A 115,343-nucleotide genomic window follows, 5' to 3' on the forward strand; every position below is an offset into this window, starting at 1 on the left:
TTCAAAGTTACAAAAAAAGGATTGTTTAAAGTTGAAACAGAGAATCCAACTTTAATAGTTTTATTTCGACCTTTATCGCTAGAATCCTTTGCCCATTCTGGTGGTTCCATTGAACAACCAGCAGTAATGACCATAATACATGCAACGAGTATAAGTAACCATTTCTTCATGAACTGTCCCTCCATTATGCTTCTTTTCGACGATCAATTAATACAGCTAGTAAGATTACAAGTCCTTTTACAACTTGTTGGAAGAAAGAAGATACACCTAATAAATTTAAACCGTTATTTAGTACACCGATAATTAGTACACCGATGAATGTACCAACAATCCATCCTCTTCCCCCAGAAAGACTTGTTCCACCTAATACAACTGCTGCAATTGCATCTAATTCGTAAGAAGTACCTGCAGTTGGCTGTGCAGAATCTAGTCGTGATGTTAAGACAATACCTGCAAGCGCTGCCAAAATTCCGGAAAGACCGTAAATCATTACTTTAATTCTCGTAACATTAATACCTGATAGTGCTGCTGCTTCTTCATTTCCACCAATTGCAAATGTACGGCGACCAAATGTCGTTTTCTTCAAAATGAAGTACAGTACTGCGAAAGCGACCATCATTGTAACAGCTGGTACCGGAATACCGAGAAAATAACCGCGGCCAAACATTTGGAACATTAAATGATCACCAAGACCAGTGATCGGACGTCCGTCCATATAAACAAGCGTCAACCCGCGAAAAATAGTCATTGTTGCTAAAGTTGCAATAAATGGAGCTACTTTTCCCTTCGCTATGATGATACCGTTTACAATCCCCATTACAAGACCAGCTAATAATCCAACTGCCATCGCAAGGAACGGGTCCATGCCACTTGCCATCATTCCAGCAACAAGTGCACTTGATAATGCTAAAATAGAACCTACCGATAAGTCAATACCCCCTGTTAAAATTACAAAGGTCATTCCGAATGCAATAAGCGCATTAATCGATACTTGACGCAGTATATTAAATAAATTTGGAATCTCAATAAATGCTGGATTTAAAGCTGTAATTACGACGATAATTAATACTAAACCGATTAAAGAACCGAGTTGTTGTAATACATTCCCCTTCTTAGCCATCCTTACTCTCCCCCTGTAGCTAGTGCCATAATAGACTCTTGTGATGCCTCATCTTTCTCTAAAATGCCGCCGACTTTTCCTTCATGAATAACAAGAACGCGATCACTCATTCCTAAAACTTCTGGAAGCTCAGATGATACCATAATAACGGCATCTCCTTGCTCAGTAAGCTTATTCATAATAGAGTAAATTTCTTTTTTCGCTCCAACATCTACACCCCTTGTTGGCTCATCTAAAATGAGTAGCTGCGGGTGGATACCTAGCCATTTTGCAATAACAACCTTTTGCTGATTTCCACCAGAAAGAGATTTCACCGCTTGCTCTCCACTAGCTGCTTTCACATTAAGAAGTTTCATCATATCCGCTGTAAACTGTTGTTCTAGTTCGTTACTTAAGACACTTCCCTTTGAAAGACTTTCTAAATTCGGTAAAGCTAAATTTTCTCGAATTGAGAAATCTAAAACTAACCCTTCAGATTTTCTATCCTCTGTAATAAAAGCTATTCTTTGTCTAATCGCATCTATCGGACTATCAATCTTTACTTCTTGTCCATTTATAAAAATTTGGCCAAAATCTAAAGGTTCGTATCCAAATATCGCTTTCATAATATCTGTACGGCCAGCTCCCATCAAGCCAGCAACACCAAGGATTTCACCTTTTCTCACTTGAAACGAAATATTTTCAAACTTCCCTTTTTTCGTTCCGTTACGCATCTCAAAAATGACATCGCCAATTTGACTATTTCGCTCTGGGTAACGTTCACCAATGCTGCGCCCCACCATCATACTCACTACTTCATCAAATGATGTTTCCGGAATAAGTCTCTTTCCTACGTATTCCCCATCACGTAAAATCGTAATGGCATCACATATTGAAAAAATTTCTTCCATTCGGTGTGAGATATAAACGAACGAAACGCCTTCTTTACGTAATTTATTAATGACAGTAAACAACGTTTCAATTTCACGATCTGTTAATGCAGCTGTAGGTTCATCCATAATAATAACGCTCGCGTTTGTCATTAACGCTTTCGCAATTTCGATAATTTGCTGTTGTCCAACCGATAACTCTCCTGCCAACATAGCGCCTTTTACATGTAACCCTAACTCCGCTAGTTGCTGCTGCGCAATCGCGTTCATTTGACGCGTTCGTAAAACACCTGTCTTCCCATACATTAACTCTTTACCGAGAAACATATTTTCAGCTACTGTTAAGTTCGATAATATGTTCAATTCTTGATGTATAAATGCAATACCATACTCTTCAGCTTCTTTCGCATTTTTAAAAGTTCGTTCTTGTCCATCAATCGTGACTGTTCCACCATCTTTTTTGTATACACCTGTTAAAATCTTCATGAGCGTTGATTTACCCGCTCCATTTTCCCCCATCAATGCATGGACTTCCCCTGTTTCAATCTTAAACTGTGCATTCTTCAAAACAGGATTGCCATTGAACGCCTTTGAAATATTTTTCATTTCAATACGCATTCCCATCACTTCCTTTTATTAAAAAATCACGCCTGCATGTAAAATTACATTGGCATAAGGAGTAGCCTCTCCTGTACGAATAATCGCCTTCGCTTTCTTCGTGTGCTCTTTAAATTGTTCATGCGATACATATTCAAACGCTGGCTCTATTAATTTCAGCTCGATCTCTTTATTTACTTCCGCATTATTGTTAATGACTTCTTCTGCTAACGTTACTTTTTCAATTGCCATATCATCGGCTACCACTTGCAATACGTCTAAAAAGCTAGGTTTTCCAATCTCAACTGCTAAATCAATTCGTTTTACTCCGTCAGGAATTGGTAACCCGCAGTCTGCGATTACAATTGTATCTGTATGCCCAAGTGAAGCAAGGACTGATGCAATCTCACTGTTTAATACACCGTGCTTTTTCATCCGACAATCACCTGCACTTCACGTACTCTATCTCTCGTTGGTATTCCGCCCTGTGCTCCAAGTTTCGTTACAGAAAGGCCACCAGCAATATTCGCAAAACGAATTGCTTTTTGAAGTGTTTCTCCTTCAGAAAGCGCAACCGCTAATGCACCATTGAATGTATCACCAGCTCCAGTCGTATCTACTACATCAACAGCGATGCTAGGAACATGTACAATCTCCGTACCATTATGGAAACGAACACCTTTAGAACCTTCTGTCATCAATAGTTTATTTGGATATTTAGCCAGTAAATCTTCAATTGGTGATGTGAAATCATCTAATACGATGCGACACTCATGTTCATTTGGTGTAATATAAGTTGCCTTTTCTAAAATATCTTCTGATAATACTTGTGCTGGCGCTGGATTTAACATAACTGGAATATTATGCGCTTCACAAATAGCCAATACATATTTTACTGTTTCAAGTGGAATCTCTAGTTGAAGAACAACCATATCTGCTTTTATAAGAAGATCTTTTGAACGATCTACAACCGACTCATTTACAAGAGCATTCGCCCCTTGCACGACAACAATACTGTTATCCTCTTCTGCTAAAACGATATGAGCAATTCCTGTCGACGCATCTGTAACCGGTACCACATAGTCGATAAAAACGCGTTCGTTCTCTAAATTGTTCTTAACTACAGTTCCATAATTATCGTTTCCTACCGCTCCAACCATCGCTACATTTGCGCCTAATCTAGCTGCAGCAACCGCTTGGTTGGCTCCTTTCCCTCCCGGGATTGTATGAAATGCTTCACCAATTACTGTTTCTCCTGCTTTCGGACGTTTTTTTGAAATAGCCACTAAATCCATTGAAATACTACCTACTACTGCAATATTTGGCATCTGTTTCATCTCCTTACTTCGTTGTATTTCGTTCTATAATTTCAATCGGTAAACGATAGTGTTTCTCTTCTAATACGTTTCCTTCCATCTGCTCTAACAACAGCTCTGTTGCAATTTTCCCCATTTCATAAATTGGCTGTGCAACAGTTGTAATAGATGGATACATCATTTCTGTTAAAGAAATTCCATCGAATCCGATAATTTGTAAATTATCCGGAATAGAAATCCCCTTTTGAAGTGCAGCCTTTACAATACCTATTGCAATTAAATCATTTCCAGCAACAATTCCATCAATATGTGGGTATTCTTCTAATAATTCCACCGCTACACGCTCACTATTAGCTGGATCAAATGTACTCTCTGCAATCATATAAGAAAGATTATTTTGCGTAATAACGTCTACAAAACCTTCAAAACGTTCATTAGCCGTGCTTACGTCACGCGGTCCGCGAATATGCGCAATATGTTTACAGCCTTTATCTATTAATAACTTTGTCGCAGCCTGACTCCCTGCATAGTTATCTGCATATACAGTAGGAATACGCTCATTAAACATACGGTCAATTGCAACAACTGGAACAGACAACTTCATGTAATTAACACTATTTTGTGGATTTGTTGCTACAATAAATCCATCCACATTATTTTGCCTAAGTACATCAATATATTGCTTTTCTTTCTCTAAACTCTCATCAGAGTTACAAAGGACAACTGTGTATCCCTGCTTATGCGCTACATCTTCTACGGCACGTGCAACTTCTGGAAAGAATGGATTCACGATATTTGGAACAACTAAGCCAATTAAACGAGATTTTTTATTATACAATGAACGCGCTACTGTACTAGGTTTATAATCTAGCATCTCAATTGCTCGCTCTACTTTCTTTAATGTATCTTCATGAACATATCCATTTTTATTTAACACTCTGGAAACGGTCGCAACAGATACTCCCGCTAATTTTGCAACGTCTTTAATCGTACTCATTCTCTTTCCTCTCCATTTCATGTAACCGTTTACAGAAAATAATATAACGTATTTCTAGAAATACGTCAATCATTTCTCACAAAAAAGCTTTTAAGGTTATACTCAAAAAAGCACCGCCATAAGGCGATGCTTTTTCATTACGAATATGATACAGTTTGTTCTTTTTCCTGTGCAGAAGGCTCTTCAGCGTCTTTTTTACGATCTGATAGTTTAATCTTCTGTAAGAAAATCGTAAAGATAGCACCCACTACAATGAATACTAATCCTGTTAGGAATACAGTATGAAGTGAGTCTACTAAGGAGTTTTTCAAAATTGGTACAATGCTGTTAGCGAATGCTTCTGGCATTTGTTTTAATGCTTCTGGACTAAATAGCATCGAATATAAACCTTGTGGGTCTGTATGAATCATATCTTTAAATTTCGTTACCATTTGTCCCGCTTCTTTCGGGAACGTATCTAATACAGGTACTAATTTATTTGTTAATGTTGTACCTGAAGTGTTATTCATGATTGACCCTAAAATTGTAATACCAAATGTTCCACCGATTTGACGGAAGAACTGACTTGATGATGTTACGACTCCAAGATCTTTTTTCGGGAAACTTTCTTGTAACGCTAATGTTAATGTCGGCATAACAAGACCCATTCCTAAACCGATAATACTCATATAAAAAGTAGCAGTAAGTTTAGTCGTGTGCATATCCATCGTTGTTAATAACCAGAAACCACCAGCCATAATAAGCATCCCTGTAATAATTTGTGGTTTCACACCAACTTTTAATACAAGTTGACCACCGATAATACTCATAACAATCATTGTAATCATCATCGGTGTCATGATTGTTCCTGATTCAGCAGCACTTACTCCTACAATTCCTTGCATGAAGAATGGTACGAACATAATCGCACCGAACATTCCGATACTCATAAAGAAACCAATCGCATTCAGTATTGTAAACGTGCGATTTTTAAAGAAATGCATCGGTAAAATTGGTTCTTCTGCTTTCGTTTCAACGATAACAAAGCTAACAATACCAATTAGAGCTAATGCAAATAAACCGATAATTTGCCAAGAACCCCATGCATAATCTTTTCCGCCAAACGTTAATGCAAGTAATAAACTTACAACACCGAGAATCATCGTAAAGATTCCAGCGATATCAATTTTGATCGGTCCTGTTTGTTTATGTGACTTTAATCCCATTGCAATAAAGATTGTTGCTAAAATACCAACTGGTAAGTTAATGTAGAATACCCATCTCCAGTTCACTGCGTCTACAATCCAGCCACCCACTTGTGGTCCAATTACAGAAGCAAGACCGTATAACGCACCAAAAATACCTTGCCATTTCGCACGTTCTTTTCCCGTAAACATATCTCCGATAATAATCATAGCCATTGGCATCATAATACCGCCACCAAGACCTTGAATACCACGGAAAATAATTAATTCTGTCATACCATTTGCCATACCACATAACGCCGAACCAACCATAAAGATAACTAGTCCCGTAATATATACGTTACGACGGCCAAGTAAATCCGCTAATTTACCTGCAATTGGTACAACTGTCGTTGATGTTAACATATAAGCTGTTGTTAACCACGTCATTAAGCTTAATCCGCCTAGTTCACCGACGATACGCGGCATTGCTGTACCAACGATTGTTCCATCTAATGCAGCAAATAGCATCGCGATTATTAAACCGATTAACAGCAACTTTCTATTTATGTTTTCTTGTTGCTCCATGTAATCTCCTCAATTCCTCTTAGTTATTCTCTTTTTTCTCTTGTGTCCCGCAAATAATTGTTTCTAACTTCTCAAAGAGGCGTAACAAATCTTCTCTTTCTTGTAATTCTAAATGTGAGAAATATTTTGCAATATGCTCATTACGAGCGGTCATTGCCTCTTCTACTCTAGCTTTCCCCTTTTTTGTTAACTCAATGATGACAACACGACGGTCATCTTTGTCGTGATAGCGTTCTACAAGCTCTTGGTCAATTAGGCGATCAATCATCACTGTAATTGCACTAGGCTTTACATACATCTTTTTTGCTAATTTTGTAGCTCTTGAAGCACCGTAATGATCTAAAATCTTTAAAATATAAAACTGCGGTGGTGTAAGTCCTGTTGCTTGCATTTGTTCTAATAACTCCGTCTGCATTTTCTTTCCAATCGAAAAGGCAAGAGCTTGAATTTTATCGATATGCGTCATATCATTTGGCATGTTATCCACCTCTTATTTAAGCAATAAAATATTTAACGTATTTAAATATTAATACCACGAACAAAATCCGTCAACACTTTTTATTTATAAAAACGTTTACATTCCTGTCACAAAGTTGTATAATTTTCGACGAAGTTAATATTGACAGTCACGGAGAATCGGAGTATACGGCTATGAATCATAAAAAAGGAAACTTTTTTATATTTCATGGCCTTTTTATATTCTCTCTGACTTACAACATTTCGAATTCATTAGGGGAGGATTTTCATTTTATGTTTTTCACACAATTATTTAAGCCTGCGCCCCACGCGGAACGCTTACCAGCTGATCGCGTTGATAGCGAATACCGTAAATTACGTTTACAAGTATTCTTAGGTATCTTCATCGGCTACGCAGGTTACTACTTTGTTCGAAAAAACTTTTCACTAGCGATGCCATACTTAATCGAACAAGGCTTTAGTAAAGGGGAACTTGGGGTTATCCTTTCAGCAGTTTCTATCGCTTACGGATTAAGTAAATTTCTTATGGGTATCGTATCCGACCGTTGTAATCCTCGCTATTTTTTAGCAGCTGGGCTATTTTTATCAGGTATCATTAATATTATTTTCGGCTCATTTTCTTTCATTACAACGAGCATTATACTTATGTTTGTCCTTCAGTTTTTAAATGGATGGGTACAAGGTATGGGCTGGCCTCCTTGTGGTCGTACGATGGTTCACTGGTTCTCTATTAGTGAACGTGGTACAAAAATGTCTATTTGGAACGTCGCTCATAATGTCGGTGGCGCACTTATGCCTTCTCTTGTAACATTAGGGTTATATTTCTTTGCAAATGACTGGCATAGTATTTTTTACTTCCCAGGTATTCTTTCAATTTTAGTTGGTATTTATGTATTAATTACGATGAGAGATACACCTCAATCTTGTGGATTACCTTCTATTGAAGAACATACTGGAGAATATCCACCAGATGAAAAAGTAAAAGATCGAGAACGCGAACTTTCAGTAAAAGAAATTTTATTTACATACGTACTAAACAATAAATTTTTATGGTACATCGCTATTGCGAACGTTTTCGTTTATTTCGTACGTTACGGCGTTGTAGACTGGGCTCCTACTTATTTAGTAGAGGAAAAAAGTTTTACTCATAGTAGCTCTCGCACAGCTTATGCTCTATACGAATGGGCTGGTATTCCAGGTACACTTCTTTGCGGATGGATGAGTGATAAACTGTTTAAAGGGCGCCGCGCACCTGCTGGTATTTTATTTATGGTTGGTGTATTTATCGCCGTTCTTGTTTACTGGCTAAATCCTCCTGGTAATCCAATGATTGATAGTATCGCACTTGTCGCAATTGGATTTTTAATTTATGGACCTGTTATGTTAATCGGCCTACACGCACTAGACTTAGCACCAAAAAAAGCTGCTGGAACTGCAGCTGGTTTAACTGGGTTCTTCGGTTACCTAGGTGGAGCTACTTTTGCTAGCGCAGCTATGGGCTTTATCGTCGATGCATTCGGATGGGATGGCGGATTCATCTTATTACTTGTATCTTGTGTACTTGCAATGTTCTTCCTTGCTCTTACTTTAAAGACAGGATCTGCAAAACCAAAACAAGCTTAAGTACTAATATTATTCTTATCAAAAAAAGAGAGACTGTTCTTTCCAGAACACCTCTCTTTTTTCTACATATAATACTTTTTTCTTACAAAAGATTTATTTCCCTCTCACATATATGTTAGCGTTTCCAAAACACCTCAACTACTAATACAACTGCATTCAATTTTTGTATAAAAAGATTTTTGAATATTTTCTCAACTTATACTTGTCAAACATTGTCATTTTATATTAAAATAACAACAACATACAAAATATTTAGTCTTTTCTGAAAAGATGGAGGGATAGCCATGAAGAATCCACTTCTTCGCATTGAAAACTTACAGACTTCCTTTCGCATACAAGATCACTATCATGCAGCAGTAGATGATGTTTCGTTAACTGTCCATGAAAATGAAATTGTCGCGATAGTTGGTGAATCAGGTTGCGGAAAAAGTGCACTTGCCCTTTCTATTATGCGATTGCATAATGAAGCAAATACAAAATTACAAGGGCAGCTTAACTATAGAGATAAGGATTTACTAACTATGTCAGCCGCAGAGATGAATAAAGTACGCGGATCAAACATCGGTATGATTTTCCAAGAACCTCTTACAGCACTCGATCCTCTCATGACAGTTGGAAAACAAATCGAAGAAAACTTAGACTACCACACAAGCCTTTCAAAAGTTGAAAAAAAAGAACGCACCTTAGAACTACTTCATCAAGTTGGTATTCCAAAACCAGAACTTACATATAAACAATACCCACACGAATTATCTGGCGGAATGAGACAAAGAATTGTTATCGCAATTGCAATTGCTTGTAACCCAGCACTCATTATTGCGGATGAGCCAACAACGGCTCTTGACGTAACCATCCAAGCACAAATTTTAGACTTACTAAAATCTATTCAAGAACAAACGAAAATGGGCATCATTTTAATTACTCATGATTTAAGTGTTGTCGCAGAAACAGCCGATCGTATCGTCGTTATGTACGCTGGACAAGTTGTAGAGACAGGAAAAGTTGAAGAGATTTTTAACAATCCTCTTCACCCATATACTCGTTCTCTATTAAACTCCATTCCATCTGCGTATGGTGAAAAAGAAAAATTGCATGTAATTCAAGGGGTGGTTCCTTCGTTAGCGAAGCTTCCTCGCACAGGTTGTCGCTTCCAAGCTCGAATTCCATGGATTAGACCTGATCAACACGAGGAAAATCCAATTTTACATGAAGTAAAACCAGACCATTGGGTACGTTGTACTTGCTACAAGCATTTCAACTTCCAAGATAAGAAAGGAGATGACGTAACTCATGGCACTGCTTAAAGTAGAAGATTTAAAAGTACATTTTCCAATTAAAGGTGGCTTCTTCGGCCGCACATTAGATTACGTGCGTGCTGTCGATGGTGTAAGTTTTGAATTACAACCGGGTGAAACATATGGGATCGTTGGTGAATCAGGAAGTGGCAAATCAACAACGGGTAAAGCAATTATGCATTTAACGAAAGCAACAGAGGGTAGCATTCATTTTAATAATAGAGATTTAACAAAATTAAGTCGCTCTGAGCTACGTGAACAACGAAAAGATATTCAAATGATTTTCCAAGATCCTTATTCATCATTAAATCCGAAGAAACGTGTTCTCGACATTATTGCTGAGCCTCTTCGAAATTTTGAGAAGCTCTCACCTGATGAAGAACGTAGAGCGGTTCAAGAATATCTTGATAAAGTTGGTCTAAATCCAGAGTCAATTTATAAATATCCACATGAATTTTCCGGCGGGCAAAGGCAGCGGATTGGTATTGCACGCGCTCTTACATTAAAACCTAAGCTTATTATCGCTGATGAGCCAGTATCTGCGCTTGATGTCTCTGTACAAGCACAAGTATTAAACTTCTTGCAAGATTTACAAGCTGAGCTCGGACTAACATACTTATTCATTAGTCATGATTTAGGTGTAATTCGTCATATGTGTGACCGTATCGGTGTTATGTATCGCGGACGCATCGTCGAAGAAGCAACTAGTGCAGAAATTTATAGTAATCCGCAACATATTTATACGAAGCGCCTAATATCAGCAATTCCTGATATTCGTCCTGAAAACAGAGAGAGACAGCGTAAGCTCCGTCAACAAGTAAGCTCTGAATACGAGAAATCATACGAAAATTATTTCAATGAAAACGGTCGTGCTTATGACTTAAAAGCAATCTCGCCAACGCACCGGGTGGCATTACCATAAGGGAGTGATAAAACATGTGGAAGTTTATATTACGGAGATTTTTAGTGATGATCCCGCAATTATTCGTGTTAAGTGTACTTGTCTTTCTACTAGCTAAGGCAATGCCAGGCGATGCCTTAACTGGCAAAGCAATGAATCCAAAAGCGGATCCAAAAGTGATTGAAGAACAACGTGAAAAGCTTGGATTAAATGACCCAGTTCCAACACAATATGTTCGCTGGATTAAAAATGCAGCCCAAGGTGACTTTGGTATTTCCTATGCACATAAAATGAAAGTAACCGATTTAATTGGAGAACGACTTGGAAATACAGTATCTTTAGCACTTGTCATTCTTATTCTTACTTATTTAATTGCCATACCACTGGGAGTTATAAGTGGGCGTTGGAATGATACATGGGCTGATCGACTCATTACCCTTTACAACTATCTAGGTTTTGCTACACCACTATTTATATTTGCACTAGTTATGCTCTTCCTATTCGGATTTAAGTTTGCAATATTCCCAACCGGCGGTAGCGTAGATCCTCAAGTTGCAACAGGTACATTTGCTTACTATTTAAGCAAATTGAATCACATGCTACTACCAGCTTTATCCGGGGCATTAATCGCAACAGTTGGTACTGTTCAATATTTACGAAGCGAAATTATTGATACGAAACATAAAGATTTTGTTCGTACAGTAAGAGCAAAAGGTGTTCCAGAATCAAAAATCTATTCTAGACATATTTTACGAAATTCATTCTTACCAATTGCAGCCTTCTTAGGCTATGAAATTACAGGATTAGTTGGCGGTGCCATCTTTTTAGAAAGTATTTTTAGCTATCCAGGAATTGGACAACTATTTATACAATCTATCTCTCAACGTGATTTTAGTGTAATAACTGCACTCGTTATGTTTACTGGATTTGCAACGTTACTTGGAACTCTCCTTTCAGATATTATTCTAAGCATCGTCGATCCACGTATTCGTATTGATTAAAGAAAGGAGATGACGTTATGTTAGCAAACCCTGAAAAACAAACTGAAGTTATTCATTACGAAAAAAGCCCTTCTGGTTTCTCTATTATGTGGCGAGAACTTCGTAAAGATAAATTAGCAATGTTTTCACTTATTTTCCTAGCAATCTTATTACTAGCAGTCTACGCAACATCTTTTATTATGAAACAAGAAGATATTGTACGAGTTGATTTATTCGCTATTTATGCTCCCCCCTCTGCTGAACATTGGTTAGGAACAGATTATGGAGGACGCGATATTTTCGGCCAACTTATTATTGGTACACGGAACTCTTTTACAATTGGATTAGCAATTACTATTCTTTCTTGTTTAATTGGTCTTTCAATTGGATTAATTGCCGGGTATTTTGGAGGAGCTATTGATAATATCATTATGCGCATTATCGACTTTGTTATGGTTTTACCATTTTTAATGCTTGTAATTGTATTTATTACACTTGTTCCTACATTCAATATTTTTACTTTCATTTTAATTATGAGCGTGTTCTTATGGACAGGAAAGGCCAGATTAATTCGCTCAAAAGTATTAACTGAAAAAGAACTAGATTATGTCTCTGCATCTAAAACTTTAGGAACACCAAACTGGAAAATCATTCTTTTCCAAGTACTACCTAACTTAAGTTCAATTATCATTGTTAGCGTTACATTAAATCTTGCTGGAAACATCGGTATTGAATCTGGTCTAACTTTCTTAGGATTTGGTCTACCAGAAAGTACACCAAGCCTTGGTACACTTGTTAGTTATGCTAGAAATCCAGATGTATTACAAGAAAAATGGTGGATTTGGTTACCCGCATCAGTCATGATTTTAACATTGATGCTGTGTATAAATTTTATTGGTCAAGCGCTACGCCGCTCGGCCGACGCAAGACAAAGAAAAGGATAAGGGGTGGAAGAAATGACAAATAAGCCAAAATTTTTCAAAGTATTAAGTACACTTGCCGTTTCAACATTACTACTTTCAGCATGTGGGGGCAGTGGTGGTAGTGAAAAAACGAGCAGCACAAAAAAAGTAGATACAAATAAATTTAGTGCATCTGTTAAAAATGATAAAAAGGAAATTAAAGATGGTTCATTAACATATGGTCTTGTTTCTAACACACCATTTGAAGGACTTTTGAACTTCGCTGTATATGAAGGAGATCCTGATAACCAAGTCATTACAATTTTCGATGAATCTTTATTATCAAATGACGAAAACTGGGAATACACGAATGATGGCGCTGCTACATATGAAATTTCTAAAGATAAAAAGACAATTACATTAAAAATCAAAGATAATGTAAAATGGCATGATGGAAACCCTGTTACCGCTGAGGATTTAGAATACTCTTATCTAGTAATTGGTAACAAACAATATGCTGGTTCTCGCTATGACACTCAAATGCAAATGATTGAAGGTATGGAAGATTACCATAATGGAAAAGCCGAAAAAATTTCGGGTATAAAGGTAACGGATCCAAAAACAATTTCGATTACATTTAAAGAACCGAATCCTTCAGTGAAAACTGGACTTTGGACATATCCTCTTCATAAGAAATACTTAGGAGATGTACCAATCGATAAATTAGCAGAATCTGATAAAATTCGTAAAAACCCAATTGGTTTCGGGCCTTTTAAAGTGAAGAAAATTACGCCAGGTGAAGCCGTTGAATTTGAACGTTTTGATGATTATTATGGCGGAAAACCAAAACTAAAAAGTATGGTTTTAAAAGTTGTTAACCCTTCCGTTGTTAACGCGTCCTTAAAAAATGGTGATATTGACATTGCTGAAGTAAGTGCAGATCAGTATCCAAATGTAAGTAAATTAAAAAATGCACAATTAGTCGGTAAAACTGATTTATACTATAGCTATATCGGTTTTAAATTAGGCCATATGGATAAAGAAAAAGAAGAAGTAGTGATGGATAAGGAGAAATTTAAAGATGTTCGTGTACGTCAAGCAATGGCGTATGCTATCGATCGAAAAGAAATTGGTGAAAAATTATATCACGGCCTACGTTATCCGGCTAACTCACCAATTCCACCATCTCTACCAAAATATCATAACAATAAAGCTGGTGCCTATGATAAAGATATAGAGAAAGCTAAAAAATTATTAGATGAAGCTGGCTATAAAGATACGAACGGAGATGGATTCCGTGAAGATCCGAATGGTAAAGAATTTAAAGCTAATTTCTTATCAATGAGTGGTAGCGATGTAAGTGAACCACTTGCAAAATTCTTTATTCAATCTTGGAAAGACATCGGCCTAAAAGTAGAGCTTCTTGATGGTCGCTTACATGAATTTAACTCATTCTACGATATGATTAAAAAAGATGATCCAAAAGTTGATCTTTTCGCGGCAGCTTGGGGAACTGGATCTGACCCAGATCCTTCTGGTATTTGGGCTAAAGATGCAGCGTTCAATTACCCACGTTGGGCTACTGACAAAAACACAGAATTATTAAAACAAGGTATTTCTCCAGAAGCTGCTGATGAAAAGTACCGTAAAGATGTCTACGATAAATGGCAAAAATTAGTTCATGACGAAGTACCATTAATTCCACTTCATTATAAATTTGACTTAAAAGGTGTAAATAATCGCGTAAAAGATTATAAATATACACCAGAAGATCAATACAAGTGGGGTAAAGTTAGCGTAACAAGCGATAAAGCAGAAACAGAGAAATAAGAAAATAGCTCCTAGCACTAAGATACATGCTAGGAGCTATTTTCTATTTATAATACTTCTCTTGCTATTAATAACAACCAATTCCTTCCCTACTCTAAAATTAAAAGATTTGATGAACCATCTTTATTAAAATAGCTAACGTAACAGATGCAGCAAATCCGCCTAAACAAATTAAGCTTACCCCTTGACTATATGATAAATTTTGCAATGATTTCATTACTTCCATCCTCCCTATCTCCCCTTTGATACTCTTATTTTACCAATGGGAAAAATTTCATAACATCGATTTTTCTGACAACAAACTTACAAATTTGTAAGTTAACATTTTCTAAAACTTATGTATCTAGTATGTCCATACCTTCCCCTTTTATACGCCAAAAAGGACCTTGAATTATATCAAAGTCCTGCTTACACTACAGAGTATCTCACTCAATTTATTTAATAATCATCACCGGGCATTTCACTCGTTTTGCTATTTTATGACTTACACTACCAAGCACCATCTCTTGCAGTGTATTTAATCCTCTACTTCCAGCGATAACAAGATCTATGTCTCCTGTATTTACATATTGAACAATCGTATCTCCTGGATCGCCATGTAATATCGTAATTTTATAAGAAATGTTCTCTTTCTTTAATAAACCTTCAATCTCTTTTAATTTATCTTTTCGACTAGCCGATATTGTTTCTAGATCTGTTTGACCTTGTATAATATCTGATTTTGCCGTTCTATTATCTACTACGTACACAACTTCAACATTTGTTTCTTCGCTACATTTCGCAATATATGTTGCATGTTCCGCTGCTCGAAGTGCATGTTCAGAACCGTCACATGCTAATATAATTTGTTTGTACATATGCTGAATCCCCTTTTCGTTATCCTACCCGTATTATATAATAAAGCCCCCTAAAAAGGAGGCTTCTAACTAGCAATTCTTTTATTATAAGTAGCTAAATTTGAAATAATCTTCGAGCTTCGTTCATTTAATCCCGTTATACTTACTTTCACGCCACTTTGTTCATACTTCATGATAACTTTATCAATTGCAGCTACTGCTGAATCATCCCATATATGCGCATAAGTAAAGTTCAACTCAATTTCTTCCACATCTTCATTGAATGAAAAATTATTTATAAAGTCTGCTGTAGATGCAAAGAAAAGTTGACCATGAATTTCGTATATTTTCTTATTTTCAATATATAAATGTTTCACGTGAATCTTTGCCATATTGAATGCAAATAAAACCGCACTAATTACTGTTCCAATAATTACACCTAATGCTAAATTATGTGTAATTAAGACAATCACAACTGTTACGATCATAACAAACGCATTTCCTTTTGGTACTTTATGAATCGTTGTTACAGAGTTCCAATCAAATGTTCCGATTGAAACCATAATCATTACTGCAACTAAAGCTGCCATTGGAATATGAACGACATAGTCACCTAAAACAAATAGTAATACGATTAAAAATCCGCCCGCTACAAATGTGGATAAACGACCTCGTCCACCTGATTTAATATTAATAACAGATTGTCCAATCATTGCACACCCTGCCATTCCTCCGAAGAAACCAGCCACAATATTTGCAATACCTTGCCCACGTGCTTCTTTATGTTTATTACTTTCCGTATGCGTCATATCATCTAAAACTGAAGCTGTTAATAATGACTCTAGTAAACCGATAATTGCAAGCATAACTGCGTACGGTAAAATAATCCCTAACGTCTCAAGTGTAAAAGGTGCGTCAGGAATGCTAAAGAACGGTAATTCTTTCGGCAAGCTTCCCATATCTCCTACTGTTTTTAACTGCAATCCGCTCATAAGTGCAATACTTGTCACAATAATAATAGAAATAAGTGTAGACGGTACAGCCGTCGTAATACGTGGAAATACATATATAATTACAAGTCCTAATGCGACAAGTGCATACATTTGCCAAGTTGCATGTTTAAAATGTGGTAATTGCGCTGTAAAAACTAAAATTCCAAGTGAATTTAAAAAACCACTCATAACAGATTTAGGTACAAACTTCATAAATGAGCTCAGTTTGAACACGCCAAAAATAATTTGGACAATACCGGTTAATATTGTTGTAGCAAATAAGTATTGCAAACCGTGATCTTTCACGAGCGTGACCATTAATAATGCCATTGCACCTGTTGCAGCTGAAATCATCCCAGTTCGTCCGCCAACAAATGAAATGGTAACTGCAATACAAAAGGCTGCGTATAACCCAACGGTCGGATCCACGCCTGCAATAACTGAGAAAGCAATCGCTTCAGGAATTAACGCTAAAGCAACAACAATTCCTGACAGCACATCCCCTTTCACATTGGAGAACCAGTCATTTTTTATCGTTTGAAACAAAATACCACTCCTCTACTCTTTTATCATTTGATTTTCTCCATAAGAAAACCTAGGCCGACTGCACGAAGGCTATTATATAACGAGTAGAGGATTTTGCGCTATGTAAAAGTTTCCTAAAAAAAGACGCTACCTTCATAGCGTCTTTTCTCATTTCATTAATGTCCACCGTGCCCTTGACCACTTTCCTGAACAATCTCTAACCTTTCATCCAGTATACCTTGTGTTTCAAATGAAATATCACTCGTACTTCCTAATAAGAAGCCGTGGTTATACGGTCCAAGTGTTGGGTCATCTTTAAACTTCGGCTGAATACTAGCAAGGAATTCATACACTGGCTGTGAAGCTTTCCCTTCTTCTAACAATACAACAGGTGCGTGTTTACCCATATGTGAAAATGGTGCCCCTGCAACTGCTAAGTCTGGTGTTTTGCTTGAAACAAATGATAAACCGTGACCTGGTTTTGTAAACCCCCATCCAAATTTCGTTTTTTCATCTTTAAACTTCGCAAATGCAACCGAATTTTCTGTTGGAGTCTCTCCACTAATACGCGTTATTTTTCCGTATTTACTTAACTCTTTTTCTACTGCTTTTGAAATGATTTTTTCTGGTCCTAATACATATATATTCGCTTTATCTTTTCTCATCTTTAATGCCTCTATCGTCGCTTCTGGCACTTTATCTTTTTCTGTATATAAAAGCGGTTCTGGCATATGAGAAATCCAATTTACAGCTGGTGTTGTATATAAACGCCCTTCTTCTTCAGACGAACCGATAATAACACTATTTGGATAGCTACCTGTTATATCGGCATATTCTTTATCCACATCTTTAGCAAATTTAGCTGGATCCGTTTCTTTTATTTGCTTTACTTTATATGCTTTTAATTGCTCAAGGATAGATGGACCTACATCCCCCATCAACATAATTTGTGTTCCATCTTTCGTTCCGAGCGGATTTAATCGTTTTATTTCTTTTAACGTCATTTCGGGTACCTTTTCTTTTTCTATAAATAAAATTGGCCCGTTATTCGGATGGTGAATAAGATCCGCACTTGCAATACCTAATTGCCACTCGTTTACTGGTACTAAAATAACAGCGCCTGGCTGATTCTCTTTATGCGTTGCTGGCCATATCGTTTGCGAAGTTAATACTGCCATTTGCATAGGGTCATTTGTATTTAATCTCGTTACATTTTTTAAACTCGTCGTTAATACATCATTCGATGCCCCTTTATTCATTTCTTTCGGCGCACTTACCTCCTGCTTCATTTTCATTTTCATTTCCTTTTGCTCTGTTTTCTTCTCTTCTTTAGATTCATGATTTTTATGATCTGTGTTCGTTTGCCCACACGCCGCAAGACCAGCCGCCGCAATTATTGTTATCCCTAAAATTCGGGTCATCTTTTTCACTATACCGCCTCCGTATGAATCGTTTTCGAGCCAATATGATTACCTAAATTAGAATTTCACCTTTACAATAACAAGCAATTCTGAAGAAATTATGCAGATGCATTATAATCTGCACCATTTCTTCATGATTTTGACTTACAATTTAAATAATAACTACAAATGCGGAGGTACTCTATGGTCGATATACTACTCGTAGATGATGAGCCGAGAATGCTTGAATTATTAACACTTTATCTTACTCCAATCGGATACAACTGCGTATGTGCAGTATCCGGTGAAGAAGCTATTTCACATATAGAAAATCGAAACTTCAAGTTTGTTTTACTTGATATTATGATGCCAAAGATGGACGGATGGGAAACGTGCAAAAGAATTCGATCATTTAGTAACGTTCCTATCATTATGGTAACTGCTCGTGATCAAACGGTAGATGTCGTCCAAGGATTAAAACTTGGCGCAGATGATTACGTGACGAAACCGTTCCATGAAGAGGAGCTTTTCGCAAGAATTGAAGCTGTTTTAAGGCGAACGAATCAACACGCACAAATCCAATATCACGGCATTTTATGGGATGAGGCAAAGCATTTCGCTTCTGTCCATAATGAAGAACTTCTTCTCACTCCAATCGAATTCTCTTTACTCGGATTATTTTTACGTCATGTGAACTACGTATTAAGCCGCGATCAGCTCATTGAACGAATTTGGGGATTAAATACAAATACAGAAGATAGAACAGTCGATTCACATATTCGTAATTTGCGTGATAAATTACGAAAAGTAAATTTTCCTATTGATCATCATTTAAAAACTGTTTACGGAGTCGGGTATCGATGGATTGATACTCTAGATTAAGGAGCAAAACGATGAAGCGAATATCTATTCAACTCGGATTTTATTTTTTAATTGTTACACTTTTAATCGAAAGTGTTCTATTTGTCTTACTTTATTATAGCCTTGTCAACAATAGAGTAAATGAAGAAATGACAGCTTTATTAAAGCGTGGAAATAGTCACCGAGATGTCCTTGAAAAGTATTTTGATAAGCAAACAATCTCCCATGTTGCCCTAATGGAATCCGAAGCTGAAACCACTGTTGTTATTACAAATGCAAATAAAGAAGTACTGGCTAAATCCAACAAAATAAATACTACGATAAAAAAGCATATCGAAAAAATGCAAACACGGACAGATCATGACGGAGCAATTATAGAAAATCATTGGAAAACATCTAATTATATATGTACAGTTAGTCCTATTATAGTGGCAGGCAAAACAGAAGGCTACGTATATATGTTTCTCGGAACGGAATCAATCGAGGAAATGGTTAACGGGCTAACAAGACAATTCATTATTGCTGGAGTCATTACTTTTCTATTAACAGCCATCACCATCTTTCTATTATCACGGTTGTTAACAAAACCATTGTTACACATGAAACATGCCACTGAAAAAATGAGTAAAGGCGACTTATCTGTTTCATTAACAACTACTCGAAATGATGAAATTGGTGAGCTAGCATCATCTATTCAAACGCTTGCTAATGATTTACATTATATGAAAACAGAGCGAAGTGAATTTCTAGCAAGTGTTGCTCACGAATTACGAACACCGTTAACATACGTAAGAGGTTATGCTGACATTGCTTTAAAAGAAACCACATCTCCTGAGCAACGTTTGCGATATTTATCTATTATAAAAGATGAGTCTGATTACATTACAAACTTAGTTCAAGATTTATTTTCACTTGCACAAATAGAACAACATAACTTCTCTATTCAAGTAAAAGAAGTACATTTACACACCTTCCTTACTCGCATAGCCGAAAAAGTAAACGCCATGTATAAAGAAAGACATATTAAAGTTTCCTTCTTTTGTCCTCCTACACTGGTAGTAAGCTTAGATGAACAGCGATTTGAACAAGTTATAGTGAACATTTTAAATAACGCTTATAGACATTCAAACGAACATTCTCATATAAACATTTCTGTTACAGAAGAAAATAAACGTATTTCCATTACAATTGAAGATGAAGGTGAAGGTATTCCGCCTGAAGACCTCCCTCACATTTTCGACCGCTTTTATCGAGTTGATAAAGCTAGATCACGCGCTACAGGCGGAACTGGTTTAGGACTATCTATCGTGAAAGAAATTGTAGAACTACACAGCGGGAATATTACTGTAACGAGCGAAGTCGATCATGGGTCTTGTTTTATCATTTCATTATCATCTATATAGAAATACAACTATCATTAATTAACCTACAAACTTACATCATAATTGACATATGAAAACGCCCAGAGCAGAAAAAACTCTGAGCGTCTTTTATTGTCTTATTGAATTAAATTCTCCTTTAACTTAAATAAAATTAAAGGCAAAACTTAAATAAATTTCTAAACATATTCATTTCACACTCTTTATTCTAAAAAGAATCTTTAATTCTACTTAAAGTAACACTCTTTATATTTGTAATGGTTTATAAGCCAATGCTTTATCTATAATTTCTCTGGCAGTTAATTCTTCATCACTCCAGAAAATATAATCACTTATTTTAGGGTCAATAACAGACGATTTAACCATGTCCAACCAAATTGCCAGCTCCCATTCTTCTCCTTCTGTATCCATAAGTTTTTGAACCAAGGTAACTAACTCTTCTCTATTTAACTCTCCTAACTTTATATTTTTATGATTAATAGCTCTTTTTACAATGTATTCTGCACCGTAGTCAGCAAAAAATAATTCTTTTGCACGTGGATAAGGAACACTCTTTTCAAATACAGTCAGTTTATGTTCAAAATCTTCTCCAAAATCTTGTAGCTCTTGAATTTCTAAAACTAATTTTAATAGTTTCTTTTCATCCAATTCCTCACTCCCTTTATTCAAGACAACCACCTCAGTAATCTAAGTACATTTCTTCATAATTTCCATATTCATTTCAACATAAAATTACAATTTCCCTTTTGAATTATCGAAATTAATATGTTATCTGTTATCCCTTATGTTAATTGATATGTTAAAGACAGATAAATATTGATATAACTAGGAATAAGAATAGACCAAATCAGATGTGATTTGGTCTATTCATTGGTAGGTTATTCACTTTACCTCATAATATAAATTTACAAATTGCCCAAAACGTTTCGTATCCGTCAAAGTTAAATTAATTTCTGGATTCTTTTCTTTAAATAATGGAACACCAGAGCCTAATATATGCGGTGTAATCGTAACAACATATTCATCAATTAGATTATTCTTAAAGAATTCTCTCAGTAGCTCTCCTCCACCAACCATCCATATTTTAGATCCTTCTTGTGCTTTTAACCTTTTTGTAAACTCCACTACATCTTCATTTACAAACTCTACGTTTCCGTCTGAACCTTTTTCTGAACGAGAAAAAACATAACATGTTTTATCTAAGTACGGGAATGTTTCCGTATGCTCTACTACATAATCGTACGTTTTCTTTCCCATAATTATTGTATCAATCGTTTCGTACATTTCTGTATAACCGTTATCTCCCTCTCCTTCCGTTTCCATTAACCACTCTAAATCATCATTTTCTTTCGCAATATATCCATCTAAGCTCGCCGCAATAAATAAAACTATTTCACGTGACATATTTTTCCTCCTTATATCTCATCTTGATAACATATGATGTAAACAATATACTAACAATAAAATATGACACTTTATGTCATGTTAAAAAGAAAAAGGTGATACATTTGTCAAAAGCTAAACGCTTATTAGATATTCTTATATTTGCTTCTGCCAAAAAGACATTTACAGCTCAAGAAATAGCTGATGAATTTAATATTTCCGTTCGTACGGTTCATAGATACATTTTAGATTTAAGTGATATGGGATTACCCATTTATGCTGAACAAGGTCGTAATGGAGGATATAAAGTATTAACAAATAGGGTCATTCCACCTATCTTATTTACGGAAGAAGAAGCGGTCTCCATCTTTTTTGCCTTTCAATCTTTAAGCTACTACCGAGACCTGCCTTTTAATACAGAGATCAATTCTGTTACACATAAACTGTATAGCTCTCTACAACATGATGCGAAGACGAAAGTTGATAAAATACGTTCTTATATCGCTTTTTGGAATCCAAAGAGAACAATTGATACACCTCTTTTAAACGAAGTATTAACAGCCGCTATTGAAAATAAAAATTTACACTTTCAATACGAATCTAAAACAGGAATAAAAACAAAACACGTTCACCCTATCGGTGTATATGCTCATGACGGGCTATGGTACTTACCATCCTATGACTTCAGTAGAAAAAAAGTATTACTGTATCGCGTTGATCGTATTCTTTCTATATTATCAACAGAAGAAAATGAAAGTACGTTCATGAATTTAGAAGAATGGTTTGACTCTAGCTCTAACGTCATAAACATTCCTACCCAGTTACATGTCTTATTAACGACAGAAGGTGTGCGCCAATGTAAAAGCGTGCCTTACCTTGAAGAATTCGTGGTAGGAAACGAAGACGGGACAGGATATATACATTCAACAATTGATAAAGGTGAAATCAATTTTATTACCCCTTTATTTTATAGACTTGGAAAAGATGCACGAGTTTTAGAGCCAAAAGAATTGATAGATAGTTTACGTATACGTGCGAAAGAAGTTTTACATATGTATGAAGACGAAAAAAGCTGCTAGATATAAGCAGCTTTTTGTTTATTTGTTCCTATTGTTTTGACTGTTGACGAATATCAATCCACCAACGATATGACGCATTCATATTTTCAGTACTTCCATTCCCTCTGTAATGGAAAGCATCCAAAAAGATTGAATCTAGTTTATCTTCATCTACAAAATAACCTAAGTTAACTTTTACCGTTTCTCCTGGTCGGATACTGCCAATATTGTAGAAGCTTTTCCCGTCTCCGTGAGGTTCTAAATAATCAACTTCGCCCGTCATAATATTTTTTTCCGCAATTCCAGCTCTTTCAGCGTAATTCCATACATTCCCCTTACTTTTAAGCACTTGTATGGATGGATGCATATAGATTTCTTTTGTTTCCTGTTTACCTATATTTTTCACTGTTGTTGTCAAGTAGACAAATTTAGGCTGAATTAATCTTGACTCTACTAATTGATCAATTGAATCTTTACCATTTCCAAATTTATATTCATCCCGTCTATATGGTATCAATTGTCCAGCTTGATCCAAAGCCTGATTCTCGCTTAGTATTCCTAAACCAAGTTCATTAAAGTTTTCTTGTTTAAAATCTTTAATGGAATCAAAAACTTCAACTTTTTCTATCACATATTCAATTTTACTGTTATCCATGATAATGGTTACTGGAACCTTTTGTCCTATATGAAATAGTCGTTTACTATCTTTTTTCAAAGGAATCACCTTAGTTTGTTTAGGCTTACTTTCTTCGCTAAAATACTTTTTATCATAATCTGTTATATGTGATGCCTTTTCTTTTGACGTAGGCTCAAGGGAAATGTTCCCTAACACATCCACCATTTGTTCTTCGTTTATATCGTTTCCAATATAACTTTGTAACATGATCCCCTCTTTCTCAAAAAAGAGAAAGACCTCTCTGTTAAACGCTAAATTGTTGTCTCCAGTTTCTTTATTGACAATCACTGCTTTCTTGCCATTTATCTCTTTCTCTTCGTAGCTTTTTGAGTACAGCGTTTTAAAATTCGAATCTTTTCCTACTCTCCAAAGAATGAATGAAAATCCACCCTTTGCGTAGTTATCTTTAAATGAATATTTCATAGCACTGTCATCAATTGCTTCCATATTTTCTGGCAATTTACCAATCTTCAACTTATACCACTTGTCAGCCTTTTTCGAGTCATTGTTTGTTACTGAAACATTTACTTCGTAATTTTGTTTTTGGACAATCATATTATAGACTTTCACTGCCCCAAAAACGGTTGTCGGCATGCCAATCAATAAGCAAGCAGCAGCGATTAACATACGATGTTTTTTACGCTTTTTCTGCGGTTGTCCATCTTTCAGCTTCATTTCCTCCATAAACAATTTCTTTTTGCGCGTATATGTATGTGAAAATTCATGCTGTTCTTCGAGTTTATCAAAATCATCTAAAGCAATTTTTTCAGCAAGTTCATATATTTCTTTGGAGTTCTTTGAATTCGTCATGTTGTATACCTCCTATCATATTTTGAACTCGTTTTCGAGCGCGTTCAAACTGCTTACGGACATTGGCCTCCGTTATCCCCATGACACTTGAAATTTCTTGATACGTTAAGTTATAGAAGACTTTGTACTTAAACACCTGTCTGTTCGATTCATTTAACTCTTTTAGCAATGTATCAATTTGAACCTCAGACATTTTACGTTTTTCCCACTCTTCAATATTTTCATCTACTACTTCTGTTGATTCTCTTTCATATTCTTCTAAGAATGTTTTATGTCGCTTATTTTTCCGATAACTATCAATCGCCTTGTTTTTCGCGACCTTCAAAATGTAGCGTTTAAGCTCTTCAGTGCTCAAGCTATGGAGCTTTTCCAAGTTCTTATAAAGAGTAATAAACGTCTCTTGAACCGCATCTTCAGCCTGCTGAATATTATTTAAAATAGAATAAGCCACATAATAAATTTTTTGTTCGTACAACTCATATAGCTCTTCCATCTTTTCATAACCGTTGTTTGTAACTTTCATATAATTCCTCCTCTCACTCTATATAACGAATGAGCGCTATACTTTGTGACACTGCAAAATCTTTTTATAGATAAAATTTAATAATAGAATAAACAAAAGCCCAATTTCTCTATTGTAACTGAGAAATTGAGCTTTTTGTTTATTGTAATTTTCCTGACTGCCCCGTTAAAAACAACTCTCTTACGCCTTTTCAGTAAGCAGCATTTGCTCTATCGCTTCTTTTAACAAATTCTTTGTCTCTTCCAAGTTATAATTCTTCTTTTCTCCTAGCTGTACCGTATAAAACTCGGCAAACGAGCGCTCTTTATATCTTGGTACGACATGCATATGGTAATGTGTTAACTCGTTAAAGATTCCACCATTTTGGCAAATTGTAATTCCGTCAGGTTTATATAATGCCTTAATCGATTTTGCAATCAGCTTAGAAGCATCCATAATGGATTTTGCTACAACATCATCTAATTCGTCTACTTCTACAACATGTTGCTTTGGCACAATTAAAGTATGTCCTGGATAGAAAGGTTCATGATCTAAAAAACATGTTACATAGTCATCTTCATATATTTTATATATAATTTCTTCTTCGTTGGCTAATTTACACCCTAAACATTCCATCATATTTCCCCCTTTATTAAAAACATAAAAACGTGAGAGCCGTATTCTCACGTTTTTATGTTTCATTTTATTAGTTCAAGTGTTTCCGTAACCTTTATACTATCTTTTATAGATTGAACAATCGTACAATTTTTCACTGCAAGTTGCAGCGCCTTGTCCAACTGCTCTTCTGTAATGTTTTGTGCTTTGATTTTATAGTGCAAATGAACACTTTCAACTGGTTTTGATACAGCTTCACTTCTACCAATTTCAGTCTCAATTGTAAACGTATCGTATGGAATACGTTTCTTTTCTAAAATTGTTCGGAAGACAATTGCACTACATCCTGCGATAGAAGAAATGAGTAATTGTAACGGTGAATACCCGTTTTCTTTTCCAATCGCTAATTGACCATACGATAAACCTGCTTCTATATCATCGTGTTTGATTGTTAGTTTCATTTGTTTTTTCCATCTCCACTTTCATCGGTTTCTTCCGTTTCTTACTCATATAATAATATATGTAGCAGAAAATGATAAATGGAATACCACAGTATAACGCCATTCTTTGTTCAGGAATAAACGCTAAACTAATAACAACGATGCTATTTGTAATTAAAGCTAAAATTGGAACAATCGGGTATAGTGGTGTTCTATACTTTAAGTCCTCTAACTTTCCTCCGCCTTTTATATACTGACTTCTAAAGCGAAGTTGCGATAAAGCAATAATGATCCAACTCGAAACAGCCGATAAACCAGCTATAGATAATAAGTACATGTATACTGTATCTTCTGCAAGGAAGCTTGTGAATAAAGATAACCCTGCTACCGCAATTGTTACGACTAGCGCTGTAATTGGAATACCTCGTTTATTTACTTTCTTGAAAGATGTTGGTGCCATTCCTTCATTTGCAAGTGACCATAATATACGAGTTGCCGCATATAATCCTGAATTCGCTACAGATAGTAAAGCTGTAATAATAACGAAGTTCATAATATCAGCTGCGTATGGAATACCGATTTTATCAAATACGACTACGAATGGACTTTCAATTATGCCAGCTTCTTTCCAAGAAATTAATCCTACTAAAATCGTCATTGTTAAAATGAAGAATAGCATAATGCGCCATACTGTATTACGAATTGCACGTGGGATTGTTTTTTCAGGGTCTTTACTTTCTCCTGCTGCAATCCCGATTAACTCTGTTCCTTGGAACGAGAAGTTAACTGTAATCATTGTGAGTAATACGGCAGCTAGTCCATTCGGGAATAATCCACCATCGCTTACAAAGTTAGAGAAAAGAGGTGCCGCTTCTTTTCCGTCATATGATATAAACCCTAATAATGCACTACCACCAAGAACAATAAATGCAAGAATTGTAACTACTTTAATACTAGAGAACCAAAACTCTAATTCAGCATAACTCTTCGCTGAGATAGCATTTGAAGCATATAAAATAACGCCGAATACGAGACACCATACCCAAACATCAACATTCGGAAACCATCTTTTCATCATTAAACCGATTGACGTTAATTCTAGTCCTACTGTCACTGCCCAGCCAAGCCAATATAGCCAGCCAATCATAAAGCCCGTTCCTGGCCCAATAAACTTCGTCGCATACTTTTGGAAAGAACCTGAAACCGGCATTGCTACCGTTAACTCTCCGAGACAAAGCATTGTTAAATACATAATAAATCCGCCCACTAAATAGGAAAGGATGGCTCCCCCTGGTCCAGCCTGATTAATGGTGTAACCTGAACCTAAGAAAAAACCGGTCCCGATTACACCACCTAGTGCGATCATAAATAAATGTCTACTCTTCATCGTACGATGTAATTTCTCATTCGTTGGTTGCTGCATCTAAATCCTCCCCCTACCGATACCCCTATATCTTGTTAAAATTTTCTGATAATAAAAATATACACGAAAGCGATTACAATTTCTATATAAAATTAAAACTTTTCTGATAAAATAATATAAAAAACCGAATTATTGTGAGATTTAGATTCTAATTAGAGGAAAATAAGGAGAAACAAGGGAAAACCTTTACATATATTGTAAAGGTTAACGAAGTTCTAATCTTCTCGATAAAATTGATAAACTATAATTTACGATAAAGTACATACAAGCTACTACTATAAACGTTGGAATCATATAATTTACATTCTGCCCGCTAATAATTTGAGCATTATGCATAAGCTCTGGCAGTGATATACCAACTGCTAATGATGTATCTTTCAGCAATGAAATAAACTGACTGACAAGCGGCGGGACCATTCTTCTTAATGCTTGTGGTAAAATGATATGCCACAGTGCTTGAACATACGTTAATCCTGAAGATCTTGCGGCCTCAATCTGTCCTTTTTCAATCGATAATAGACCACTTCGAACAATTTCAGATATCATTGCTGCTTCAAATATTGTTAAAGCAACAATTACAGCTGTTATAATCTCTAATTTCAAGCCTACTTCTGGAAGCGCAAAATATGTGAAAAATATAATTAAAAGTAGTGGTAAGTTTCGAATCACTTCAACGATAATTCCTAATACTTGTGAGACGACAGGGATTTTCATGTAGCGCAATATCCCTATTATACTACCAATAATAAAGCTGAGTACAATTGCTACGAGCGCTACCTCTAACGTTATAAGTAATCCTTTTAATAAAAACAGAATATGATCTCCTGTAATTGCTCCCTTAAAATCCATTTACACCGCCTCCTTTGCTAAGCGTTTTTCTAAATAACGCACTAGCATACTGAGCGGAATTGTTAATATTAAATAAAATATCCCGACAAATATATAAACGTCGAACGTAACAAATGTCTTCGTTGAAATTAAATCTCCTTGATACATCAAATCGGTACCAGCGATAATTCCGAGTATGGAAGAGTTTTTTACTAAATTGAGAAATTGATTTCCTAGAGGAGGGATTACGATTTTCATCGCCTGGGGTAAAACAACATAATACATCCCCTGTACATACGTTAATCCTGAGGAACGCGCTGCTTCCATTTGACCTTTTGCAACTGATAAAATACCAGCGCGAATGACTTCCGCAATAAACGCTGCAGTATATACGGTAAGCGTAACTGTTCCTGCTACAAAACCATTTAAAGTAATTCCTATTACAGGTAAAGCGAAATAAAATATAAATGCAATTAATACGAGTGGAATATTTCTTACAAACTCTACAAAAGCCGTTCCCAACCAATTTAAAATACGAATAGGTGCAATGCGCATTACAGCCAAAATTACTCCCAAAATAAAGCTGCCTATTAACGCAATTACACTAGACATAACTGTATACTTAAAGCCCTCTAAATACATATCAATGTTATTCGTCAATATAGAAAAATCAGGCACATATTCTCCCCTCTTTCTTTACAAGAAGAGGATGAGCATCCCTCATCCTCTTACTATTTATCAATGAGAATAAAGCTCCATTAATGAAACTATCACTTTACTTCTCTTGTTTTTGCCCAATCCATTTCTCATACAATTTGTCGTACTCCCCGTTCGCCTTCATATCTTTTAGCAAGCTATTAATCTCTTTCGTTAAATCATCTGCACCTTTCTGCACTGCAATTCCGTACGGCTCATCCGTGAAAATTTTCCCTACAACTTCATAATTCGAATCTTGTTTTGCCATGCCGTAAAGAATTGCATTATCTGTCGTTAATACATCGCCTTTCCCTGCTTTTAACGCTGTAAATGCCTCACTGTAATTTTCAAATTCTAATACAGTCGATTCTGGTGATTTTTGACGAATATTATTTGTAGACGTTGAACCTTTTACCGCTAACACTTTCACACCCTTTTTCACATCATCAATACTTTTAATATCGCTTCCTTTTTTCACAAGTAACGATTGCCCTGCTTTAAAATATACATCTGAAAAATCTACTTCTTTTTTACGTTCTTCCGTAATTGTCATTGTCGCGATAATTGCATCAATATCACCATTTTTCAGTAGTGGAATACGCGTTTTAGACGTTACTTCTTTTAATTCTAATTTCTTTTCATCTCCAAGGATTTTTTTCGCAAGCGCCTTTGCGATATCAACATCAAACCCTTCTACCTGTCCTGTCGAAGGATTTTTCAAGCCAAATAAGTTCGTATCATTCTTCACCCCAACTACTAGTTTCCCGCGCTTTTTAATCTGCTCAACAGCTCCGCCTTGTTTCGTGTTCGTTTCTTTCGTCTCATCTTTTTTACTTCCGCATCCAGCAACGACAAGTACGAATAAACATGAAAATACGATTAACGTAAACAACTTTTTCATTTTAAGCATAAAACTCCCCCTTTAATGATTTAACACTCTTCTTAAAAATAGACGAGCTCTTTCTTGTTCAGGACTTGCAAAAAATTGCGCCGGTGTTGTATCTTCAATAATTTGACCATCATCCATAAACAAAATCCGATCTGCTACTTCTCGCGCGAATCCCATTTCATGCGTTACAACGACCATCGTCATCCCTTCTTTAGCTAGCGTCTTCATAACATCAAGTACTTCCCCGATCATCTCTGGATCAAGAGCAGACGTAGGCTCATCAAATAGCATAATTTCCGGCTGCATTGCGAGCCCCCTAGCAATTGCTACCCTTTGCTGTTGTCCTCCGGATAATTGATGAGGGTATACACTAGCCTTCTCCGGAATTCCTACTTTCTCTAAATAAAACATCGCTGTTTGCTCAGCTTCCTCTTTTGAAACTTTATTTACTTTAATCGGTGCTAGTGTAATATTTTGAAGAACCGTTTTATGTGGATATAAATAAAAATGTTGAAAGACCATTCCAATATTTCGGCGTAATTCATTCATATCTGTTTTTGCATTGTGTACTTCCGTATCTTGTACAATTAACGCTCCATCTGTAATTGTCTCTAACTGATTTATACACCGTAGCAACGTACTTTTTCCTGATCCGGACGGCCCAACAACTACTACCACTTCACCTTTTTTCACTTGTACATTAATATCTTTTAAAACTTGAAAGGTACCATAATATTTATTTACATTACGAAACTCTATCAACATACTCCCCCCTTCCCTTAACAAAGCATGTACATTCTTTTTATATTCAAAAATAGGCAAAAAAATAACTTCCAACCTCATTTTGTCCATAAAAAAAAGCAAAGGGATTTCCCTTTGCTTCTTCATTTCTATTCTATTAAGATACTTCTTCTTTCTTATCTTTTCCGTATTCATGCTCCCAGAAATCAGCATTTTTAATTCCTAATGGCCCTGGATCGAATACTGGATCTTTTCCTTCTTTTTTCTGCTTTTCATAATCCTTTAATGCAACTAATGCAGGTTTTTGTAATAATAAAATCGCAATGATATTTACCCATGCCATAATTCCTACACCGATGTCACCTAAAGCCCACGCCGTTGCTGCTGTTTTTATACAGCCGTAGAATACAGCTCCTAAAAATACAAACTTTAGTACCATAGACAGCCAAGGACGGTCTTTATCACGATTTAAGTACGCAATATTCGTTTCTGCAATGTAGTAATACGCCATAATTGTTGTAAATGCAAAGAATAGTAACGAGATTGCAACGAAACCGTTTCCAAATCCAGGGAAAACAGATTCTACCGCAGCTTGTGTATATCCCGGTCCTGGCTGAGCACCATTTAATTTATTTACGATAAAGTTTTTTCCGCTTGCATCAAATACGTTATACATGCCTGTAATAATCATCATAAATGCTGTTGCTGAACAAACAAATAATGTATCAATGTAAACGGAAAATGCTTGCACTAAACCTTGTTTAGCTGGATGTGATACTTCCGCAGCAGCTGCTGCATGTGGTCCAGTTCCTTGCCCTGCTTCATTGGAATAAATACCACGTTTTACTCCCCAAGAAATTGCTAAACCGATAATACCACCGAAAGCCGCCTCTAATGCAAAAGCACTTCTTATAATTAACATAAATGCTTCTGGCAACTTTTCAATATTCATAGCAACAATAACGCAAGCTACTAAAATATAACCAACTGCCATAAACGGTACGACAACTTGTGCCACGTTAACAATTCGCTTTACTCCACCGAAGATGATAAGAGCTAATACAACAACTAATACAGCCCCTGATACGGTAGTGTTAATTCCAAAAGCTGTTTCTAAACTTACAGCAATACTATTTGCTTGCACACCTGGTAGTAAAAGCCCCGTTGCAAGAATTGTCGCTGCAACGAATACTAATGCATACCATTTCACACCTAAACCTTTTTCAATGTAATAAGCAGGTCCACCACGAAACTGTCCTTGATGTTTCGTCTTATATATTTGTGCTAATGTAGATTCTACATAAGCTGATCCTGCCCCTAAAAAGGCCACTGCCCACATCCAAAATACAGCTCCTGGTCCACCAAATGCAACCGCTGTTGCTACCCCAGCTATATTCCCTGTCCCAACGCGCCCTGATAACGAAAGTGCTAACGCTTGGAATGAAGAAACACCAGCCTCTGATTTTTCACCTTGAAATGTCAGCTTAACCATTTCGCCTACGTGCCTTACTTGTAAAAACCTCGTTCGAATGGAAAAATATAAACCTACTCCTAAACATAAATAAACAAGTGCTGGACTCCAAACAATATTATTTAACCAATTCACGAAAGCTTCCAACATTCCCCCTCCTTCTTTATAAAGAATATTCAGAATATACATAAAATTATAAGTGTATACCTAATCTATAACAATATTATTTTAATAAAACAAACATATTTTTGTATAAAAAAACAAAGTATATATTTATTTTATATACTTTGTTTTGAACAAAATGTATTATATATTCACAATTGCTTCTTTGCTTATAATTCTTTCATATAATTCTTTCGATAATTTCCGGAAGTTATCTGGCATATCTTTCCCCTTAAACTTCTTTTGAAGTGTACCGTATAAACCAACATCACGTAGACGTAAGAACAACGGTAACGATTCATACCAACTATCCGCTAGTCTGTGCTCATACTCATAGCCTTTTCGTAACACTTGTAGCTGTTTACGAGCAAAATTTGTCTTCTCTTCTGCTATCCACGGTGTAAATAGAACAGAGTAATAGAGAACCATCGCTAAATCATGTATAAAGTAATTATAAGCCGCATCATCAAAATCAAAGATTGTTAGCTCTTTACCATCATAATGAAAATTACCGGGATGGATATCACCGTGCATAAGGCCGAACGTTTCTCTTTCAATGGGAAGAGCCTTTATTTCATCCATTAATACCGCTGCAATCTTTTTCACTTGATCATCTTCTAATTCATTAACAATCCCACTTTCGTCTTCTTCCCACGTATCACGATAATCTGTTTTAGGGTAGTTCATTGTTAAGCGGTGCAGTTGACCAATCGCTTTTCCCCATGCTTCAAAATAAGCATCTCCCCAATAAGGCGATTCTTTTCCTTTTACTTGTTCACCTTTTGCATATGTAAATAAAGAAGCGAAAAAGAAAGTTTCATCCTCTGCTCTAATCCCTTCTACAAGATTTTGAGACTTTGAATAAAGAGGTCCTGCTACCTTTGCCCCATGCTCCGCAACATATCGTAAAAAATCTAGTTCAGCTTCAACTTCTTTTTTAGAACGATGAGAAGAGTGTGTTAAACGTAATACGTAATCTTCACCACTATCACCCTTTGCCTTAAAAATATAATTTTCAAAATCTCCAAGTGGTTTTTCTTCCACTGCTACATGAAACAAACTCGCCGCTCTTTTTAAAACCTCTTTTGTAAAAACACGTTCTACAGCTATTTCCATATGTATCCCTCCTATATATCTTCTTAATTCGACATAAATGTGAGAAGTACTGCTATAAAATTGAATAATGCGTGGGCAATCATAGCTGATAAAATAGAATTTGTTTTCTCATATAACCACGCAAATACTACTCCACTAAAAAAATTCACTGGTAATGTGTTATATGTTGGAATATGAACAACGGTAAATATTATGGAACTTATAAGCACTCCGCCCCATATACCATATTTATCACGAAAAAACGTATAAAAAACCCCTCGATACAAAATCTCTTCATAGATTGGTGATATAACTGCTGCTCCAATTACCGCGATACAGAATGAATATATTGATTTATCATTTTGGACCGTTTCCGTTTTACTATTTTCAAAAGAAATACCCATTTTCTCCATTATCATTAATACAGCAATACTAACTACAATTAAGAAAATAACCGCTCCAAATGTCCATAAGAAATCTTTCCATGAAAGCTTCCGAATTCCAATATCTCTCCACGAGAGCTTATATCTTTTTATACAAAAAAGATAAACTACAGTAGTAAATATCACTGCCATTATAAATCCCATTAATACTCCAGCATATAATGAGTTCCCTATTATTTTTAAAGCATAGTCATAAAAAAGAGATTCAACAGTTACTGGAACAATAATAAATACAAACACAAATAAATATAAAATTTCTTTCCATCCCCACATACTTTTCAAAATTATATACACCATCCCTCTACTCCTTGTTTCCTTAAGTATAAAAGATGACGTAACGTAACTTTCAAGCTTATTTTTTTTCAAATAATCCAAGCATAATTTTCTCTCAAAACACAAAAAAGGTTGATTTACTAAATCAACCCTTACACTATTAAAAATTTTATTTCTCAATTCTTCATCAATTTATTCTTATATATAACATTTATCTTTATCTCTCTTCACCTTTTGTCTGCATTGAATTGAAAGTCCAATTTAATTTTAATGAATCTCCTTGAAATACATTTTGCTCTTCATTGCTATCTACAAATGTGAACATTACATAGAAAGTATCATCATCACCAGGAGCAAGTCCATTTCCTTCTCGGTCTACAACACCTTTTTGTACAAGATCAGGAATACTTCCGTTTTGCGTAGCTACCTTTAATTCAGATAATGTAGTAGACCAAATTGGAACCTCATTTTTATCCAAATTCCATAAGAAATCGACACGGATATGATCACCAAAATCAGCACTTCCATTATCTCCTTTAGCATCGATTACACTATAATCTGTAAGAAGTTTCACGTCTCCTATCGCTAAAGTTCCTTTGTTAACTAATTGAAAACCGCGTTCCATTTCATCACCTGGTTTAATATTGTCGACATTAATAACAACTTCAGGATTAACACTCAAATCTAAAGTACCCGCTGCAAACGTGTTTTGTGATACTTCCTTATCACTAAAATACGCATATGTCCCCCCGCCAATTAAAGATAAACCAAGCCCTGCAGTTACAACACCCATACCAAGTTTTTTCTTAATACTCATTTCACAAGTCCCCCTATTTTTAAAGTTCAAACTCCAAACCTTATTTCCATCCCACAAACAATACTAATTAAACAAATAATATTCCCCATAACGAAACCTAACCAACGTTAAACTATTTACTTCATGTATACAAATAACTATCACTTTAAGAATAGCCGGTAATGTTACATCGAATCATTACCGGTCCATTGTTAGTAAATCCTATTTAATTCTATACTCATTGTTTTATCACTTAGTTTACTCTAGAATTGTGCCCACTTATTTTTTTGGCTCTAATCCAATGGAACGTAAGATTTTATCTAACGTCACTGGCCCTACATTTTCTTTCGGTTTCTGATTTTCTTTGGCATCTGGACCCTTTTTCAAGAAATTCTTCTCAATAAAACGAATATCTGTTTCATTTACAACACCATCTTGATTGACATCTCCATCTTTTACAGCCACTTTTCCTTTTTCATATGAAAGAGCTGCTATTCTAGCATCTTGAATATCTACCATTTTATCGCCGTTTACATCACCTGCAAGGCTGTCATCCATATCAGCTCTAAAGTTTTGTCCCACTAATTCTCCATCCTGCATTTTCCCTATTTTTGTAGTTAATTTACTATTTAAATGACCTGGCATTTCTACGAAAATATTATATTCTGTATCACTTACTGGAACACTATGAATTTCAAATTGCCCATTATCATCAACCGTTCCTGTATATTTCTTTCCATCCTTACCAACTGCATACACTTTTGCTCCTAGTTTTGTGTAGTCATTCTTACCTAAATACCCCTCTTCAGTTAAGAAAGCTTCTGGTCCAATATATCCTGTAACCATTGCATGTTTCGAAATAATAGAAAAGGATTTATCTTTAAACACAGGAATCTCAACGCCTTCTGATGCACCTGTTTTTGTATAAGAGAATTTATCTACTCCAAATGCTGTTAAATTATAAAAATACTCGTCACTCGTCATCTCAAATGTAACATCTACAAATGGTGCGTCTCCATCTAGACCTTTAAATTCTGTTCCTTCTAAAGATGCACCAACTTTCACCTTGTTTTCCCAGTTTCCTTCTTCATTTATCACTGGATCTTCTAATTTAATATTTAATCCATGTTGTTTTGCATATTCTGCAAGTGCTGGATTTGGTTTAACATCTACAAATTTAAACAACTGTTTACTATAAGGAATCTCAAATGTACCTGACATAAGTTGTTTCACATTATTAAGATTTAAAGTTAATGTAATTTTTTCTCCTAGTTTAACTTTATCCTTGTCATAGCTTGGGACAGCGTATTCCGTTCCCTCTTTAACAAAGACATAATCTTTAAATCCATTTGCCATATTTGATGCAGTTGCAAGATCATATCCAAATAACCTTAAATTAAGCGGTTCATTGATTTCCTCTGGAAGTACACCAAATTTAAAATCACCATTGGCTTGAATTGTATTCAACCAACCTGACGGAAAAGCAGAGTTTTGGTAATATACAATTTCATTAGTTTTTTGGTCATACTGAAGGCCTTTTGCCTTTAATACATCTATCGTAGAATCATAAATGTTACCATGTACCCATAATGCACGCTGACCATCTTCTTCTTTGAACATAGATTCATTTACCTCATGAACGCCAGGTTTTACATCGGTAAATTTCATTTCAGGTTTGATATTATCAATAATTACGCTATCTCCTTTTGTATAAGGTTTCCCTTCTTTGTCATATCCAATGAAATCAAGTTGGTAATCTCCATCAGGCAACGTAACTCGCTTGTCTCCAATTGGATGATTTGGATCTCCTGTAAACGGGAATACATAGCCACCCATACCATCGAACATGATATATTCAATATTTGGTGTTAGACTGCTAGCATTAATTGTCCCCACAATTCCTAATGCCTTTCCTGTTTTTCGATCCTTCACCACTGCATCGATAGTTTCAAGTGGACTGTTCAATTTAAATGTCAGCGGTGAACTCGGCCTTTCCATAAATGGATGGAAGTTAGATGTATCTGTTGCCATTGCATCTCTCAGCAAATCTACAGATTCAATTCCTTTTTCTGTGAATTTAACTGCAAATGGCACTTGATATACTTCTTTTTCATTTTTTTTATTTGAAATATGAATATATCCCTCATATCTACCAAATTCAGCGTTTTCTGGAATGATAATTTCAGGGCTAATTTCCCCTGATGTACTAGGAGCTACTTTAATAGAATCTTGTACGTTCAGCTTCACACCATTCTTCGCTGCATCTTGCACACCTACACTTGTTGGTGAAAACTCTACTTCTAATTTAAACTCTTTCTCGTCTGTTTTATTGCTGTTCTTAATTAAGACTTTTCGACTATCTTTAATAGGTCCATTTCCCAATTGGTTTTTATACCCGAATGCAATAGACCCTGTTTTTTCTTCAATTTCTACTTCTTCATCATTTACAACGTTTGATGTTTTATCGATAACCTCGATAGCTGTATCTGCATGAACTGCACGATACGCATCAATTCGGCCTGATCCTACCTCAAATACAGAGCGTGCCTCTTTTAAGTCAACTGCAGTATTCATAAGCGCTTCTTTTACTTCAAACGGACTATAGTTTGGATGTTCTTGTAAAATGAGTGCCGCCACCCCCGCTGTATGAGGAGTTGCCATAGATGTACCTGACATACGTCCATACGCTACCGGATAATTTTCTCCATCCTTTGGATCATTAATATATTCAGGAACAGTTGAGAAAATAGAAACACCTGGCGCTACAATATCCGGCTTAATATCATCTGTTTTACTTGCAGGACCGCGAGAGCTGAAATCAGCTAAGTGATCTCCTTCTGTTTTTGTGTTACTCAGTTCTCCAAATGTTAAAGAGACATCTCCTTGGACAGCTTTTGCTTGCAATTTCTCACCATCTGCCTTTGTTAAGCGGAACGATGGAATAGATGAAGTACTTTCCCCAAGGTAATTTGTAATTTCACCATCTACATTGTTATATACAATTACCGCCTTTGCACCTGCTTCCTTAGCATTTTTAATTTTTTCATCGAATGTAATCTCACCGCGCTGGATGAGCGCTAACTTTCCTTGTACATCTTTCCCTTTAAAATCATCTATTTTCCCAAGACCTGTATATACAACAGATAATGATTGACCTTTCAAATCTTCAATCTTATCAGTAAAGCTTTTTCCAAGTAGCATCATTTTATCCACATGTAAATCAGCTGCATCGGCGGAAAATGTCGGGATAGTCATCGCAGCGTCACTTGCTCCAACTGTAATTGGAAGTGCTGCTGCACTAGGTGATCCAAGGGTGCCTTCTTCTGGACCACTATTACCTGCCGCTACTACTGTAACAACACCAGCTAACATCGCATTGTTTACTGCAATAGAAGTAGGATATAAAGGATCATTAATAGACGCACCTAATGATAAATTGATAACGTCCATATCGTCTTTCACTGCTTTATCAATCGCAGCAAGAATACCGCTTGTTTGTCCACTTCCATATGGACCTAATACACGATATGAATATAAATCTACATCCGGAGCGACTCCCGTAACTGCATAATCCACACTATTCTTTTTGTCTGCAGCAATTGTCCCAGCTACATGAGTACCGTGGGATGTATAGTATGCACTTCCATCATAAATTTCAGGATATCCTCCAGAATTTTGCCAATCCTTATACGTTGTCTCCATTGGATCAGCATCATTATTAACAAAATCCCATCCTTTTATTGAGTTCGGATCTATTTTGCTTGCATCTTCACCTTGCTTTGCACGATACCCTTTATAAGCATCTTTTAAATCAGGGTGGTTATAATCAATACCTGTGTCCAGTACACCTACCTTAATTCCTTTTCCTGTTATTTTTTCATCATGCAGCTTGTCCACACCAATTTGTGGTACACTATCTGCCATTTTGGGTTCGGCAGCCGTCTTAGCTGTTTCTTTCGGTAAATCAATTTTGACCTCACGATCTTCCCATACACGCTTAACAATACCAGTGCGAACTAAATCTTCGATCATATTCGCAGGTAACGACATTGCCACACCATTAAAAGCATTCTTATATTCTCTTGTTATTTTGGCAGTTTTAAAATCCGGCCCCTTATCTTTCTTTTTTTGAAGCTGTTCAAGCTCAGTTTTAAATCCTTTATGCGATGCTTCCACCTTTTGTTCTGCAGTTGAAAGAGCTATTTTTTTCCCTTTAGCTGCTTGTTTTAACATCTCGATTTTGCTAGGTGCTTGCTTAAATTCTACAATCACATTCACATTATCAGGACTTGCTGTATTAATGCCTGGTGAAATAACAAAACCAGGTTTTGTATCTAATGTTTTTAAAGCATTACGTTGTTCCTTTGTAAGTCCTTTCAATATAGAACTTGCATCATCAATTCCAGTTAAAGTAGATGTATTTACTTCTTCTGCCAATACGTTATATGGAATTCCTTGAGACATTAACATACCAACAGTTAGCGTTCCGATAAGTATTCTTCCGAATTTCCCCTTCTTCATAGCGCATCTCCTTATTATTAAAATTATTTTTTCTAAAATAAATCTTCTGAGCTCCTATGTAGCATTGGCAATTCTATCAACCTTGGATCTATTTAAAAGGATCAAAAATCTCCAACACTACTACCGCCATCCCCACACTTCTAATCTTCTTTCTATAAAAGCCCCCATAAATTGTTTCCAACTACAATGATTTACAACATGAATTATTAGTAGATTTAAGCAATAATTCTATTTTTATTATTCCACATTCTAACTTTTCTGAAAATTAAACGAAAGGCGTATCTTTTTTCTAATGATTCTATGTCTACATAGTACAAAAGAACTATCTTGCTCTTTATTCTTTGTAATATAGAATAAAGAAACACGATAGTTCTTTTAAACATCTCTTATTTAATCCAACGGAACCAATTGATTTCGAACAGCATAAATCACCGCTTGCGACCGACTTTTCACATTTAGTTTTTTAAAAATTTTATTGATGTGAATTTTAACTGTTTTATCACTAATATACAGAGCTTCAGCAATTTCTTTATTACTAAGTCCTTTTACTAATTCAAAGAGAATTTCCTTTTCACGTTCCGTCAGTTCATTTTCATTTGATTCTACTTTCATTTTTTGCTGATGATATGTAATTAATTTTTTAGTCATACGCGGATGAATAACTGAATCGCCTCGATATAACATCCGAATTGCTGCTACTACCTGCTCCGATGATGAATCTTTCAATAAATACCCATCAGCACCAGCTTGGAGTGCATCCATTAAATACTCATCATGCTCATACATTGTAAACACAAGTACTCGGCAATTCGGATAATTTTTTTTCACCAACCCTGTAGCTTCAATACCATTTTTCCCAGGAAGATTAATATCCATCAAAATACAATCTGGTCTGCATTCTTCTACTTTTTCCAATACTCCGTCCCCAGAGCTAGCTTCTCCAACCACGTTCATATCAGATTCATCCTCTAGTATGCTCCGAATTGCGTCTCGTAAAAAAGCATGATCATCCACTACTAATATTTTAATCATTTTACGCACCCCTTGTTTGTGAATCTGGAATTAATAGTGTAATTTCTGTCCCTTTCCCTACAGAACTATCAATCTGTAAAGTAGCCCCTAATTGTTCAGCTTGTTCATTCATATGTAATATACCATAATGTGGCTCATTCTTCGTTTTAACCATAGACTCAAATAGTGAAAAACCAACCCCATTATCCTTAACCCTTAAAAGCACGTGCTCACTTTGATAGCTAAGTAAAACATCAGTCTTGTCTGCTTGTGCATGTTTTACAATGTTTTGCAAACTCTCTTGTAATGTATCAAAAATAGCTCTTTCTTTTGAAAAGCTAAGCGCACGTGCATGACCTCTTTCATGATATGTAATATCTAGTTCATATTCTTGTTTTAAAGACTTTATTTTACTTGCTATCGCCTGCTTTAGCCCTAATTGTTGTGTCGGATATGGTTTTAAAGCATAAATAGAATAGCGAACTTCTCCTAAGCTTCCTCTTAAATCTTTTATACTTTTCTCTACTATTTGTTGCATATCTATTGGTTTATCACGATATTTTTTCTGCGCGGATTCTAGTTGATATATCACCCCTGCCAATGTTTGCGCAATACCATCGTGAATTTCGCGTGCGATTCTATTTCTTTCTTCTAAAATCATTCTTTTTTCCTGTTCAGAAATCAATATCCTTGTTTTAACTACGTTAGCTAATTGATTAGAAAACGTAGCTAAAGACTGTACATCTTCCGGGAAAAAACCCGCAGTTCTACTTTTCCCTGCAACAAACATTCCGACTAGTTCATCATTTACAATAAGAGGAAAATATACAAGGGAGCGTATGACACTATCAAATATTTCATCTCCAGGAGCCGTACCAGTTTTCCAATCATTAAACACAAGATTTTTAGAGATTCCCTCAAACTTTTCCGAATGATCAGAAATATCAAGACGGACTTTCCCATCTTTTAATAGAAGATTCCAGTTTCCATCATCTTTTGTCCATATTCCATATGCTTGTATGCCAAAAAAACCTTTAAGTGCTTGTTTAATATGTTTCAGGTTCCCTCCGGTTAGTCCACGACTAATTTCTGTCGTAATAAGAAACAGCTCATATAATCGTTCCTTCTCCATCCTTATCCGTACAGAAAAAGAGCTAATAACTGAAATTGCTACAAGTGGAAAAAAGAAAAAAAGTACTGTAATCTCATTTACTTCCACACTATATGTACTAATTAATACATGCATCAAGGCCGCATAAGAGAAACCAAAAGTTTCGCAAAGGAATACCGTTACAGTTTTTTTATACCACTGATAGATTGAATATGGCTGTGGAAGGAGTATCATTAACAAATCGTAAAAGCGGTTGTTGAAAAAACAAAAAAACACGCAAAATAATAACAAAGATATTAAATTTTCATACAGAACTGACATATCTATATTGTTAATTAATAAGTGCATACATTTATTTGAAAACCATTCGGCCAAGATCAAACTAAGCGCATGCTGAGTACTATTAAATAACATTCTTTGTATTGGTGAACGACGATGCAGGTGAATAATTAACGTTACGAGTACAATAGCAATAATAGTTATATGGATTCCAAACTGCCAACTCATAGCGTAAATTATGGGAAAGGTAAGCGAGCTCGTTCCTCTCCAAAATCGTACAGGAAAATACTCTGCAATCCCCATAAATATTAATAACAATATTAGTATTGTTGAATGAGAAGGGATTTTAATTTCAAGTAAAGATATAGTTATAGTAATCAAACCAAGAAAAGAAATAAAATAAAGATAAGAACTAGCAATCTTTTCTCTTATAAAAATAGAATTTACATCCTTCAAAACAACCCCTTCTTTCTTTATAAAACTTCATTTTCTCTATTATCCAATAAAAAACCGGCACTGGCAAAATGGAAGAACCTCCACTAGCCAATCACCGGCTGTGTACTGCACCTAAAAAGGCAAGACACAATACTATTATTATAAATCGCTTTTCTTAAATTTCCTATTCATCGAATGATGTAATTATATGTGCCGCTAGGTTTACCCTCCTATAGTACAAAAGATATATATTAATATCGCCAATCTAATATACGCTTCCTTCCCATTCTCCTAATTTTCATTTTCTTTAAGTATAGAAGATAAAAAACAGAATTTTCAATCCCCCCCGAATAATCCAAGCATAAATTTCTCACAAACAACAAAAATTAACTGAAGTGACTTTATTCTAAAAGAGGTGGAAATTATGACAGAGCCTAAAGAACAACAAGAGAGTAAAAATCAAAAGCATATGTTTCCATCACTTCCGGAGAACATTAATTACATTGAAAACAAACTTTCCCATTCGGACGATATAAAAAAATTAGATATCCCTTTTCAAAATGGAAAAGGAACAATTATATATATCGAATCTTTAGCAGACCCAAATTTAATTCATCAATTAGCACTTGAACCATTATTAACTCGATCGGATCTGTCTTTAGATAAAGCTTTTGCCACATTAAATATGAAAAAAGAAACAAATTTAAATTATGGTGTGCAGCTTTTATTACAAGGTAAATCCTTATATTTTCATGAACACGTCGACAGTTTTTGTATTTTCGAAACAGCTCTATCTTTAAAGAGAGATATAACAGAACCTGATAATGAAGGGATTGTCCGTGGACCGCATACTGGTTTAGTAGAAGATTTAGCAACCAATTTAGCTTCTATTCGTAAACTCATAAAAAGTCCACATGTCGTCGTTAAATATTTCACACTCGGTGAAGAAATGCATACGAAAGTGGCAATTGCTTATATGCAAAACATAGCTAATGACGATCTAGTTACAGAAGTAAAAAGAAGGTTAGAAACGATTAAGACAGATGCACTTATGCCTCCAGGATATATACAAGAATTTATAGAGGATACGTCTTTCTCACCCTTTCCGCAACAATTAAATACAGAGCGTCCAGATAGAGTCGCAGCAAATTTAATGGAAGGACGAGTTGCTATTTTATCTGATGGAGATCCAACTGCACTTATCGTTCCTGTTACGTTATTTGCTTTCTATCAATCACCAGATGATTATAATAACCGCTGGATTGTCGGTTCTTTCATCCGAATGATTCGCTTAGTCAGTTTCTTGATTGCCTTTCTCTTGCCCGCTATATATATCGCAACAGTTGCTTTTCATCCTGATGTGTTGCCGCTCGAACTTGTTTATACGATTAAAGCTTCATTAGAAAAAGTGCCACTTCCTCCTATTTTTGAAGCTCTCTTAATGGAATTAATCTTTGAATTATTACGGGAAGCTGGTATTCGCTTGCCAAGCCGAGTTGGACAAACAATCGGTATTGTAGGTGGTTTAGTAATTGGTGATGCAATTGTAAAGGCTGGCCTTGTTTCTTACACAATGATTATCGTTGTAGCTTTAACTGCGATCTCATCTTTTCTCGTTCCATCAAATGATATGAGTTCCGCAGTTCGGATTCTTCGTTTTCCGTTAATGCTCCTTGCTGCCATATTTGGCTATGTAGGAATATCATTCGGTCTCATTATAACTTTCGTTCATTTATGCCAGTTACATTCATTTCATACCCCATATCTTTCTCCTGTCGCTCCGATGCGGATAAAAGATATGAAAGACTCTTTTGTACGACTACCAATTTGGTCGTTTTGGGAACGACCACATGATTCAAAACCGAAAAAAATGCAACGACAACATGTAACGAGAGAGGATGAGAACGGTGACAAACACGCAAAGTAAAATTTCACTTGTTCAATTTACCTTTTTCGTTATTCAATGCCAAATCGGAGTTGGTATACTTTCTCTACCAAACCGTCTTCACCCAATAGCGAAAGGTGGCGGATGGATTTCTGCTCTCATCGCTGGTCTTGCAATTCAACTTATTATTTTACTTATGTGGCTTTTCTTAAAACGATTTCCTGATGCAGATATGTATGAAAGTGTTTGTATGCTATTTGGGAATAAGTTTGGAAAACTATTAGGTTTTGCTTATGTTTTTTATTTTACCCTTATCGGTATGACGGTTATGTTAAATGCTTGTAATGTCATTAAAGTTTGGATATTACAAGCAACTCCTTGGTATGCCACCCTCATGCTATTTACAATAGCTTGTTGTTACATAGCTTATAATACGTTCAAAGTCATCGTACGGTTTTACGTCATGGCTTCTATTCTCATTTTACCAATGGCTCTTTTAATTGCCCTAGGGCTTACACGAGCTGATTTTTCTTACATTTTTCCAATTACAGAAGCCGGATGGTGGAATATTATTCAAGCATCAAAAGAAACCATTACAGCTATGTATGGTTTTGAGATTATTCTTATCGCTTTCCCAAAAGTAAACGGGAGTTCTGTGGCAAAACTGAAAGCAATTTCTATCGCTAATGGATTTGTAACTCTTTTTTATACTTTTACTGTTTGGATTTGCTTTATCGTGTTTAGTCCAAAACAAGTTGAACTTATTCCAGAGCCAGTTGCTTACTTATTGCGTTCTCTACATATTGGGATTATAGACCGAACCGATTTACTATTCATCCCAATATGGATGATAACTGTTGTAGCTTCTATTGCTAGTTATTACTGTGCTGCTTCTATAGGAATTGGACATATCTTTAATCTGGCTAATCATAAAAAGGCTGTTCCAATCGTTGGTATTATTGCTTTTAGTGTAGCCCTATTTATAGATACACCTGAAGAATTAAAAGTAATTGCAACTTTTACTGATAAGTTCACGTATATTTTCATAGTTGTCCTCCCTCTTTTATTTCTACTTTATTCAGTAATAAGGAATAAGAAAGGAGAACAGTATGTTCCAAAAAAGAGTTAAATTACTTTTTATATTATGTACTAGTGCATTCCTTTCTGGCTGTTGGGATCAAGAACCATTAAGAGAAGCGAGATTAGCTTATAGCATTGGATATGATATTACGGAAGAAAATAAACTTCAGCAAACGCTTGAACTCGTAAAAAGTTCAAGCGGAGAGCAATCTTCATTCGAGAATGAAATACATTCAGCAAACGGGCATAACATAAGGGATACAAGCGATGCCCTAAAAAAAAATGTGACTGGGAATATTCGCTATTTTAAATATGGTGTTCAATTACTAGGAACCAAAATTCTAAAAAAAGGTATACTCCCCTATTTAGATGTCAGCTTTCGGGACCCAACAAACCCAACTGCTTTAGTAAAACTTATTGCAGTAGATGGTGAAACATCCGAGATACTAGAAAAAAAGAAGGTAGGAAATTTACTAATTGGAGATTTTCTAAAGAAAAAAGTGAAAAGCTTAGAAGATATGAGTGTATTTCCAAAAGAAACTTTAGAAACAGCTGCTACAAAAATGTTAGATCCCGGTAAAGACTTTACCCTCCCTTCTATAAAAATAAAAGGAAAAGAAGTAATTACAAACGGGTTAGCTTTATTTAACAATGATAAATTAACTGGGCATTTACCTTTGAAACAATCTGTTTTATTCGTATTATTAACCGGAAAAATGGGAACAAGTGCCCGTATAACCCAAAAACTTACTAGCGATGAATCAGAGAAGACATCTGATTATTTAACAATGGAAGTTAGTAATCGAAAGTTAAAGCGAGACTTAAAAATAACAACAGATAGAAAAGGAAATGTATATGCTCACATTAAGCTTCAACTAAAAGTTATAGCCCTTGAGGCTCCAAGAGATAATATTTACAAAATGGAAGAAAGAAAAAAATTAAATGAAAAATTATCTAAACAACTTACAAAAGAAGCAAAACAAATAACGAACAGGTTACAAAAAGCAAATTGTGATGCTTTCGGTATCGGCAGACACCTTATCGCATATCACCCTGAGTTATGGAAGAAAAAAAATTGGAATAAAGATTATGCAAAAGTAAAATTCAAACCTGAAGTAGAAGTAAACATTTTGTATAGTGGTGTCTTAAAATAAAAGGTTGTATGCCACGCGGGCATACAACCTTTTTATTTCGTATATCGATATACAATTGATTCATATGGTCTTAAGTTAAGTTTTGTAATATCCTTGCTGGAATCTTTATAATTCGACAGTAGTACTTCTTGCTTCATTCCATCTAATTGAACATGAGCTGGTACAGAGTACGTTATTTCTTCTCCATAGAAGTTATTGATAACGAGTAATACCTCGTCATTTACAGTACGTGTATATGCCCAAACCTTAAGATGATTTTCATCTAAAATAGCATATTTCCCTTCTGTAATTACATCATACGTTTTTCTAAGTTCTATTAACTTTTTATAATGATAAAATACAGACTCTTTATCTTCTAATGCTTTTTCTACGTTTATTTCTGTAAAGTTTTCAGCCACTGAAATCCAAGGTGTACTTGTTGTAAAACCACTGTTCATCTCTTCATTCCACTGCATCGGAGTACGGGAATTATCACGAGATTTTTGTTTTAAAATCCTGATAATATCTTCTTTTGATAATCCTTCTTCCAGCTTTATATCATATATATTTAACGATTCCACATCGCGATATTGCTCGATGGACTCGAATTTAGGATTCGTCATACCGATTTCTTCACCTTGATAAATGTAAGGTGTGCCCTGCAACATATGAATAGCTGTCGCTAGCATTTTCGCAGATTCATTTCGGTACTTTCTATCATCACCGAAGCGTGACACAATACGAGGTTGGTCATGATTACACCAGAACAACGCATTCCATCCTCCGCCCTTTTGCATTTCAATTTGCCAATTAGACATAATCTCTTTTAATTTAATGAAATCAAAATTAGCTTGCGTCCACTTATCTCCATTCGGATAATCTACTTTTAAATGATGGAAACTAAACGTCATACTTAATTCATTACGCTCAGGGTTTGAATATTTGATACAATTATCAATTGTCGTAGATGACATTTCTCCAACTGTAATTACATCTTTCCCTTCAAAAACATTTCGGTTCATCTCTTGTAAATATTCATGAACGCGCGGGCCATCTGTATAATATTTACGGCCATCGCTTGTCGCCATACTTCCGTCATCATTTAAGAACTGCTGATCTTTTGAAATTAAATTAATAACATCTAATCGGAATCCAGTTACCCCTTTATCAAGCCAAAAACGCATCATATCATATACTTCTTCACGAAGTTTTTTATTTTCCCAATTTAAATCAGCTTGTGTCTCATCAAATAGATGTAAAAAATATTGCTCTGTCTTCTCATCATATTTCCAAGCAGACCCACCAAACTTAGATTGCCAATTATTTTTTTCATCACGCCAAATATAGTAATTACGATATGGACTATTTTTATCTTCCTTCGCTTCTTTAAACCACTTATGCTCCGTCGAACTATGATTTACAACGATATCAAGCATAATTTCAATATTACGTGCCTTTGCTTCTTCTAAAAGCTCTTCAAACTCTTCCATCGTTCCGTAAGATGGATCAATACTGTAGTAATCACTTACATCGTATCCATTATCATTTTGTGGTGATTGGTATATCGGTGTTAACCAAATATAATCTAATCCGAGTTCTTTTAAATAATCTAGTTTCTCTGTAACCCCTTTTATATCACCGGTTTCTTTATTGTAATAGCTATTAAAGCTCTTCGGATAAATTTGATAAACTACACTTTTATGCCAATCCTTCATGTTTAACTTCCTCCTACTTCTGTTTTACTCGTTTTGCAAATAACCATGTTAACGTAAATGGGATTACAACTGCGATAATCATTCCTACAATAAATATTGGAATCGATTTCGGAATGATAGAAATAAATGCTGGTAATCCACCAATTCCGATAGCAGGTGCTAATACACCATTTAACGTAATGAATATCGCTGCCACAGCCGATCCTATAATCGCTGCATAGAACGGGAATTTATTTCGTAAGTTTACACCAAACATAGCTGGCTCTGTAATACCGAAATATGCTGAAATTGCTGATGTCGATGCCATACTTTTATCATTTTGGTTTTTAGAAATCCAGAACATCGCAAGTGCCGCACTACCTTGCGCAATGTTAGAAAGAGCAATCATTGGCCAAATGAATGTACCACCGTGCTGTGCAATTAATTGTAAGTCAATTGCAATAAACATATGATGCATACCTGTAATTACGAGCGGTGCATATAATGCTCCAAACAATACCGCTCCAACTACTGGTACTGTTTCATATATACCTACTAATCCAACTGTTAATAAATCTCCAATATGACGTGTAACCGGACCAATAATCCCTAATGCCAACACACCTGTTACGACAATCGTTGTAATTGGTACAACTAATAATTGAATTGCATTTGGTACATGTTTCTTTAAGAAAATTTCCACTTTACTTAATACAAATGCTGCTACTAAAACCGGTAAGATTTGACCTTGATACCCTACCTTTTCAATTTGAAATAATCCTAAAATATCGAAGTACTCAATCTTTTGTCCATCTAAACCAGTCGCTGCTTTGCCATAATCCCACGCGTTTAATAAGGCTGGATGCACAAGCATTAATCCCATAACGATCCCTAATATCGGACTACCACCAAAACGCTTCGTCGCTGACCAACCGACAAGTGCTGGTAAGAATACGAATGCTGTATTCGCCATCATATTAATTAAATCCCAAAGCCCGCCTAAGTTTGGATACACATCTAATAAATTTTTACCTTCAAAAAATAAGTCCTTTGCCCCCAATAGATTATTAATCCCCATTAGTAAACCAGCTGTTACGATCGCTGGTAATATCGGCATAAATACATCTGAAAATACTTTTACAAACTTTTGAGCTGGATTTAACTTTTGGTTTCCAGAGTCTTTCACGTCAGCTACTGTCGCTTCCTTCATACCTGCAAGCGTTATCAATTCAGCGTATACACGATCTACGTCCCCTGGGCCAATTACAATTTGAAATATCCCAGCGTTATGAAACGCTCCTTTCACTAATGAAACAGACTGTAGTTTATCATTATCTATTTTACTTTCATCTTTTAAAGCGATACGGAGCCTCGTTACACAGTGCGCAGCTTGTTCAATATTGTCTTTCCCACCAATATACTGCAACACTTCCTCTGCTGTTTTACGATAGTCTTTCCCCATATTCCCGTCCCTCTTTTCTTTATTTGATACCGTTTACAATTACATATTAACTCGTATATATAAGTTAGTCAACACTCGTATATACGAGTTTGTGATTTTTTTATAAAAAAAGAGATGAAACGTTATTTCGTTCCATCTCCTTATTTTCTCCGCGCCACATCCGAAAAATGAAAAATATCTAAGCGGTGGCGTGATTCTGTATATTCGAACTGACTTCCATCATAGAAATGCGTAAAGTTTTTCACAACAACAACATAGTCTGTTCCATTTAAATCTAAATACTTTCTATCGTCCTCTGTACATGGCTGCACTTCAATTACCCTTTGTGAGTAACTAATATGAAGCCCTAGTTCTTTCTCAATGTATTTATAAATGGACTCCGCTGCAATTTCACTCGTTAATCCAGGAATATATTCCGATACAAAATGATTAATATCCAAAATTACTTTTTCTCCATCAATATTTCGTACGCGCTTAATATGATCTATTTCTGTTTTCTCTTTCACATTTAATAGCTTTGCAACCTCTTTTGTCGCTTTTACTTTCTCTATTTCCACGACTTTTGTAATACAATGGCGTCCTAAACGTTCATTTTCTTCTTGGAAACTTACAATACCACCAAAGTTGAATTCAATGTTTTTTCGCTTTAAAACAAAAACACCTTTTCCATGTATTTTTTGAACATATCCACGCTCTTGCAATAAATCTACTGCTTTTCTGACTGTACCTCGACTTGCTTCATATTGCTTCATTAATTCTGTTTCTGATGGGATTTTGCACCCCTCTTTTAATTGTTTATTATCAATAGACTTACTGATTTCTGTATAAATTTGTTCATACTTACTCATCATCTACAATAGCCCCTTGTCACCTTCTAATTCTATATGTATTATACCATGCTACACTCTTCTGCCAATCTCTCACTTATTTTCCAGTATAGGAAAAATACAGGTAAATATTTAATCTCTAAAACGTATTTTTATAAAAATTTTTATATTTTTCTTTTCATTCAAAAAAACATGTAGTATACTAACTTCAAAATCAGAGGAGAAAGGGAGCAAAGAACTATGCTTACTTATACAACAATTGTAGTTACATTTGCACAAAAACATCATCATCATACGTAACCCTTGAAACCTAGCGGAAAAATTACGCGTAGGTACAAGGGTTATTCCCGTTGTACCTACGTTAGGCGAAGAGCCATGTAGGTATTTTTTATCTACATGGCTCTTTTTTTATTGCCAAAAAGCTAGTAAAAAATGATGTTTAAGTAAAACTTACTACAAAGGAGTTAACAAAAATGGAAACGAAAAAATGGGGATTATGGATTTTAACAGCTTTTGTGATCGGAAATATGGTTGGCGGTGGCGTATTTATGCTCCCAGCAAATTTAGCACATGTATCAGGTCCAATGGGTTCTACACTCGCATGGAGTATTACAGGCCTTGGCGTATTTATGATTGCACTCGTATTTGGAAATTTAGCAATTCGCAAGCCAGAATTAAAGGCTGGACCACAAAGTTACGCCCAAGCAATGTTCCCTTCAAAAAAAGCGGGTAAAGTTGCAGGATATAGTATGGCATGGGGATATTGGGCTGCGAACTGGGCTGCAACAGCATCTGTTATTATTTCCTTTGCTGGATATTTATCAACATTCTTTCCAGTGTTACAAAGTAAGCAAATTCTCTTTTCTACGAACGGATTTTCACTAGAACTCGGAAAAGGACTAACTTTCCTCGTATGTAGCCTTATGCTATGGGGAATTCAATATATTCTTTCTCAAAATATTGACCAGGCTGGGAATATGAATCTTCTTGCTACCATTGCAAAAATTATCGGATTTACAATGTTTATTGTAATCACATTATTCATTTTCAATGCCTCTAATTTCGGAGACGGTCAAACATTTATGAATGAAGCAGGACAATCAATTTCGTTAGGTGGACAAATCAATTCAGCTGCTATCGCAACACTTTGGGCATTTATCGGTATTGAATCTGCTGTAATGCTTTCTAACCGTGCAAAATCTCAGCGCGATGTAAAAAAAGCTACTATTTTCGGGTTGATTATCGCTCTTCTTATTTACATGTCAATTACTTTACTTACAATGGGAGCTCTTTCGCAAGATGCTTTAAAAGAGTCTCAAAAACCATTAGTAGACGCATTAAATTTAGCAATTGGCAATAAAGGTGCCTATATCATGGCTTTACTTGCACTTGTATCTTTATTTGGATCTACAGTTGGCTGGATCGTTGTTAGTTCAGAAGTACCTTACCAGGCAGCCAAGAATGGACTTTTCCCTAAGTTTTTCGCGAAAACAAATAAAAAAGGTAGTCCTTCAAAATCATTATTTATTACAAATGTGATGACGCAAATTTTCTTATTCTCAACGATTTCTGGCACTGTGTCAGAAGCCTATAATTTCGCTATCGTTGTAGCAACATTAGCTTATTTAATCCCATACCTTGTTTCCACGCTGTACCAATTCAAATTGGTTATTACAGGAGAAACGTATGATATAATGCCTGGCTCTCGAATAAAGGATGGAATCATTACTACACTAGCATTTGTCTACTCTATTTGGGTTATCAAAACAGGAACTGCTGATTTAAAAACGTTCTTCTTAGGAATCGGATTGTTTGTATTAGGTCTTATTCTTTATCCAGTATTAATGAAAGACTCGAAAAAAATGAATTAAAAAAAGAGAAGCTACTCGCTTCTCTTTTTTATTAAAAATCTGTAATTAACTTTTCTTTTAACTCTCCTACAGATAAAGGTGTCGCATAATAAAATCCTTGTACGTAATCACAGCCCATAGATTGTAATAAACTTTCTTGCTCTACTGTTTCTACCCCTTCAGCAACTACTGCTAAATTTAAGCTATGGGCAATTTCAATAACAGATTTTACAATCGTTCGCTCTGGCTGTGCGTGATCATAATGAAATTCACGAATAAAGTTACGATCAATTTTCACTATATCCAGTGGCAGTTGCTTTAAATAGTATAAGGAAGAATAACCCGTTCCAAAGTCATCTAAAGCAATTAAAATACCCATATTTCTTAATTCTTGTAATGTAGCAATAATATAATCAAAATGACGAACAGCGATACTTTCCGTTACTTCCAAAATTAAACGATTCGGTGGAAAGCCAGTTCTCCTTAAAATGCTACGTACAGATAAAATAAAACGCTTTTGCATTAATTGTTGTATGGATAAATTAACAGATAACCTTAGTCCTTCTTCGTAATCTGGCAATGTTTTAAACAAGCGACATGACTTTTCTAATACCCAGTCTCCTAATTTTATAATAAGTCCAGATTCTTCAGCTACTGGAATAAATTCGCCTGGCGAAATAGGCCCTTCTTCTGTCGAACAACGTGCTAAAGCCTCAATACCGGTATATTTCTTCGTTTTCAAATCAATAATAGGCTGCAGTACCACATCTAATTCTTCATCACGGATTGCCTTTTGCAAAGCGAATTCAATTTTCATTCTACGATTTATTTTCGCACGTAACTCATCTGTAAAGAAACACGCGGCATTTCTGCCTTGTTCTTTCGCACTATACATGGCTAAATCCGAATTTTTCAATAGAGTTTCTACATCTTGTCCGTCTTGCGGATATGCGCACAGTCCTAGACTAGCTGAAATGTATACTTCATGACCTTCAAGTATAAATGGTGCCTGAAAACACGACAGCACAGATGTTGCTAACTGCCTCATTTCATCTTGTTTATGATTTTTTGTTAACAGCACAAATTCGTCGCCACCCAGCCTAGCCAGAACGTCTTTCTCTCCTAGCACATAATGCAACCGTGAAGCAACTTCGCTTAAAAGTAAATCCCCTATCATATGACCTAGCGTATCGTTTACTAATTTAAAACGATCCAAATCAAAGTAAATCATACCAAATTCTTTTTTTCCTGCAATCATCTCGTTTACAGTTGTTATTAGCTGCAATCGGTTCGGTAAACTCGTTAAAGCATCATGATACGCAAGCTCCCTATAACGACTTTCACTTAACCGCAACCTCTGTTCTGCTTCTTTCCTACTACTAATATCATTTCGGATCGCGATAAATTGATACGGCTCTCCTTTTTCATTTAAAAACGGAACAATTGTTGTTTTAACCCAATAATACGTCCCATCTTTTGCTTGATTTCGAATCTCACCTCTCCATATTTTTCCGTTCAAAATACGCTTCCATAGAATTTGAAAAAATGTTTTCGGGTGATATCCTGAATTTAAAATACGATGATCTTTCCCTATTAGCTCTTCTCGTGTATATTTGGAGATTTCACAAAACTTATCATTTACATATGTAATAAGACCATTTCGGTCTGTAATCGCAACAATTGAAGACTCATCTAATGCTAACTTTAAATCTCGCAATGAAGAGTCATATAATGCATGACCTCTTTGTTCTAGCATGCGCATCTCTCCTTGCTTCCTATCTGACTAAAACACAACTTGTTTCTCTTCATAGAAATAGAGATATTTCATTTCTTAATAATAGCTATTTGCATTCATCACATTTTGAAATATGCCGATTAAAATAACATAATATTATTTGTAATAAAAAGCAATATAATACCGTTTCAATTATAAATAGTAGTTTCTTATCGCTATAATTAGCTTACTTTATTATACATTATTCATTCTCTTACATTCCTTTATAGCTTGCTCTATACAACACCTATTCCCTATTAATCCCGCTCATATCTAACCTCTTTACTTTACTAGCGAAATAGAATTTCGAGCGCACTATACAACTATTCACGGATAATAATATAAAAGTTAAAATTAGTATATACGTTTTTGAATTACAATAACAAAATATTAACATATTTTCACCTTTATTTTGGAAATATTTTATAAATACTTTATTAAACTAAAAAAAGAGGAAAGCCTCTTTTTTAGTTTAATACGGATATGATATTTGCTGATACCCCGGATATGGAGTTGGATATGGTGCTGGGTATGGCGCTGGATAAGTTACTGGGTACGGTGCTGGATAGTAGCCTCCACTTGCTGCACCCGTTAATGCGCCAGCTGTAAGTCCACCTAACACGCCTCCAGCAAAACTTCCTGGGAAAAATCCACCACCCCATGAGCCGCCACCCCAGCCCCATCCACCTCCATGATGGTGGTGATGATCATGGTGATTGTGCCCTCCGTGGTGGTTATGTCCGCCATGGTGGTTATGTCCGCCATTATGATGGTGACCGCCATGATTATGACGATAATACAATCCGTTATTTTCTATATAATTCATGTTTCCCCTCTCCTTTTCCATTTTCTCATCTTAATAGGTATTGTATGAATAGTACGGACCTTGTTAGTAACCTATATAATAAGAAGAATCCGTATAATACGAATAACCATATCCTTGGCTTCATCGTGCACCTGTTACCAATCCATGATATGGTTATCCCCGTTCCTATATAAAGGACAAATGTTTTGTCCCCCCTACACTGTTTATTAAACAGCAAATAGCAGGATAATAACGTAACAATATACTGTATGTAGGACAAATGCGGAAAGCATGGGGAAAATGTCTATATTTTGTAAAAAAAATAAAACACTTTATAATAAGAATGTCGGATTATACCTTTTATATAAGAAGTCTATATTTAAGAAAGATTAGAGGAATTTTATAGAAATGAAGAAGCCTATCGTTCAATTACTATTAATATTTACAATTATATCTATCGTTCTTTTCCTATTAAATACATCGTTTATTTCTTTATATACATTTGTCGGTGCCCTATGGTCTATTACAATCGTAGGAATTTCATTCGTTATTTTCATCGAAAATAGATCTCCTCAAAGCACCTTAGCGTGGTTTTTAGTATTAGCACTTCTTCCTGTTGTAGGTGTGCTTTTATACTCTATTTTCGGTCGTAGCCGTTGGAGAAGGAAAAAACATCTCCATCGTTCAGAAGAACAAAGAAAATTATTCCGTGAAATATTAGAAGGAAGACGACTAGAATTATCACTCACAGTCCCCTTACATGAACGTTCTGTACATTTAACAGAGGTCGTACAAAAATTTGGAGGCGGTCCTGCCGCAGATAGAACGACGACAAAACTTTTAACAAATGGAGATCAAACATTCTCAGAAATTTTGCAAGCTATCGAGCAAGCAAAACATCACATACATATTCAATACTATATTTATAAATCTGATGAGATTGGTACGAAAGTTCGAGATGCGTTAATAAAAAAAGCAAAATCTGGTGTTATTGTACGCTTTCTTTATGATGGACTCGGAAGTAATACGTTAAGAAGACGCTTTTTAAAACCTATGAAAGAAGCTGGTATTGAAATTGTAGAATTTGACCCTATTTTTTCAGCTTGGTTACTTGAAACTGTCAATTATCGTAACCATCGAAAAATCGTTATTGTAGATGGAGAAATCGGTTTTACTGGTGGACTCAACGTCGGTGATGAATATCTTGGCCGTTCAAAAAAATTTCCCGTTTGGCGTGATAGTCATTTAAAAATAGAAGGAAAAGCGTTATATAAATTACAAGCAATTTTTCTAGAAGATTGGCTCTATGCCTCTAGTGGATTGAATACTTATTCTTGGGATCAATTTATGAATAGACAATACTTCCCAGGTAAAGAAATTTCAAGTGCAGAAGGTGCTGTGCAAATTGTAGCCAGCGGGCCTAGCTCAGATGATAAAAGCATTCGCAATACATTATTAGCTGTTATGGGATCTGCAAAAAAATCGATTTGGATCGCTACACCTTACTTTATTCCAGATCAAGAAACTTTAACATTATTACGTTTAAGTGCAATATCTGGCATAGATGTACGCATTTTATATCCTGGTAAAAGTGATAGTATTATTAGTGATCAAGCATCTCAGTCCTACTTCACTCCGCTTTTAAAAGCTGGTGCTTCCATTTATAGTTATAAAGATGGTTTTATGCATGCAAAAATTGTACTCGTTGATGATAAAATCGCGACAATTGGAACGGCAAATATGGACGTACGCAGCTTTGAATTAAATTATGAACTTATTAGCGTACTATATGAATCAGAAACCGTTCATGATATTAAACATGATTTTGAAGACGACTTTAAGCATTCCACTGAAATTAAATGGAACGCATTCCAAAAAAGAAGTATCAAAAAACGAATATTAGAGTCTTTCATGCGACTCATTTCTCCTTTACTGTAAGCAATCAATGTAATATTGATTGCTTTTTCTTTTCCATTTCCCCTCTCTCCTTTTCTTTGCATACCATATTAAAACAAGTTATCATAAGATGTATTACTTTATGAAAATAATGTTAGGTGGGAAATACATGTTAGAACAATTTCATATACATGCTGATTTAAAACAACAGCTCTCAACCATTCACGAAAAAAATAAACAAGAAGCTGGTGAAAATGCACATTTAATTGGAAAGAAAATATATAAAGCATCTGATAACAGCATTATTGAAGATGCTATTACAGCGCTTCTTCTTGGCAAAAACATTCTATTAAAAGGACCGACTGGTAGTGGTAAAACAGTACTGGCTGAAACTCTTTCTTCTTTATTCCAAAAACCAATGCATAGCATTAACTGTTCTGTTGACCTAGATGTAGAAGGTATTTTAGGATACAACACACTACAAACGAAAGATGGCGCATCTGAAGTTACATTCGTTAACGGCCCTCTTATGAAAGCAATGAAGAACGGTCATTTCCTATATATTGATGAAATCAATATGGCAAAACCTGAAACGTTACCACTTCTTCACGGTGCATTAGATTACCGTAAAATGATTACTAATCCATTTACACAAGAAGTTGTATACGGTGATGACGAGTATCGTGTAATTGCAGCAATTAATGAAGGTTACGTTGGAACAAGTGAACTAAACGAAGCATTAAAAAACCGTTTCGTTATTATTGAAGTTCCATACATTCAAGGTGACACATTAAAAGAACTATTACTATCTGAATCAAAATTAAATGATGTTGCAACAATTGAAAAGTTCGTTGCATTTGCAAGCGACCTTATGCCTTTAGCTCGTGATGGACGTGTAAGTGAAGAAGCAGCAAGTATTCGTGGCATTATCGACGCATGTGATTTAGGTGTATATATCCCTGTTATGCGTGCAATTGAACGTAGTATTATCGCAAAATTAAACGATGAAACCGAACAAATGACTGTCCGTGAATTAGCAGAAAGTTATTTCTTTGAGGGATAATTCATGAGACAAATTTTTAGTGACAAAAAAATTGATGCGTCGCTGTTTCTACAAATGGAAAACTTAATGTATGCTCTTTTAAAAGAAGACGATGCCTACCTTGAGTATGGCTATAAAGCATACTACGACGAAATTGAAAAAAAGGTTGTCATTAGTCACTTTTGGGATGATCGAAAAGAAGAGGATACAGTAATCGGATTAAAAAGCGAAGTGTTTTTAAAAGCACTTGGTAATAAACATTACTCGGACATGACTTTAATTCGTTCTTATGCGATTGAATTACAAGAATCACCCTTAAAAAAGTTTTTAACACAATTATTTGTTCTATTAGAAGATTTACGTGTTGAGGAAATCGTAAAAAACTTACGCCCTGGCACAAAGCATGTTTTTAAAAGAAGAAAAGAAATGTATCGCAATTACTTTGGTTCACAAAATGAAATCAATCGTGTTCGTAACTATCACGGTGATCGTCTATTTTGTCTCTGCTATCTTTCATTAACGAGCGATAAATATGAAATGTTTAATAATGAATATTTCGAGCAAATTGAAGCAATTTTGCATGAAACATTCCAAGTTCGTAATACAGAAGACATTATGTATATCGTTGAAAAAATTCGCTATCGCTTAGAGGAACTTCTTGAAAGTGATATGCTTAATAATTATTTCGGACATGCTCCGCTTTATTTATCTGTCATTGCAGACGAAAAGAACTGTCGCGTCGAAGATTTAGCAAATGATGATACGCAGCTCATAGATGACGATGAAAATAAAAACAAAATGGATGAAAGTTTCTCCACATGGCATCGTGAAAATAAAAATAACGAAAACGAGAACTTTTTACGCTTTGAATTAGAAAGCGGAACAAAAACAAACATGATGGGCGATACTGCTCGTGAATCAGAAGATGGCGACCAAGCACTTGGTTCTGTACAAGGTACGTCTCAAAAGAGTACACAATCCAACTTTGATGGCGCTGATACAGAAGAAGCAAGAGCTTCACACGCTTCTAGCCAAAACGAGGGTGCATACGGTAAGTATAACGTTGGTGCTTCTCATATATTTAAAGAAGCTCGCAAATCAAATCCTGATGAAAAAAAGGATTACCAAGCTATCAAATCAGTCGTTAATAAAGATGTAAAAGAATTAAAGAAAATTATCGAAAAAACGATTGAAAATAAAACGAATGCAAATAGTGATAAATATTACGGAAGACTTCGTAAGAAGTTCCTTCGTATTTATACTGAAAAGCAGCCACGCATGTTTTATAAAAAAGGACAAGAATCACAAGAACTTGACGTTGCATTCCAACTACTAGTGGACTGCTCTGGTTCTATGTATAACAAAATGGAAGAAACGAAAAAGAGTGTGGTCCTATTCCATGAAGCGTTGAAATCTTTAAAAATCCCGCACGCTATTAGCGGATTTTGGGAAGATGCTTCTAGTGCTAAGCCTGAAGATAAGCCGAACGTTATCCATGAAGTTGTAACGTATAAAAACTCAACGTTACCAAACGTCGGTCCAGAAATTATGCAGCTTCGCGAAGAAGAAGATAACCGCGACGGATATATTATTCGTATCGTTTCTGAAAAGCTTGCAAAAAGACCAGAAAAACATAAATTCTTACTTGTCTTTACAGACGGTGAACCTTCTGCGCTAGACTATCAACAAGACGGTATTTTAGATACGCATGAAGCTGTCAAACTTGCTCGTAAAAGTGGTATGGAAGTAATCGGAATCTTCATCGAAGAAGGCGAAGCAAAAGAAGCAACTTATCAATTAATGAAGAACATTTACAATCATCACTTCTTAGTTGCAAATCACGCTGAAGATTTACGTCTGAAGATTAAACCACTATTGAAAAAGTTATTACTGAAGACGATTGAATAGAAAAACAGGAGCGTTTTCGCTCCTGTTTTTTTCTTTCAATCACTTTGTTTCTGGTTGAAACTTGTATGGAATGGCTACTTCTAATAATGCCTCGAATCCTCCATCGTAGAATGGGAATCTTTCATTTGCGATCGTTCGATCCACCCACTCTATTGCAGAAATTTCTTCTTCATCTTCCGCAACCAGTTCACCCTTTACTACATTTGCTCGGAATGTAAATAGTATCGCATGATTCCCTGATGCTTCAAAGAATTTTTCATTGATCGCAACAAGTCCACCTGCCACGGCAGTTAAACCTGTCTCTTCTTTTACTTCTCTTATTAGTGCTTCCTCTAATATTTCACCTTTTTCCACAGCCCCGCCTGGCAATGACCAAACGTTTTGTTCTACATTATGCACCATTAATATTTTATCTGTTTCTTCATCATGTATTAGTGCGTATACGACATCAACTCTTTGCATAAGACTTCTCTCCCTCAAAAATAAGGAAGAGCCAATTCCTAAGAATCGACCCTTCCTGTTAATTCATCACTAACTCAGCTATGAACTTTTTTTTTAACTTAGCCAACATGTCCGTTGTCATTTTGTCTAAATCGTATTCTGCTTTAAAGCCCCACTCGTTCATTGCTGCTGTTGCATCAATAGAGTTCGGCCAGCTATCAGCGATTGTTTGACGAGCAGGATCTACAGCGTAATCCATTGTAAACGTCGGGATGTGTTTACGAATGGATGCTGCGATTTGCTCTGGCTCAAAGCTCATCGCTGTAATATTAAATGCGTTTCTATGCACAAGTTTACTTGGATCAGCTTCCATTAATGAAATGATCGCTTGTAAAGCATCTGGCATGTACATCATATCCATGTATGTTCCTTCTGCAATGTATGAGGTGTATGTGCCTTTTTTAATCGCCTCATAATAAATTTCAACTGCATAGTCAGTTGTTCCGCCTCCTGGAGGAGCTACGTAAGAAATTAAACCTGGGAAACGTACACCGCGCGTATCAACGCCAAACTTTTGATGATAATAATCACATAGTAATTCTCCTGCTACTTTGTTTACCCCATACATCGTAGTAGGACGCTGAATTGTATCTTGTGGCGTATTATCTTTCGGCGTTGATGGACCGAATGCACCGATAGAACTTGGCGTGAAAAACTTACAGTTTAATTCACGAGCTGCTTCTAATGCATTTACAAGTCCGCCCATATTTAAATTCCAAGCAAATAACGGATTTTTTTCTGCTGTTGCTGAAAGTAAAGCTGCTAAATGAATAATTGTATCTACTTCATTACGCTTTGCAATATCATGTAGTTTTTGTCCATCTGTTACATCTAACGTTTCAAATGGACCAGACGTTACTACTTCACTATCTGTTTCACGAATATCTGTTGCAATAACATTTGATGCACCGTATACATCACGAAGTTTCATTACTAGTTCAGAACCAATTTGCCCTAAAGAACCGGTTACTAGAATTTTTTTCATTATCCCCACTCCTCATTTGCAAGCTATTCAAAAGATGTCGTTACTTAAATGATGCCCATTTCTTTCCCTACTTTTTCATACTTACGAATTGCTTCATCTAACATTTCTTTCGTATGAGCTGCTGTAGGCATATTACGAACGCGTCCTGTTCCTTTAGCTACAGTTGGGAACACGATAGATTTTGCATATACGCCTTCTTCATTTAGACGTTTACTAAATTCTTGTGTTAATACTTCGTCACCAATAATACAAGGTGTAATTGGCGTTTCACTTTCTCCGATGTTAAAGCCAAGTTCTTTTAACCCTTGTTTTAAATAGCGGCCATTTTCCCATAAACGATCATGTAACTCTGTGCTTTCCATTAAAATTTCAATTGATCGCATACATGCAGCTGCATCAGCTGGTGTTAATGCTGTAGAGAATAAGAATGGACGTGAACGAACTTTTAACCAGTCAATTAAGTTTTGTTTCCCTGCTACATATCCACCAATTACCCCAATTGCTTTTGATAATGTACCAATTTGGAAATCAACTTTATCAGATAGACCGAAGTGCTTTACAGTTCCTGCACCTTTTCCAAGTACACCTGAACCGTGTGCATCGTCTACATATGTCATTAAATCTAATTCTTCTGCAATCTCAACAATTTCTGGTAATTTTGCAACATCTCCATCCATTGAGAAGACACCATCTGTAATTACCATTAATTTATTGTAAAGACCTGATTCTTTCGCCGCGATTGCTTTTTGGCGTAAATCTTCCATATCAGAATGTTTATAAACAATAATTTTTGCTTTTGATAGACGACTACCATCAATAATAGAAGCATGGTTTAATTCGTCTGAAAGAATCGCATCATTTTTATCCATAACGGCTGAAATCGCTGCCATATTACAGTTAAATCCTGATTGATAAGCAATTGCTGCTTCTGTATGTTTAAACTTTGCAATTGTCTCTTCTAATTTAATATGCAAATCTAAAGTACCGTTAATTGTACGAACAGCTCCTGCTCCAACGCCGTACTTATGAATTGCACCAATTGCTGCTTCTTGCAAACGGCTATCTGTTGCTAATCCAAGATAGTTGTTTGAAGATAAGTTAATATATTCTTTTCCGCCAATTGTAATGATCGGTCCATTTGAACTCTCAAGCGGATCAATTACGTTATAAAGCCCCTTTGATTTTAAATCCTCTAAATTTTCTTCTAAAAATTTCGCAAGTGTTTTACTAGACATTGTGAAGCCTCCCATCGTTCATGTAAGCGAATTATTGTCTTAATAGTTCTAATAATCCCTCTACTAGCTTAACACGTTTTCAGAATTTATTATAGAAAAATAGCTTAAAGTAACCGCTTACATTTTTAGATTATATATGATTCATTACAAGAAATCTATCATTTACTTTTCATATTTACGAGCTGGCTCGTCGATGATTATTTTAAAACGGGAAAACGCGTTGAACCTTGGATTGATCAGGAGGTTATTAAATACCATCGTACAACAGAAGAGTATTTTACATTGTTACAACAAGCCGGGTTTACGATTACAAACATAAAAGAAGCCACACCAAATCAAACTTATTTTCAGAGTGAAGAAGAATATGAACGACGTTTACGAATTCCCCTCTTCCTCTTATTTTCTTGCCGCAAATAAAAAAGACGATGAATCCTCATCGCCTTTTTTATTTAACTCATTACTTGAGCAACCTCTTTACGTACACGTCTTCCTTTTCCATGCGGGATGCAAAGTGGTGTCCCAAATAACGGATCCGTACTGATTTGACATTCCATTCGGAATACATCACGTACTAGCTTCTCATCTACTACTTCTTCCGGCTTACCTTGTGCATATATTTGTTTATCTTGAATGGCTACAATATTATCTGCATAACGGCATGCTAAATTTAAATCGTGTAATACCATAACAATTGTTCTTTGTTCTGTTTCATTTAATTCGAATAATAAATCTAGCACTTCAATTTGGTGAGTCATATCTAAATATGTAGTAGGCTCATCCAGTAAAATAATATCTGTATCTTGTGCAAGCGTCATTGCAATCCAAGCACGTTGTCGTTGTCCACCGGAAAGAGCATGCACATCACGCTCAGCAAATTCTGTCATACCTGTTGCTGCGAGTGCTTTTTGTACCATTTCCTCATCTTTTTCTGACCATTGCTTCAGCCACGTTTGATATGGATAACGCCCTTGCTTTACAAGTTGCAATACTGTAAGCCCTTCTGGAGCTTGCGGTCCTTGCGGTAAAATTGCCATTTGACGAGCGATTTGCTTCGTTTGCATACTTTGAATGGCTTGATTATCTAGCAAAATGTCACCAGTTGTTGGCTTTAATAATCTAGCTAGTGAACGTAATAAAGTTGATTTTCCACAACCGTTAGAACCGATAAAGATTGTAATTTCGCCTTTTGGAATTTCTAAATTCAACTCATCAATAATAATTGCTTCACCATAAGACAGCGTCAAACGTTTCGTCTCCAATGCTTTTTGCATATTCATCTCCCTTTATGAATTCCGACTTTTATAAAGTAAATAAATAAAATAAGGTGCACCAATTGCTGATGTAAATACCCCTGCTGGAATTTCAAGTGGTGTGAAAACTGTACGCCCGATTAAATCTGCAGCAAGTACTAAAATTGCACCAACAATAGCCGCAACTGGGAGTAATGCACCGTATAAAGAACCAACTAGTCTTCGTGAAATATGAGGTGCCATTAAACCGACAAACCCAATTCCTCCGGCGAAGGCAACTGCGCCACCAATTAAAGCTGTACTCAGTAATAACATGAATACGCGTGACTTCGTTAAAGGAACACCAAGTCCTACCGCAATATCATCCCCTAGCTCTTGCGCATTTAAATGCCTAGCAGCTATAAATGATATTACCGTTAAAATGAGAACCCACGGCGCAAGCACCATAACGTTTTGCCATGAAGAACCGTAAACAGTACCTGTAATCCATACATTCGCTTGACTCGCTTGATAAATTGGCGCTAACAACATAAACAAAGTCGTTGCCGCTTTCGTTAATGCCCAAAAACCAACACCAATTAAAACAAGACTAATCGGTGATAATCCGTCATTTCTCCATGCAAATAAATATACAAAAAGCGCTACAATCGTTGCCCCAGCGAAGGCTGCTAACGGCATATAATGAATGCTTACGGTTAGCGCATTATTTTTATCACTAAATATAGCTAAAAATAATACAACTGCAACACTTGCACCACCTGTAATCCCAATGATATCAGGAGAAGCCAGTGGATTTCGAACGAGACCCTGTAAAATACATCCTGCTACTGCAAGTGCGATTCCTACAAGGATGGCAATTAAAATACGCGGCATACGAAACTTATTTACAACCATATTAGACATCGCATCGCCATTTCCAGTGATTGCTTGCCATACATCATAAGGAGCAATTTTCATGTCTCCCATACCTGCACTCGCAAAAAATAATCCTATTAAAACAACTAGTAAACTGAATAAGACGAGACAAGCTCGTTTATACATTAAAAACGAGAGCCCGCCTTTTCCTATACGAAACGGAATATACTTCTTCATTTGCTAAGCCCTCTCTTACGTGCAATATAAATAAAGAATGGTGCCCCGATAAATGCTGTCATAACCCCTACCGGTACTTCTTGTGGCATAATGACATATCTTGCTGCTATATCAGCTAAGATTAATAGTATTGCACCTAACAACCCGCTATACGGTACTCTCCACCTGTGATCTACTCCAACAAGAAATCTGGCAAAATGCGGAGTAATAATACCAATAAATCCAATCGGACCAGCGACTGCAACTGAACCACCAGACAACAGGACAATAATAAGTAACACGAATGATTTCATTAAAATTGTTCGTTGTCCAAGCCCCTTCGCGACGTCTTCCCCCATCATCAATGTATTTACTTTCCCTGCCATCATAATAGATGCGATCCAGCCTATTAATAAATATGGGAATACAGATTGTAAAATTTCTAACTTTCTTCCTTGCACAGATCCGGCAAGCCAAAATAATACTTCTTCAAGCGCCTTTTCATTTAACACAAGTAATCCTTGTGTTAATGATGAAAATAACGCACTAATTGCGACCCCTGCTAATGTTAACTTAAGAGGCGTTGTCCCTTCTTTTCCTAAAGAACTAGAAGCGAATACAAGGATTGCAGCAACTGCTGCCCCTAAAAAGGCAATCCAAGTAAAAGCTGACAATGATGTAACAGAAAAAACCACAATTGCTACAACTATGAAAAACGCAGCGCCTGAATTTAATCCAATAAAATCTGGAGAAGCAAGTGGATTCTTCGTTAAAGTTTGCATAAGACAACCAGCAATGGCTAAACTAGCACCAACACTAGCTGCAATTAGTGCCCTTGGTAGACGCACATTTTGAATAATAATATGTTCATTGGAACCATTAAAATGGAAAAAAGCATCTAACGCTAATTTCCAACTCGTATTTGTATATCCGAAAATAATACTTCCCCAAATACAAATAATGACTGCAATGATTCCAACAAATAACCCAATCCATTTTGCTTGATTTGTTTTTAATAACATGCAGCGTTTCCCCTTCAATGTATAATGATACGTTGTAAGTGTATTTCAACTTAATTCTCATTGTCAACGATAATGAGAACTATTTTCATTGATATGTATTGACAATCAAAAGATAAAAGCTTAATATCATGCTTGCTATTGAAAAAACTTCTCAGTATGTAGGGGGTACATAATGAAATTCGTGCAAAAGAAATCGTTTACAGTATTTGTATTTTTACTAGCCTTTTCACTACTTTTAAGTGCTTGTGGAAAATCAAATACGAAAGAAGAATCAAAAGAAGATACGAAAAAAGAAATGATTACTGTGGAACATGCAATGGGTAAAACAGAAGTTCCCGCTAGTCCAAAACGTGTAGTTATTTTAACAAATGAAGGCACTGAAGCTTTACTCGAGTTAGGTGTAAAACCAGTTGGGGCTGTGAAATCTTGGACTGGTGATCCATGGTATCCACATATTAAAGATAAAATGAAAGATGTAAAGGTTGTTGGTGATGAAGGGCAAGTGAACGTGGAAACAATCGCTTCCTTAAAACCAGACTTAATTATCGGTAACAAAATGCGTCACGAAAAAGTGTACGAGCAACTAAAGGCAATTGCACCTACTGTGTTCTCTGAAACGCTACGTGGTGAATGGAAAGATAACTTCAAATTTTATGCAAAAGCATTAAATAAAGAAAAAGAAGGTCAAAAGGTTTTAGCTGATTACAATAAACGTATGAAAGATTTAAAAACTAAACTAGGCGATAAAGTAAATCAAGAAATCTCTATGGTTCGCTTTATGCCTGGTGATGTTCGTATTTATCACGGTGATACATTCTCTGGTGTTATTTTAAAAGAACTTGGATTTAAACGTCCTGGAGATCAAAATAAAGATGACTTTGCAGAGCGTAACGTATCTAAAGAACGTATTTCAGCAATGGACGGCGATGTATTATTCTACTTCACATTCGATAAAGGAAACGAGAAAAAAGGTTCTGAATTAGAAAAAGAATATATCAATGATCCTCTATTTAAAAATTTAAATGCAGTGAAAAACGGTAAAGCATACAAAGTTGACGACGTTATTTGGAATACAGCCGGTGGTGTAATGGCTGCTAACCTACTATTAGATGATATCGAAAAACGCTTTGTTAAATAATATTTCCCTAACCAGCTCCCTTCTATGGAGCTGGTTATTTTTTGATTCACTTAAATGTCACATTATTTCATTTTGTATTTTTATTCCCAATATGTTATATTATAAAAGTAAATAGAATATATTTTCTCTATATCAGAATAAATATTTTAATCTAAATTTTCTGATTAATCACTATTTTATTTTCTTTTAGAATTCAATTATTACATTTGAAAACGCTTATTATCTAGTTTTCAGGGAAAAATACAGTAACGGTTGAAGAAAAATAGATTTTTTTAGAAATTTTCTTTCTATTTCCATATAATTCTATTGACTTCTAAATATTTTGTGAATTAAAATAATTACATAAATATCCGTTATACAGGATTAGGGGGAAACAAACATGGATGCAGCTTTAAAATTAGACAAAGCTGGAGAGCAACAATCACCAAAAAAACATCCACCAGGATTATATTTGTTGTTCTTTACAGAGGCATGGGAAAGATTTAGTTATTACGGAATGCGTGGCTTATTAGTTCTTTATTTAACAACGAGCTTAGTAAGCGGCGGTTTAGGATTTGATAAAGCAGTTGCTGTACAAATATACGGTATTTTCACAATGTTAGTATACTTCACACCAATTATCGGTGGTTGGTTAACTGACCATTTCATTACGAAGCGACACGCCATTACTATTGGTGGTATCATCATGGCAATTGGTAACTTTGTACTATTTTCAATGAATACGAAAACTGGACTATTTTTAGGATTAGGATTATTAGTTATCGGTAACGGATTCTTCAAACCAAATATTTCGACTTTACTAGGTCAATTATATAGCGACAACGATTCTCGTCGTGATAGTGCTTTCACTATCTTCTACATGGGAATTAACTTAGGAGCTCTTATCGCTCCATTCATTTGCGGTTACTTCACAGATTACAAATATGGATTCTTAACAGCTTGTATCGGTATGATCATTGGACAGGTTGCTTTTAATTTCTTAGCACCTCGTTACTTAGGAACAATTGGTACAACTGTTGTAGGTAAAAAGTCTAAAGAAAAAACTGCAAAAGTAATTGAGAAAAAACCTTTAACATCACAAGAGAAAAAACGTACAGCTGCAATTTTAATTTTAACTTGTTTCGTTGTATTCTTCTGGGCAGGCTTTGAACAAGCTGGTAGTTCTTTAACACTTTACACAGATAAGTTCGTAGATCGTACAATTGGTGGATTTACAATTCCAACACCTTGGTTCCAATCTGTAAACCCACTATTCATTATCTTACTAGCATTACCTGTTTCAGCTTTATGGATTAAGCTTTCAAAAACAAAAAATGGTGATTTAAAAATCCCAACAAAAATGGCACTAGGTATGATTTTACTAGGTATTGGATACTTAGTTCTAACTTTAGCTGTTTTAAAAACTGGTAGTGATGAAGGTAACATTACAATGAAGGCAAACTTACTATTCATTGTATTCACTTACATGTTCCACACAATCGGTGAATTATTCTTATCACCAATCGGATTATCTATGGTTAGTGCAATCGCTCCTGTTAAATTAGCTTCTTTATTAATGGGTGTATGGTTAGCTGGTACTGGATGTGCAAACTTCTTAGCAGGACAATTAGCTGCTTTCACTCAATCTTTAGGATATTTAGAAGTATTCGCAAGCATCGGTGTTATCGTAATCGTACTAGGATTAGTACTTCTTATGTTCTCTAAGAAAATTGCACATATGATGGAATAATAAAAAAGACGCTTCTAAAATTAGAAGCGTCTTTTCTATTAATTCTCCTCTAAAGCCGTCACGTTCACGTGAACGCTTTCTCCAGGATTAGATACATCATACACTTGAGCAACTCCACTCTGCTCGTCACAGCTCTCAATCCATACTGGTACGCCCTCATATGTAACGTCAATTCTACTTGAAGAAGATAAGATTTGTTTCACACGTTTTACATCCATACTACTATTCCTCCTTTTCCTTACTACACTCCTTTCTATCTTTTCTTTTCCCTTTAGAATATATTCCATATAACAACATGTTAATTGATAGCCTTTTCTTCCTTACATGCTAACATTTACTCTCATATCACCTTTCTGACAAATAAAAAAAGACGTATATCCCACACGTCTTTTTCCATAATATTCAAATTTTAAGAAAATAATGTTTTTACAACTTCACTTACTTTATCATTATGAATTTGATAATACACTTCTAGCCCTCGTCTTTCAAAGCGCACTACTTTATTTTGTTTTAATTTCGTTAAATGTTGTGAAACCGTTGATTGTGGAATTTCTAATACTTCCTGTAATTGTGTTACGTTACAAGTTCCACGTTGCATTAGTTCCATTACTAGACGTAGACGCAACGGGTGCGCTAACGCTCTTAACATTTGTACATCTTCTTCTGAAATACGACATTCGAATTGATTTTGGCTCATAAAGTTCCCCTCATTTTCGTTTTTATTTTCTTTTTATTTATTTATATATCTGTTCTTATATTTCCTGTTACGACATAACTTTATCAACCTATAAAGCTGAAAAATTTTTCCACCTTTATCAGGAAAGAATTCAGGAAAAATTCCTTGCTGATTTTGAATATTATACTATATGATATAATGAAAAAGCAAAAGTAAGGGCTATGAATACTTTGCTTACAAACGTTGTTTTATCAGGCTTTTTGTTATATTTTCACCTCACTGCAACGTACAGTAATGATATTGTAAAATACCGTCTATAATTGATAACCTTTCGTAACGTATTTGGGTTATATTTAACCTCTTTGTTATGCTAAAAGGAATTTTCAGTAAAAAGAGATACTTTAACATTAAAAATTAACTTATTTCTTTTTAAATTCGTATTCAATAGCTTGAACTGTGATGAAATACTTCCTATTAAATGCATTTGCTTTCTCTACCTTACTAGATCAACTCGGGCGAGCATGTTACCACCTATCAAAGCTTAAGTATTCCAACACCCTATATACTTGATGTAAAGACGTCATCTAACATATAAGATTAATGATATACGAACAAATAAAACAATATAGAAATAACTTCAAAAAGCAAACTCAAATCTATTGGCGTTTGCTTTTTGTCCACTTTATGAACAAAGTATTTCTTTTAACACTATTATGGAATAATTATACTTTTTTACGTTGACAATAGTGTTGAAGGAGAATATACTAAGCATGTAAGTTGATTGTGAATCATTTCACAAATAATGTGAATTTCTTCACATAAAATAGATAGGAGTTGTCATTATTATGAGTACTTGGACACAAATTTATGACCCATTAAACAATATTTGGTTATCTGCACTAATCGCAGCACTTCCAATTTTTTGCTTCATCATTTGTTTAATGGGACTGAAAATGAAAAGTTACATGGCTGGTCTTTACAGTGTGATTGTCGCTATTATTCTTGCTATATTCGTTTATAAAATGCCAGCAACTGTAGCTGTAGCATCTGCCGGATTCGGTGTTTTATCTGGATTTTATCCAATTTGTACTATCGTTATCGCAGCAATTTTCCTTTACAAATTAACTGTTAAAACAGAGCAATTCAACATTATTCGTGATAGTATTTCAAGCATTACAAATGATCAACGTTTACAAGTATTATTAATTGCTTATTCTTTCGGTGCTTTCTTAGAAGGCGCAGCTGGTCTAGGGGTTCCAGTTGCTATTACAGCTGCATTACTTGTAGGTATGGGCTTTAATCCATTAAAAGCAGCAGGTATTTGTTTAGTAGCTAACATCGCTGGTGGTGCTATGGGTGCCATGGGTATCCCAGTTACAGTACCAGCACAATTAACTGAGCTAGACGCATTAACTATCGGTCGTCAAACTGTTCTTATTTTACCATTCATTAGTATTGTTTTACCTTTCTTACTTGTTTCAATGGTTGATGGAATTAAAGGTATTAAAGAAACTTGGCAAGGTATTCTTGTAAGTGGTTTTTCTTTCGCTATTACTCAGTTCCTTGTGACTTACTTCTTAGGTGCAGAACTTACTAATATTTTCGCAGCCGTTGTAAGTATGGTTTCTCTAGCATTATTCTTACGTGTTTGGCAACCAAAATCTTCTTCTACAGAAGAAAAACAAGAAAAACAAGAATCTCATACATTCAATCAAATTTTATATGCTTGGTCTCCATTCGTATTCTTAACTGCATTCGTAACAATCTTTAATTTAAAACCAATTAAAGCTTTATTTGCTCCGGATGGCGCACTAGCAAACTTAGTATTTAACATTCAGTTCCCTGGTCTTCATAATGCTGTTATGAAAACTACACCAATTACAAAAGCTGATACACCTTTCGCAGCTGTTTTCAAGTTTGATGTATTCTCATCTACAACTACTGCAATCGTATTAGCAATTATTGTTTCACTTATCGTTTACCGCGTAAAAGGTAAAATGGTTAAAGAATTAATAGTAGAAACAATGAAAGAACTAAAAGCTCCAGTATATACAATCTGTAGCGTTATCGCTTTAGCTTACGTAGAGAACTACTCTGGTATGTCATCTACACTTGGACTGGCATTCTCTTCTACTGGTAATGCATTCCCAGTTCTTTCTCCAATCTTAGGATGGATTGGCGTATTCATTACAGGTTCAGTAGTATCAAGTGGTTCATTATTCGCACCGCTTCAAGCAGTAACTGCAGATCAATTAAATATCGTTCCTTCTACTCTTGTTGCATTAAACGTAGTAGGTGGTACAATGGCAAAAATGGTTTCACCACAATCTGTAGCCGTTGCTTGTGCAGCAGTTGGACTAGTTGGTAAAGAATCTGCCCTATTTAAAACAGCAATGAAATACAGTTTAATCTTCTTAGCTATCATTAGCTTACTTCAATTAAACGCTGTATTTAATATCTTTTAAAAAAAAAACACTGATCCAAATGGATCGGTGTTTTTTTCATATTACATCTTCTTATTCTTTAATAAAGAAGCACCAGCAATTTCAGGATGTGTCATTTCGAACGGATCTAGAATAATATCCAATTCTTCTTCTGTCAGTACACCATGTTCTAAACATAGCTCCCTAACAGATTTTCCTGTTTCAATTGCTTCACGTGCAATACGAGATGCTGCTTCATAACCAATATGAGGGTTAACTGCTGTAATAATTCCAACACTTTTCTCTACATATTGCTTCAGCAATTCTTCATTTGCTGTAATTCCTTTAATACAATATTCACGGAATACACGGAATCCGTTATTCATAATACTGATAGACTGAATTAAATTAAATACGAGTACAGGCTCCATTACGTTTAACTCTAATTGGCCTGCTTCTGATGCTAAGCAAATTGTATGATCATTACCAATTACTTGGAAAGCAACTTGATTAATTACTTCTGCCATAACAGGATTTACTTTACCTGGCATAATAGATGAACCTGGTTGACGAGCTGGTAATTGAATTTCTGCCAATCCAACACGTGGACCAGATGCCATAATACGAAGGTCATTCGCAATTTTAGACATATTCATCATACATACTTTTAATGCCGCAGATACTTCTGTGTATGCATCTGTGTTTTGCGTTGCATCAACTAAATGCTCTGCACCAACAAGTGGGAAGCCGCTAAATATTCGCAAGTGTTTAACCACTTGTTCAATGTACGTAGGGTTTGCATTTAATCCCGTACCAACAGCTGTCGCCCCCATGTTCACTTCATATAAATGTTGGCGAGACTGTTTAATTCTTTTTATATCACGCTCAAGCACTCGGCTATACGCTTCAAATTCTTGTCCAAGACGAATCGGAACAGCATCTTGTAAATGTGTACGCCCCATTTTAATGACGTGATCGAACTCTTTTGCTTTTTCACGGAAAGCAGCATGAAGTTCTTCCATTGTAATAAGAAGTTCTTCTAACATCATAAGAGTTGCAATATGAATTCCCGTTGGAAACGCATCATTCGTTGATTGAGCCATGTTCACATGCGTGTTTGGGCTAATTTTCACATACTCGCCTTTTTCATATCCCATACGTTCTAAAGCTCGATTAGCGATTACTTCATTTGTATTCATATTAATAGAAGTTCCAGCACCGCCCTGGATTGGGTCCACGATAAATTGATCATGGAATTTTCCATCAACAATTTCTTGCGCTGCTTCTGCAATTTCATATCCAATGTCTTTAGCTAAGTAACCAGTATCCATATTTGCAAGTGCCGCCGCTTTTTTCACAATTGCCATTGCCGTAATGAGTGACGGATGAATGCGATATCCTGTAATCGGGAAGTTTTCTACAGCACGTAATGTTTGTACCCCATAATAAGCTACACTCGGTACTTCCTTTTCACCTAAAAAATCTTTCTCTATACGTATATCCTTCGTTGCTATCATTTTCATCACCTATACTTTTCATTCTAAATCCTTATCTAAAAAATTCGCCTCTAAAAACACGAGTATCATTTAGAAGAATTTTTCAGTATCCACCTTCACTATATAGCACCTTTTTTGAAAGCGCAAACATTTATTTTTCTATATATATCTTTTATAAAAATTTATAGAAAATCATTCTTCTACCTTCTTTATTTCCACTCGTTTAATTTGATGCATATCCTTTTCAAGAACTTTAAAAGAAAAGCCGTGTTCTTCAATACTATCTCCTTCAGCAACGATTTGCTTTTGTACCATAATCCAGCCACCAATTGTATCTACATCATCAGCGATTAAGTGTAGGCCAAATAAATCATTTACTTCACTAATAAGCACTTTTCCCTCTACGATTTTACACCCTTCACTTATATGCTCTATAGGCGGGTGTTCATCTTCATCGTATTCATCTCGGATTTCTCCAACAATTTCTTCTAAAATATCTTCTAGTGTAACGATCCCCGCTGTACCACCATATTCATCATATAATACAGCTAATGGAATTCGTTTTCTTTGCATTTGTAATAGCAAATCATGAATGGGAATATTTTCTAACACTTCAATAACTGGTCTTGTATATGGCGTAATCGAGCACTCCTCGTCTCGATTACCATCCATATAACGAATAAATAAATCCTTTACATTAACCATCCCAATAATCTCATCTTTATCTTCACCAAATACGGGATATCTCGTGTACTTTTCTTGTGCGATTATTTTAATATGTGTTTCAAATGGTTCGTCCTCATATAAACCTACAACTTCCGTACGAGGTACCATAATTTCCTTTGCGACTCTATTATCGAATTCAAAAATATTATTTACATATTTAAATTCCCTTTGATTAATCTCTCCGCTCTCATAACTCTCGGATAAGATTAATCGTAATTCTTCCTCCGAATGAGCAACTTCATGTTCAGAAGCCGGATGTAATCCGAATAACCCTGTCACAAGCCTTGCAGAACCATTTAACGCCCAAATAAACGGATACATTACTCGGTAAAAGTAAATAATTGGCTTCGATAATAATAAGCTAACTTGCTCTGCCCTTTGTATAGCGAGCGTCTTCGGAGCAAGTTCACCAATGACAACATGTAAAAACGTGATAACTGCAAAGGCAATAATAAATGAAACTGTACTTGCAATTGCAGGAGATAGGTGTAGTTTTAAAAACAACGGCTCGAGTATATGTTTTATAGTAGGCTCTCCTAACCACCCAAGCCCTAAAGCAGTAATTGTAATACCTAACTGACATGCTGATAAATACTCATCTAAATTCGAAGTTACTTTTTTAGCTGCCAATGCTCCTCGTCGTTTCTCACTAACGAGTTGATCAATACGACTGCTACGTACCTTAATAATTGCAAACTCAACAGCTACAAAAAATGCTGTTAACGCAATAAGGATGGCTACCATCAATAATTTTAAAATATCCACATATGTCCTTTAGCTTTCTTAGCTAAAGTTACACCTCCTTTAAAAAAGAAGTTTCACTTTAGTTTCTTCATTTATTTGAAAGCAACCCTATATAAAATTCACCAATTTCAAGCCTCATACAATTCTAAAGGCAAGCCATCAGGATCTTGGAAAAAGACAAATTTTTTATCCGTAATTTCATCCATACGTATCGCTTCAGTCTCCACACCGCATTGTTTTAAATGGTTTACAGCTTCTTCTATATTTGTAACAGCAAATGCTAAATGTCTAAGTCCAGCTGCTTCTGGAAAACTTGGGCGCTCAGGTGGACTAGGAAATGAAAATAATTCAATTTGATACTCTTCCCCTACACATAAATCTAACTTATAAGAATCTCGTTCTTTTCTATATACTTCATTTATCGCTTTAAAACCTAATATCCGAGTATAAAAATCCTTTGACAGTTCATAATTCGAACAAATAATTGCAACGTGGTGCACTCTACATATATTCATGCTCTCTCTATTCCTTTCTTTACCAAAGATGCATATTCTCCCTTGAAATGAAAAACATATATAGCAGAATATCTCTTTTAGGGGGCTTACTATGAAATTTATTACTTTTTTCGTGGGACTTATCGTTGTTTTCTTCCTTGCTTATATTGCTAGCAACAATAAGAAACATATTAAATTTAAACCAATTTTCATCATGCTTATTATACAGTTGATTTTAACCTATTTATTATTAAATACAGAAATCGGCCTCATACTTATTCGGGTCATTTCCAGTCTGTTTACAAAGCTACTCGAGTATGCTGCTGATGGTATAAACTTTGTATTTGGTGGTCTTGCCAATAAAGGTGAAATGTCATTTTTCCTTACTGTATTATTACCAATTGTCTTCATTTCCGTCTTAATTGGTATACTACAACATTTCAAAATACTACCATTTTTTATTCATTGGATCGGTTACTTCCTTAGCAAAATAAATGGTCTTGGGAAATTAGAATCTTACAACGCTATCGCTTCTGCCATTGTCGGCCAATCAGAAGTTTTTATTACAGTTAAAAAGCAATTAGCTCAAATTCCAAAACATCGTCTTTATACACTTTGTGCTTCTGCCATGTCAACCGTATCTATGTCTATCGTAGGTGCCTATATGACAATGATCGAGCCTAAATATGTAGTAACCGCACTCGTTCTCAATTTATTTAGTGGTTTTATTATCGTACTCATCATCAATCCTTATGACGTTAAAGATGACGAAGATATTTTAGAAATAAAAGGCGAAAAGCAAAGCTTTTTTGAAATGCTTGGAGAATACATTCTAGATGGCTTTCGCGTAGCTATTGTTGTCGGCGCTATGCTCATCGGATTCGTCGCATTAATTAGCTGCATTAATGACCTATTCCTCATTATATTCGGCATTACTTTCCAGCAATTAATCGGCTACGTATTTGCGCCTGTTGCATTCCTTATCGGTGTACCAAGTTCTGAAATTGTCACAGCTGGTAGCATTATGGCAACGAAGCTTGTAACGAATGAATTTGTAGCAATGATGGACCTTAGTAAAATTTCTAATAGCCTTTCTCCCCGTACAGTGGGGATCATTTCTGTTTTTCTCGTTTCTTTTGCCAACTTTTCTTCTATCGGCATTATTTCAGGTGCAGTAAAAGGATTAAACGAAGAACAAGGAAACGTCGTTGCCAGATTTGGCCTTAAATTACTATATGGAGCTACCCTCGTTAGCATTTTATCTGCAATTATCGTAAGCATTATGTTGTAATTAGGTAAAATTTTATCATTTTCTTATCCCTATCTTTTGTATACAATAACGAATAGATGTCTTATAAATAATCAAGACATCTATTTTTTATACATGTACAATCGCTTTTATTTAGCGTACAATATTTTTTATGTGTTTGAATGCGCTTCTAGATGTATACACTTTGATAGTTTTAAAGGAGAAAAATGATGAAATCCGATATGAACAAAGACACCCGAGCCAAAAAAGGACACTCAAAGAAAAAACGCCTACTCTGGTTCCTTCTTATTCCATTACTGATTATAGCACTTGGAGCAGGAGGTTACTCCTTCCATATATACAGTAAAGCAAAGTCTGTATTAAGTAATGCCTATTCTGAACTGGGCCGCGGGGATAAATCCAGCAAACGTGAAAAAGCTGTGAAACCTATGACTGACAACATTTCCGTACTTATTATGGGTGTTGATGAAAGTGATATTAGGGACAAGAGTTATGGAAAAGCAACTCGTACGGATGCGCTATTACTTGCAACAATTAATAAAAACGATAAATCTGTTAAACTTGTCAGTATTCCACGTGACTCACGTGTCTACATTAAATCACGTGATAAATACGATAAAATTACACATGCGCACGTATTCGGTGGTGTGGATAGCACAATTGATACAGTGGAGAAATTTTTAGATGTTCCAGTTGATTACTATGTAAAATTCAACTTTAAATCATTTATCAAAATTGTCGATTCTCTTGGTGGTATTACTGTCGATGTTCCGGTTGAGTTTACAGAACAAAATAGTAAAGACGAAGCAGATGCTATTCATCTGAAAAAAGGACGTCAACATTTAAATGGAGAAGAGGCATTAGCGCTAGCTAGAACTCGTCATATCGACAGTGATTATATGCGCGGTCAACGACAACAGCTTGTTTTAGAAGCTATTGCTGCAAAAGCACTTTCTCTTAATTCTATTAATAAAATCGGTGGCCTATTAGACGCCGTCGATAAAGACTTAAAAACAAATTTAACTTTTGATGATATGATGACAATTGCCAAAAATTCAATGGATTCCAATTTAAAAATGGACAAAATGCAAGTAGAAGGTACTGATAAATATATAGGTGGTATTTATTATTATGTTCCAAATAAAACAAGCGTCAATAATATTTCGACAACACTACAAGAACATCTCGGTGTTACGAATAAAAATGAACATAAAAAATTATAATAAAAAGGCTGCTAGATCTTTCTAGACAGCCTTTTTATTATAATTTTCAACATATTTCTCGTACATATTGTGACAAAAAGAGACAATTATTACAACAGTGTAACATTTTTTATAAAAACATTACACACATAGTGGAAATAATAGTATACTAGTACATACATAATGTTATTTTCATCATTTTTATACAAAAAATGTAATACATATATTTATACAAAAATTTCTGGGGGGAAATAAATGAAGCTAAGTAAAATACTGATCGGTTCTGCAATTACTGGAAGCATATTACTTTGTGTAGGCGGTGTTGGTGGATATCAATATGTATCCAAACTAAATAATCAATTAGATACTACTGCATTACCAAATACTACATTTGAAGGTATTTCTCTCGATGGAAAAAATAAAAAAGATATTCAAGCAATTATTAATCAAAAGGTAACTGAATTAGATCAAAAATCTCTTACCTACATATTCCAAAATGATAAACAAACTTACACATGGAAAGATTTAGGTATAAATTATAAAGAAAAAGATATTATCGACAAAATCTTTAAAGAACAAGAAGGAAACGCAATGAATCGTTACCAAATGCGGAAGCAGGCCGAAAACGGTGAATTAAAACGTGACTATAAATTAACAGCTCAATTAAATACAACTGCTTATGAAAGCTTTATGAAGGATAAATATAATGACACATTAAAAAATCCTGTTAATGCAGAATTAAGTGTTGAAGGCTCTACAGTAAATATTAGCCAAAGTCAAAATGGAGAAAAAATTGACAAAGGAAAATTAACTGATTTAACGCAGCAGGCCATTACTTCTGGCTCATCGGACGTTACATTACCAGTTACACTCTTAAAACCTGAGCGTTCTACAGAAGATATACAGAAAATGGGGATTAAAGAAGTAATTGCTGAATATTCAACTCCAATGGCTGGTCGGAATGGAAACCAGTCCTATAACGTAAATAAGTCAGCTAATACTTTAAGCGGAGTTATTGTCGCACCTGATGAAACGTTTAGTTTTAATGGCCGTGTTGGCGTAACGGATGCTGCCCATGGTTATAAATCCGCAGCAGTATTTTCACAAGGTAAAGTTATACAAAGTGCAGGCGGAGGCGTTTGCCAAGTTAGTAGCACTTTATATAGCGCAGCTTTAAGAGCAGATTTAGGAATTGTTTCTCGAAGCAATCATTCTATGCCCGTAAATTATTTACCACTTGGGCAAGATGCAGCAGTGGCAGATTATGGTCCGGATTTAAAATTTAAAAACAATACAGGCAATCATATTTATATTCAAGCATTTTCAAATGGCGGTAGTATTACTACTCGCATTTTTGGTACAAATACTGGTAAAAATGTTGAAGTTTCTTCTCAAGTAGTTAGTAGAACTGGTGATAAAATAACAGCGGTTACGTATAAAAAAGTAACACAAAACGGTGAAGTAGTATCAAATGGACAAATTTCAAAAAGCGTATATAAAAGTGCCCCAACACAATGAGACACCATCAAATTGGCAAACAAAAAAGGCGTGATCTATTCACGCCTTTTTCTTTTGCAATAATAGTAAAAAAGCTTCAAGATGGTCTTTCGTTTCTTCTAAAGACCACATGCGATTTCCTTGCTTCGCAGCTAATATGCACGCCTCTTCCCAAGCGTTCTTTTTCTTCATATATAATAATTCATCGCGTAATTTCAAAACAATTTCTTCATCTTCTTGCTCTATAAACTCTTCCATCACGCCTACTATTTCATCCTCATGGATACTTAACGTACAATACGATTTGAGAAAATATTGTAATGTCGTATACATATTTACTCCCCCTTCTTATTTATCAGATGGATAAGAAGTAATGATCTTATATCCTAAATCTCCTGACTTATCTCTCGCCAAAACAGTAACAGTTTTTACTAACTTGTCTTTTACATTCATATTTTTCTTTATTACCGTTTTTCCAACTGGGAATGAATGAGTTGTATTTAATACGAGACGAGCCTCTTTAGAATTTTTTAACCAATCTTGAATTTCCTTATCATGCTGCTTCAAACTATCTTTTACAGCTTTCGTCGCTGTTTCCTTATCATAGTATGTACTTGCCGCTGATACTTTATCTGTCTTCAAGCGATTCTTCAAATCCTCTTCTGATTTTCCTACATGTCTTTCAATCGTATGACCATTTTTAGGTGGCCCTTCCATTTCATCTAAAATATTATCACTAATTTTTTCTACTGATGTCGATTGATTCCCTGTTTGTTTCTCTGTTTTTTGTTCTTTTCCTGCACATCCACTTAAGATCAGCATTAATGCCAATAAACTACTCAAGAAAAGACTACTTATTCGTTTCATCATATCACCTCTTCCATGATTATTATCGTAACTTCACTAAAAGTCAATTTCACAACGAAAAAACATATACATTTTTAAAATTCCTCATCAATTTTGCCATATTACCACCCTAGTTTCATCAAACAACTATTTTGGACCCTCTTCGAAATATACCCCTATATTTTTAGAATTATTTCCCGACCTAAAACACCACTTAAAACACCGAACAAACCCTGTAAATACAGGATTTGTTCGGTGTTTTACAAACCAGAAAAATATACCCCTCATTTTGTATACCCAATACCTATATAAGGTATACAAATGCTGTTTTATCAACAGTTTCCTACATTATGTAAATTTGCACTTGCCTACACAATAGAAATATGGTGTAATGCAAAAAAAGATAAAGGATTTTAAACAATGGCTGAAACAATTCAAAACTTCTTAACAGACTATTATTCAATCGCAATTCCACTTAGTATCTTAATTAACATCATCATCAGTCTTTTAGGTTTTATCCCTAGTATTTTTTTGACCGCTATTAACATACAGCTCTTTGGTGTAACAAACGGAACCATTATTTCGATCGCAGGTGAGGCATTAGGGGCTATTATCTCGTTTTATATTTATCGTATAGGCCTTCAGAAATTCACTCACAACAAAGTAAATAAGTATCCAAAGGTAGAACGCCTACTTTATGTAGAAGGTAGAGAGGCCTTTCTACTCGTTCTATCGTTTCGATTCATACCTTTCATCCCATCAAGTATCGTTACTTTATTTGCCGCTCTAGGCAAAATGTCACTACTCTCTTTCAGTATTGCCAGCACAATAGGTAAAATACCGGCTTTGTTAATCGAAGTATATTCTGCCTATCATGTCATGAATGGAACGAATGAAGCGAAGTGGATTGTAACAATAGCGGGGTGTGTTGGATTGTTTTATTTGTGGAAAAAATGGAGAAAAAAATAAAGAAGGAGCATAGGCTCCTTCTTTATTTTTGAAGTATTTTATTAATAATACTCTCTTAAACCCTTAGTTTACACCAACAGCACTAAATGATTGCTTCACTGCTGCTACTTCCGCAGAAGTCGCACCATATAAATCAGCTGCAGCTTGTACCGCACCAGCACGAGCTTGGCTAAATGTAGTAGATTGCGTGAAATATTGTGTGTTTGCACGGTAATAAATTGCACCTAACTTATCTTTACCAATACCAGTTACAGTTACACCAGAATGTGTACCGCCATTTGCTAATAAATAAGCTTGTTTGTTAATGATACCACTGTTCGTATGAACTCCACCGTTATCACTTGAACCAGTGTAACGCTTAGAATAATGGTCTGGGTCACCATATTTCGCCGGATCACTCATAGAACGAAGCGCATCTCCCGCTTTACCAGGCGTATAAATATCTTCACCAATCTCCCAATCTGGATTTCGGTTATCATAGAATTCTACTAAAGTACCAAAAATATCAGAAATTGCTTCATTTAGCGCTCCTGATTCATTTTGATAAATTAAATCAGAGCTGTTTTCCGTAACAGCATGCGTTAATTCGTGACCAATTACATCAATTCCACCAGATAATGAAGTAAATGTTACACCATCACCATCTCCGTATACCATTTGTGAGCCATTCCAGAATGCATTATTATAATTGCTTCCGTAATGAACTGTTGATTTTAACGGCGCTCCTGCATCATTAATAGAATTTCTATTAAATGTAGCTTTATAGTAATCATATGTTTTACCTGCATAGTAATGAGCATCTACTGCCGCTGCATCATACGCTGCATTGAAAACATTATCTGCATCTGCCCATAATGTTCCTGGTAATGTTGAACGATTTTTCGCATCATATGTGAAAATCGTTGCCCCGCGTGTATTATCTTGTAAGTAGTAAGATGATCCAGATAACGTTGTATTAAGCGATTTCGTATCTCCTAATACCCCTTTACCAGTTCCTACTTTATTTGTTCCTGTTACAGGCTTTACAACTGCTTTTGCATCTTGCTTAGGAGCCTCTTGTTTAACTGGTGACTTATCATCATTCGTCACATGATCGATTGTATTAAACTTATTTAATACTTTACCGCTGTCTGCTTCAATGAAATAGTAGTAGTTTCCTGGACTTGGATCTAAGAAGTTTAGATTTACAACGTATGCATATGTTGTTTCTTCACCATTTTGATATACATATAAGTCCGCTTTTGGTTCTACCTCATATTTCGGTGTTACACCTAAATCTTGCTGCGCGATTTCAATTGCTTTTGCGCCTTCAATCTTATTTTTATTTTTCAGCTTTTCCTTTTTGTCTAAATCAGGCGCAACTGTTCCAGACAATACTTTTAAAGAACCATCTTTACTTACGTGAGCTACTTGAGTAGATCCCCATACAGGTACTCCTTCGTATACTTGTTGCATACGTACTACTGTTGAATCAGTTACAGCATCTTTTTTCACTTGTTTTACTTTGAAAGAATCTTGCGCACTCTTTTCCCCTAACTTATAATCACCTTTTGCTGCGTTTAAGTAATCAAACACAACAGATTCCGCTTTCTTACCAGTCGCTCCAGTTAGATCACCAGAAATAAACTCCGGTGACTGTACTGTCTCATTGTACTTCTTCGTAGAGAGCACATTTTTAGAATCTGCAAACGCAGAGCCTGTCCCTCCAAACGTTGTAACTGCCATTCCTGTCGCTAACACTAACGCTAAACTTTTCTTTTTCATGAACCTTCCCCCTAATAAAAATTTTTTTGAAAAAGAGTAGTTTTATCGTAGCACTATGTTTCCACTATTAATATACTAAAAATTCAAATAATTATTTTCTCAAGTTTTGTAGAATTTTGGGGAACAAATATTGAAAAACCCCTTTCCGATTGGAAAGGGGTTTTTATTAAGAATTTATTACTTCTATTACTTCTTTAGCTTGACCATACATATCTCCAGTCCAAGCATATTGAGGTTCTAACACTACTAATATAGCCACTAATGCTAGTGCACCAAAAATCATTTTCTTCATATTCATCTTCCTCCCTTTTCTTCTAATAAATTTATAGTTAGTCTATAATACCGATTACTTTCTTGGAATTCTAATACTTCTTCATGATATTTTGCTAATTCTAAATATACCTTTTTTAAATCTTTTTTATTTTCCTCTTGCTTAAAAAATGTTAAAGCTTCTGTTTCTAAAAACTTTTTATACACCCCCTTCTCTTCAAAATATTTATATTGAAGTATTAAAAGTGTATATAACATACTTTTATACTTCTCATCTCTTTTCGCAACTTCTATCCCTTTATTAATCCACTCTTTTACTTCTTCAAATTCCTTCAATTCAATACATTGCAATGCAATCTCATATACAGCATCGATGTAATCTAAATCTTCTTCCTTCTTGTATTGTAAACATTGTAAATAATACTCTTTCGCTTTTGCATAATCCTTTAAATGGTAATGTAAATACCCCATGTTATTTAGAGCAATCGCTGTTATGTTATCTTTATCCGCAAAAGAATTAGCCTCTCTTAAAATATTTCTATAAATTCCTAAAGCTTCGTTATATTGTTTTTTCTGTATATAACTTAACCCTATCAATAACTGGCAATTAATCACATGACGAAATTTATATTCATTCTTAAAGCCTTCCATAGCTAAATGAGCAAAATGTAAAGCCATATGTTCTATTTCTAATTCATTATAAACGAGAGCTAAATTATAATAGATTCCAGTTTCATAATAGCCTTGTTCTTTCGCCATCACTTCAGTTTGAACTAAATAATCTAAGGCCGTTTTATATTTATGCTGCAAAAAATAATATAGACCTTTACTATACGTATATAATAATTTCTGAAACGGCGAATACTTTTTGTACATCTTTTTTAATCTCTCTAATTCTTCTTCAACAGCAAGAAAATCTCGTTTCATAATTAAATAACGCGTATAAAGCAGTTGATAATAATTTATAATTTCAAAATCCAAAACATGCTTCATTTCACCTTGCAACTCTTCGTATATGCGTTCTACTTGTGGCTTGTCCAAATGAACTAATGCATTTAACCATTCATCTAGCTTCCCCTTCACATCTTCTTCTACATCTCTCAAATCCGTCACGGCAATCTCTAACCTTGTGCAGAGCAATTGTAGAATTTCTTCTGATGCTTCGATCTTTCCATTTTCGATTTTACTTAAGTATGAGACAGAACAAATGCCCTGACATAATTCTTCTTGTGTCATTTTTTGCTGTAGCCGTTTATAAAAGACTTGTTTGCCTATTTTTTCTAATGTTTGTTGCATTGTCCTCCTCCATTCTCATTACCCCCATTACTCTAATAATACATAAAATCTTGAGAAATATAAATTGATAAATGTTAATTTTCTAAAAAATATGCATTATTTCATTTTTTTCCCTCTTGACTCCACTTTCATATCCATTCTTTGCTACGAGCGGTGAAAAATTGGTATACTATAACCAAATTATGGAGGTGTTTTCGCGATGACTTATTATAAAGACGATAGCTATGCCTTACATACAGATTTATATCAAATTAATATGGCTTATACATATTGGAAAGATGGTATTCATAATCGCCGCTCGGTGTTTGATTTATACTTTCGAAAACTTCCATTCGAGAACGGTTATGCTGTTTTTGCCGGCCTTGAAAAGATTGTAGAGTACATAGAAAACTTCAGCTTTACCGAAAGCGATATCGCTTATTTAGCAGAATTACAATTTGAAGAAGAATTCCTTCATTATTTACAAAATATGAAATTCACTGGGACGGTTCGAAGTATGCAAGAAGGTGAAGTTGTATTTAATAACGAGCCTTTATTACGTGTTGATGCACCGCTCGGTGAAGCACAAATTATTGAAACTGCCCTGTTAAACATTGTGAATTACCAAACATTAATTGCAACAAAAGCTGCTCGTATGAAGCATGCTGCAAATAATGATGATCTTTTAGAATTTGGTACAAGACGTGCCCACGAGTTTGATGCAGCTCTTTGGGGCACACGTGCTGCCTTTATTGGTGGATTTTCGTCTACGAGTAACGTTCGTGCTGGAAAACGCTTCGGAATACCTGTAGCCGGCACACACGCTCACTCTTTCGTTCAAGCGTATCGTGATGAATATGTCGCGTTTAAGAAATACGCTGAAACTCATAAAAAATGTGTCTTTCTCGTTGATACATACGACACTTTAAAATCAGGTGTTCCAAATGCAATTCGCGTCGCGAAAGAGTTTGGAGATCGTATCGATTTTTACGGCATTCGCCTTGATAGTGGTGATATGGCTTATTTATCTAAAAAGGCAAGAAAACTACTAGATGAAGCTGGGTTTACACATACAAAAATTATTGCTTCTAGCGATTTAGATGAATACACAATTATGCATTTGAAATCTCAAGGCGCAAAAATTGATGTATGGGGCGTTGGAACAAAATTAATTACGTCCTTTGAACAACCAGCGTTAGGGGCCGTTTATAAACTAGTTGCGATTGAAGATACTGATGGAAAGTTAAATGATACAATTAAAATTTCATCTAACCCTGAAAAAATTACCACTCCAGGACTGAAACGAATTTATCGCATTATCAATCGAGTTAACGATCATGCAGAAGGCGATTATATTGCATTAGATTCTGAAGAACCAGGAAAAGAAGAACGTTTAAAAATGTTTCATCCTGTTCACACGTATATAAGTAAATTTGTAACAAACTTTGAAGCACGCGAACTGCATAAAGACATTTTCGTTAACGGCGAAAGAACATATGAACTACCAGGTATATTAGATATTCAAAAATATAACGAACAGAGTCTCGCACTATTTTGGGAAGAATATATGCGAACTTTAAATCCCGAAGAGTACCCTGTCGATTTAAGTCAAGAATGTTGGGATCATAAAATGAATTACATTCAAACTGTTCGAGAACAAGTTGAAAAAAATATACAAAAGTAAAACAGAGAAGCTTTTCCTTCTCTGTTTTTTCAATACGATATGTATCTTTATGGAAAATATATTAAAATAGTACGACAAATATTTTTTATTTATAAATTTTAATATTACGTTATTTATTCATAAAATAATATTTGTTATTATTTTATTGAGTCAATTTCAACAAAATAACCTAAAAAAGAGGACGCAGGTTGCGTCCTCTTTTTTATAAATCTTTCACTCGTAGTACACGCATTGCATTTAACACTGCAAGTAGTGTCACACCAACATCTGAGAAGACAGCTTCCCACATTGTTGCAATACCAAAAGCACCAAGTAATAAAACTAATCCTTTTACCCCTAATGCAAAGATGATATTCTGCCATACAATGCGTCGTGTGCGTTTTGCAATATTTAAGGCTGTTGCAATTTTTGAAGGCTCATCAGTCATAATAACAATGTCTGCCGCCTCAATCGCTGCATCTGATCCTAAACCACCCATCGCAATACCAACATCTGCTCTTGCTAATACCGGTGTGTCATTAATACCATCACCAACGAAAGCAACTTTTCCGTTCTTCGCCGCATCAATTTTTTCAATCTCTTCGACTTTTTGTTGCGGTAATAGTTCTGCGTGAACCTCATCTAAACCTAATTCTTTACCAACAGCCTCACCAACTGATTTTGCATCACCCGTTAACATGACTGTCTTCTTAATACCTAGTTCTTTTAATTTTTGAATTGCTTGTTTTGAATCTTCTTTTACCTCATCAGAGATAACGATATAACCTGCATATTCCCCATCTACAGCAACGTGAACTAATGTACCTACCGTTTCTGGTTGCTTAAATGTAATTTTTTCTTTTCTCATTAATTTAGCATTACCTGCAAAAATTTCTTTTCCTTGTACTTTTACGACTGTACCGTGACCAGAAATTTCGTTATACTCATCGATTATTTTTTCATCAATTGATTTTCCATATGCCTTTCGAATAGATTGTGCAATTGGATGATTAGAATACACTTCAGCAAATGCTGCATATTCTAATAATTCTTCATTTGTAATACCTTCGCTTGGTTCCATTTTTGTAACTTTGAAGACACCTTTTGTTAATGTTCCTGTTTTATCAAAAACAATATATTTCACATCATTTAAAGCTTCTAAATAGTTACTTCCTTTTATTAACACACCACTTTTAGATGCACCACCAATTCCTCCAAAGAATCCAAGAGGAATAGATACAACTAACGCACATGGACAAGAGATTACTAAGAACACTAAAGCTCTATAAATCCATTCTGAGAATGTAGCTCCTTCTAAAATAAGTGGTGGAATAAACGCCATGATCGCTGCTGTAATAACTACAACTGGAGTATAGTAACGCGCGAACTTCGTAATAAAGTTTTCTGTTGGCGCTTTTTTACTGCTTGCATTTTGAACTAAATCTAAAATTTTTGATACAGTTGATTCACCAAATTCTTTTGTCACTTCAATTGTTAATACACCATTTTGGTTCACAAAACCACTTAATACATCATTTCCAACTTCGACTTCACGTGGTACAGATTCACCAGTCAATGCTGAAGTATCTACCATTGATGTTCCTTCAACTACTTTTCCGTCTAATGGTACTTTCTCACCAGGCTTCACGATAATATAATCGCCGATTTGTACATCTTCTGGTGATACTTGTTTCGTTTCATTTCCAACCTTCACATTCGCATAATCAGGACGGATATCCATTAATGAAGTAATTGACTTTCGGGAGCGATTGACCGCAATACTTTGGAATAGTTCCCCTACTTGATAGAATAGCATTACCGCAACAGCTTCTGAATATTGTTGAATCGCAAAAGCTCCTAGTGTTGCAATTGCCATTAAGAAGTTCTCATCGAACACTTGGCCGCGAGTTATGTTTCTTACCGCTCTCCAAACGATATCTCCGCCTATTAATAAATACGCAAGGACGAATAACGGAATTGTTATCATTTGTGGTAAGCCAGCTAATGCGGCAATTGCTGTCAAAATTCCGCCGACCACTAATCGTCCTACCATCTTTTTCACATTTGCTTCACCATGGTCGTGACTATGTCCGTGGTCATGACCACCTTTTTCTTCACGAACGACTTTCACATCTGGTTCTAACTTTTGTACGACATTTGTTATATTTGCTACAGTCGCTTCTAATTCTCTTTTATTCGCTACTTCAACTCTTAATTTCTTTGATACGAAATCAACAGTTGCTGCTGAAATAGCCGGCATTTCCTTCACTTTATTTTCAATCTTCATCGCACAGTTCGCGCAATCTAAACCTTCTAATATAAATACTTCTTTTGCAACTTTATTTTTTTGTTCTTCTTGTACTTTAATATGCGGTTCTAATTTTGTAACGAGTTGTTTTGCTTCTGTAACAACTTCGCTTTCTTTATTTTGTGCTGTTTCTAAAACCATTGTTTTTGTCGCAAAATTTACAGAGCAAGAATTTACTCCTTCTATATTTCCAACACCTTTTTCAATTTTCATTGCGCAGTTCGCACAATCTAAACCTTCTAACATCAGTTTCTTTTTCACTAATGCTTCAGCCATCGTTCTCCCTCCTCGCGTTCTTTTTTATTCTTCCTCGTTTACGTGTTCAAACGCTTGCTCGAAGATATGAATTACGTGCTGGTCAGCTAACGAATAATAAACGACCTTTCCTTCTTTACGATTCTTTACAAGTTTCGCTTGCTTTAACACACGCAGCTGATGTGAAATAGATGATTGTGTCATTCCTAATAAATACGCTAAATCACAAACACACATTTCAGCTTCAAATAATGCATGTAATATTCTCGTACGTGTACGATCGCCTAATACTTTAAATAATTCTGCTACTTTACTTAAACTTTCATCAGTTGGAATTGTTTGTTTTACTTGATCAACAACTTCTTCATGAATTATCGTTTGAGAACATGTCTCTTGTGGTGTTTCTACTTTATTTCCAGCCATTATAGCTCACCTCTTCATTTGAACATATGAACAATCATTCATATATCTTATACTCTTATTATATGAGCGTCTATTCATATGTGTCAATGAAATCTCATATATTTTTTCGAACATTTTGTTCACATTTTCATAAGACGTATACATATTTTCTGCATCCATTACATTCTCATACAAAAAAGGATGTACATTTTACACAAAAGAAAAAAGCCTTGCGCGTTCCCTAGACGCACAAGGCTTACTATACTTATATCCCTTTTAATTAGCTGTTAATTAGCTTGTTCTAAATTATCCTGCGAACTTCCATCGTCTTTTAAATGACTATGTTTTTTCGAATAAACAAAGTATACAACTACTCCGATTGCTAACCAAACACCGAAGTATATCCATGTTTTTAATGGTAGGTTTACCATTAAGAATAGACAACATGCAACTGAAATAATCGGCAAGATTGGTACAAGTGGTACCATAAATCCACGTTGTAATTTCGGATGCGTTTTACGAAGAATGATAACAGTTACACCAACCATGGCGAATGTTAATAACGCTCCAATATTCGCTAAATTTGACAATTCTTTTAAATCGATAAATCCAGCAATTAAAGCACTACCAATTCCTGTTAACCAAACTGAAAATGTTGGCGCTTCAGTCTTCTTGTTAATTTTCGCGAAAGATTTTGGTAATAAACCGTCACGACTCATAGCGAAGAATACGCGTGTCGTAGCATAGATGTACGCGAAAATTACAGCCATAATACCAATTACAGCTCCAATAGCAATTACACCAGCCACTTTATCTTGTCCTACAACTTCAAGTACATAAGCCATAGCTTCAGGTACATCTAATTCCTTGTAAGAAACCATACCTGTCATAACGAGACAAACTACAACATAAATGATTGTACAAATGACTAATGAAGCAATAATACCAATCGGTAGATCACGTTGCGGATTTTTCACTTCTTCAGCAGAAGTTGCTAATGCATCAAATCCTAAGAAAGCGAAGAATACTGCTGCTCCTCCGGCAAAGACTCCACTTAAGCCATACGGTGCAAATGGTATCCAGTTTTCTGGTTTCACGTAGAATACACCAACTGCAATGAATAAAACAACAATACCAATTTTAATTAATACCATTATGTTATTCACACGCTTACTTTCTTTCGTACCTCGTGATAACAACCAAGTTATTACTAACGTAACGATAACTGCTGGTAAGTTTACCATACCACCTTGCGCTGGAATCGTTAACAACGCTTTTGGAATTTCAAGTCCCAATCCACTCACTAAGTTATGGAAATAACCCGTCCATCCACCAGCTACTGCGGCAGTTGTTACAACATATACGGATAGTAATGTCCATCCCATTAAATGAGCTACAAACTCACCAATTGTTGCATATGAGTATGTGTACACACTACCTGAAACAGGAAGTGTAGAAGCGACCTCTGCGTAACATAATGCTGCAAATCCACAAACAATCGCTGCTATCATGAATGAAAAAATAACTGCTGGACCAGCATCTCTTGCTGCTACTAATCCTGTTAATACTAGAACTCCTGTACCGATTATCGCACCAATCCCTAGCATTGTTAGGTCGAATGCCCCTAGCGTTTTCGTTAAAGTTTTACTTTTACTTTCCCCTAACAATTGCGTAACGGATTTCTTTTTAAATAGGTTGGCCACGATGTATGCCCCCTTTTGCCAAGAAGAGCTAAGAGATCTTCACTCTTAGCTCTTATCATGTTGGTTTATATATTGTTCGATTTTGTTTTGTATAATGCTTCTATTAGCAAGATACTGTTTCTGCTTCTAATAATTCTTTAGCACCTTTGTACTCTACACCGTGAGCTTCTGCAACTGCTTCGAATGTTACATAGCCGTCTAATGTGTTAATACCTTTTAGTAATGCAGAGTTGCCTAGGCAAGCTTCTTTGTAGCCTTTGTTAGCAATTTGTACTGCATATGGTACTGTTACGTTTGTTAATGCAAGAGTTGATGTACGTGGAACCGCACCTGGCATGTTTGCAACTGCATAATGAACAACGCCGTGTTTTTCGTAAGTTGGGTTATCATGAGTTGTAATACGGTCAGTTGTTTCGAAAATACCACCTTGGTCAATCGCGATATCTACAACAACAGAACCTGGCTCCATTGATTGAATCATTTCTTCTGTTACAAGTTTTGGCGCTTTTGCACCTGGGATTAATACTGCACCGATTACAAGATCAGACTCTTTTACAGCTTCTGCAATATTGTAAGGATTAGACATTAAAGTTTTTACTTGGTTTCCGAAAATGTCATCTAATTGACGAAGACGTTCTGCACTTAAGTCGATGATTGTTACATCCGCACCTAGTCCAACTGCAATTTTAGCAGCATTTGTACCAGCTTGTCCACCACCGATGATTGTTACTTTACCACGTTTAACCCCTGGAACACCTGCAAGTAAGATACCTTTACCGCCTTTGTTTTTCTCAAGGAATTGTGCACCAATTTGTGCAGCCATACGACCAGCTACTTCACTCATAGGTGCAAGTAATGGTAGAGAACGGTTTTCTAATTGTACTGTTTCGTATGCAATCGCAACAACTTTCTTCTCAATTAACGCTTTTGTTAATTCTGGTTCTGGAGCTAAGTGTAAGTATGTGAATAAGATTAAACCTTCGCTGAAGTGTTTGTATTCGCTTTCAACTGGTTCCTTAACTTTCATAACCATTTCCATGTTCCAAGCTTCTTCAGCCGTATCAACAATTTTCGCTCCTGCTTCAACATACTGAGCATCTGTGAAACCAGATCCTAGACCTGCACCCTTTTGAATGAATACCTCGTGATTGTTACGAATTAAATGTACAACACCTGCTGGTGTCATTGCCACACGGTTTTCGTTGTTTTTAATTTCTGCTGGTACCCCAATACGCATAATGAAATGCCCCCTTATAATTAACAGAAAAAAGAAAGTCTTTTTTCTTTTTGTAATAATTAATAACTTATGTCCTTATTCTAGCATAACTTAAAAGTTATGAAAACGCTAACATATCATTTTTTAAAAGTTTATATATTTAGAATAGTGTAAATATATGGAACATTGATTCTATTAGCATCCTCGCTCCATTTCATTATCTATCACTCTATTTTTATTATACTCCCTAAAAATAAGCAGCATTCACTTATTATTCGACAATAATGTAACAATGTAAGAAACCCGAGTGATTCCGTATACATATACAGTTAATAATTTGTACAATACTTTAGGGATATATTCTTTTCATAAAAAAACAGCTGCAGGCATTTAGCCAGCAGCTGGATAACTTATAAATAACTTGGAAAATAAATCATCTGTTGTTTCACTAATTTTATCAAACAGATCACTTTCTTCCGCTTCTTGTTCTTTTAACATCTTAATTGTTTCACGTGCATCTTCAGGATAATCGGTAATGATACCATCTACGTTTAACTTATAATATCCCTTTAAACTTTCCATATCGTTTACCGTCCATACGTAAATTGGCTTATTTAACTTCCTTGCTTCTTTTACTAATTTCTTATTTAACATGTATTCTTCCGCTACATAAAAATCAGCTTTCACATTCTTTAAGTTGGCTCTACTTGCATACAGTATATATCCTACTTTTATATTTGGATTTGCACGTTTAAACTCTTTAATAAGCGGATAGTGTAGCGTTTGAATGACACATTGCTTCTCAAATTCATTATCTTTAATCGCTTTTAATACTTTGTTTACGAAATCTTTTTCGCCACCATGAAGCTTCACTTCAATATTAAGTTTAATTTTGTCCTTTGACAGCTTAATGATTTCATCCAGCGTACTTATTTGTCCTGACAATCCGTCTTGACTAAGAGTAAGCTGCCTTAACTCATCCATCGTTAAATCTGACACATGAACATTAGCATTAGCAAGACGTTTTAGCTTCAAATCATGTATAACTGCTAGTTCACCGTCTTTCGTTTGCAGTACATCAATTTCAGCGTAGTCTGCTTTCGCATCAATAGCCCCCTGCACAGCTTCTTTCGTATTCTCTACACCTTTTGAAATATAACCACGATGCGCCATAATAATTGGTTCTTTATATGTGTTTGTAATAAAGGTCACAATGAAAGCAACAACCATTCCCGCAGTAATAATTCCTACAATATATACGCCAATAAATTTCCAACGATGTTTTTGGAAGAAACATTTATCTGCTTTCGTTTTCGAATAATCTAATCCTTCTTCTAATAAAACATCTTCAACCGGAACCTTTTGTAAATATAATCGTGTTATTGCCATAATATAAAATGGCGTCACGATAAAACTAAATAAATACAATGTACTCGTTAAAAATACAGACATTGTTGATTCCGCTAATAATGCAAATGTTCCCTGTGGATTTGTAAATTCGTACATGCCCCATAGACACAATAAATACATTCCAAAAAATACACCGTACACAATCCCTATTGAAATAAAAAATCCTACTAAAAAGAATAGTACTTTTAAAAAACTTTCTTTTACTAACGTTGCACTTTTACGTGCTGCTGTGCGAAACGGCTTTTGCTCTAAAACAACAATAGGTAGAACAAAAATCCAGCGAAGGTTCAAATATGCAACTACAGCAAAAAATGTGTAATAACCAACCTGTCCCATCGTTGTCTTAAACAGTTCTCCTGTAATAAAGTTAGGAATTTGAATTTGCGGAATCAATGCCGTTTCATATCCAATATTTAAAAGGGGTAACAATACGACAGCATATAAAATAAATCCTGGTAAGCAATATGTGAACAGAGTAGGTAAATACGTTACAGTTTTATATAAAATCGGACGTAATTTCACCTTTTGTCTTTTATGAGCGAAGTACGAAATAATAATAAGTACTGCAAATTCCGTAAAGATAAGAAACAGTGCTAACAATGATAAAATTACGATTGCCAAAATGCCGTATGGTGTCTTTAAAAACGCTAATAATTCATCATTCGTCGCATTTGCATAACCACCAAAATACAATAACTTATTAAAAATAATCCCAAATAGCGGAACAAATACAATCGCTGCTAATAATTTATAAGCAAGTTGAAAGGTTAATACATTCCAAAAAGCAAATCTAACTGTTTGAAAGGAATGTCCCATTACCTCTGGTATAGATAGTCTTTTACGGTGTTGCATATATTCCTCCACATTCTAAAACGATATTTGAGATGGATTCCATATTTCCATTTCCAATCCATCTTTATAATAATAATAATATATTCCGCTTAACATGAACACTCTTATACATACAATGAAAAAAGTGATGGCTACTTCCCATCACTTTTTCATTTACTCTATTTTTTCTCTAATCCTTGCCCAAATGCTTTCAAGAAGCTAAAACCGAATGTAATGGCTCTATTGATATCTGGATCTTTTAACACTTTAAAGAAATCCATCACTTTTGTTTTTTTCCCACTATTTAATTCATCTGTTGCAAATTGCAATCCAGTAACTAAACTCGATGTGATTTGCTTTGTTACTTCTGGGTCAACTGCGGATAGCGCTTCCCCCGCCCCCATCATATTGTTGAGTGCATTTTTAACGGATTCACGATTTAATTGCTCCACAGCGATTTTTGAAACATCTTCCTTCGCAGCAAGTAAACTAATCGCTGCATCTAATATACCAGCCTTCTGCAACTGTGCTAAAAGCTGCATCGTTTCTTCTACTGCTTCACGATTATTAGATAGCTCATTTAGAAGTTCATCTGCTACTTGCTGTTTCTGCTCTTCCTCTGTTACAACTTTCTTTTTTATTAACGTAATTTCTTTCGCCATTCTCTCCGCCCCCTAGTCCACAAGTGATACGTATTGTTTTCTTTGCCACTTTTGCTCGATTTCAACACCATTTTGCGGATTACGCTTTTTATCTCGCGGGTTTGAAGATGGTAACGGACGATTTCCTTTTTCACGTAACACACGCATTTTCACCATCGTTTGTTTATATGCTGGTGTACACGTATAAAGGTCTGTTGCCGTCCCAGTTAAAATATTGATTGCCTCTTCATTTACTGTTGCATGCATTGGTAAATATAGCTCTTTCCCCGTTACACGATCAGTAATAAGCGCTTGTACTTTAATTTTCCCAAATGGTGATGCTAATTCTACAAGACCACCATCTTTCACATTGCGCTCTATAGCGAGTTCAGGTGAAATTTCAACGAATACTTCAGATACTTTAGATAAAATACCAGCCGACTTATTCGTCATATTCCCTTCATGGAAATGTTCTAGCATACGACCATTATTTAAAAGTAAATCATACTCATCTGGCGCTACAACCGGTGGTACCCATTCATCTAATGATAAACGAGCAAGTTTATCTGGGAAGTTAAATCCGTCTACATATAATAGCGGTGTATCGCTACCATCATGACTACCCCAACATAAACTATTCCATCCTTCTAGACGGTCATACGTCGCTTGAGAGTATAACGGTGCAAGTGATGCGATTTCGTCCATAATTTCACTTGGACTTTCGTAATTCCAATCCCCGCCCAGTGCACGAGCAACTTTTTGCAAAATCCACCAGTCTGGTTTGGAATCACCAAGCGGTTTCAATACTTCATATAATCTTTGAATACGGCGCTCTGTATTCGTAAACGTTCCTTCTTTTTCTAAGCTTGGTGCTGCCGGTAAAATAACATCAGCAAAACGAGCTGTTTTTGATAAGAACATATCTTGAACAACGAGGAAGTCTAAATTTGATAGAATATGTTGCACATGGTTCGCATTTGAATCGACTAAAGCCATTTCTTCACCCATGACATACATACCGCGTAGTTTTCCTTCTTCCGCTGCAAGTAACATTGCAATATTATTTAATCCTGGTGCTTTCGGAATAGTTGTACCGTATGCTTTTTCAAATTTCGCACGAAGCGTATCATCTGATACTGCTTGATAACCAGGAAGCCAGTTTGGTAATGTTGCCATATCACAAGCACCTTGTACGTTATTATGTCCTCGTAATGGGTATGCACCTGCACCAGGACGACGATAGTTACCCGTAACAAGTAGTAAATTTGAAATTGCTGCTGATGTCGTACTTCCTCCTGTATTTTGCGTTACACCCATTCCCCAAAGTATACAAGTACCATCTGCTTCATATACCATACGGGCCATTTCTTTTAACTGAGCTTTAGAAATCCCCGTAATTTCTTCTGTATAATCGAGCGTATACTTTTCTAACATTTTGCTATATTCATCAAAGTTCTTCACATTTTCAGCTAAAAACTTTTTATCGTGCCAATCTTGATCAATAATATATTTCGTAATACCAGCAAGCCATACGTAATCCGTACCTTGGCGCGGATGAATAAATAAATCCGCACGCTCTGCCATTTCATGTTTACGAAGGTCTGCTACAATCAGTTTTTGCTCGTGTAATTTATGAGCACGTTTTACTCTCGTCGCAAGTACAGGATGTCCTTCTGTTGGATTCGCACCAACGATAATAACAAGGCCTGCTTCAGCTATATCTTTCACTGTTCCAGCATCCCCGCCCATACCGACAGTTTTAAATAAACCGTCTGTCGCTGGAGATTGACAATAACGAGAACAATTGTCCACATTATTCGTTCCATATATTTGTCGGGCTAGTTTTTGCATAAGGTAATTTTCTTCATTCGTTACTTTCGATGAAGAAATGAATCCAAACGCATCGCTGCCATATTGAGATTTAATATGCTGCATGTTAGAAGCAACAACTTCTAATGCTTCTTCCCATGAAGCTTCAACAAACATATCTCCTTGGCGAATTAATGGCTTCGTAATTCGATCTTCACTATTTACAAAGTCCCATCCAAATTTACCTTTTACACATGTGGAAATACCATTAACAGGTGCATCTGAAACAGGTTGTACTTTTAATATATGACGATCTTTTGTCCATACTTCAAAGGAACAACCGACACCACAAAATGTACAAACTGTTTTTGTTTTATTAACTTTCGTCTTACGCATCGCAGCCTCTACTTCTGAAACCGCTAAAATACTACTATATCCAGGCTCTACATCCTTTACAAAATCAATCATCGGATCTAACACATCTGGTTTTAATCCAGTCATGAACCCAGCTTCACCTAGCATTGTTTTTTCCATTAACGCATTACATGGACATACTGTTACACACTGCCCACAACTTACACAAGATGAGTCATTTATGCTTACACCATGATCCCATATAACACGTGGACGATCTAAGTTCCAGTCTATCGATATAGTTTCATTAACCTGTAAGTTTTGACATACTTCTACACACTGTCCACAAGCAATACATTGATTTGGATCATACCGATAAAACGGATGTGACATATCTACTTCACAAGCACTTACTTTCGGCTCATACGGATATTTCTGTTCTTCAATTCCCATCATATGTACCGTGTTATGAACTTTACAGTTACCATTATTGTTATCACAAACGGTACAATACAATAAATGATTCTCTAATATTCGATCCATTGCCTCAGTCTGTGCCTCTTTCGCACGCTGGGACTGTCTTTCGATATGCATACCGTTTTCTAATTTCGTTGAACAAGCACGTAATAACTTCCCATTTACTTCTACAATACACGTATCACAAGTTTGAATTGGATCTACTTCTGGTACATGACAAATTTGAGGATGTTCCAAATTACTCTCGTTAAATAATTGTAGTATCGTCTTTTCACCCGATGTGGAAAATTCTTTACCATCCACGGTTACACGGACTGTCTGTTCTGCCATAGTTTCCCCTCTCCTTACAACCAACTGTACAACACAATTATGAATCCGTTTTCAAAATCGCATTACTGTACATATTTTTGAAACGCTCTGCCCGAATACTTTTCTTATGAAGTCGATTCTAGATGTTATAAGGTATAACTACGAAAGCTTGAAAATATCACTATTCTACGGTTCTATTATATCGTACATATACAATAATAACCAAAATAATCTGTGATTTCCTTGCTAATAGGTGTTTTTATTTCCCCATTGTTTTATGATAAATATGGGAGAGAAATACATATAAAAGGGGAATTAAATATGGGGCCTACGCAAGAGACTTATACAATTGTACGCTATCAATCTGGTACATTTTCAAAACAACTGGATGAGATTGTTACAGAATCTCCTATTACTATTAAATTAAATGGTGAAGAATATGTAACAGTTGTATGCACACCAAATTATATTGAAGATATGGTAATTGGTTTTTTAATTTCTGAAGGAATTATTGCTTCCTATAAAGATGTTGAAGAGCTATGGGTGCAAAAAGATAACGGAATTGTCCATGTAACATCATCAAAAGTAAATCCACTCTATCAAACTTTATATAATAAACGATACATCACTTCTTGCTGCGGAAAAGGTAGACAAGGTTTTATTTTCGTTAACGATGCAGCAAAAGCAAAAGATTTACATGATATACATGTAAAAATTACTCCTGAAGAATGCTTTTACTTAATGAATACTTTACAACAATCTTCCACTACCTTTCGCCAAACCGGCGGGGTTCACAATACCGCGCTATGTGATCGAAACAATATCCTCCTATCAAGAATGGATATCGGAAGACATAATGCATTAGATAAAATATATGGCCATTGTTTGCGCAACGATATATCTGTTAAAGAAAAAATCATTGCATTTAGTGGGCGTATTTCATCCGAAATTTTACTCAAAGTTTCAAAAATCGGATGTGAAATGGTTCTATCTAAATCCGCTCCAACAAAATTAGCATTACAACTCGCTCATGATTTAGGCATTACAGTCGTAGGATTTATTAGAAATGAATCTTGCAATATTTACACACATCCACATCGAATTGATGGTTATCAATCGAATAACTAAAATAACTCCTCGGTTGAGGAGTTATTTTAGTTATAAAAATGTAATATATTAAAGGCTTGAATAGTTAATGAAGTTAATATATAATTTCATTACATATTAAAAACAAAACATTGTAGCATATATCTTTTCATTCTTTTACAAATTAAAAGAGACTGTTAACAAAACGCATACACAATCTTATTGAAGTAATGGATTTATTTGATTTGAAATCGACCAAGGAGGTTATAACTATGGAAATTCGCTTATTAACGACAGAGGACGCAGAAATATATTTAAAAGTTTGTATGGAAGGTTTAACGAAGAACCCGGAAGCTTTTAGCTCTTCTTATGAAGATGTTCTTAAACATGAGGATCCTGTAGCTGCTATGGCAAAACGATTAAGCAATCCGGATAAGTATACTCTAGGGGTCTTCAAAGATAACGATTTAATCGGCATTTCTACTTTAGAAACAAAGCCTTTCATTAAACAAGAACATAAAGCAAAAATCGGTTCCGTTTTTGTTTCCCCAAAAGCGCGTGGCCTTGGAGCAGGACGAGCTCTAATTAAAGCAATTATTGAAAATGCCGATAAACTACATGTAGAACAACTTATGCTCGATGTTGTAGTTGGTAACAATGCTGCAAAAAAATTATATGAATCATTAGGCTTCCAAACTTACGGCGTACAAGAGCGTTCATTAAAACATAACGGGCAATATTGGGACGAGGAACATATGGTTCTGTTCTTAAATGATTAATACTTCAATATAGTTTTTTAAAAGCATCTTCTTATTAAGGAAGGTGCTTTTTTCATTACAACAATGTAATCTTCATGTCACCTTTATCGATCGTACCAAACCTTTCCATTCATTATACTAAAAGTATAAAGTGACACTTTAATTAGTGAGGCACCAATCATGAAATGAACGTATAGCATTCAATTGATATATAAAGGAGAATGTGACATGAAACAAAACAAACGAGCTATGCTTTTAATATTTACTATAGCGATTGTAACTTCTGGGTTAGCGATTTTACCTTGGTTTATTATATAGAACTATTTCCCTAATAATGAAAAAAGCTTATTGCTTCTTAAGAAGCAATAAGCTTTTTTTATATTATAAAATCCCCAAAATTTTATTTACACAACTTATAATAATAACCATAGATACGGCAATGCACATGACAACCGTATTACGATCTTGCTTTTCTTTTTTTGAAATTTCTTCTTTTGGATTCATGTGTATGATCTCCTTTTAAAAAAAGTGTGAGATAGGAAATTTTTCTTATCCGATGCGAGGTGAATACGAAAACCCTCTCTATCTCACATACACAATAGAATGGAATTGTCATTTTATAAATAAAATGACATGACGTTATGTCGCAACATAGGGTATTTTGTGTCGCTACGTTTTCTATTATAAAAAATAGTTGTGCAAAACTAGTGCATTTTTTATGTCAATTACTCTGAGCGAAAAATAACTCTTCCACTCAATCACATAAAAAGAGTTTTTTATTATTTTCATGTAAACTATACAAGTAGAATGAACAGTTTGGGGTGCACAAGATAATGGTAAAAATTTTATTAGTAGACGATGAAGAACGCATGTTACGATTATTAGATCTTTTCTTAAGCCCTCGCGGCTATTTTTGTATGAAAGCTACCTCTGGCCTTGAAGCACTAAAGTTAATAGAACAAAAAGACTTCGATATTATTTTGTTAGATGTTATGATGCCAACTATGGATGGATGGGATACTTGTTATCAAATCCGTCAAATTTCCAACGTTCCAATCATTATGCTAACAGCTCGTAATCAAAATTATGATATGGTGAAAGGTCTTACTATGGGCGCGGATGACTATATTACAAAACCATTTGATGAGCATGTATTAGTTGCAAGAATCGAAGCTATATTACGCCGTACAAAGAAAGATGGCTTCGTTAGCTTCAATGGTATTGAGTGGGATAAAACGAAACATACTGTCACAGTATATGATGAAAAAATTTCACTAACTCCTATCGAATTTTCTTTACTTGGACTATTTTTACAAAATACAAACCGTGCTTATAGCCGAGATGATTTAATCGAAAAAATTTGGGGTTATGAAACAGACATTGAATATAGAACAATCGATTCACATATTCGCAATATCCGTGATAAATTACGCAAAAAAGGATTTCCAGTTGAAAATTACTTAGAAACTGTCTATAAAGTCGGATATAAATGGAAAAGTGAATAATTACTTCGGTCAGTGGACAATAGTATACCACTGACCCTTTATATGAAATAAGGTATGGTGAGAAAATGAGTAAACTTTCACTTAAAATTGGGACATACTTTTTAATATTAGCTTTATGTATTGAAACAATTGCTTTTGTATCTTTTTACAAAAGCATTTCAACAATGCGGATTGAGGAAGAAACACTTGCTCTTTTAGAAAAAAGTAATCGCTATAGTAAAAAAATTACAAGCCGCACAAAGCGGAATGCAATTGCTAAAGAAAAGCAACACCCCGAACGCGCTGAATACAATAAAAACCCTAACCGTCCTATGTATCCAGATTTCGATATCGCGGATGCAGCTGCACACTTAGTAGAATCAGAATTAATTGCTAACTCTGATATAGCTATCATACTAACAGACAATAATGGCAAAATTATTTCCACTTCAGAACCCGTAACAAAGGCAATGCAGAAGCAACTTACTTGTAAAACAGAACCTATTCCAAAAGGCGGATTGATCGTCGAAAAGAACTGGAAAAAATCAAAATTCATCACAACGGTAAGCCCACTTAACACAGCAGAGTTTCAAGGGAAGTTATATATGTTATTAAAAACATCTTTCTTAGAAAATATGTTACTTAAACTCATGAAGCAATTTCTTATCATTGGTGTTTTGACAATTATTTTGACTACTATTTCTGTCTTTGTTTTTTCGCGTGTTATTACAGAACCACTTATAAAAATGAAGAGGGCGACAGAAAAAATGTCAAAATTAAATACGCCAATTCAATTAGGTATTAAACGGAATGATGAACTTGGAAGCTTAGCAAAAACGATTGAAGATTTATCCAGTGAACTGACTTATATGAAAAAAGAACGGAATGAATTTCTCGCTAGTGTTGCCCATGAACTATTAACTCCATTGACCTATATGAAAGGTTATGCGAAGGTAGCAAAGAGGGAGTCTTTAACGAAGGAAGAGCGTGAAGAATACTTACAGATCATTGAGGATGAAACTGATAGTGTAACCGATCTCGTCCAAGATTTATTTATGCTGGTGCAATTAGAACAACACCAGTTTGTTATAAAAAAACAAAAAGTGATTCTTCAACCATTTTTAGAACGAATGGTTGAAAAAACAAAAACAACATTAACAAATAAACAAATGCAACTCCATGTATATTGCAAAGATGATTTAGAAGTTTGCATAGACGAAAGACGTATGGAACAAGTTATGTTAAATTTATTACACAATGCTTATCAACATTCGCCAGAAAACACAACTATTACGATACGCGTGCTCACAGAAACAGATTCTTTTATAATAAGTGTAGCCGATGAAGGCGAAGGTATTCCTGAAGAAGATATCCCGCATATTTTTGATCGTTTTTATCGTGTTGATAAATCCAGAACGAGAGCTACTGGTGGAAAAGGCATCGGGCTAGCTGTTGCAAAAGAAATTGTAGAATTGCATAACGGTTCCATTCTAGTAACAAGCCAATTAGGAGTAGGAACAAACTTTATAATCGAGCTACCTTTTGAATAAGATGCGTGTGAAAACACCAGTAGTAGTAAACACTACTGGTGTTATTTTGTCATAAAATCAGCTCATATAAGCTAAGCTTTTGAAATTATTCTTATTTCAATATAAAATAAAGGTACATTTGCAAAGATTTGGAGGGTGATATAATTGGATATCCATGTATTAACAAAAGACGAAGCAGAAATTTATTTAGAACTTCGTGTAGAAGGATTAAAGCAAAACCCTGAAGCTTTCAGCTCTTCTTATGAAGATATTATTAATAAAGAGTGTGCGATTGAATATAAAGCACAAAAATTAGCACAAGATGAAAACTATACGCTAGGTGCATTTAAAGATGGACAATTAATCGGAGTTGCAACGCTGGAAACGAAACCATATGTAAAACAAGAACATAAAGCTAAAATCGGTTCTGTATATGTATCACCAAAAGCACGCGGACTTGGAGCAGGAAAAGCACTTATTAAAGAATGTCTTGAACTTGCTAAATCTTTAGAAGTAGAACAAGTTATGCTTGATGTTGTTGTTGGCAACGATGGTGCGAAGAAACTTTATGAATCATTAGGTTTTAAAACATTCGGTGTACAAGAACGTTCACTGAAATATAACGGACAGTATTGGGACGAAGAGCATATGGTCTTATTCTTAGATGAAAATAAATAATAAAAAACATCCTCATGCTTGGAGGATGTTTTTTACTTTCTTGTATACCATGCCTTATGTAATAATTGAATCGCTTTCGCAATTTCGTCTTCTGATAAAATCGCAAACCCAAGTAAAACTACATTTTCAGGCGCAGTACCGTCTTTATAGTACGTAGAAACAGGATATATTTTAATACTATATTTTGCAGCTTCTTTAATTAGTTCTTCTTCTCGCATTCCATTATGCACTTGTAATAAAATGTGTAATCCAGAATCTTCTCCTATCACTTCAACACGATTAGAGAAATATTTCTCTATTTCAAAAACAAGTCGATCCCTCTTTTTTCGGTAAACGACACGCATTTTATGAATATGTTTTTCCCAATAGCCTTCATTTAAAAACCTTCTTATCACTTCTTGGTCCATTCTTGAAACACTTTGCGTATAAAATAAATATTCCTTTTGATACTTTTCAATTACATTCTTCGGTAATACTATATAACTCATCCGTAATGAGGGTAACAAAGCTTTTGATAGCGTCCCCATATAAATAACTTTCCCATCTGTATCTAACCCTTGTAGTGCCGGAATTGGCTTTCCTGAATAACGAAATTCACTATCGTAATCATCTTCAATAATATACCTGTCTTCTTCTTTCTTTGCCCATTGTAAAAGCTGCGTCCTCCTCGTAATAGGCATAATCATTCCATATGGGAACTGATGAGAAGGAGTTACAAATACAACATTTGCATCGCTATTTTCTAAATCTGTCATACAAATTCCGTCCCTATCTAAAGACAACATTTGAACCTTCTTTTCTCCCTGTTCAAAAACGACCATTTTCCTATGATAACCTGGGTTTTCAACTGCATAATTACTCCCCTTCAACAATTGAAAAAGTAACTTCACTAATATTTGTGTTCCCGCCCCTAATACAATTTGACTAGCTGAACAACGCACACCTCTAGATTCATACAAATAGCTCGCAATTTCCTCCCTTAAGCTCAATTCTCCTTGAGAGTGTCCAAGAAAAAGCAACTCATTATTATGTGGCTGCCATACATCATTTATAAGCTTGCGGTACGTAGTGAACGGAAAAGTATCCGTATCAACCCCTGTTTGGGTGAAATCAAATTTATAGTTCTCCTCCCGAAACGATACTTCTTCTACTTTCGCTTCGCTTCCTTCTACATAAATCATTTGTTCAATTTTACATACAAAATAACCTTTTCTCGATGCCGATTCAATATAACCTTCTGCAAGTAATTGCTCGTAAGCTGCTTCTACTGTATTCTTACTCACTTGTAAATAGCTCGCCAGCTTTCTTTTAGCAGGTAATTTTGTAAAAGCCGGAATCGTTCCATCTTTAATCTCTTTTTTTATATACTCATACAATTGCACGTACAATGCTATTTTACTTTTCGTATTTAAATTAGGCGTTAATTCTAACATAATATCTGACCCCTTAATAAAACTAAAATCTGATACTTTTTACAGTACCAGAAATTATATATAATTCCTTGTATCATGTCACACATAAAAAATCAAATACTCGAGAGGGGATGCATGATTATGAACAACAATAGACGGATTGGACTCATTATGATTATTACAGGAGCTACCTTATGGGGATTATCTGGCCCGATGATTCAGTGGCTATTTCAACATACTAACGTATCATCAATTGATTTTTTAACAATTCGCTTGTTGCTTGCGGGGATATTTATTTTATCTTTCTTGCTTATAAAGAAACAAAACATATTTCAAATTTGGAAACATCCTAGACATTCCATACAACTTATTATTTTCTCTATTCTCGGCATGCTCGGTGCGCAATATGCCTTTATCGAAACAGTTCATATTAGTAATGCGGTCACAGCGACATTATTTCAATTTCTAGGCCCTGTTCTTATTACCATTTATGTCGCATTTGGACAAAGAAAATTCCCTGCTTCTATGCAACTACTCGCAATTATAACTGCCCTAACAGGAACGTACTTTATTATTACAAACGGTTCAATTGAAAATATTGTTTTATCGAAAGAAGCCATTATTTTCGGCCTATTAACAGCAATTGGCTTTGCATTTTATACCCTTCATCCAGCTTCTCTTATTAAAGAATGCGGAACAACTGTAGTAATTGGCTGGGGGATGTTAATCGGTGGCATTGCCCTGCTTATTTGTAATCGCTCGTTTGAATGGAATCAGCTTTCACAAACTTTTACACCAAAAACTTTTTCTATGCTTATTCTTATCATCATAAGTGGCACTCTTTCTTTCCTCCTTTATATCGGTAGTCTGAAATATTTAGCAGCAACAGAAACGAGCATTTTATCTAGCATTGAACCACTTGTAGCTGCCATCATTTCAATCGCTTGGCTAAATGAATCCTTTGGAGCATATCAATTATTAGGCGGCGTATGTATCGTTCTTTCTGTTATTTTCTTAACGATGCCGCAAAAAGAGAATGAACCGACTTTTACAACTGAACAAATATAGAAAATGTCAAAAGAGGTCGTACAAAACTTACGACCTCTTTTTATACTTTAAAGGAATTGTCCCGCTTTCTAGCAAATACAATTACACTAACAATAAAAATTAGGAGTGTGACACCATGAAAAAAATCGGAACTATGCTACTTTTCTCTTTTCTCATCGCTGGATGCACACAAGCGCAACCTGATTCAGAAGCACCTAAAAAAGAAGCCATCGCAACGTCATCCACTCAAGTTAATGCACCTTCCTTCTTTCATCTTAGCGTTTTAAAAGATGTAAATTGGGAAGAAACACCCTCCTTCATACAAGAAAAAATACCTTTAAAAGGCATCGAAGAAAAAATCGCAATGGCTGATAGTCCTATTATCGCAAATGAAAAAAATGAAATGATGTGGTACTTTTTAGATCCTGAAATGCCAACTGGAAAACTATCTATTATTGCACTAAAACAAGGATCAATAACTCCAACACCCGTACTCTTTCAACAAGAAACTTCCAAACCAACTTGGACTACTTCAAATACAATTGATTCTACTACAAACGAACTCCCTCTCACTATGTCACTACCTTCATCTGGATTATGGGTATTAAATATATATGTGAATGAAAAATATTATGATCAGTTTGTAATTACCGCTGAGTAAAGTGACAAAACTAAAACACTTTCTTACAACAATGTAATTTCTACGTCATATACTTCGATAGTGTAAGTATCTCTCTTCTCTTATACTTATTAAAGTAAGAAATGACACAAGGAGAGATGAAAAAGATGATAGAAGTGATCGTAGCAGTAACTGAGGTTTTAGTAAATGGTAAACAAGTTGCAATGGAATTAAATAAATAGTGAAGACACACAAATAAATAATTTTACACTTCTTCATTATTTTGATTTCTTATCTCAAAAAAGCAGTGCCTTTTTAGGCACTGCTTTTAGCTATTAATAACTTGGTATTTTCATAATTTGCGCCACACCTGAATCAATGGCTGCTTTCGCTACAGCTTCCGCAACACTTGGAACAACTCTTTTATCTAACGGATTCGGGATTACATAATTCGCATTACGTTCTTCGTCCGTAATGATGTTAGCGATCCCATATGCTGCCGCTAATTTCATCTCTTCTGTAATATCAGTCGCGCGCACATCTAACGCACCACGGAATATCCCTGGGAACGCCAATACATTATTTACTTGATTCGCATAATCCGAGCGCCCTGTTCCTACTACAGCTGCCCCAGCCTCTAATGCATCCTCTGGGAAGATTTCTGGAATTGGATTCGCCATAGCAAACACAATTGCTTTCTCATTCATCGTTTGTACAAGTTCTTTCGTTAATACGTTAGGAGCAGATACGCCAATAAAAATATCAGCTTGATGAATCGCTTCTTTTAACGTTCCACGCACATATTCTCGATTTGTCTTTTTGGAAACTTCAATTTGTGCTTCGTTCATCCATGATTCACCTTCACAAACAATACCTTCTAAGCTAACTAACGTAATGCGCTTTGCACCAGCCTTTAATAATAATTTTCCAATTGCAATTCCTGCCGAACCCGCACCGTTAATAACAATTTTCACATTATCCATTTGTTTGCTAACAACTTTTAATGCATTAATAACAGCTGCTAAGACGACAATAGCGGTTCCATGTTGATCATCATGGAATACAGGAATATTCGTTTCTGCTTTTAATCGCTTTTCAATTTCAAAACAACGTGGTGCCGCAATATCTTCTAAGTTAATTCCTGCAAACGTAGGCTCTAAATTTTTCACAAGGGTAACGATTTCATCCACATCAGTCGTACCTAAACATAACGGGAAAGCATCTACATTCGCAAATTTCTTAAATAAAATACTCTTCCCTTCCATAACAGGCATAGCTGCTTTCGGTCCAATATTCCCTAAACCAAGTACCGCTGTTCCATCTGAGACAACTGCCACCATATTACCGCGTGCCGTATAGTCATACACTGTTTCTTCATCCGCCGCAATTGCTTTGCAAGACTCCGCTACACCTGGTGTATATGTCAGGCTTAAATCATCCGCTGAATTTACTTCTACTTTACTTGTAATTTCAATTTTCCCTACTAATTCTTTATGCAGTAACAATGATCTTTCATTAATTTGATTATCTAACATACTTATAATCTCCCCTTAATTTGACAAGCTAGCTATATGAATATAGCTAGCTTGTTTGATCATGAAAACATTTTTAATAAAATTGTCGCTGTTACAACCATTGCTGCCCCGCCTAAACGTGTTGAAATTTGCGCAAACGGCATTAATTCCATACGATTTGAAGCTGATAAAATAGCAACATCTCCAGTTCCACCTAAACCACTATGACATCCCGTTACAATTGCTGATTCAACTGGATACATTTTCATCACTTTCCCTACAAGAAAACCTGATGCTACCATTGTAAGAACAACTGATGCGCACACAACAACATACCCTACTGAAAGAACTGCTGCTACGTCTTTTAGCGGAATATATAGCAATCCTAGTCCAACCATTAACGGCCAAGTTAAATTCTTTGAAATAAATTTATATAAATGGAATGCTCCTTGCTCCATTTTTGCTGGCATTAATTTAAAGTATTTCACAAGTGCTGCTGAGAAAATCATAATGATTGCCCCAGGAATACCGATGAACTTAGAAGCAAATCCTCCGAAGATGAAGAACGTACACGCAATTAATAAACCTGCTCCCATTAATGAGAAGTCAATTGGCTTCTCTGTATTTTGTTCTTTTAATAATTCTGCCTGATTGTCTGTTTTCACTAATACACCGTTACCACTAAGCTCCGGTTTCTTCTCACCTAAACGCTTCATATAACCTGCACTCACGATTGCAAACATATTTCCAATAATAGCCGCTGGAATAAGCTGTGATACAAACGTTGCTGATGATTCATTTAAAATATCACTATAAGCTAGCGACAATGGTAAAATCCCTTCCCCAATACCACCACTCACAATTGGTACGATGATAAAGAAAAATGTTTGCTTCATTTCAAACCCAAATAGTGAACCGACCAATAATCCTACTGCTACAGAAGCTAACGTCCCTACTACTAAAGGTATAAACATACGAACGAAACCTTGTACTAATACTTTACGATTCATTCCTAAAATACTTCCGACTACTAAACAAGAAATATATAAATATAAAAAGTTCGATTTTTTCATTAACATAGTCGCGGCTTCCATTGAAGCTGGATTCATCCAGTTAAAAAATACAAGTAATGATGGAATAAATAATGAAAGTATTGCCGGACCGCCGATATTTTTTAAAATTGGAATTCTCATTCCAATGTCACCTAAGAAAATACCCATGATCATAATAACTGCAAATCCACCAATCATATCTGCTGGCAATTTATTATATACAGATGCCCCATAAATAATAGCAGCCAATACTACATATAACGGTAAAGGTATAACACCGATTTTTACATTCATAATTTTAGAAGCGAAAGATTCTCTTTGTACTTCATTTCCTCCAGAAAATGATACCGCTTCCACATTCTTTTGAATTCCCATATGGCACCCCCTTGTTTTCTTAATAACAATATTAAAACGCTTTCAATAGTAAAAATAGTTTTTGTAAGTTTTGTAATTGATTTTGTAATTAAAAAAAGTATAAGCGACTTATAATAAGTCGCTTATACGTAAAACTCTATTTTATTTTTGTCAATACATCTTAATTTACTCACTGGTCTTCCTACGTGTTGATACACCATTTCGTTTTCTAATACTCCAATTTCAGTCAAAAACATTACATACTTTCGAATAGAAACTCTTGAAACTCCAACTAATTGCGCCATTTCATCTGTTGTAAACGCTCGTCCATTCAGCGAATCGATCTTCTGCCAAATTAATTGCATCGTTTGCTTCGTTAATCCTTTCGGAAGCTCTTTAGTGACAGTAGGCTCTCTTTTTTCTTTTTGCAAAATTAACGAATCTAATTCCGATTGACTAATTTTTTGTTGTTCTTTCATGAAAGTAAGTTTTTCTCGATATATAGTTAATGCCTTTTTAAATCGTTCAAATGTAAATGGTTTAATTAAATAATCTACTACACCATATTGTAATGCTTTTTTAATACTCCCCATATCATGTACAGCTGAAATCATCATAATATCGATTTCTTTTTCTTGGTTCCGAATATACATTAAAAGCTCAAATCCAGTTTCTTCAGGCATAAAAATATCAAGTAATACTAAATCTACTTGTGATTCCTCTAATACTTCTATCGCTTCTTTAACGGAGTTAACTGCTTGAACAAGTTCAAACCCTCCTACTTGCTCTAAATAATGCGTATTTAACATTGCTACCATCGGGTCATCTTCTACAATTAAAACTTTAATCATATTTGCCTCTCATCCCTACCTTTAGGTATTTCAATTGTTATCGTTGTTCCCTTTCCTACTAATGAATGCATATGAATTTCCCCATTTATTCGCTGTATACTTTCTTTTACAAGATACAAACCATAACCACGGTTATCTCCCTTTGTGGAATAACCTTTCGTAAATAATGCCCCTATTTCTTCTTCTGGTATACCTTTCCCCGTATCTTGTACTGTAATGATTAATGTATCCCCATATTGTATCTCAAGTTCAACTTGCTTCTTTTCACAATTCGTCACTGCCTCTAATGCATTATCAATTAAATTTCCGACAATCGTAATTAGTTCATGAATAATACTTTCATCATCTATTTCCGGCATGTAAGAATCTTCACTTATGATTAATTTTATATTTTTCTCTCTAGCATAGCTAAGTTTCCCAAGTAAAAAACCAGCAAATACTGGACTTTTTATTCTCTCCATAACCCCACCAATTTCATATTGATGCTCTGATACCATACCGCTTATATACTTCTGTAATTCTTCATACTGCTTCATGTGTGTAAGTCCTAATACGACATGCATTTTATTCATAAATTCATGCGATTGTGCCCGTAATGCTTCCGCATATAGTCTAATACCAGTTAATTCTTCTGCTAATTTTCTAACCTCTGTTTTATCACGAAATGTTGCAATTGCACCAACTATTTCTCCTTTTACATATAAAGGAACACGATTCGTCACAATCGTAATTCCATAAATATTTTGTTCTTCGTTTAATTGTACCTCTCCCGTTTGTAATACTTCTTTTATACGTGAATTAGGCATATACAACTCAACATCTTTACCGATAAAATCTTCTTCAAGTCCACTTTTCTTAAACAATCGTTTTGCCTCATTATTTATTAAAGTTACATTGGCTTCTTTATCTACAGCAATAATACCTTCCTTTACAGATTGTAGCATCGTATTTCTTTCTTCAAGAATTTTCGCTATCCTGTGAGGTTCAAGACCAAATAAACTTTTCTTTATATGTCTAGCTAGCAATATTGCTCCTATAATTCCGACTAGTACTCCAACTCCGACACCAATGTAAATGATATATCTACTTTCCTTAACTCTCTCTTTTACATTATCTGCTGAAATACCAACGGCCACCGCTCCAAGTTGTTCACCTGTTTCAGAAAATACAGGTACAAACACTCGCATTGAAATACCTAAAGTTCCTTCTGCCAGCGATACATGTTCCTTTCCTTTCAATGCAGGCCCTTCATCTCCCCCAATAAAATGATGGCCTATTTTTTGAGGATTTGGATGTGATTTTCTTATTCCATTCATGTCCATAACTACAATAAATTGAACACCTGTGTTTTTTAATATTCTATTTGTATACGTTTGGATTGCAGAAGTATCTGCCTTCCCAATCAAACCATCGATTACAATTGAATCATTCGCCACAATGTGTGCAATTGTTTTTGCTTTCTCTGCTTGGCTATCCTCCGTCGTCCGTTCTACATTATGACTAATTAATATATCTGTCACAAGTAAAGAAAAAATTACAACTGTACAAACTAACAATGTAATCGTTTTCCATAAATTCCATAGTCTTTTTCTTTTTTTCATCCCGTTAATGACTCCCCTAATTGCTGAATAGAAAAATAAGTAAGGTGAAAATAATATCACCTTACTTATCTGCTGTTATTATACTTTAAATTTACTAGTCATGGCTTGTAGTTCTTCGGCCATCCCAGCTAAGTTTTGCGAAGCTGAACTAATTTCTTCCATTGAATTCACTTGTTCTTCTGTTGAAGCAGCAACACTTTGCATACTAGCTGTATTTTCTTCTGCAGCCGCTGCAATTTCATCAATAGCATTTGTCACTTCATTTGCATCTCCAGCAATTCTCTTCGTTGTTTCTACCATTTGATTAACTTGAGAAACAATATGTGTAGTAGAACTTAAAATTTCCGTAAAACTTACTTTCGTTTTTGTTACAACATCAAGGCCTTGTTGAACTTCTCCATTCACATTATCCATCGCCTTAACAGTATGTTCAATATCCGCCTTAATTTCTGCAATTAAATTTGCAATCTCTCCAGATGATTCTCCTGATTGCTCCGCTAATTTTCTAACCTCATCAGCTACAATAGCAAACCCTCGGCCCTGTTCACCTGCTCTTGCCGCTTCAATAGCCGCATTTAAAGCTAATAAGTTCGTTTGAGTAGCGATGTTTTGAATCGCTTCAGAAATAGCTCCTACCTGCTTTGATTTCTCATCAAGAAGTTTAATAATAGCATCTGACTCGGATACCGATCTAGAAATAGACTGCATTTGTTTTGCTGTTTGTTCAACCAATTCTTCCCCTTCTTCAGCTCTTTCTCTCGCATGTAATGAGGAGATAGAAATTGATTCCGCGCTTCCAGTTACATCTTGAATTGCTGTATTTACCTGTTGTAATGTAGCCGCACCTTCTTCAACACCTTGACTTTGTGATTCAGCCCCACCTGATACTTGTTCCATTGCAATTGTAATTTGATCTGTCGCATCATTTGCTTGCTGTACGCTCGCTGTTAACTCTTCAGCCGATGCAGCGACATGTTCTGCTGAAAAACTAATTTGAGTAATCACATCTTGTAAAGAGGCAGACATTTCATTAAATGAATTCCCTAATTTCCCTATATCATCCTTGGAATGGATTGTAATTTTCTCTGTCAAATCTCCCTTACTAATTTTATGTGCCGAGTCAGCTATTTTTCTTAATGGTCTTGTAATAGACTTTGTAATGAAATAAATTAATACACTACCAAATACAATAGCGATAGCAATGACAATCAAAGTCTTATAAAACACTGGATTCGCAGCTTGGGTAATTTCTTCGTCGAACATAACTCCAACTACTTTCCATCCTGTTTTCTCATTTGTTGCAAAGATTAAATTCTTTTTATCACCTTGTTCTGTATAAGACACATTTCCTTGTTTTTCTTCATAAATTGGTTTAATCCACGGATCAGTAACTTTTGCACCTGGTTTTCTAGATGGATGACTAACAATTTGCTTATTTTGATCTAGAATAACTGCATAACCTTTTTCACCAATGTTAATCATTTTGGAAATTTTTAAGATGTTATCTAAATTTAAGTTAATTCCTATAACACCTTTACCATCTTTTACTTCTTTAGCAATTGTCACTACCATATTTTTAGTAGATGCTGATTGATATGGTGCAGTAACAATTACTTTCCCTTTATTTTCATGTGCTTCTTTATACCAAGATCTATCTGTTGGATTATACCCATCAGCCATTTGGATAAATGGTTCTCTTATAAACTTTCCCGCCTGTGTTCCAATATAAATACCTTCTACTTCTGGATGAAGTTTTATATATTGCGCTAACTTCGTTCTTACTATTTCTTCTTGTCCGTTTTGATATGTATCCTCTGTTAAAATGTCTGCAAAGTACGCCGCATCAACAAATTTCTCTTCTATATTTTGAGAAATAACAGTATTTAAAACTGAAATATTTTCCTTTGCTTTACCTGTAATTTGTTGTTCAAAATTTGTTTTGGCAGTTTGATATGAAACACCACCGATAATAAGTCCTGGTATAGTTAAAATAAGAAAAAATGAAATGATTAATTTTTTCTTGATACTCATACATTTAACCCAGTTAAATATTTTTTGCATAATAAGCCTCCTTTATGTAATGTGAATACTTGTGTAATTTTATACAATTAACATATATAAAACAATATATAATGATAACATGTATTTTTTTTGTCAATTATGCATTTTTTCATATTCACTACTTCTAAAGATTTAATCATAAAAAATAAGAGAACTTCAGCTTATATAATAAGCTGAAGTTCTCTTATTTCTTGACAAAAAACACCCACAAAAACTCCTCTTACAGTTCCTTACATCTATTTCCTTACTAATTCATTTAGAGCTTTTCACATAACTAATCGCCTGACTCCCCATTTGCATCCATGCCTTTTCAAATTTTCCTCTCGGCACTTTTACATCTAGGCTATCCTCGAGAGGATCCCGAATATATACTAATTCTTCATCGTATCCAATCAGTACTACACAATGTTCATTATACGTAATAGAAACATCTCCGCTATTTGTTTCCCATGTAGTAAATTCATCTTCATCTAATGGCGCAAATGTTGCATTCGTAATCATAACTACCGGTTGTCCTGATTTTACACTCTTATAAAGTTCTTCTATACTCTTCCCTGTTAAGTCCACAGCTTTATTAGGTAAATACCTTCTCGCTAATTGAAAAAGTGGTCCGTGATATACACCATATCCAGATTCAGAAAAGGTATAAATATTTCCTACAAATCCTTCATTCGGATTCCCACGTACACCATCGTTCATAAAATCAACTTTCTTTATTTCATTTGCTAATTTCATCTTATCCACTGTAATGCCTGCATATTGTAACATCATCGCTAAGCTAGTCACTTCACAGCCTCTATCTAGCTCTGGTAATTGCTGAATTAAAGGTACATTCGATAAGATGACCTTTTCATCATTATTACTAAAATCTGCTTCTTTTCCGCTTTGTATATTGAAGAATGTTAACTTCTCCGCATACTTTGTAATACCATTTGTATATACATTCCATACTGCTATAGCTAGTAAAGCCATACATATATACCACTTCCATCTCCGTATCACTCTCACGCCCTTTTTAGTTCGTTAAATAAAAATAAAACGCGTCAGCATCCGTGCGAATCACCGGTACAAAATTTAGTTCTTTTCCTTTTTCAGGCTGATCTTTTTTAATTTTTTCTGCTAATTCTTGAACGTTCATATTCGTTTTATCCATATTAAGCTCATCTGCCATTTGTAACACTTTTTGTTCATTAATTTCGCTTAATACTTGATATATATCTTTACCATACAAATCAATATGATATTTTTTTGCTTCTTCCTGCACTTTTTGTTCGTACACTTCTTGCGCTAACGTTTCTATCTCTTTTCCTTTTTGTGAAATACCTAACTTCCCTGCTTCCTCTCTTACTTTCGTTCCATAGATTTCTTCCGCAATGTCCTCTATTTCTTTTCCATTTGTCGAAATGCCTAATTTATCCGCTTCATCGCTAATTTTAATCGTATTAATTTGAGTAATTAAATTTACAATCGTTGTATTCTCTATAGATATGCCTAGCTTTAACGCTTCTTGCTTCACTTTTGTTTCATAGATTTCTTCTGAAAGAGTTCCAACGTCTTTTCCTTCAATCGAAATTCCTAACTGTTCAGCTTCTCTTCCTACTTCCGTCTCATGAATTTCTTTTTCTAGCGTAATTTGTTCTTTCCCTTCTGTTTCAATACCTAGATTCTCCG

At 35.3% G+C, this 115,343-nt stretch carries 98 protein-coding genes and 2 pseudogenes (2 of these 100 running past the window's edge); 32 read left to right on the forward strand and 68 right to left on the reverse strand.

The window, feature by feature from the left end; all coding sequences use genetic code 11:
• From rbsB to MNO09_RS27610, 8 genes are all read right to left on the reverse strand, one after another.
• Window positions 1–170, reverse strand: the beginning of a protein-coding gene (rbsB, locus tag MNO09_RS27575; RefSeq protein WP_000758981.1) for a ribose ABC transporter substrate-binding protein RbsB. Its footprint begins 757 nt before the window's first position; only the first 170 of its 927 coding nucleotides appear in the window; its start codon is at window positions 168–170; its stop codon lies beyond the left edge, outside the window.
• A gap of 14 nt (window positions 171–184) precedes the next feature.
• Entirely contained in the window at window positions 185–1,120 is a 936-nt protein-coding gene (locus tag MNO09_RS27580; protein ID WP_001074645.1) for an ABC transporter permease subunit, read from the reverse strand.
• A 2-nt stretch (window positions 1,121–1,122) separates the two neighbouring features.
• Window positions 1,123–2,607 carry a ribose ABC transporter ATP-binding protein RbsA gene (gene rbsA / locus MNO09_RS27585; RefSeq protein ID WP_001217676.1) on the reverse strand — a complete coding sequence of 495 codons (1,485 nt, stop codon included), beginning with the start codon at window positions 2,605–2,607 and terminating at the stop codon, window positions 1,123–1,125.
• A gap of 18 nt (window positions 2,608–2,625) precedes the next feature.
• The gene (gene rbsD / locus MNO09_RS27590; protein WP_000716160.1) at window positions 2,626–3,021 is read right to left on the reverse strand and encodes a D-ribose pyranase; all 396 of its coding nucleotides are present in this window, start codon (window positions 3,019–3,021) and stop codon (window positions 2,626–2,628) included.
• Window positions 3,018–3,914, reverse strand: a complete 897-nt coding sequence (gene rbsK, locus MNO09_RS27595; protein ID WP_088106827.1) for a ribokinase — start codon at window positions 3,912–3,914, stop codon at window positions 3,018–3,020. Before rbsK ends, rbsD begins: the two co-directional genes overlap by 4 nt.
• A 13-nt stretch (window positions 3,915–3,927) precedes the next feature.
• Window positions 3,928–4,899, reverse strand: a complete 972-nt coding sequence (rbsR, locus tag MNO09_RS27600; protein WP_000104028.1) for a ribose operon transcriptional repressor RbsR — start codon at window positions 4,897–4,899, stop codon at window positions 3,928–3,930.
• Window positions 4,900–5,036: 137 nt separating this feature from the next.
• Window positions 5,037–6,650, reverse strand: a complete 1,614-nt coding sequence (locus MNO09_RS27605) for an MDR family MFS transporter (protein WP_000437637.1) — start codon at window positions 6,648–6,650, stop codon at window positions 5,037–5,039.
• A 19-nt stretch (window positions 6,651–6,669) separates the two neighbouring features.
• On the reverse strand, window positions 6,670–7,128 hold the full coding sequence (locus MNO09_RS27610) for a MarR family winged helix-turn-helix transcriptional regulator (protein ID WP_001132358.1): 459 nt from the start codon (window positions 7,126–7,128) through the stop codon (window positions 6,670–6,672).
• 272 nt (window positions 7,129–7,400) lie between these two features.
• Between MNO09_RS27610 and glpT the strand changes: the two genes are divergently transcribed.
• The 6 genes from glpT (at window position 7,401) to opp4A (ending at window position 14,658) form a co-directional block, all read left to right on the forward strand.
• The gene (gene glpT, locus MNO09_RS27615; RefSeq protein ID WP_000466387.1) at window positions 7,401–8,750 is read left to right on the forward strand and encodes a glycerol-3-phosphate transporter; all 1,350 of its coding nucleotides are present in this window, start codon (window positions 7,401–7,403) and stop codon (window positions 8,748–8,750) included.
• A gap of 284 nt (window positions 8,751–9,034) precedes the next feature.
• Window positions 9,035–10,054: an ABC transporter ATP-binding protein gene (locus MNO09_RS27620; protein WP_000795364.1), complete on the forward strand. Its 1,020-nt coding sequence runs from the start codon at window positions 9,035–9,037 to the stop codon at window positions 10,052–10,054.
• Window positions 10,041–10,967, forward strand: a complete 927-nt coding sequence (locus MNO09_RS27625; protein WP_001196372.1) for an ABC transporter ATP-binding protein — start codon at window positions 10,041–10,043, stop codon at window positions 10,965–10,967. The genes MNO09_RS27620 and MNO09_RS27625 overlap by 14 nt, the downstream gene beginning before the upstream one ends.
• Window positions 10,968–10,981: 14 nt before the next feature.
• A complete protein-coding gene (opp4B, locus tag MNO09_RS27630) occupies window positions 10,982–11,947 on the forward strand; it encodes an oligopeptide ABC transporter permease (RefSeq protein WP_033657692.1) in 966 nt (321 codons plus the stop codon).
• 17 nt (window positions 11,948–11,964) lie between these two features.
• Entirely contained in the window at window positions 11,965–12,870 is a 906-nt protein-coding gene (locus MNO09_RS27635; protein ID WP_000880734.1) for an ABC transporter permease, read from the forward strand.
• 12 nt (window positions 12,871–12,882) lie between these two features.
• Complete coding sequence (opp4A, locus tag MNO09_RS27640) at window positions 12,883–14,658, forward strand: oligopeptide ABC transporter substrate-binding protein (protein WP_000182624.1); 1,776 nt, start codon at window positions 12,883–12,885, stop codon at window positions 14,656–14,658.
• Window positions 14,659–14,758: 100 nt separating this feature from the next.
• Here opp4A and MNO09_RS27645 read toward each other — a convergent pair whose 3' ends face one another.
• From MNO09_RS27645 to MNO09_RS27660, 4 genes are all read right to left on the reverse strand, one after another.
• Window positions 14,759–14,884, reverse strand: coding sequence for a DUF4027 family protein (locus tag MNO09_RS27645; RefSeq protein WP_000453509.1), 126 nt, complete (start codon window positions 14,882–14,884; stop codon window positions 14,759–14,761).
• A gap of 208 nt (window positions 14,885–15,092) precedes the next feature.
• Entirely contained in the window at window positions 15,093–15,515 is a 423-nt protein-coding gene (locus tag MNO09_RS27650; protein WP_000277996.1) for a universal stress protein, read from the reverse strand.
• Between the two features lie 65 nt (window positions 15,516–15,580).
• Entirely contained in the window at window positions 15,581–17,032 is a 1,452-nt protein-coding gene (locus MNO09_RS27655) for a SulP family inorganic anion transporter (protein ID WP_088106826.1), read from the reverse strand.
• Between the two features lie 155 nt (window positions 17,033–17,187).
• Window positions 17,188–18,441, reverse strand: coding sequence for a cell wall-binding repeat-containing protein (locus MNO09_RS27660; RefSeq protein WP_000738886.1), 1,254 nt, complete (start codon window positions 18,439–18,441; stop codon window positions 17,188–17,190).
• Window positions 18,442–18,615: 174 nt separating this feature from the next.
• Here MNO09_RS27660 and MNO09_RS27665 point away from each other — a divergent pair, with 174 nt between their 5' ends.
• Window positions 18,616–19,293 (forward strand): response regulator transcription factor, encoded by a 678-nt coding sequence (locus tag MNO09_RS27665; protein WP_000227658.1) that lies wholly within the window; start codon window positions 18,616–18,618, stop codon window positions 19,291–19,293.
• Window positions 19,294–19,304: 11 nt separating this feature from the next.
• Window positions 19,305–20,675, forward strand: coding sequence for a sensor histidine kinase (locus MNO09_RS27670; protein WP_000822572.1), 1,371 nt, complete (start codon window positions 19,305–19,307; stop codon window positions 20,673–20,675).
• Between the two features lie 222 nt (window positions 20,676–20,897).
• On the opposite strand, the gene MNO09_RS27675 is transcribed toward MNO09_RS27670, so the two are convergent.
• Window positions 20,898–21,320: a bacteriocin immunity protein gene (locus MNO09_RS27675; protein WP_001032608.1), complete on the reverse strand. Its 423-nt coding sequence runs from the start codon at window positions 21,318–21,320 to the stop codon at window positions 20,898–20,900.
• 213 nt (window positions 21,321–21,533) lie between these two features.
• The gene (locus tag MNO09_RS27680; protein ID WP_000085784.1) at window positions 21,534–22,055 is read right to left on the reverse strand and encodes a dihydrofolate reductase family protein; all 522 of its coding nucleotides are present in this window, start codon (window positions 22,053–22,055) and stop codon (window positions 21,534–21,536) included.
• A 104-nt stretch (window positions 22,056–22,159) separates the two neighbouring features.
• Between MNO09_RS27680 and MNO09_RS27685 the strand changes: the two genes are divergently transcribed.
• Window positions 22,160–23,113, forward strand: a complete 954-nt coding sequence (locus MNO09_RS27685; protein WP_000030253.1) for a helix-turn-helix transcriptional regulator — start codon at window positions 22,160–22,162, stop codon at window positions 23,111–23,113.
• 28 nt (window positions 23,114–23,141) lie between these two features.
• Here MNO09_RS27685 and MNO09_RS27690 read toward each other — a convergent pair whose 3' ends face one another.
• The 16 genes from MNO09_RS27690 to MNO09_RS27765 all read right to left on the reverse strand — a co-directional run bounded on the left by MNO09_RS27690 (window position 23,142) and on the right by MNO09_RS27765 (window position 42,330).
• Entirely contained in the window at window positions 23,142–24,578 is a 1,437-nt protein-coding gene (locus MNO09_RS27690) for a DUF4367 domain-containing protein (protein ID WP_078183482.1), read from the reverse strand.
• Window positions 24,544–25,101: an RNA polymerase sigma factor gene (locus MNO09_RS27695; protein WP_000869296.1), complete on the reverse strand. Its 558-nt coding sequence runs from the start codon at window positions 25,099–25,101 to the stop codon at window positions 24,544–24,546. Before MNO09_RS27695 ends, MNO09_RS27690 begins: the two co-directional genes overlap by 35 nt.
• 180 nt (window positions 25,102–25,281) lie before the next feature.
• On the reverse strand, window positions 25,282–25,716 hold the full coding sequence (locus MNO09_RS27700; RefSeq protein WP_000388965.1) for an HIT family protein: 435 nt from the start codon (window positions 25,714–25,716) through the stop codon (window positions 25,282–25,284).
• A 62-nt stretch (window positions 25,717–25,778) separates the two neighbouring features.
• The gene (locus MNO09_RS27705) at window positions 25,779–26,156 is read right to left on the reverse strand and encodes an OsmC family protein (protein WP_000778850.1); all 378 of its coding nucleotides are present in this window, start codon (window positions 26,154–26,156) and stop codon (window positions 25,779–25,781) included.
• Entirely contained in the window at window positions 26,131–27,558 is a 1,428-nt protein-coding gene (locus MNO09_RS27710; protein ID WP_001187106.1) for an amino acid permease, read from the reverse strand. The genes MNO09_RS27705 and MNO09_RS27710 overlap by 26 nt, the downstream gene beginning before the upstream one ends.
• A gap of 204 nt (window positions 27,559–27,762) precedes the next feature.
• Window positions 27,763–28,407: an amino acid ABC transporter permease gene (locus MNO09_RS27715; RefSeq protein WP_000345967.1), complete on the reverse strand. Its 645-nt coding sequence runs from the start codon at window positions 28,405–28,407 to the stop codon at window positions 27,763–27,765.
• Entirely contained in the window at window positions 28,408–29,064 is a 657-nt protein-coding gene (locus MNO09_RS27720) for an amino acid ABC transporter permease (RefSeq protein ID WP_001112680.1), read from the reverse strand. It lies immediately after the preceding gene.
• Window positions 29,065–29,161: 97 nt separating this feature from the next.
• Window positions 29,162–29,992, reverse strand: a complete 831-nt coding sequence (gene glnH, locus MNO09_RS27725; protein ID WP_000916495.1) for a glutamine ABC transporter substrate-binding protein GlnH — start codon at window positions 29,990–29,992, stop codon at window positions 29,162–29,164.
• A 12-nt stretch (window positions 29,993–30,004) separates the two neighbouring features.
• Window positions 30,005–30,925 (reverse strand): amino acid ABC transporter ATP-binding protein, encoded by a 921-nt coding sequence (locus MNO09_RS27730; protein WP_002096857.1) that lies wholly within the window; start codon window positions 30,923–30,925, stop codon window positions 30,005–30,007.
• Window positions 30,870–32,330, reverse strand: coding sequence for an alanine/glycine:cation symporter family protein (locus MNO09_RS27735; RefSeq protein WP_000387179.1), 1,461 nt, complete (start codon window positions 32,328–32,330; stop codon window positions 30,870–30,872). Before MNO09_RS27735 ends, MNO09_RS27730 begins: the two co-directional genes overlap by 56 nt.
• 159 nt (window positions 32,331–32,489) lie before the next feature.
• Window positions 32,490–33,461 (reverse strand): phosphotransferase enzyme family protein, encoded by a 972-nt coding sequence (locus MNO09_RS27740; protein WP_088106825.1) that lies wholly within the window; start codon window positions 33,459–33,461, stop codon window positions 32,490–32,492.
• 23 nt (window positions 33,462–33,484) lie between these two features.
• Window positions 33,485–34,171 carry a CPBP family intramembrane glutamic endopeptidase gene (locus MNO09_RS27745; RefSeq protein ID WP_033659184.1) on the reverse strand — a complete coding sequence of 229 codons (687 nt, stop codon included), beginning with the start codon at window positions 34,169–34,171 and terminating at the stop codon, window positions 33,485–33,487.
• Between the two features lie 202 nt (window positions 34,172–34,373).
• Window positions 34,374–34,973: a TasA family protein gene (locus MNO09_RS27750; protein ID WP_000023371.1), complete on the reverse strand. Its 600-nt coding sequence runs from the start codon at window positions 34,971–34,973 to the stop codon at window positions 34,374–34,376.
• A gap of 258 nt (window positions 34,974–35,231) precedes the next feature.
• Window positions 35,232–39,473, reverse strand: coding sequence for a S8 family serine peptidase (locus MNO09_RS27755; protein WP_241950075.1), 4,242 nt, complete (start codon window positions 39,471–39,473; stop codon window positions 35,232–35,234).
• Window positions 39,474–39,863: 390 nt separating this feature from the next.
• A complete protein-coding gene (locus MNO09_RS27760; RefSeq protein ID WP_000590681.1) occupies window positions 39,864–40,505 on the reverse strand; it encodes a response regulator in 642 nt (213 codons plus the stop codon).
• A gap of 1 nt (window position 40,506) precedes the next feature.
• Complete coding sequence (locus MNO09_RS27765) at window positions 40,507–42,330, reverse strand: GAF domain-containing sensor histidine kinase (protein ID WP_000655902.1); 1,824 nt, start codon at window positions 42,328–42,330, stop codon at window positions 40,507–40,509.
• 403 nt (window positions 42,331–42,733) lie between these two features.
• Here MNO09_RS27765 and gerKA point away from each other — a divergent pair, with 403 nt between their 5' ends.
• The 3 genes from gerKA to gerKC are packed head-to-tail and all read left to right on the forward strand — an operon-like array spanning window position 42,734 to window position 46,428.
• On the forward strand, window positions 42,734–44,236 hold the full coding sequence (gerKA, locus tag MNO09_RS27770; protein ID WP_000138673.1) for a spore germination protein GerKA: 1,503 nt from the start codon (window positions 42,734–42,736) through the stop codon (window positions 44,234–44,236).
• The gene (locus tag MNO09_RS27775; RefSeq protein WP_000185782.1) at window positions 44,217–45,323 is read left to right on the forward strand and encodes a GerAB/ArcD/ProY family transporter; all 1,107 of its coding nucleotides are present in this window, start codon (window positions 44,217–44,219) and stop codon (window positions 45,321–45,323) included. The genes gerKA and MNO09_RS27775 overlap by 20 nt, the downstream gene beginning before the upstream one ends.
• A complete protein-coding gene (gerKC, locus tag MNO09_RS27780; RefSeq protein WP_000486842.1) occupies window positions 45,304–46,428 on the forward strand; it encodes a spore germination protein GerKC in 1,125 nt (374 codons plus the stop codon). Before MNO09_RS27775 ends, gerKC begins: the two co-directional genes overlap by 20 nt.
• A 32-nt stretch (window positions 46,429–46,460) precedes the next feature.
• Here gerKC and treC read toward each other — a convergent pair whose 3' ends face one another.
• From treC to treR, 3 genes are all read right to left on the reverse strand, one after another.
• Window positions 46,461–48,122 carry an alpha,alpha-phosphotrehalase gene (treC, locus tag MNO09_RS27785; RefSeq protein WP_000656093.1) on the reverse strand — a complete coding sequence of 554 codons (1,662 nt, stop codon included), beginning with the start codon at window positions 48,120–48,122 and terminating at the stop codon, window positions 46,461–46,463.
• A gap of 13 nt (window positions 48,123–48,135) precedes the next feature.
• The gene (gene treP / locus MNO09_RS27790; RefSeq protein WP_000513931.1) at window positions 48,136–49,563 is read right to left on the reverse strand and encodes a PTS system trehalose-specific EIIBC component; all 1,428 of its coding nucleotides are present in this window, start codon (window positions 49,561–49,563) and stop codon (window positions 48,136–48,138) included.
• 140 nt (window positions 49,564–49,703) lie between these two features.
• On the reverse strand, window positions 49,704–50,414 hold the full coding sequence (gene treR, locus MNO09_RS27795) for a trehalose operon repressor (protein ID WP_000987247.1): 711 nt from the start codon (window positions 50,412–50,414) through the stop codon (window positions 49,704–49,706).
• 449 nt (window positions 50,415–50,863) lie between these two features.
• Here treR and MNO09_RS27800 point away from each other — a divergent pair, with 449 nt between their 5' ends.
• On the forward strand, window positions 50,864–52,261 hold the full coding sequence (locus tag MNO09_RS27800; RefSeq protein ID WP_000448428.1) for an amino acid permease: 1,398 nt from the start codon (window positions 50,864–50,866) through the stop codon (window positions 52,259–52,261).
• Window positions 52,262–52,292: 31 nt separating this feature from the next.
• On the opposite strand, the gene MNO09_RS27805 is transcribed toward MNO09_RS27800, so the two are convergent.
• Both MNO09_RS27805 and MNO09_RS27810 read right to left on the reverse strand, forming a co-directional pair.
• Window positions 52,293–53,996 carry a putative bifunctional diguanylate cyclase/phosphodiesterase gene (locus MNO09_RS27805; RefSeq protein ID WP_000893357.1) on the reverse strand — a complete coding sequence of 568 codons (1,704 nt, stop codon included), beginning with the start codon at window positions 53,994–53,996 and terminating at the stop codon, window positions 52,293–52,295.
• A gap of 490 nt (window positions 53,997–54,486) precedes the next feature.
• A complete protein-coding gene (locus tag MNO09_RS27810; protein ID WP_070169395.1) occupies window positions 54,487–54,840 on the reverse strand; it encodes a cobalt transporter in 354 nt (117 codons plus the stop codon).
• Window positions 54,841–55,227: 387 nt separating this feature from the next.
• On the opposite strand from MNO09_RS27810, the gene MNO09_RS27815 reads away from it, so the two are divergent.
• The 3 genes from MNO09_RS27815 (at window position 55,228) to MNO09_RS27825 (ending at window position 59,665) form a co-directional block, all read left to right on the forward strand.
• The gene (locus MNO09_RS27815) at window positions 55,228–56,757 is read left to right on the forward strand and encodes a cardiolipin synthase (protein WP_000743019.1); all 1,530 of its coding nucleotides are present in this window, start codon (window positions 55,228–55,230) and stop codon (window positions 56,755–56,757) included.
• Window positions 56,758–56,884: 127 nt separating this feature from the next.
• Window positions 56,885–57,778, forward strand: coding sequence for an ATP-binding protein (locus tag MNO09_RS27820; RefSeq protein WP_000892965.1), 894 nt, complete (start codon window positions 56,885–56,887; stop codon window positions 57,776–57,778).
• A 3-nt stretch (window positions 57,779–57,781) separates the two neighbouring features.
• Window positions 57,782–59,665 (forward strand): vWA domain-containing protein, encoded by a 1,884-nt coding sequence (locus tag MNO09_RS27825; protein ID WP_088106823.1) that lies wholly within the window; start codon window positions 57,782–57,784, stop codon window positions 59,663–59,665.
• A gap of 39 nt (window positions 59,666–59,704) precedes the next feature.
• On the opposite strand, the gene MNO09_RS27830 is transcribed toward MNO09_RS27825, so the two are convergent.
• From MNO09_RS27830 to MNO09_RS27840, 3 genes are read right to left on the reverse strand one after another with little or no spacing between them, the layout of a single operon-like run.
• On the reverse strand, window positions 59,705–60,127 hold the full coding sequence (locus tag MNO09_RS27830) for an NUDIX hydrolase (protein WP_001189946.1): 423 nt from the start codon (window positions 60,125–60,127) through the stop codon (window positions 59,705–59,707).
• 58 nt (window positions 60,128–60,185) lie between these two features.
• The gene (locus MNO09_RS27835) at window positions 60,186–61,151 is read right to left on the reverse strand and encodes an L-threonine 3-dehydrogenase (protein WP_000723142.1); all 966 of its coding nucleotides are present in this window, start codon (window positions 61,149–61,151) and stop codon (window positions 60,186–60,188) included.
• A 44-nt stretch (window positions 61,152–61,195) separates the two neighbouring features.
• Complete coding sequence (locus tag MNO09_RS27840) at window positions 61,196–62,386, reverse strand: glycine C-acetyltransferase (protein ID WP_000095906.1); 1,191 nt, start codon at window positions 62,384–62,386, stop codon at window positions 61,196–61,198.
• 177 nt (window positions 62,387–62,563) lie between these two features.
• On the opposite strand from MNO09_RS27840, the pseudogene MNO09_RS27845 reads away from it, so the two are divergent.
• A pseudogene (locus MNO09_RS27845) lies at window positions 62,564–62,803 on the forward strand (SAM-dependent methyltransferase); the annotation flags it as partial.
• Window positions 62,804–62,835: 32 nt separating this feature from the next.
• On the opposite strand, the gene fpuD reads toward MNO09_RS27845, so the two are convergent.
• Genes fpuD through MNO09_RS27860 form a run of 3 tightly spaced genes read right to left on the reverse strand, consistent with a single transcriptional unit; the run spans window position 62,836 to window position 65,729 of the window.
• Window positions 62,836–63,657 (reverse strand): petrobactin ABC transporter ATP-binding protein FpuD, encoded by an 822-nt coding sequence (gene fpuD / locus MNO09_RS27850; RefSeq protein WP_001167945.1) that lies wholly within the window; start codon window positions 63,655–63,657, stop codon window positions 62,836–62,838.
• Between the two features lie 12 nt (window positions 63,658–63,669).
• On the reverse strand, window positions 63,670–64,728 hold the full coding sequence (locus tag MNO09_RS27855; protein WP_000760065.1) for a FecCD family ABC transporter permease: 1,059 nt from the start codon (window positions 64,726–64,728) through the stop codon (window positions 63,670–63,672).
• Window positions 64,725–65,729: a FecCD family ABC transporter permease gene (locus MNO09_RS27860; RefSeq protein ID WP_000925204.1), complete on the reverse strand. Its 1,005-nt coding sequence runs from the start codon at window positions 65,727–65,729 to the stop codon at window positions 64,725–64,727. The genes MNO09_RS27855 and MNO09_RS27860 overlap by 4 nt, the downstream gene beginning before the upstream one ends.
• Window positions 65,730–65,901: 172 nt before the next feature.
• Here MNO09_RS27860 and MNO09_RS27865 point away from each other — a divergent pair, with 172 nt between their 5' ends.
• A complete protein-coding gene (locus MNO09_RS27865; RefSeq protein ID WP_241950076.1) occupies window positions 65,902–66,867 on the forward strand; it encodes an ABC transporter substrate-binding protein in 966 nt (321 codons plus the stop codon).
• A gap of 379 nt (window positions 66,868–67,246) precedes the next feature.
• Window positions 67,247–68,596, forward strand: a complete 1,350-nt coding sequence (locus tag MNO09_RS27870) for a peptide MFS transporter (RefSeq protein ID WP_000338304.1) — start codon at window positions 67,247–67,249, stop codon at window positions 68,594–68,596.
• Window positions 68,597–68,634: 38 nt separating this feature from the next.
• Here MNO09_RS27870 and MNO09_RS27875 read toward each other — a convergent pair whose 3' ends face one another.
• Both MNO09_RS27875 and MNO09_RS27880 read right to left on the reverse strand, forming a co-directional pair.
• Window positions 68,635–68,814 (reverse strand): acid-soluble spore protein H, encoded by a 180-nt coding sequence (locus tag MNO09_RS27875; RefSeq protein ID WP_000382684.1) that lies wholly within the window; start codon window positions 68,812–68,814, stop codon window positions 68,635–68,637.
• A gap of 191 nt (window positions 68,815–69,005) precedes the next feature.
• Window positions 69,006–69,293: an ArsR/SmtB family transcription factor gene (locus MNO09_RS27880; RefSeq protein ID WP_000081429.1), complete on the reverse strand. Its 288-nt coding sequence runs from the start codon at window positions 69,291–69,293 to the stop codon at window positions 69,006–69,008.
• 824 nt (window positions 69,294–70,117) lie between these two features.
• Here MNO09_RS27880 and MNO09_RS27885 point away from each other — a divergent pair.
• Window positions 70,118–71,737 (forward strand): L-lactate permease, encoded by a 1,620-nt coding sequence (locus tag MNO09_RS27885; RefSeq protein WP_000109124.1) that lies wholly within the window; start codon window positions 70,118–70,120, stop codon window positions 71,735–71,737.
• Window positions 71,738–71,778: 41 nt separating this feature from the next.
• Here the strand turns inward: MNO09_RS27885 and aspA are convergent, their stop codons facing one another.
• From aspA to gloA2, 3 genes are all read right to left on the reverse strand, one after another.
• Window positions 71,779–73,212: an aspartate ammonia-lyase gene (gene aspA, locus MNO09_RS27890; protein ID WP_000562166.1), complete on the reverse strand. Its 1,434-nt coding sequence runs from the start codon at window positions 73,210–73,212 to the stop codon at window positions 71,779–71,781.
• A gap of 171 nt (window positions 73,213–73,383) precedes the next feature.
• Window positions 73,384–74,682: a hemolysin family protein gene (locus MNO09_RS27895; RefSeq protein ID WP_000353288.1), complete on the reverse strand. Its 1,299-nt coding sequence runs from the start codon at window positions 74,680–74,682 to the stop codon at window positions 73,384–73,386.
• A gap of 107 nt (window positions 74,683–74,789) precedes the next feature.
• Entirely contained in the window at window positions 74,790–75,176 is a 387-nt protein-coding gene (gene gloA2 / locus MNO09_RS27900; RefSeq protein ID WP_001017670.1) for an SMU1112c/YaeR family gloxylase I-like metalloprotein, read from the reverse strand.
• A 91-nt stretch (window positions 75,177–75,267) separates the two neighbouring features.
• Here gloA2 and MNO09_RS27905 point away from each other — a divergent pair, with 91 nt between their 5' ends.
• The 3 genes from MNO09_RS27905 to MNO09_RS27915 all read left to right on the forward strand — a co-directional run bounded on the left by MNO09_RS27905 (window position 75,268) and on the right by MNO09_RS27915 (window position 79,145).
• Entirely contained in the window at window positions 75,268–76,446 is a 1,179-nt protein-coding gene (locus tag MNO09_RS27905; protein WP_000668857.1) for a NupC/NupG family nucleoside CNT transporter, read from the forward strand.
• Window positions 76,447–76,631: 185 nt separating this feature from the next.
• The gene (locus tag MNO09_RS27910) at window positions 76,632–77,648 is read left to right on the forward strand and encodes an LCP family protein (RefSeq protein WP_290439587.1); all 1,017 of its coding nucleotides are present in this window, start codon (window positions 76,632–76,634) and stop codon (window positions 77,646–77,648) included.
• A 234-nt stretch (window positions 77,649–77,882) separates the two neighbouring features.
• The gene (locus MNO09_RS27915) at window positions 77,883–79,145 is read left to right on the forward strand and encodes a VanW family protein (RefSeq protein ID WP_070169394.1); all 1,263 of its coding nucleotides are present in this window, start codon (window positions 77,883–77,885) and stop codon (window positions 79,143–79,145) included.
• A 39-nt stretch (window positions 79,146–79,184) separates the two neighbouring features.
• Here MNO09_RS27915 and MNO09_RS27920 read toward each other — a convergent pair whose 3' ends face one another.
• Both MNO09_RS27920 and MNO09_RS27925 read right to left on the reverse strand, forming a co-directional pair.
• Complete coding sequence (locus MNO09_RS27920) at window positions 79,185–79,457, reverse strand: hypothetical protein (protein WP_088106821.1); 273 nt, start codon at window positions 79,455–79,457, stop codon at window positions 79,185–79,187.
• 15 nt (window positions 79,458–79,472) lie between these two features.
• The gene (locus MNO09_RS27925) at window positions 79,473–79,991 is read right to left on the reverse strand and encodes an RNase A-like domain-containing lipoprotein (RefSeq protein WP_000822712.1); all 519 of its coding nucleotides are present in this window, start codon (window positions 79,989–79,991) and stop codon (window positions 79,473–79,475) included.
• Window positions 79,992–80,390: 399 nt separating this feature from the next.
• Here MNO09_RS27925 and MNO09_RS27930 point away from each other — a divergent pair, with 399 nt between their 5' ends.
• Window positions 80,391–80,939 (forward strand): TVP38/TMEM64 family protein, encoded by a 549-nt coding sequence (locus MNO09_RS27930; RefSeq protein WP_000852193.1) that lies wholly within the window; start codon window positions 80,391–80,393, stop codon window positions 80,937–80,939.
• A gap of 63 nt (window positions 80,940–81,002) precedes the next feature.
• Here MNO09_RS27930 and MNO09_RS27935 read toward each other — a convergent pair whose 3' ends face one another.
• The 3 genes from MNO09_RS27935 to MNO09_RS27945 all read right to left on the reverse strand — a co-directional run bounded on the left by MNO09_RS27935 (window position 81,003) and on the right by MNO09_RS27945 (window position 84,269).
• Window positions 81,003–82,703, reverse strand: a complete 1,701-nt coding sequence (locus tag MNO09_RS27935) for a M4 family metallopeptidase (RefSeq protein WP_000730372.1) — start codon at window positions 82,701–82,703, stop codon at window positions 81,003–81,005.
• A 166-nt stretch (window positions 82,704–82,869) separates the two neighbouring features.
• A complete protein-coding gene (locus tag MNO09_RS27940; RefSeq protein WP_000738188.1) occupies window positions 82,870–82,995 on the reverse strand; it encodes an NprX family peptide pheromone in 126 nt (41 codons plus the stop codon).
• Window positions 82,996–82,997: 2 nt separating this feature from the next.
• Window positions 82,998–84,269: a helix-turn-helix domain-containing protein gene (locus MNO09_RS27945; RefSeq protein WP_001187954.1), complete on the reverse strand. Its 1,272-nt coding sequence runs from the start codon at window positions 84,267–84,269 to the stop codon at window positions 82,998–83,000.
• Window positions 84,270–84,468: 199 nt separating this feature from the next.
• Here MNO09_RS27945 and MNO09_RS27950 point away from each other — a divergent pair, with 199 nt between their 5' ends.
• Window positions 84,469–85,932 (forward strand): nicotinate phosphoribosyltransferase, encoded by a 1,464-nt coding sequence (locus tag MNO09_RS27950; protein ID WP_000222884.1) that lies wholly within the window; start codon window positions 84,469–84,471, stop codon window positions 85,930–85,932.
• Window positions 85,933–86,134: 202 nt separating this feature from the next.
• Here the strand turns inward: MNO09_RS27950 and MNO09_RS27955 are convergent, their stop codons facing one another.
• The 7 genes from MNO09_RS27955 to fdhF form a co-directional block, all read right to left on the reverse strand.
• Window positions 86,135–88,495: a heavy metal translocating P-type ATPase gene (locus MNO09_RS27955; RefSeq protein ID WP_000796602.1), complete on the reverse strand. Its 2,361-nt coding sequence runs from the start codon at window positions 88,493–88,495 to the stop codon at window positions 86,135–86,137.
• A gap of 24 nt (window positions 88,496–88,519) precedes the next feature.
• On the reverse strand, window positions 88,520–88,897 hold the full coding sequence (locus tag MNO09_RS27960) for an ArsR/SmtB family transcription factor (protein WP_000918377.1): 378 nt from the start codon (window positions 88,895–88,897) through the stop codon (window positions 88,520–88,522).
• Between the two features lie 266 nt (window positions 88,898–89,163).
• On the reverse strand, window positions 89,164–90,579 hold the full coding sequence (locus MNO09_RS27965; RefSeq protein WP_001284886.1) for an amino acid permease: 1,416 nt from the start codon (window positions 90,577–90,579) through the stop codon (window positions 89,164–89,166).
• A 103-nt stretch (window positions 90,580–90,682) separates the two neighbouring features.
• On the reverse strand, window positions 90,683–91,816 hold the full coding sequence (ald, locus tag MNO09_RS27970; RefSeq protein ID WP_001219749.1) for an alanine dehydrogenase: 1,134 nt from the start codon (window positions 91,814–91,816) through the stop codon (window positions 90,683–90,685).
• A gap of 369 nt (window positions 91,817–92,185) precedes the next feature.
• Window positions 92,186–94,057: a glycerophosphoryl diester phosphodiesterase membrane domain-containing protein gene (locus MNO09_RS27975; RefSeq protein ID WP_001164723.1), complete on the reverse strand. Its 1,872-nt coding sequence runs from the start codon at window positions 94,055–94,057 to the stop codon at window positions 92,186–92,188.
• 158 nt (window positions 94,058–94,215) lie between these two features.
• A complete protein-coding gene (locus MNO09_RS27980; protein ID WP_001040530.1) occupies window positions 94,216–94,698 on the reverse strand; it encodes a helical membrane plugin domain-containing protein in 483 nt (160 codons plus the stop codon).
• A gap of 12 nt (window positions 94,699–94,710) precedes the next feature.
• Entirely contained in the window at window positions 94,711–97,647 is a 2,937-nt protein-coding gene (gene fdhF, locus MNO09_RS27985; RefSeq protein ID WP_000840694.1) for a formate dehydrogenase subunit alpha, read from the reverse strand.
• 300 nt (window positions 97,648–97,947) lie between these two features.
• Here fdhF and fdhD point away from each other — a divergent pair, with 300 nt between their 5' ends.
• Window positions 97,948–98,754: a formate dehydrogenase accessory sulfurtransferase FdhD gene (gene fdhD / locus MNO09_RS27990; protein ID WP_070169393.1), complete on the forward strand. Its 807-nt coding sequence runs from the start codon at window positions 97,948–97,950 to the stop codon at window positions 98,752–98,754.
• Window positions 98,755–98,984: 230 nt separating this feature from the next.
• Window positions 98,985–99,491 (forward strand): GNAT family N-acetyltransferase, encoded by a 507-nt coding sequence (locus MNO09_RS27995; protein ID WP_000405879.1) that lies wholly within the window; start codon window positions 98,985–98,987, stop codon window positions 99,489–99,491.
• 360 nt (window positions 99,492–99,851) lie between these two features.
• Here the strand turns inward: MNO09_RS27995 and MNO09_RS28000 are convergent, their stop codons facing one another.
• Window positions 99,852–99,974 (reverse strand): hypothetical protein, encoded by a 123-nt coding sequence (locus tag MNO09_RS28000; RefSeq protein WP_001068388.1) that lies wholly within the window; start codon window positions 99,972–99,974, stop codon window positions 99,852–99,854.
• A 329-nt stretch (window positions 99,975–100,303) separates the two neighbouring features.
• Here MNO09_RS28000 and MNO09_RS28005 point away from each other — a divergent pair, with 329 nt between their 5' ends.
• The 3 genes from MNO09_RS28005 (at window position 100,304) to MNO09_RS28015 (ending at window position 103,161) form a co-directional block, all read left to right on the forward strand.
• Window positions 100,304–100,975, forward strand: a complete 672-nt coding sequence (locus MNO09_RS28005; protein ID WP_000238953.1) for a response regulator transcription factor — start codon at window positions 100,304–100,306, stop codon at window positions 100,973–100,975.
• A 65-nt stretch (window positions 100,976–101,040) separates the two neighbouring features.
• Window positions 101,041–102,504, forward strand: coding sequence for a sensor histidine kinase (locus MNO09_RS28010; protein ID WP_088106820.1), 1,464 nt, complete (start codon window positions 101,041–101,043; stop codon window positions 102,502–102,504).
• A 144-nt stretch (window positions 102,505–102,648) separates the two neighbouring features.
• Window positions 102,649–103,161, forward strand: coding sequence for a GNAT family N-acetyltransferase (locus tag MNO09_RS28015; protein WP_000351216.1), 513 nt, complete (start codon window positions 102,649–102,651; stop codon window positions 103,159–103,161).
• Window positions 103,162–103,193: 32 nt separating this feature from the next.
• On the opposite strand, the gene pdxR is transcribed toward MNO09_RS28015, so the two are convergent.
• Entirely contained in the window at window positions 103,194–104,594 is a 1,401-nt protein-coding gene (gene pdxR / locus MNO09_RS28020) for a MocR-like pyridoxine biosynthesis transcription factor PdxR (protein WP_000891914.1), read from the reverse strand.
• A gap of 120 nt (window positions 104,595–104,714) precedes the next feature.
• Here pdxR and MNO09_RS28025 point away from each other — a divergent pair, with 120 nt between their 5' ends.
• Both MNO09_RS28025 and MNO09_RS28030 read left to right on the forward strand, forming a co-directional pair.
• Entirely contained in the window at window positions 104,715–105,641 is a 927-nt protein-coding gene (locus tag MNO09_RS28025) for a DMT family transporter (protein WP_088106819.1), read from the forward strand.
• Window positions 105,642–105,756: 115 nt separating this feature from the next.
• Window positions 105,757–106,281: a DUF4871 domain-containing protein gene (locus tag MNO09_RS28030; protein WP_000719655.1), complete on the forward strand. Its 525-nt coding sequence runs from the start codon at window positions 105,757–105,759 to the stop codon at window positions 106,279–106,281.
• A gap of 293 nt (window positions 106,282–106,574) precedes the next feature.
• Here the strand turns inward: MNO09_RS28030 and MNO09_RS28035 are convergent, their stop codons facing one another.
• From MNO09_RS28035 to MNO09_RS28065, 8 genes and pseudogenes are all read right to left on the reverse strand, one after another.
• The gene (locus MNO09_RS28035; protein WP_000886554.1) at window positions 106,575–107,774 is read right to left on the reverse strand and encodes an NAD(P)-dependent malic enzyme; all 1,200 of its coding nucleotides are present in this window, start codon (window positions 107,772–107,774) and stop codon (window positions 106,575–106,577) included.
• Window positions 107,775–107,833: 59 nt separating this feature from the next.
• On the reverse strand, window positions 107,834–109,180 hold the full coding sequence (locus tag MNO09_RS28040) for a 2-hydroxycarboxylate transporter family protein (RefSeq protein ID WP_000512729.1): 1,347 nt from the start codon (window positions 109,178–109,180) through the stop codon (window positions 107,834–107,836).
• A 122-nt stretch (window positions 109,181–109,302) separates the two neighbouring features.
• The gene (locus tag MNO09_RS28045; RefSeq protein WP_088106818.1) at window positions 109,303–110,010 is read right to left on the reverse strand and encodes a response regulator; all 708 of its coding nucleotides are present in this window, start codon (window positions 110,008–110,010) and stop codon (window positions 109,303–109,305) included.
• On the reverse strand, window positions 110,007–111,611 hold the full coding sequence (locus MNO09_RS28050; RefSeq protein WP_016089373.1) for a sensor histidine kinase: 1,605 nt from the start codon (window positions 111,609–111,611) through the stop codon (window positions 110,007–110,009). The genes MNO09_RS28045 and MNO09_RS28050 overlap by 4 nt, the downstream gene beginning before the upstream one ends.
• A gap of 78 nt (window positions 111,612–111,689) precedes the next feature.
• The gene (locus tag MNO09_RS31120) at window positions 111,690–112,637 is read right to left on the reverse strand and encodes a methyl-accepting chemotaxis protein (RefSeq protein ID WP_438357834.1); all 948 of its coding nucleotides are present in this window, start codon (window positions 112,635–112,637) and stop codon (window positions 111,690–111,692) included.
• Window positions 112,638–112,676: 39 nt separating this feature from the next.
• Window positions 112,677–113,672 (reverse strand): annotated as a pseudogene (locus tag MNO09_RS31125) (HAMP domain-containing protein); the annotation flags it as partial.
• Between the two features lie 252 nt (window positions 113,673–113,924).
• The gene (locus MNO09_RS28060; protein WP_122950840.1) at window positions 113,925–114,674 is read right to left on the reverse strand and encodes a C39 family peptidase; all 750 of its coding nucleotides are present in this window, start codon (window positions 114,672–114,674) and stop codon (window positions 113,925–113,927) included.
• Window positions 114,675–114,687: 13 nt separating this feature from the next.
• Window positions 114,688–115,343, reverse strand: the 3' portion of a protein-coding gene (locus MNO09_RS28065; protein WP_000728597.1) for a hypothetical protein. The gene runs 166 nt beyond the window's last position; the window shows 656 of its 822 coding nt (coding positions 167–822); its start codon lies beyond the right edge, outside the window; the stop codon is at window positions 114,688–114,690.

Source organism: Bacillus sp. N5-665, assembly GCF_022637375.2.
Classification (GTDB): Bacteria; Bacillota; Bacilli; order Bacillales; family Bacillaceae_G; genus Bacillus_A; species Bacillus_A wiedmannii.

Excerpts from the sequence above, each read along its gene's own strand:
- MNO09_RS27825 (WP_088106823.1), top strand. The coding sequence starts at position 57,782 with ATGAGACAAATTTTTAGTGACAAAAAAATTGATGCGTCGCTGTTTCTA.
- MNO09_RS27960 (WP_000918377.1), bottom strand. The coding sequence starts at position 88,897 with ATGGCTGGAAATAAAGTAGAAACACCACAAGAGACATGTTCTCAAACG.
- MNO09_RS28000 (WP_001068388.1), bottom strand. The coding sequence starts at position 99,974 with ATGAATCCAAAAGAAGAAATTTCAAAAAAAGAAAAGCAAGATCGTAAT.
- MNO09_RS27695 (WP_000869296.1), bottom strand. The coding sequence starts at position 25,101 with ATGAAAGTTACAAACAACGGTTATGAAAAGATGGAAGAGCTATATGAG.
- gerKC (WP_000486842.1), top strand. The coding sequence starts at position 45,304 with ATGTTCCAAAAAAGAGTTAAATTACTTTTTATATTATGTACTAGTGCA.
- treR (WP_000987247.1), bottom strand. The coding sequence starts at position 50,414 with ATGATGAGTAAGTATGAACAAATTTATACAGAAATCAGTAAGTCTATT.
- MNO09_RS27835 (WP_000723142.1), bottom strand. The coding sequence starts at position 61,151 with ATGAAAAAAATTCTAGTAACCGGTTCTTTAGGGCAAATTGGTTCTGAA.
- rbsD (WP_000716160.1), bottom strand. The coding sequence starts at position 3,021 with ATGAAAAAGCACGGTGTATTAAACAGTGAGATTGCATCAGTCCTTGCT.
- MNO09_RS27740 (WP_088106825.1), bottom strand. The coding sequence starts at position 33,461 with ATGGAAATAGCTGTAGAACGTGTTTTTACAAAAGAGGTTTTAAAAAGA.
- MNO09_RS27855 (WP_000760065.1), bottom strand. The coding sequence starts at position 64,728 with ATGAAGAAGTATATTCCGTTTCGTATAGGAAAAGGCGGGCTCTCGTTT.
- pdxR (WP_000891914.1), bottom strand. The coding sequence starts at position 104,594 with ATGTTAGAATTAACGCCTAATTTAAATACGAAAAGTAAAATAGCATTG.
- MNO09_RS27885 (WP_000109124.1), top strand. The coding sequence starts at position 70,118 with ATGAGTACTTGGACACAAATTTATGACCCATTAAACAATATTTGGTTA.
- MNO09_RS27605 (WP_000437637.1), bottom strand. The coding sequence starts at position 6,650 with ATGGAGCAACAAGAAAACATAAATAGAAAGTTGCTGTTAATCGGTTTA.
- fdhF (WP_000840694.1), bottom strand. The coding sequence starts at position 97,647 with ATGGCAGAACAGACAGTCCGTGTAACCGTGGATGGTAAAGAATTTTCC.
- MNO09_RS27610 (WP_001132358.1), bottom strand. The coding sequence starts at position 7,128 with ATGCCAAATGATATGACGCATATCGATAAAATTCAAGCTCTTGCCTTT.
- opp4B (WP_033657692.1), top strand. The coding sequence starts at position 10,982 with ATGTGGAAGTTTATATTACGGAGATTTTTAGTGATGATCCCGCAATTA.
- MNO09_RS28025 (WP_088106819.1), top strand. The coding sequence starts at position 104,715 with ATGAACAACAATAGACGGATTGGACTCATTATGATTATTACAGGAGCT.
- glpT (WP_000466387.1), top strand. The coding sequence starts at position 7,401 with ATGTTTTTCACACAATTATTTAAGCCTGCGCCCCACGCGGAACGCTTA.
- MNO09_RS28045 (WP_088106818.1), bottom strand. The coding sequence starts at position 110,010 with ATGATTAAAGTTTTAATTGTAGAAGATGACCCGATGGTAGCAATGTTA.
- MNO09_RS27865 (WP_241950076.1), top strand. The coding sequence starts at position 65,902 with ATGAAATTCGTGCAAAAGAAATCGTTTACAGTATTTGTATTTTTACTA.
- glnH (WP_000916495.1), bottom strand. The coding sequence starts at position 29,992 with ATGCTTAAAATGAAAAAGTTGTTTACGTTAATCGTATTTTCATGTTTA.
- MNO09_RS27995 (WP_000405879.1), top strand. The coding sequence starts at position 98,985 with ATGGAAATTCGCTTATTAACGACAGAGGACGCAGAAATATATTTAAAA.
- MNO09_RS27625 (WP_001196372.1), top strand. The coding sequence starts at position 10,041 with ATGGCACTGCTTAAAGTAGAAGATTTAAAAGTACATTTTCCAATTAAA.
- MNO09_RS27915 (WP_070169394.1), top strand. The coding sequence starts at position 77,883 with ATGAAGCTAAGTAAAATACTGATCGGTTCTGCAATTACTGGAAGCATA.
- MNO09_RS27730 (WP_002096857.1), bottom strand. The coding sequence starts at position 30,925 with ATGCTGATTTCTGGGAGCATGAATACGGAAAAGATAAGAAAGAAGAAG.
- MNO09_RS27870 (WP_000338304.1), top strand. The coding sequence starts at position 67,247 with ATGGATGCAGCTTTAAAATTAGACAAAGCTGGAGAGCAACAATCACCA.
- MNO09_RS28005 (WP_000238953.1), top strand. The coding sequence starts at position 100,304 with ATGGTAAAAATTTTATTAGTAGACGATGAAGAACGCATGTTACGATTA.
- MNO09_RS27700 (WP_000388965.1), bottom strand. The coding sequence starts at position 25,716 with ATGGAATGTTTAGGGTGTAAATTAGCCAACGAAGAAGAAATTATATAT.
- MNO09_RS27820 (WP_000892965.1), top strand. The coding sequence starts at position 56,885 with ATGTTAGAACAATTTCATATACATGCTGATTTAAAACAACAGCTCTCA.
- fpuD (WP_001167945.1), bottom strand. The coding sequence starts at position 63,657 with ATGCAAAAAGCATTGGAGACGAAACGTTTGACGCTGTCTTATGGTGAA.
- MNO09_RS27950 (WP_000222884.1), top strand. The coding sequence starts at position 84,469 with ATGACTTATTATAAAGACGATAGCTATGCCTTACATACAGATTTATAT.
- MNO09_RS27840 (WP_000095906.1), bottom strand. The coding sequence starts at position 62,386 with ATGTCTAGTAAAACACTTGCGAAATTTTTAGAAGAAAATTTAGAGGAT.
- MNO09_RS28010 (WP_088106820.1), top strand. The coding sequence starts at position 101,041 with ATGAGTAAACTTTCACTTAAAATTGGGACATACTTTTTAATATTAGCT.
- MNO09_RS27680 (WP_000085784.1), bottom strand. The coding sequence starts at position 22,055 with ATGTCACGTGAAATAGTTTTATTTATTGCGGCGAGCTTAGATGGATAT.
- MNO09_RS27810 (WP_070169395.1), bottom strand. The coding sequence starts at position 54,840 with ATGAATTATATAGAAAATAACGGATTGTATTATCGTCATAATCATGGC.
- MNO09_RS28030 (WP_000719655.1), top strand. The coding sequence starts at position 105,757 with ATGAAAAAAATCGGAACTATGCTACTTTTCTCTTTTCTCATCGCTGGA.
- MNO09_RS27830 (WP_001189946.1), bottom strand. The coding sequence starts at position 60,127 with ATGCAAAGAGTTGATGTCGTATACGCACTAATACATGATGAAGAAACA.
- MNO09_RS27710 (WP_001187106.1), bottom strand. The coding sequence starts at position 27,558 with ATGCAGCAACCAACGAATGAGAAATTACATCGTACGATGAAGAGTAGA.
- gloA2 (WP_001017670.1), bottom strand. The coding sequence starts at position 75,176 with ATGAATATATGTAGAGTGCACCACGTTGCAATTATTTGTTCGAATTAT.
- MNO09_RS27645 (WP_000453509.1), bottom strand. The coding sequence starts at position 14,884 with ATGGAAGTAATGAAATCATTGCAAAATTTATCATATAGTCAAGGGGTA.
- MNO09_RS27670 (WP_000822572.1), top strand. The coding sequence starts at position 19,305 with ATGAAGCGAATATCTATTCAACTCGGATTTTATTTTTTAATTGTTACA.
- MNO09_RS27635 (WP_000880734.1), top strand. The coding sequence starts at position 11,965 with ATGTTAGCAAACCCTGAAAAACAAACTGAAGTTATTCATTACGAAAAA.
- MNO09_RS27805 (WP_000893357.1), bottom strand. The coding sequence starts at position 53,996 with ATGCTAGAACAAAGAGGTCATGCATTATATGACTCTTCATTGCGAGAT.
- rbsA (WP_001217676.1), bottom strand. The coding sequence starts at position 2,607 with ATGCGTATTGAAATGAAAAATATTTCAAAGGCGTTCAATGGCAATCCT.
- fdhD (WP_070169393.1), top strand. The coding sequence starts at position 97,948 with ATGGGGCCTACGCAAGAGACTTATACAATTGTACGCTATCAATCTGGT.
- MNO09_RS27620 (WP_000795364.1), top strand. The coding sequence starts at position 9,035 with ATGAAGAATCCACTTCTTCGCATTGAAAACTTACAGACTTCCTTTCGC.
- gerKA (WP_000138673.1), top strand. The coding sequence starts at position 42,734 with ATGACAGAGCCTAAAGAACAACAAGAGAGTAAAAATCAAAAGCATATG.
- ald (WP_001219749.1), bottom strand. The coding sequence starts at position 91,816 with ATGCGTATTGGGGTACCAGCAGAAATTAAAAACAACGAAAACCGTGTG.
- MNO09_RS27955 (WP_000796602.1), bottom strand. The coding sequence starts at position 88,495 with ATGGCTGAAGCATTAGTGAAAAAGAAACTGATGTTAGAAGGTTTAGAT.
- MNO09_RS27580 (WP_001074645.1), bottom strand. The coding sequence starts at position 1,120 with ATGGCTAAGAAGGGGAATGTATTACAACAACTCGGTTCTTTAATCGGT.
- MNO09_RS28040 (WP_000512729.1), bottom strand. The coding sequence starts at position 109,180 with ATGGGAATTCAAAAGAATGTGGAAGCGGTATCATTTTCTGGAGGAAAT.
- MNO09_RS27875 (WP_000382684.1), bottom strand. The coding sequence starts at position 68,814 with ATGGATGTAAAACGTGTGAAACAAATCTTATCTTCTTCAAGTAGAATT.
- aspA (WP_000562166.1), bottom strand. The coding sequence starts at position 73,212 with ATGATAGCAACGAAGGATATACGTATAGAGAAAGATTTTTTAGGTGAA.
- MNO09_RS27980 (WP_001040530.1), bottom strand. The coding sequence starts at position 94,698 with ATGGCGAAAGAAATTACGTTAATAAAAAAGAAAGTTGTAACAGAGGAA.
- rbsK (WP_088106827.1), bottom strand. The coding sequence starts at position 3,914 with ATGCCAAATATTGCAGTAGTAGGTAGTATTTCAATGGATTTAGTGGCT.
- MNO09_RS27690 (WP_078183482.1), bottom strand. The coding sequence starts at position 24,578 with ATGACGAATTCAAAGAACTCCAAAGAAATATATGAACTTGCTGAAAAA.
- MNO09_RS27920 (WP_088106821.1), bottom strand. The coding sequence starts at position 79,457 with ATGTATACGACATTACAATATTTTCTCAAATCGTATTGTACGTTAAGT.
- MNO09_RS27715 (WP_000345967.1), bottom strand. The coding sequence starts at position 28,407 with ATGGATTTTAAGGGAGCAATTACAGGAGATCATATTCTGTTTTTATTA.
- MNO09_RS27800 (WP_000448428.1), top strand. The coding sequence starts at position 50,864 with ATGGAAACGAAAAAATGGGGATTATGGATTTTAACAGCTTTTGTGATC.
- opp4A (WP_000182624.1), top strand. The coding sequence starts at position 12,883 with ATGACAAATAAGCCAAAATTTTTCAAAGTATTAAGTACACTTGCCGTT.
- treC (WP_000656093.1), bottom strand. The coding sequence starts at position 48,122 with ATGAAGGATTGGCATAAAAGTGTAGTTTATCAAATTTATCCGAAGAGC.
- MNO09_RS27975 (WP_001164723.1), bottom strand. The coding sequence starts at position 94,057 with ATGCAACACCGTAAAAGACTATCTATACCAGAGGTAATGGGACATTCC.
- MNO09_RS27750 (WP_000023371.1), bottom strand. The coding sequence starts at position 34,973 with ATGAGTATTAAGAAAAAACTTGGTATGGGTGTTGTAACTGCAGGGCTT.
- MNO09_RS27905 (WP_000668857.1), top strand. The coding sequence starts at position 75,268 with ATGAAATTTATTACTTTTTTCGTGGGACTTATCGTTGTTTTCTTCCTT.
- MNO09_RS27945 (WP_001187954.1), bottom strand. The coding sequence starts at position 84,269 with ATGCAACAAACATTAGAAAAAATAGGCAAACAAGTCTTTTATAAACGG.
- MNO09_RS27815 (WP_000743019.1), top strand. The coding sequence starts at position 55,228 with ATGAAGAAGCCTATCGTTCAATTACTATTAATATTTACAATTATATCT.
- MNO09_RS27925 (WP_000822712.1), bottom strand. The coding sequence starts at position 79,991 with ATGAAACGAATAAGTAGTCTTTTCTTGAGTAGTTTATTGGCATTAATG.
- MNO09_RS27880 (WP_000081429.1), bottom strand. The coding sequence starts at position 69,293 with ATGAGCCAAAATCAATTCGAATGTCGTATTTCAGAAGAAGATGTACAA.
- MNO09_RS27650 (WP_000277996.1), bottom strand. The coding sequence starts at position 15,515 with ATGTACAAACAAATTATATTAGCATGTGACGGTTCTGAACATGCACTT.
- MNO09_RS27860 (WP_000925204.1), bottom strand. The coding sequence starts at position 65,729 with ATGTTATTAAAAACAAATCAAGCAAAATGGATTGGGTTATTTGTTGGA.
- MNO09_RS28035 (WP_000886554.1), bottom strand. The coding sequence starts at position 107,774 with ATGTTAGATAATCAAATTAATGAAAGATCATTGTTACTGCATAAAGAA.
- MNO09_RS27755 (WP_241950075.1), bottom strand. The coding sequence starts at position 39,473 with ATGAAGAAGGGGAAATTCGGAAGAATACTTATCGGAACGCTAACTGTT.
- MNO09_RS27760 (WP_000590681.1), bottom strand. The coding sequence starts at position 40,505 with ATGATTAAAATATTAGTAGTGGATGATCATGCTTTTTTACGAGACGCA.
- MNO09_RS27665 (WP_000227658.1), top strand. The coding sequence starts at position 18,616 with ATGGTCGATATACTACTCGTAGATGATGAGCCGAGAATGCTTGAATTA.
- MNO09_RS27910 (WP_290439587.1), top strand. The coding sequence starts at position 76,632 with ATGATGAAATCCGATATGAACAAAGACACCCGAGCCAAAAAAGGACAC.
- treP (WP_000513931.1), bottom strand. The coding sequence starts at position 49,563 with ATGGGGAAAGACTATCGTAAAACAGCAGAGGAAGTGTTGCAGTATATT.
- rbsR (WP_000104028.1), bottom strand. The coding sequence starts at position 4,899 with ATGAGTACGATTAAAGACGTTGCAAAATTAGCGGGAGTATCTGTTGCG.
- MNO09_RS27940 (WP_000738188.1), bottom strand. The coding sequence starts at position 82,995 with ATGAAGAAAATGATTTTTGGTGCACTAGCATTAGTGGCTATATTAGTA.
- MNO09_RS27935 (WP_000730372.1), bottom strand. The coding sequence starts at position 82,703 with ATGAAAAAGAAAAGTTTAGCGTTAGTGTTAGCGACAGGAATGGCAGTT.
- MNO09_RS27930 (WP_000852193.1), top strand. The coding sequence starts at position 80,391 with ATGGCTGAAACAATTCAAAACTTCTTAACAGACTATTATTCAATCGCA.
- MNO09_RS31120 (WP_438357834.1), bottom strand. The coding sequence starts at position 112,637 with ATGTCTGCCTCTTTACAAGATGTGATTACTCAAATTAGTTTTTCAGCA.
- MNO09_RS27705 (WP_000778850.1), bottom strand. The coding sequence starts at position 26,156 with ATGAAACTAACAATCAAACACGATGATATAGAAGCAGGTTTATCGTAT.
- MNO09_RS28050 (WP_016089373.1), bottom strand. The coding sequence starts at position 111,611 with ATGAAAAAAAGAAAAAGACTATGGAATTTATGGAAAACGATTACATTG.